The 113638-nt window shown below is 63.7% G+C and carries 99 protein-coding genes, 1 tRNA gene and 3 pseudogenes (1 of these 103 cut by a window edge); 56 read left to right on the top strand and 47 right to left on the bottom strand.

Annotated elements, in window-relative coordinates; all coding sequences use genetic code 11:
* From ACWGS9_RS09795 to ACWGS9_RS09780, 4 genes are all read right to left on the bottom strand, one after another.
* Positions 1-230, bottom strand: partial view of an ROK family protein gene (locus ACWGS9_RS09795; protein ID WP_454505053.1) — the 5' end (the start) only. 475 nt of this gene lie to the left of the window's left edge; the window shows 230 of its 705 coding nt (coding positions 1-230); the start codon lies at positions 228-230; the stop codon falls past the left edge of the window.
* Positions 231-245: 15 nt separating this feature from the next.
* Positions 246-1622 carry a glucose-6-phosphate dehydrogenase gene (gene zwf / locus ACWGS9_RS09790; RefSeq protein WP_454505052.1) on the bottom strand — a complete coding sequence of 459 codons (1377 nt, stop codon included), beginning with the start codon at positions 1620-1622 and terminating at the stop codon, positions 246-248.
* A 13-nt stretch (positions 1623-1635) separates the two neighbouring features.
* The gene (gene gnd, locus ACWGS9_RS09785; RefSeq protein WP_454505051.1) at positions 1636-2649 is read right to left on the bottom strand and encodes a phosphogluconate dehydrogenase (NAD(+)-dependent, decarboxylating); all 1014 of its coding nucleotides are present in this window, start codon (positions 2647-2649) and stop codon (positions 1636-1638) included.
* A gap of 86 nt (positions 2650-2735) precedes the next feature.
* Complete coding sequence (locus ACWGS9_RS09780; RefSeq protein WP_454505050.1) at positions 2736-5147, bottom strand: glucan 1,4-alpha-glucosidase; 2412 nt, start codon at positions 5145-5147, stop codon at positions 2736-2738.
* Between the two features lie 195 nt (positions 5148-5342).
* Here ACWGS9_RS09780 and ACWGS9_RS09775 point away from each other — a divergent pair, with 195 nt between their 5' ends.
* The 4 genes from ACWGS9_RS09775 to ACWGS9_RS09760 are packed head-to-tail and all read left to right on the top strand — an operon-like array spanning position 5343 to position 9798.
* The gene (locus ACWGS9_RS09775) at positions 5343-6359 is read left to right on the top strand and encodes an ABC transporter substrate-binding protein (RefSeq protein WP_454505049.1); all 1017 of its coding nucleotides are present in this window, start codon (positions 5343-5345) and stop codon (positions 6357-6359) included.
* A 45-nt stretch (positions 6360-6404) separates the two neighbouring features.
* The gene (locus ACWGS9_RS09770) at positions 6405-7868 is read left to right on the top strand and encodes a sugar ABC transporter ATP-binding protein (RefSeq protein ID WP_454505048.1); all 1464 of its coding nucleotides are present in this window, start codon (positions 6405-6407) and stop codon (positions 7866-7868) included.
* 1 nt (position 7869) lies between these two features.
* Positions 7870-8847 (top strand): ABC transporter permease, encoded by a 978-nt coding sequence (locus tag ACWGS9_RS09765; protein ID WP_454505047.1) that lies wholly within the window; start codon positions 7870-7872, stop codon positions 8845-8847.
* 3 nt (positions 8848-8850) lie between these two features.
* Positions 8851-9798: an ABC transporter permease gene (locus tag ACWGS9_RS09760; RefSeq protein ID WP_454505178.1), complete on the top strand. Its 948-nt coding sequence runs from the start codon at positions 8851-8853 to the stop codon at positions 9796-9798.
* 42 nt (positions 9799-9840) lie between these two features.
* Here the strand turns inward: ACWGS9_RS09760 and ppa are convergent, their stop codons facing one another.
* The 5 genes from ppa to ACWGS9_RS09735 form a co-directional block, all read right to left on the bottom strand.
* On the bottom strand, positions 9841-10374 hold the full coding sequence (gene ppa, locus ACWGS9_RS09755; protein ID WP_454505046.1) for an inorganic diphosphatase: 534 nt from the start codon (positions 10372-10374) through the stop codon (positions 9841-9843).
* A gap of 113 nt (positions 10375-10487) precedes the next feature.
* Positions 10488-10994 carry a GNAT family N-acetyltransferase gene (locus tag ACWGS9_RS09750; protein ID WP_454505045.1) on the bottom strand — a complete coding sequence of 169 codons (507 nt, stop codon included), beginning with the start codon at positions 10992-10994 and terminating at the stop codon, positions 10488-10490.
* A 218-nt stretch (positions 10995-11212) separates the two neighbouring features.
* Positions 11213-11851 (bottom strand): TPM domain-containing protein, encoded by a 639-nt coding sequence (locus ACWGS9_RS09745; RefSeq protein WP_454505044.1) that lies wholly within the window; start codon positions 11849-11851, stop codon positions 11213-11215.
* A gap of 4 nt (positions 11852-11855) precedes the next feature.
* On the bottom strand, positions 11856-12638 hold the full coding sequence (locus ACWGS9_RS09740) for a TPM domain-containing protein (protein WP_454505177.1): 783 nt from the start codon (positions 12636-12638) through the stop codon (positions 11856-11858).
* A gap of 80 nt (positions 12639-12718) precedes the next feature.
* Complete coding sequence (locus ACWGS9_RS09735) at positions 12719-13363, bottom strand: LemA family protein (RefSeq protein WP_454505043.1); 645 nt, start codon at positions 13361-13363, stop codon at positions 12719-12721.
* A 153-nt stretch (positions 13364-13516) separates the two neighbouring features.
* On the opposite strand from ACWGS9_RS09735, the gene ACWGS9_RS09730 reads away from it, so the two are divergent.
* From ACWGS9_RS09730 to ACWGS9_RS09705, 6 genes are all read left to right on the top strand, one after another.
* Entirely contained in the window at positions 13517-13768 is a 252-nt protein-coding gene (locus tag ACWGS9_RS09730; protein ID WP_320309123.1) for a hypothetical protein, read from the top strand.
* Between the two features lie 136 nt (positions 13769-13904).
* Entirely contained in the window at positions 13905-14789 is an 885-nt protein-coding gene (pdxY, locus tag ACWGS9_RS09725; protein WP_454505042.1) for a pyridoxal kinase PdxY, read from the top strand.
* Entirely contained in the window at positions 14786-15550 is a 765-nt protein-coding gene (locus ACWGS9_RS09720) for a DUF429 domain-containing protein (RefSeq protein ID WP_454505041.1), read from the top strand. The genes pdxY and ACWGS9_RS09720 overlap by 4 nt, the downstream gene beginning before the upstream one ends.
* A 290-nt stretch (positions 15551-15840) precedes the next feature.
* Positions 15841-16482, top strand: coding sequence for a carbonic anhydrase (locus tag ACWGS9_RS09715; RefSeq protein WP_454505040.1), 642 nt, complete (start codon positions 15841-15843; stop codon positions 16480-16482).
* Between the two features lie 10 nt (positions 16483-16492).
* Complete coding sequence (locus ACWGS9_RS09710; protein ID WP_454505039.1) at positions 16493-16909, top strand: nuclear transport factor 2 family protein; 417 nt, start codon at positions 16493-16495, stop codon at positions 16907-16909.
* Between the two features lie 366 nt (positions 16910-17275).
* Positions 17276-19330 carry a M3 family metallopeptidase gene (locus ACWGS9_RS09705; protein ID WP_454505038.1) on the top strand — a complete coding sequence of 685 codons (2055 nt, stop codon included), beginning with the start codon at positions 17276-17278 and terminating at the stop codon, positions 19328-19330.
* Between the two features lie 101 nt (positions 19331-19431).
* On the opposite strand, the gene ACWGS9_RS09700 is transcribed toward ACWGS9_RS09705, so the two are convergent.
* The 4 genes from ACWGS9_RS09700 to ACWGS9_RS09685 form a co-directional block, all read right to left on the bottom strand.
* A complete protein-coding gene (locus ACWGS9_RS09700) occupies positions 19432-20961 on the bottom strand; it encodes a M81 family metallopeptidase (RefSeq protein ID WP_454505037.1) in 1530 nt (509 codons plus the stop codon).
* 82 nt (positions 20962-21043) lie between these two features.
* A complete protein-coding gene (locus ACWGS9_RS09695) occupies positions 21044-21868 on the bottom strand; it encodes a carbohydrate ABC transporter permease (protein WP_454505036.1) in 825 nt (274 codons plus the stop codon).
* Positions 21865-22734: a carbohydrate ABC transporter permease gene (locus tag ACWGS9_RS09690; RefSeq protein ID WP_454505035.1), complete on the bottom strand. Its 870-nt coding sequence runs from the start codon at positions 22732-22734 to the stop codon at positions 21865-21867. Before ACWGS9_RS09690 ends, ACWGS9_RS09695 begins: the two co-directional genes overlap by 4 nt.
* 483 nt (positions 22735-23217) lie before the next feature.
* Positions 23218-24450, bottom strand: a complete 1233-nt coding sequence (locus tag ACWGS9_RS09685) for an ABC transporter substrate-binding protein (RefSeq protein WP_454505034.1) — start codon at positions 24448-24450, stop codon at positions 23218-23220.
* Positions 24451-24623: 173 nt separating this feature from the next.
* Between ACWGS9_RS09685 and ACWGS9_RS09680 the strand changes: the two genes are divergently transcribed.
* Genes ACWGS9_RS09680 through ACWGS9_RS09670 form a run of 3 tightly spaced genes read left to right on the top strand, consistent with a single transcriptional unit; the run spans position 24624 to position 27376 of the window.
* Complete coding sequence (locus ACWGS9_RS09680; protein WP_454505033.1) at positions 24624-25394, top strand: SDR family NAD(P)-dependent oxidoreductase; 771 nt, start codon at positions 24624-24626, stop codon at positions 25392-25394.
* A 2-nt stretch (positions 25395-25396) separates the two neighbouring features.
* Positions 25397-26464 (top strand): ABC transporter ATP-binding protein, encoded by a 1068-nt coding sequence (locus tag ACWGS9_RS09675; RefSeq protein WP_454505032.1) that lies wholly within the window; start codon positions 25397-25399, stop codon positions 26462-26464.
* A 30-nt stretch (positions 26465-26494) separates the two neighbouring features.
* A complete protein-coding gene (locus ACWGS9_RS09670) occupies positions 26495-27376 on the top strand; it encodes a MurR/RpiR family transcriptional regulator (protein WP_454505031.1) in 882 nt (293 codons plus the stop codon).
* Between the two features lie 269 nt (positions 27377-27645).
* On the opposite strand, the gene ACWGS9_RS09665 is transcribed toward ACWGS9_RS09670, so the two are convergent.
* Both ACWGS9_RS09665 and ACWGS9_RS09660 read right to left on the bottom strand, forming a co-directional pair.
* Entirely contained in the window at positions 27646-27960 is a 315-nt protein-coding gene (locus tag ACWGS9_RS09665) for a DUF167 family protein (protein ID WP_454505030.1), read from the bottom strand.
* Entirely contained in the window at positions 27960-28259 is a 300-nt protein-coding gene (locus ACWGS9_RS09660) for a YggT family protein (RefSeq protein ID WP_454505029.1), read from the bottom strand. The genes ACWGS9_RS09665 and ACWGS9_RS09660 overlap by 1 nt, the downstream gene beginning before the upstream one ends.
* A 140-nt stretch (positions 28260-28399) precedes the next feature.
* On the opposite strand from ACWGS9_RS09660, the gene ACWGS9_RS09655 reads away from it, so the two are divergent.
* Positions 28400-28475 (top strand) — tRNA-Ala (locus ACWGS9_RS09655).
* A 177-nt stretch (positions 28476-28652) separates the two neighbouring features.
* A complete protein-coding gene (locus ACWGS9_RS09650; RefSeq protein ID WP_454505028.1) occupies positions 28653-29096 on the top strand; it encodes a lipid-binding SYLF domain-containing protein in 444 nt (147 codons plus the stop codon).
* A 295-nt stretch (positions 29097-29391) separates the two neighbouring features.
* Here ACWGS9_RS09650 and ACWGS9_RS09645 read toward each other — a convergent pair whose 3' ends face one another.
* The 4 genes from ACWGS9_RS09645 to ACWGS9_RS09630 form a co-directional block, all read right to left on the bottom strand.
* Positions 29392-29730 carry a hypothetical protein gene (locus ACWGS9_RS09645; protein ID WP_454505027.1) on the bottom strand — a complete coding sequence of 113 codons (339 nt, stop codon included), beginning with the start codon at positions 29728-29730 and terminating at the stop codon, positions 29392-29394.
* A 214-nt stretch (positions 29731-29944) separates the two neighbouring features.
* Positions 29945-32977, bottom strand: coding sequence for an AsmA family protein (locus ACWGS9_RS09640; protein WP_454505026.1), 3033 nt, complete (start codon positions 32975-32977; stop codon positions 29945-29947).
* 210 nt (positions 32978-33187) lie between these two features.
* Positions 33188-33682, bottom strand: coding sequence for a hypothetical protein (locus ACWGS9_RS09635; RefSeq protein WP_454505025.1), 495 nt, complete (start codon positions 33680-33682; stop codon positions 33188-33190).
* A 96-nt stretch (positions 33683-33778) separates the two neighbouring features.
* Positions 33779-35173 carry a multicopper oxidase family protein gene (locus tag ACWGS9_RS09630; RefSeq protein ID WP_454505024.1) on the bottom strand — a complete coding sequence of 465 codons (1395 nt, stop codon included), beginning with the start codon at positions 35171-35173 and terminating at the stop codon, positions 33779-33781.
* A gap of 466 nt (positions 35174-35639) precedes the next feature.
* Between ACWGS9_RS09630 and ACWGS9_RS09625 the strand changes: the two genes are divergently transcribed.
* From ACWGS9_RS09625 to ACWGS9_RS09615, 3 genes are all read left to right on the top strand, one after another.
* Positions 35640-36314, top strand: coding sequence for a cysteine hydrolase family protein (locus ACWGS9_RS09625; protein ID WP_454505023.1), 675 nt, complete (start codon positions 35640-35642; stop codon positions 36312-36314).
* Between the two features lie 107 nt (positions 36315-36421).
* Complete coding sequence (locus tag ACWGS9_RS09620; protein WP_454505022.1) at positions 36422-36748, top strand: antibiotic biosynthesis monooxygenase family protein; 327 nt, start codon at positions 36422-36424, stop codon at positions 36746-36748.
* Positions 36745-37662, top strand: coding sequence for a sigma-70 family RNA polymerase sigma factor (locus ACWGS9_RS09615; protein WP_454505021.1), 918 nt, complete (start codon positions 36745-36747; stop codon positions 37660-37662). The genes ACWGS9_RS09620 and ACWGS9_RS09615 overlap by 4 nt, the downstream gene beginning before the upstream one ends.
* A 160-nt stretch (positions 37663-37822) precedes the next feature.
* Here the strand turns inward: ACWGS9_RS09615 and ACWGS9_RS09610 are convergent, their stop codons facing one another.
* Both ACWGS9_RS09610 and ACWGS9_RS09605 read right to left on the bottom strand, forming a co-directional pair.
* Positions 37823-38761, bottom strand: a complete 939-nt coding sequence (locus ACWGS9_RS09610) for an LLM class flavin-dependent oxidoreductase (RefSeq protein ID WP_454505020.1) — start codon at positions 38759-38761, stop codon at positions 37823-37825.
* A gap of 151 nt (positions 38762-38912) precedes the next feature.
* The gene (locus tag ACWGS9_RS09605) at positions 38913-39062 is read right to left on the bottom strand and encodes a hypothetical protein (RefSeq protein WP_140544253.1); all 150 of its coding nucleotides are present in this window, start codon (positions 39060-39062) and stop codon (positions 38913-38915) included.
* Positions 39063-39189: 127 nt separating this feature from the next.
* Between ACWGS9_RS09605 and ACWGS9_RS09600 the strand changes: the two are divergent.
* Positions 39190-39294: pseudogene (locus ACWGS9_RS09600) on the top strand (SDR family oxidoreductase); the annotation flags it as partial.
* Positions 39295-39732: 438 nt separating this feature from the next.
* Here the strand turns inward: ACWGS9_RS09600 and ACWGS9_RS09595 are convergent.
* From ACWGS9_RS09595 to ACWGS9_RS09585, 3 genes are all read right to left on the bottom strand, one after another.
* Entirely contained in the window at positions 39733-41808 is a 2076-nt protein-coding gene (locus ACWGS9_RS09595; protein ID WP_454505019.1) for a 3-hydroxyacyl-CoA dehydrogenase NAD-binding domain-containing protein, read from the bottom strand.
* A 203-nt stretch (positions 41809-42011) separates the two neighbouring features.
* Complete coding sequence (locus ACWGS9_RS09590; protein WP_454505018.1) at positions 42012-42602, bottom strand: hypothetical protein; 591 nt, start codon at positions 42600-42602, stop codon at positions 42012-42014.
* A gap of 308 nt (positions 42603-42910) precedes the next feature.
* Entirely contained in the window at positions 42911-43519 is a 609-nt protein-coding gene (locus ACWGS9_RS09585) for a TetR/AcrR family transcriptional regulator (RefSeq protein ID WP_454505017.1), read from the bottom strand.
* Positions 43520-43597: 78 nt separating this feature from the next.
* Here ACWGS9_RS09585 and ACWGS9_RS09580 point away from each other — a divergent pair, with 78 nt between their 5' ends.
* Complete coding sequence (locus ACWGS9_RS09580) at positions 43598-44881, top strand: MFS transporter (protein WP_454505016.1); 1284 nt, start codon at positions 43598-43600, stop codon at positions 44879-44881.
* A 310-nt stretch (positions 44882-45191) separates the two neighbouring features.
* Complete coding sequence (locus ACWGS9_RS09575) at positions 45192-46766, top strand: alkaline phosphatase D family protein (protein WP_454505015.1); 1575 nt, start codon at positions 45192-45194, stop codon at positions 46764-46766.
* A gap of 274 nt (positions 46767-47040) precedes the next feature.
* Here the strand turns inward: ACWGS9_RS09575 and ACWGS9_RS09570 are convergent, their stop codons facing one another.
* The gene (locus tag ACWGS9_RS09570) at positions 47041-47310 is read right to left on the bottom strand and encodes a hypothetical protein (RefSeq protein WP_454505014.1); all 270 of its coding nucleotides are present in this window, start codon (positions 47308-47310) and stop codon (positions 47041-47043) included.
* Between the two features lie 212 nt (positions 47311-47522).
* On the opposite strand from ACWGS9_RS09570, the gene typA reads away from it, so the two are divergent.
* On the top strand, positions 47523-49352 hold the full coding sequence (typA, locus tag ACWGS9_RS09565) for a translational GTPase TypA (protein WP_454505013.1): 1830 nt from the start codon (positions 47523-47525) through the stop codon (positions 49350-49352).
* A 52-nt stretch (positions 49353-49404) separates the two neighbouring features.
* Here the strand turns inward: typA and ACWGS9_RS09560 are convergent, their stop codons facing one another.
* On the bottom strand, positions 49405-50031 hold the full coding sequence (locus tag ACWGS9_RS09560) for a DUF1062 domain-containing protein (protein ID WP_454505012.1): 627 nt from the start codon (positions 50029-50031) through the stop codon (positions 49405-49407).
* Between the two features lie 631 nt (positions 50032-50662).
* Between ACWGS9_RS09560 and ACWGS9_RS09555 the strand changes: the two genes are divergently transcribed.
* Positions 50663-51277 carry a LysE family translocator gene (locus ACWGS9_RS09555; RefSeq protein WP_454505011.1) on the top strand — a complete coding sequence of 205 codons (615 nt, stop codon included), beginning with the start codon at positions 50663-50665 and terminating at the stop codon, positions 51275-51277.
* A 65-nt stretch (positions 51278-51342) separates the two neighbouring features.
* Here the strand turns inward: ACWGS9_RS09555 and ACWGS9_RS09550 are convergent, their stop codons facing one another.
* Positions 51343-51666: a YciI family protein gene (locus ACWGS9_RS09550; protein ID WP_454505010.1), complete on the bottom strand. Its 324-nt coding sequence runs from the start codon at positions 51664-51666 to the stop codon at positions 51343-51345.
* 170 nt (positions 51667-51836) lie between these two features.
* Positions 51837-52400, bottom strand: coding sequence for a peroxidase-related enzyme (locus tag ACWGS9_RS09545; RefSeq protein ID WP_454505009.1), 564 nt, complete (start codon positions 52398-52400; stop codon positions 51837-51839).
* Between the two features lie 130 nt (positions 52401-52530).
* Here ACWGS9_RS09545 and ACWGS9_RS09540 point away from each other — a divergent pair, with 130 nt between their 5' ends.
* The gene (locus ACWGS9_RS09540) at positions 52531-57306 is read left to right on the top strand and encodes an NAD-glutamate dehydrogenase (protein ID WP_454505008.1); all 4776 of its coding nucleotides are present in this window, start codon (positions 52531-52533) and stop codon (positions 57304-57306) included.
* A 278-nt stretch (positions 57307-57584) separates the two neighbouring features.
* Positions 57585-58964, top strand: a complete 1380-nt coding sequence (locus ACWGS9_RS09535) for an MFS transporter (RefSeq protein WP_454505007.1) — start codon at positions 57585-57587, stop codon at positions 58962-58964.
* A 159-nt stretch (positions 58965-59123) separates the two neighbouring features.
* Here the strand turns inward: ACWGS9_RS09535 and purH are convergent, their stop codons facing one another.
* From purH to htpX, 4 genes are all read right to left on the bottom strand, one after another.
* On the bottom strand, positions 59124-60740 hold the full coding sequence (gene purH, locus ACWGS9_RS09530; protein ID WP_454505006.1) for a bifunctional phosphoribosylaminoimidazolecarboxamide formyltransferase/IMP cyclohydrolase: 1617 nt from the start codon (positions 60738-60740) through the stop codon (positions 59124-59126).
* An 89-nt stretch (positions 60741-60829) separates the two neighbouring features.
* Positions 60830-62575, bottom strand: coding sequence for a heparinase II/III family protein (locus ACWGS9_RS09525; protein ID WP_454505005.1), 1746 nt, complete (start codon positions 62573-62575; stop codon positions 60830-60832).
* A gap of 544 nt (positions 62576-63119) precedes the next feature.
* Positions 63120-64496: an RsmB/NOP family class I SAM-dependent RNA methyltransferase gene (locus ACWGS9_RS09520; protein ID WP_454505004.1), complete on the bottom strand. Its 1377-nt coding sequence runs from the start codon at positions 64494-64496 to the stop codon at positions 63120-63122.
* Positions 64493-65527 carry a zinc metalloprotease HtpX gene (htpX, locus tag ACWGS9_RS09515; protein ID WP_454505003.1) on the bottom strand — a complete coding sequence of 345 codons (1035 nt, stop codon included), beginning with the start codon at positions 65525-65527 and terminating at the stop codon, positions 64493-64495. Before htpX ends, ACWGS9_RS09520 begins: the two co-directional genes overlap by 4 nt.
* A gap of 167 nt (positions 65528-65694) precedes the next feature.
* Here htpX and ACWGS9_RS09510 point away from each other — a divergent pair, with 167 nt between their 5' ends.
* Positions 65695-65916, top strand: a complete 222-nt coding sequence (locus ACWGS9_RS09510; RefSeq protein WP_454505002.1) for a DUF1674 domain-containing protein — start codon at positions 65695-65697, stop codon at positions 65914-65916.
* A 485-nt stretch (positions 65917-66401) separates the two neighbouring features.
* On the opposite strand, the gene ACWGS9_RS09505 is transcribed toward ACWGS9_RS09510, so the two are convergent.
* The gene (locus tag ACWGS9_RS09505) at positions 66402-67067 is read right to left on the bottom strand and encodes an HAD-IA family hydrolase (RefSeq protein ID WP_454505001.1); all 666 of its coding nucleotides are present in this window, start codon (positions 67065-67067) and stop codon (positions 66402-66404) included.
* 171 nt (positions 67068-67238) lie between these two features.
* Here ACWGS9_RS09505 and ACWGS9_RS09500 point away from each other — a divergent pair, with 171 nt between their 5' ends.
* Both ACWGS9_RS09500 and ACWGS9_RS09495 read left to right on the top strand, forming a co-directional pair.
* Positions 67239-68108, top strand: coding sequence for a transglutaminase-like domain-containing protein (locus tag ACWGS9_RS09500; RefSeq protein ID WP_454505000.1), 870 nt, complete (start codon positions 67239-67241; stop codon positions 68106-68108).
* Positions 68109-68577: 469 nt separating this feature from the next.
* Positions 68578-69846, top strand: coding sequence for a class I SAM-dependent methyltransferase (locus ACWGS9_RS09495; RefSeq protein WP_454504999.1), 1269 nt, complete (start codon positions 68578-68580; stop codon positions 69844-69846).
* Between the two features lie 18 nt (positions 69847-69864).
* On the opposite strand, the gene ACWGS9_RS09490 is transcribed toward ACWGS9_RS09495, so the two are convergent.
* Together ACWGS9_RS09490 and acs are read right to left on the bottom strand one after the other, a co-directional pair.
* Positions 69865-70632 carry an MOSC domain-containing protein gene (locus ACWGS9_RS09490; RefSeq protein ID WP_454504998.1) on the bottom strand — a complete coding sequence of 256 codons (768 nt, stop codon included), beginning with the start codon at positions 70630-70632 and terminating at the stop codon, positions 69865-69867.
* Positions 70632-72587, bottom strand: a complete 1956-nt coding sequence (gene acs / locus ACWGS9_RS09485) for an acetate--CoA ligase (protein WP_454504997.1) — start codon at positions 72585-72587, stop codon at positions 70632-70634. Before acs ends, ACWGS9_RS09490 begins: the two co-directional genes overlap by 1 nt.
* A 306-nt stretch (positions 72588-72893) precedes the next feature.
* Between acs and ACWGS9_RS09480 the strand changes: the two genes are divergently transcribed.
* Positions 72894-73166 (top strand): usg protein, encoded by a 273-nt coding sequence (locus tag ACWGS9_RS09480; RefSeq protein WP_454504996.1) that lies wholly within the window; start codon positions 72894-72896, stop codon positions 73164-73166.
* Positions 73167-73227: 61 nt separating this feature from the next.
* Here ACWGS9_RS09480 and ACWGS9_RS09475 read toward each other — a convergent pair whose 3' ends face one another.
* Both ACWGS9_RS09475 and ACWGS9_RS09470 read right to left on the bottom strand, forming a co-directional pair.
* A complete protein-coding gene (locus tag ACWGS9_RS09475; RefSeq protein WP_454504995.1) occupies positions 73228-74262 on the bottom strand; it encodes an aldo/keto reductase in 1035 nt (344 codons plus the stop codon).
* 40 nt (positions 74263-74302) lie between these two features.
* Complete coding sequence (locus tag ACWGS9_RS09470; RefSeq protein ID WP_454504994.1) at positions 74303-75490, bottom strand: MFS transporter; 1188 nt, start codon at positions 75488-75490, stop codon at positions 74303-74305.
* Positions 75491-75613: 123 nt separating this feature from the next.
* Here ACWGS9_RS09470 and ACWGS9_RS09465 point away from each other — a divergent pair, with 123 nt between their 5' ends.
* Entirely contained in the window at positions 75614-76519 is a 906-nt protein-coding gene (locus ACWGS9_RS09465; RefSeq protein WP_454504993.1) for a LysR family transcriptional regulator, read from the top strand.
* Between the two features lie 62 nt (positions 76520-76581).
* On the opposite strand, the gene ACWGS9_RS09460 is transcribed toward ACWGS9_RS09465, so the two are convergent.
* From ACWGS9_RS09460 to ACWGS9_RS09445, 4 genes are all read right to left on the bottom strand, one after another.
* Positions 76582-77631, bottom strand: a complete 1050-nt coding sequence (locus tag ACWGS9_RS09460) for an aldo/keto reductase (protein WP_454504992.1) — start codon at positions 77629-77631, stop codon at positions 76582-76584.
* Positions 77632-77829: 198 nt separating this feature from the next.
* Positions 77830-78231 (bottom strand): type II toxin-antitoxin system VapC family toxin, encoded by a 402-nt coding sequence (locus ACWGS9_RS09455; protein ID WP_454504991.1) that lies wholly within the window; start codon positions 78229-78231, stop codon positions 77830-77832.
* Entirely contained in the window at positions 78231-78485 is a 255-nt protein-coding gene (locus ACWGS9_RS09450; RefSeq protein WP_454504990.1) for a type II toxin-antitoxin system Phd/YefM family antitoxin, read from the bottom strand. The genes ACWGS9_RS09455 and ACWGS9_RS09450 overlap by 1 nt, the downstream gene beginning before the upstream one ends.
* Before the next feature lie 84 nt (positions 78486-78569).
* Positions 78570-79232 carry a YggS family pyridoxal phosphate-dependent enzyme gene (locus ACWGS9_RS09445; RefSeq protein ID WP_454504989.1) on the bottom strand — a complete coding sequence of 221 codons (663 nt, stop codon included), beginning with the start codon at positions 79230-79232 and terminating at the stop codon, positions 78570-78572.
* 148 nt (positions 79233-79380) lie between these two features.
* Here ACWGS9_RS09445 and leuS point away from each other — a divergent pair, with 148 nt between their 5' ends.
* Both leuS and lptE read left to right on the top strand, forming a co-directional pair.
* On the top strand, positions 79381-82008 hold the full coding sequence (leuS, locus tag ACWGS9_RS09440; RefSeq protein WP_454504988.1) for a leucine--tRNA ligase: 2628 nt from the start codon (positions 79381-79383) through the stop codon (positions 82006-82008).
* Positions 81995-82579, top strand: coding sequence for an LPS assembly lipoprotein LptE (gene lptE / locus ACWGS9_RS09435; RefSeq protein ID WP_454504987.1), 585 nt, complete (start codon positions 81995-81997; stop codon positions 82577-82579). The genes leuS and lptE overlap by 14 nt, the downstream gene beginning before the upstream one ends.
* 88 nt (positions 82580-82667) lie before the next feature.
* Here lptE and fsa read toward each other — a convergent pair whose 3' ends face one another.
* Positions 82668-83324 (bottom strand): fructose-6-phosphate aldolase, encoded by a 657-nt coding sequence (gene fsa / locus ACWGS9_RS09430; RefSeq protein WP_320309053.1) that lies wholly within the window; start codon positions 83322-83324, stop codon positions 82668-82670.
* Between the two features lie 90 nt (positions 83325-83414).
* Between fsa and ACWGS9_RS09425 the strand changes: the two genes are divergently transcribed.
* Entirely contained in the window at positions 83415-85598 is a 2184-nt protein-coding gene (locus ACWGS9_RS09425; protein WP_454504986.1) for a primosomal protein N', read from the top strand.
* A gap of 5 nt (positions 85599-85603) precedes the next feature.
* Here ACWGS9_RS09425 and ACWGS9_RS09420 read toward each other — a convergent pair whose 3' ends face one another.
* Positions 85604-86059 carry a type II toxin-antitoxin system VapC family toxin gene (locus tag ACWGS9_RS09420; protein ID WP_454504985.1) on the bottom strand — a complete coding sequence of 152 codons (456 nt, stop codon included), beginning with the start codon at positions 86057-86059 and terminating at the stop codon, positions 85604-85606.
* Positions 86056-86301, bottom strand: coding sequence for a type II toxin-antitoxin system Phd/YefM family antitoxin (locus ACWGS9_RS09415; RefSeq protein WP_320215211.1), 246 nt, complete (start codon positions 86299-86301; stop codon positions 86056-86058). Before ACWGS9_RS09415 ends, ACWGS9_RS09420 begins: the two co-directional genes overlap by 4 nt.
* Before the next feature lie 66 nt (positions 86302-86367).
* Here ACWGS9_RS09415 and ACWGS9_RS09410 point away from each other — a divergent pair, with 66 nt between their 5' ends.
* The 7 genes from ACWGS9_RS09410 (at position 86368) to ACWGS9_RS09380 (ending at position 92977) form a co-directional block, all read left to right on the top strand.
* Positions 86368-87063 carry an aspartate/glutamate racemase family protein gene (locus tag ACWGS9_RS09410; RefSeq protein WP_454504984.1) on the top strand — a complete coding sequence of 232 codons (696 nt, stop codon included), beginning with the start codon at positions 86368-86370 and terminating at the stop codon, positions 87061-87063.
* Between the two features lie 94 nt (positions 87064-87157).
* On the top strand, positions 87158-87553 hold the full coding sequence (locus ACWGS9_RS09405) for an AGROH133_08824 family phage infection protein (protein WP_112100289.1): 396 nt from the start codon (positions 87158-87160) through the stop codon (positions 87551-87553).
* Between the two features lie 246 nt (positions 87554-87799).
* Positions 87800-88360: a F0F1 ATP synthase subunit delta gene (locus ACWGS9_RS09400; RefSeq protein WP_454504983.1), complete on the top strand. Its 561-nt coding sequence runs from the start codon at positions 87800-87802 to the stop codon at positions 88358-88360.
* Positions 88360-89889 (top strand): F0F1 ATP synthase subunit alpha, encoded by a 1530-nt coding sequence (atpA, locus tag ACWGS9_RS09395; RefSeq protein WP_140801849.1) that lies wholly within the window; start codon positions 88360-88362, stop codon positions 89887-89889. The genes ACWGS9_RS09400 and atpA overlap by 1 nt, the downstream gene beginning before the upstream one ends.
* A gap of 29 nt (positions 89890-89918) precedes the next feature.
* Positions 89919-90806, top strand: a complete 888-nt coding sequence (locus ACWGS9_RS09390) for a F0F1 ATP synthase subunit gamma (RefSeq protein ID WP_454504982.1) — start codon at positions 89919-89921, stop codon at positions 90804-90806.
* Between the two features lie 71 nt (positions 90807-90877).
* Positions 90878-92461, top strand: a complete 1584-nt coding sequence (gene atpD / locus ACWGS9_RS09385) for a F0F1 ATP synthase subunit beta (RefSeq protein ID WP_320215205.1) — start codon at positions 90878-90880, stop codon at positions 92459-92461.
* 108 nt (positions 92462-92569) lie between these two features.
* Positions 92570-92977 carry a F0F1 ATP synthase subunit epsilon gene (locus ACWGS9_RS09380; RefSeq protein WP_320309044.1) on the top strand — a complete coding sequence of 136 codons (408 nt, stop codon included), beginning with the start codon at positions 92570-92572 and terminating at the stop codon, positions 92975-92977.
* Positions 92978-93255: 278 nt separating this feature from the next.
* On the opposite strand, the gene ACWGS9_RS09375 is transcribed toward ACWGS9_RS09380, so the two are convergent.
* A complete protein-coding gene (locus ACWGS9_RS09375) occupies positions 93256-94839 on the bottom strand; it encodes a mannitol dehydrogenase family protein (protein ID WP_454504981.1) in 1584 nt (527 codons plus the stop codon).
* A gap of 352 nt (positions 94840-95191) precedes the next feature.
* Here ACWGS9_RS09375 and uxaC point away from each other — a divergent pair, with 352 nt between their 5' ends.
* Both uxaC and ACWGS9_RS09365 read left to right on the top strand, forming a co-directional pair.
* Positions 95192-96601, top strand: a complete 1410-nt coding sequence (gene uxaC / locus ACWGS9_RS09370) for a glucuronate isomerase (RefSeq protein ID WP_454504980.1) — start codon at positions 95192-95194, stop codon at positions 96599-96601.
* Between the two features lie 67 nt (positions 96602-96668).
* A pseudogene (locus ACWGS9_RS09365) lies at positions 96669-96752 on the top strand (2-deoxy-D-gluconate 3-dehydrogenase); the annotation flags it as partial.
* A 31-nt stretch (positions 96753-96783) separates the two neighbouring features.
* On the opposite strand, the gene ACWGS9_RS09360 reads toward ACWGS9_RS09365, so the two are convergent.
* Positions 96784-97956, bottom strand: a complete 1173-nt coding sequence (locus ACWGS9_RS09360) for an MFS transporter (protein WP_454504979.1) — start codon at positions 97954-97956, stop codon at positions 96784-96786.
* A gap of 109 nt (positions 97957-98065) precedes the next feature.
* Between ACWGS9_RS09360 and pdxR the strand changes: the two genes are divergently transcribed.
* The 6 genes from pdxR to ACWGS9_RS09330 all read left to right on the top strand — a co-directional run bounded on the left by pdxR (position 98066) and on the right by ACWGS9_RS09330 (position 105058).
* A complete protein-coding gene (gene pdxR, locus ACWGS9_RS09355; protein WP_454504978.1) occupies positions 98066-99559 on the top strand; it encodes a MocR-like pyridoxine biosynthesis transcription factor PdxR in 1494 nt (497 codons plus the stop codon).
* 246 nt (positions 99560-99805) lie between these two features.
* Positions 99806-101671 (top strand): DNA helicase RecQ, encoded by a 1866-nt coding sequence (gene recQ, locus ACWGS9_RS09350; protein WP_454504977.1) that lies wholly within the window; start codon positions 99806-99808, stop codon positions 101669-101671.
* An 82-nt stretch (positions 101672-101753) separates the two neighbouring features.
* Positions 101754-102113, top strand: coding sequence for a DUF3024 domain-containing protein (locus ACWGS9_RS09345; RefSeq protein WP_454504976.1), 360 nt, complete (start codon positions 101754-101756; stop codon positions 102111-102113).
* Positions 102114-102119: 6 nt separating this feature from the next.
* Positions 102120-103247, top strand: coding sequence for a hypothetical protein (locus ACWGS9_RS09340; RefSeq protein WP_454504975.1), 1128 nt, complete (start codon positions 102120-102122; stop codon positions 103245-103247).
* Between the two features lie 190 nt (positions 103248-103437).
* On the top strand, positions 103438-104925 hold the full coding sequence (locus tag ACWGS9_RS09335; protein WP_454504974.1) for an HAL/PAL/TAL family ammonia-lyase: 1488 nt from the start codon (positions 103438-103440) through the stop codon (positions 104923-104925).
* Entirely contained in the window at positions 104810-105058 is a 249-nt protein-coding gene (locus tag ACWGS9_RS09330; protein ID WP_454504973.1) for a type II toxin-antitoxin system RelE/ParE family toxin, read from the top strand. Before ACWGS9_RS09335 ends, ACWGS9_RS09330 begins: the two co-directional genes overlap by 116 nt.
* Positions 105059-105150: 92 nt before the next feature.
* On the opposite strand, the gene ACWGS9_RS09325 is transcribed toward ACWGS9_RS09330, so the two are convergent.
* Complete coding sequence (locus ACWGS9_RS09325) at positions 105151-105594, bottom strand: hypothetical protein (RefSeq protein WP_454504972.1); 444 nt, start codon at positions 105592-105594, stop codon at positions 105151-105153.
* Between the two features lie 414 nt (positions 105595-106008).
* Here ACWGS9_RS09325 and ACWGS9_RS09320 point away from each other — a divergent pair, with 414 nt between their 5' ends.
* From ACWGS9_RS09320 to ACWGS9_RS09285, 8 genes and pseudogenes are all read left to right on the top strand, one after another.
* Positions 106009-107247: a tyrosine-type recombinase/integrase gene (locus ACWGS9_RS09320; protein ID WP_454504971.1), complete on the top strand. Its 1239-nt coding sequence runs from the start codon at positions 106009-106011 to the stop codon at positions 107245-107247.
* A gap of 566 nt (positions 107248-107813) precedes the next feature.
* Positions 107814-108002, top strand: coding sequence for a helix-turn-helix transcriptional regulator (locus ACWGS9_RS09315; protein ID WP_454504970.1), 189 nt, complete (start codon positions 107814-107816; stop codon positions 108000-108002).
* A gap of 9 nt (positions 108003-108011) precedes the next feature.
* Positions 108012-108947 (top strand): ParB/RepB/Spo0J family partition protein, encoded by a 936-nt coding sequence (locus ACWGS9_RS09310; protein ID WP_454504969.1) that lies wholly within the window; start codon positions 108012-108014, stop codon positions 108945-108947.
* Positions 108947-109435 carry a YdaU family protein gene (locus ACWGS9_RS09305; RefSeq protein ID WP_454504968.1) on the top strand — a complete coding sequence of 163 codons (489 nt, stop codon included), beginning with the start codon at positions 108947-108949 and terminating at the stop codon, positions 109433-109435. Before ACWGS9_RS09310 ends, ACWGS9_RS09305 begins: the two co-directional genes overlap by 1 nt.
* Positions 109432-110922 carry a DEAD/DEAH box helicase gene (locus tag ACWGS9_RS09300; RefSeq protein ID WP_454504967.1) on the top strand — a complete coding sequence of 497 codons (1491 nt, stop codon included), beginning with the start codon at positions 109432-109434 and terminating at the stop codon, positions 110920-110922. The genes ACWGS9_RS09305 and ACWGS9_RS09300 overlap by 4 nt, the downstream gene beginning before the upstream one ends.
* Positions 110909-111907, top strand: coding sequence for a toprim domain-containing protein (locus tag ACWGS9_RS09295; RefSeq protein ID WP_454504966.1), 999 nt, complete (start codon positions 110909-110911; stop codon positions 111905-111907). The genes ACWGS9_RS09300 and ACWGS9_RS09295 overlap by 14 nt, the downstream gene beginning before the upstream one ends.
* A gap of 135 nt (positions 111908-112042) precedes the next feature.
* Positions 112043-112342, top strand: a complete 300-nt coding sequence (locus ACWGS9_RS09290) for a hypothetical protein (RefSeq protein WP_454504965.1) — start codon at positions 112043-112045, stop codon at positions 112340-112342.
* Between the two features lie 3 nt (positions 112343-112345).
* Positions 112346-113638 (top strand): annotated as a pseudogene (locus ACWGS9_RS09285) (hypothetical protein); the annotation flags it as partial.

Here is a 113638-nt window from a genome sequence, read left to right as displayed (position 1 = left end):
TTGTCCTCCACGGGGCCGGGATAGCCCATCGAGATAACGTCGTATTCCAGGTCTTCGGCAAGCTTCTTCACCGAAGCGACGACCTGGTCTGGGGTCAGGTTCGGCCCGGACGCGGTACGGCGCATCTCGCCGCCGGCGCTGGTGAGGATCTTCACATGCGAGCCGCCGACATCGATGGTGAGCACGATCGGATTGCTGCTCGCCGCGGCCTTTTTTGCTGCCTTCGCCATTTTGCCCTCCCGAGGCTACTTCGTCGGATTGATCCAGCCGTCGGGCGGACCGAAGCCATTCATGGCGTCGGCCGGCCCCCAGGTCTTGGGCGCATAGATTGCCGGCGCCGTGGGGTCTCCAAGCACCGGGCCGACGATGCGCCAGGCAAGCTCGGCCGCGTCCTGACGCGTGAAGAGCTGGCCGTTGCCGTTCATGGCGTCGCCGATCAGCCGCTCATAGGGCGGCATGTCATCCTTTGAATCGTCGAGCGCGGTGAGCTCCACCTGCTCGCCGACCATGTCGTCGCCGGCTCTCTTGCGCTGCGCGCCGATCGAGATCGCTACCTGCGGATCGATGCGGAAGCGCACATAATTGGCGTCGCCAGGCTTGATCGGATCGAAGACGTCGAGCGGCGGCCGCTTCATCCGCACGATCACCTCGGTGGCGTGCACCGGCATGTTCTTGCCGGCGCGGATGAAGAAGGGCACGTCCCGCCAGCGCCAGGTGTCGACGAAAAAGCGTACCGCGGCGAAGGTCTCGACCGGCGAGTTCGGTCGGACACCCGGCTCGGCGAGATAGCCATCGAACTGGCCGCGCACGACATCGTCCTTGGTCAGCGTGCGGATCGCGCGCAGCACTTGGACCTTCTCGTCGATCAGGTCGTCGGCCGAGCGGCCGACCGGCGGCTCCATGGCCAGCAGCAGCAGGATGTTGAGCAGATGGTTCTCGATCACGTCACGGATGCAGCCGACATCGTCGTAGAAGCGGCCGCGGCCCTCGATGCCGAAATCCTCGGCCATGGTGATCTGCACGCTCTCGACGAAGTTGCGGTTCCAGATCGGCTCGAGGAAGGAGTTGGCGAAGCGGAAATAGAGGAGGTTCTGGATCGCTTCCTTGCCGAGATAGTGGTCGATGCGGAAGATCGACTGCTCGTCGAACACCAGATGCAATACCCGGTTCAGCCAGCGCGCCGACTGCAGGTCGTGGCCGAAGGGCTTTTCCACCATCAGCCGCGCGCCGCGCGCGGTGCCGGACTGCTCCAGGCCCTGGACGACCGTCTCGAACATTGTTGGCGGCACGGCCATGTAGTGCAGCGGGTGTTGTGCCGGGCCCAGCGCAGTCTTCAGCTTCTCGAAGGTCGCGCCATCACGGTAGTCGCCGCTGACATAGCGCAGCAGCGAGGCCAGCTTGGCAAAGACCGTGTCGTCGATGCTGCCCAGCGCCGTGACGATGCCGTCGCGGGCGCGATCCACTAATTTGGGCAGGTCCCAAGGGTCGAAGGCGACGCCGATCACCGGCTCGGTCAGCGTCCCCTTGGCGACCATCTGGTAGAGCGCCGGGAATATCTTCTTATGCGCAAGGTCGCCGGTCGCTCCGAAGAGCACCAGAGTGTCGGACCTGTCCTGGCTCATGCCGTCTCTCCCCTCACGCGCCGGTCTTGGGCTTTTCGAGATGGCCGCCGAAGGCATAGCGCATGGCGGACAAGAGCTTGTCGGCAAATTGCGATTCGCCCTGCGAGGAGAAGCGGTCGAACAGCGCCGAGGACAGCACCGGCGCCGGGACGCCGGTGTCGATCGCCGCCTTCAGCGTCCAGCGGCCTTCGCCGGAATCCGAAACGCGGCCGCCGAACTGGGCGAGCGCCGGATCGCTCTTCAGCGCGCCTGCGGTGAGGTCGAGCAGCCAGGAGCCGATGACGCTGCCATGCCGCCAGACTTCGGCGACTGCGGGCAGGTCGACGTCGAACTGATAATACTGCGGATTTTCGAGCGGGCTGGTTTCCGCGTCCGCCGTCCGATCGCGTTTGCCGGCATTGGCGGACTTCAGGATGTTCATGCCTTCGGCATAGGCGGCCATGACGCCATATTCGATGCCGTTATGCACCATCTTGACGAAATGGCCGGCGCCGCTCGGCCCGCAATGGAGATAGCCGAAAGGTGCCGTGCCGGCATCCCTGGGCGGATTGGCGCCGGCATCGGCGCCCGGCGCCAGCGTGGCGAAGACCGAATCGAGATGCTTCACCGCCTCATCGGGGCCGCCGATCATGAGGCAGTAGCCGCGCTCCAGGCCCCAGACGCCGCCGCTGGTGCCGACATCGACGAAGTTGATGCCCTTCACCGCCAGCTTCGCCGCCTGGTCGACGGCATCGTGATAGTAGGAATTGCCGCCGTCGATGATGATGTCGCCCGGCTCCATCAGCGCCGCCACCTGGTCGACGATCTTGCCGGTGATCGCGGCCGGCAGCATCAGCCAGGCACAGCGCGGCTTGGCGAGCTTGCCGACGAACTCTTCCAGCGAGGCCGCGCCCACGGCGCCGTCCTTGACCATGCCGGCGACGCTTGCCGAATTGATGTCGTAGACGACGCATTCATGGCCGTCGCGCATCAGGCGCCGCACCATATTGGCGCCCATCCTGCCCAGTCCCATCATTCCGATCTGCATGGTTTCATCCCGATTGCTTGAGGAAAATCTACTGCCGGTCCTGTCTGATCATGATCTTTCCAAAAAACCGGTGCCACTTTTTGGGATCATGATTGGGCATCGATATCGACGGTGAAGTCGACATTCTCCCAACGCATCGCTTCGGGCCAGAAAAAAGTGAAGACGATGGCGGTTCCCGGCGGCAGGCGGTTAACGGGCAAATCCACCAGATGGACACCGAACGCATTTTCGACAGTCCTGCCATCCTGCACCGTCAGCCATTTGTCGCTGCTCCAATGGAGGACGCCCGGCGACGAGAGCTCGACGCGCAGCGCCTTGCCGGCGGGAATGGAGCGGATCTTGTTGTTGAAGCGCCACGTCCTGAACGGCGCAACGGTCCTGCCCTTGATGTAGCGCTCGATGCCCTGCGGCGGCAGGTCGAAGACAGCGCCGTCGCGCAGCGAGCGCAACAGCTTGATGTGCTCGGCATGCGCCCAGACCAGCGGCATGGCGCTGCCTGAAGGAGCGCCCAGGCGCAGTTCGCGGTCGGGCAGGTCGGGGCGATCCCAGACCTGCTCCGGCAGAAGGCCGCCCACGCCCGCCGAGCGTTCCAAGGTTTCAAGCAGTTGCGCCGCCTTGTCCTTGCGGCCGGCGGCCAGTTCGTAATGGGCACGCTCGCCGGCAAGCAGCGGCCAAGGCCGACCCTGGCCGGTGCCGTCGAAAGGCGCGCCGTCCTCATGCTCGCCATAGCCGTCGCCGGTATAGCGGTACCAGAGCGGGCCTTGCGGCAGGTCGCTGCGCAAAAGCCCATCGATGGCTTTGACGGTATTGACGATACGCGGATCGTCCGCGGCTCTGAGACCAAAACGGACCAGCGCCAGCGCATCGGGACTGATGATCGCCTCGGCCGGCTTGTCCGTGTCGGCCGGCGGCCGGTTCTTGATCGGCACGAAGCCGTCCTTGGGCGAAGCAGCACCCGCATCGTCGGGCGGCGCGATGCGGACATAATAGCCCCCGACGCCTTCGCTCGCACAAAGTCCGGTGCCCGTGACATAGGTCCAACGCTCGATCTGGTCGTTCCAGCAATCGGCGGTCTCGCGCAGATAGTTTGCCGGCTCATTTTTGCCGAAGATATCGAGCATGTCGGCCGCGGCAAGCAGCGCCGCGATCTCCACGGCCAGCGTGAACGGGCTGTAGCCGGCATCCTCTTCCCAGCGATCCTCGCCGGTGACCGGCCCGTTGCGCACCACATAGGAGGCCGCGCTTTCGATCATGGCCGAGAAGTCGGCGAGTTTCGCGCGCGGCAAATGGCCGGCCCGGCGCAAGGCGTCGGCCAAAAGCAGCGGAAAGGCGCACTCGTCCATCTGGATGCCAGGCCAATAGGCGGTGCCGTCGGACCAGGCATTCTGCGGCCAATGGCCGTCCGGTTGCTGGATCGAGCGCAGATAGGTGAGGATCTGCAGCGCCTGTTTGCCGTCGCCGGCAGCCAGAAAACCGCCCGCCGTCTCGACCAGGTCGCGCGGCCAGACGAGGTGATAGCCGCCGAGGTCGTCGTCGCCCTTGTCGAAGCCCCAGGGGATCGACAGGCTGGCAACGGCGGCGCCGGGTCTGGCGACCGATAGATGCGTCGCCAGCACCGCGGTGCTGACGCGGTAGGTGTTCAGCCCGGAAGCGCCGTGACGGTCGAGCTTTTCCAGCCCTGCCTGGAATTTCCGCCAGTTTTCGACATGGGTTTTCGCGGCCGGCTCGAAACCCTGCTTCAGGCTTGCCAAGGCGAGGTCGGCCGCTTCTTCCGGCGAAGCGCCGAAGCCGAGCGCCAGCAGGGCAACCGTCTTGCCGGCCGAAAAACCGATCTCGCCGGTCAGCGCGACATTGCCGTCTTTGGCCACCTGGCAGGAAGGCTCGAGCGCGCCGCTGTCGTGCAGTTGCTGCCAGCCGTCGGAAAAGCCGACATAGCCGGCCGAGCAGTCGCCCCAGGGCAGAGAGGAGGCAAGTGCGAGCGAGACGCCGCGTCCGCTGGCGAAGAGAATACGCTGCCCCTTGTGTTCACCGATCCAGGCGGTGTTGCCCATCCCGGCATTCACGAGATGCGGTGCAAGCAGCGCATAGACACGATAGTCGGCGGCCGGGCCCTCGAGGGCGATGAAACTGGTTTCCTGCAGCAGGACAGGTCGTTTCGAATCCGCAACGATGCGCTTTTCAATCCGGTAAGCGCCGTCGGAAGCAGTGTTGGTCAGCCGGTAGCCAGGGACCCCGTCCTCGAAAGGTTCGGCGGTATGGGCCGCATCGCGCTTCTCTTCGGAAAAATAGCCGCCGGGGCCGGTCACGACGAGCCCCAGGTCGCGCGTGCAGGCACTGTCGAGGCGCGGATAGTAGATTTCGTTCAGAATGCCGTGGCTGATGGTGAACCAGAGCGGGCTTTTTGCCGAAAGCGCGGTGCCGACGCCGCTCTTGGCGCTCGACGTCCATCGCGCCGGGATTCCCGGCGCGCCCTGGGCAACGGTCGACGTCACTGCCATCAATTGGCCTCCTGCCGCGTTCCTAGCCCATCAGCCGGAGGCTTTTCAATCGTCGCACTGCAAGTTGATCGAGCAGTACCAATGGTTTGCAGTTGACAGCTTGCCGTTCCTCTGAATTTGTCTGACAATAGATAAAAAACAGGGAATACGCGTGACGACCATCCGTTAAGACCAGCAACCTCGGGAGGAACCGACATGAAGAAACTGCTCTTATTGAGTGCGTTTGCGGCGATGCTCGCCTCGGGCACCGCGCTTGCCGACACCAGCGGCAAGAAAATCGCCTTCTCCAACAATTATGCCGGCAATTCCTGGCGCCAGGCGATGCTCGACAGCTACGGCATCGTCACCAAGAAGGCGGTCGACGACAAGATTGTCGGCGCCGCCGACGTCTTCACGACCGCCGACAAGGAGGTGCCGACCCAGGCCGCCCAGGTGCAGAACCTGATCCTGCAGGGCTATGACGCCATCGTCATCAACGCCGCTTCGCCCGATGCGCTGAACGGCGCCATCAAGCAGGCTTGCGACGCCGGCATCACCGTCGTCTCCTTCGACGGCATCGTCACCGAGCCTTGCGCCTACCGCGTCGTTGTCGACTTCAAGGACATGGGCAAGCAGGAAGTCGAGCAGATGGCCAAGTTCCAGCCCAAGGGCGGCAATCTGCTGGAAATCCGCGGCCTAGCCGGCACCTCGATCGACGATGCCATCCATGCCGGCATCCTCGAAGGCGTCGCCGCCCATCCCGAATTCAAGATCGTCGGTTCGGTGACCGGCGACTGGGATCAGACCACGGCGCAGAAGGCGGTGGCGACCATCCTGCCGTCGCTCCCCGGCGTCGTCGGCATCGTCGACCAGGGCGGCGACGGCTATGGCGCCGCGCAAGCCTTCGCCGCAGCCGGCAAGCCGCGTCCGACCATCATCATGGGCAACCGCCAGGACGAGCTGAAGTGGTGGAAGGAGCAGAAGGGGAAGGACGGCTACAAGACCTGGTCGGCCTCGATCGCGCCCGGCGTGTCGACGCTCGCCTTCTGGGTGGCGCAGCAGGTGCTCGATGGCCGCAAGGACATTCCGCACGATCTCCTGGTGCCCTATCTCGCCTTCACTCAGGACGATTTCGAGGCTGCGTTGCCGAAGATCAAGGAGGGCGGTGTCGCCACCCACGAATACACGCAGGAAGAAGCCGTCGCGGCCATCAAGGCCAACATCAAGCAATAGCGGCCAACGTTGCCAGCCGCATCGCCAACCGGATAAAAGTTGAGGATGCTCCAGGCTATTGCAGACATTGTAAGACTGGACGGCGCCGAAAAACATTTCGGCGCCGTTCGGGCGCTTAACGGCGTCGACTTCCATGTCGGCGCCGGCGAGTGCGTCGGACTGGTCGGGCATAACGGCGCCGGCAAGTCGACGCTGATGCACATGGTGGCCGGCACGCTGCGGCCGGATGGCGGGCAGATCGCGGTGCGCGGCAATGCGGAAGCGAGTTATTCGGTGGCGCGCGCGCTCGAGCTCGGCATACGCTGCGTCTTCCAGGAATTGTCGCTCTGCCCCAATCTCAGCGTCGCCGAGAACACGCGCATCAACCATCGCACGCTTACCGGTCTCGGCTGGCGGCGCAGGGCTGCCGATCTCATCGCCGCCAAGCTCGACGAGATTTTTCCGGACCACGGCATTTCGGCGGATGACATTGCCGGCGATCTCTCGATCGGAAGGCGGCAGATGGTCGAGGTGGCGCGCGCCTTTACGCTGACCAGCGAGCCGCTGCATCTGGTCATCCTCGACGAGCCGACCTCTTCGCTCGACGCGCATACGGCGGGCCAGCTGCTTTCATTCGTGCGCCGCTTCGTCGAGAAGGGCGGCAGCTGCATCCTGATTTCGCATGTGCTGGGCGAGGTGCTGCAGAATGCCGACCGCATCGTGGTGATGCGCGACGGCAAGGTGGTCGCGGCCGATGCCGCAAGCGCCTTCGACCGCGACAGGCTGGTCGCCGCCATGGGCGGCGCCGAAGGACATCACAAGGGCGCTGCCGAGGCCCGGAAGACCTCGCCCGGCGCGCTCAGGGTGCGGGCGCGCCCGGCCAGGCAGCAGGACGGCAAGGAGCTTGTCGCCCGCGCGGGCGAGATCATCGGCCTCGCCGGACTGGCCGGCCATGGCCAGACGGACCTGCTGCTGGCAATCTTCTCGACCGCCGCCCGCGCCAGGGCCGGCATCGAGGTGACCGCGCCGGTGGCGCTGGTCGCCGGCGACCGCCAGTCGGACGGCATCTTCGCGCAATGGTCGATCGCGCAGAACATCGGCATCCGCTCGCTGGCCCGGCTGCGCAACGGCCTGCTGATCTCGCCGCAGCGCGAGGCCGAGCTCGCCGAATTCTGGAAGCAGAAGATCGGCATCCGTACGCCCGACATGAACAACAACATTTATTCACTTTCGGGCGGCAACCAGCAGAAGGCGCTGTTTGCCCGCGCGTTCGGCTCCGACGCCGAGATCGTGCTGATGGACGACCCGATGCGCGGTGTCGATATCGGCACCAAGCTCGAAGTCTACGACCTGGTGCGGGAGGAGGCCGCCAAGGGCCGCACGTTCCTCTGGTACACCACCGAGACCGAAGAGCTCGACAATTGCGATCACGTCTATGTCTTCAAGAACGGTCGCATCGTCGCCAATCTGCGGCGCGATGAGCTGACGGAGGAAAAGATCATCCAGTCCTCGTTCGGCGACGCGGCCTGAAATGACGGCGATCGCTCCCGGTACGGTCCCGAAAGCCTCACCGCGCGGCAGCGCGGCCAGGGCGCGCTTGCTGCGCGGCCTTTTGCCGGCTTTGTCGCTGGCGCTGGTGCTGATCGCCATCGCCTGGCTCAACCCGCGCGCCATCAGCTATTTCGGCTTCAACCTGATGCTGAACCTGGCGATCCCGATCGCGCTGGCGACGATTGCGCAGATGTTCGTCATCGCCGGCAACGAGCTCGATCTTTCGATCGGCACTTTCGTCGGCTTCGTCGGCTGCGTCACCGCCACATGGCTGAGGGACGCGCCGCTCATCGGTATTCTGGTGCTGCTGGGTTCGATCGGCGTCTATGCGCTGCTCGGCGCGCTGATCCATCTGCGCAATCTGCCGTCGATCGTCGTGACGCTCGGCATGAGCTTCGTCTGGCAGGGACTTGCCATCTTGGTCCTGCCCAAGCCTGGCGGCAAGGCGCCGGACTGGCTGCTGGCGATCATGTCCTTCAAGCCGCCCTACATTCCGTTCCCGATCCTGGCCGCGCTGCTCATCGCCGCGGTCGTGCATTTCGGCCTGATGCGCACTTCCTACGGCGTGATCCTGCGCGGTTCCGGCGGGAACGCCGCGGCGCTCAGGCGCGCCGGCTGGTCGCTGCTCCGCACCAAGGTGGCGCTCTTCGCGTTGACCGGGCTGTTCGGCGTGCTCTCCGGCATGGCGCTGATCGGCATCACCACCTCGGCCGATGCCAATATCGGTAACGGCTACACACTGCTTTCCATAGCCGGCGTCATTCTCGGTGGCGGCGAGTTCGTCGGCGGGCGTGTGTCGCCGATCGGCGCGGTGCTCGGCGCATTGACGCTGGCGCTGGCCGCTTCGCCGCTGCTCACTTTCATGCACATCCCGCCCGACTGGCAGGTAGCCGCCAACGGCGCGATCCTGATCATCGTGCTGGCGGCGCGCGTGCTGATCAGCCGCAGAGAGAGGTGAGTGATGACCTCGGTGCGGTTGCTGCTGGAAAAACCCTGGCTCTGGTCCTTCGCCGGCGCGCTGGTCGTCTGGCTGGCGACGGTCGCCTTCACCGGCGGCTATGGCGCCGGCGGCATGGTCACGGCGGCGCTTTCGCTTGCCGTCTTCACCGTCATCGTCGGCGTCGGCCAGATGTTCGTCATCACGCTCGGACCCGGCAATGTCGATTTGTCGCTGCCGGCCAATATCGGGCTGGCAAGCGCCGTTGCCATGAAGGTGATGGGCGGCAGCGATGCCATGATCGTGGTCGGGCTGCTTGCCGCATTCGCCTGCGGCGCCGCGATCGGCGCCATCAACTACCTGCTGATCTGGGCGCTGCGCATCCCTCCGATCATCGCGACGCTGTCGGCAAGCTTCATCATCCAGTCGGTCGACATCAGCTACGGGCGCGGCCTGCAGATCAAGCCGCCGCCGGGCTTCGCCGACTTCACCAACTGGCAGGTGCTGGGCATTCCGGTGCTGGCGCTGCTGACGGTGGTCTTCACCATCGGCGCCGCACTTGCGCTGCAGCGCATGATCTACGGCCGCTCGGTGATGGCGATCGGCCAGAACATCCGCGCCGCCTGGCTGGCCGGCGTCAATGTCGGCCGCATCCGCTTCCTCACCTACACGCTGTGCGGCGCGCTGGGCGGCATCGACGGCGCGCTGCTTGCCGGCTATTTCCGCGGCGCCAATGTCGACATCGGCAACGAATACCTGCTCGCCTCGATCGCGGTCGTGGTCATCGGCGGCACGTCGGTTGCCGGCGGCAAGGCAAACGTGCCCGGCGTCTGGGGCGCCGGCCTGTTCCTGGTGCTCCTGCTCACCATGCTCAACACCTTCGGCGTCAGCGCCGGCGTGCGGCTGGTGCTGACGGGATTGATCATCGTCGGGGTGATCACGGCGGCCGGCGGCGAGAAGGCGGTGCGGTGAGGGTTTCCGCTCACCATTTCCGCTAGAGCAGAGAACTCTGCGCTATTTGGCGGCCTTGGCACGCGCAATCGCGTCGACGATCATCTTCTTGGCATATTTGGAATCGTGCCAGCCCTCGATCTTGACCCATTTGCCGGGCTCGAGATCCTTGTAGTGCTCGAAGAAGTGCTGCACCTGCTGGCGGGTGATGTCGGGCAGCTGCGTGAATTCGGTGACGTTTTCGTAGCGCAGCGTCAGCTTGGGCGAGGGAACGGCGATCACCTTCTCGTCCTGGCCGGCATTGTCTTCCATGATCAGCACGCCGATCGGCCGCACATTGATGACGCAGCCCGGCACCAGGGCGCGGGTGTTGCAGACCAGAACGTCGATCGGATCGCCGTCGCCGGACAGCGTGTGCGGCACGAAGCCGTAATTGCCGGGATAGCGCATGGAGGTGTGCAGGAAGCGGTCGACGAACAAAGTGCCGGCCTCCTTGTCCATCTCGTACTTGATCGGCTCGCCGCCGATCGGCACCTCGATGATGACGTTGACGTCGTCAGGCGGATTCTTTCCGGTGGCTATCGCTTCGATACGCATGGTCTATCCCTCTCTCGATTCCAAGACCGATAGCCGGGGACGCGTCATGGTGCAATGCGGCGAATGGGCTGAATTGACCCGGGGGGCGCCCATAACTGACGAAGCAGGCGCGGTCATTCCCAGACGAAGGCAACCTTCTTCAGCGCCCTCTGCTCGAAGACCTCGACGCCTTCGGCGATATCGCGGCCGCCATTGCCGGCATAGAAGGCCAAAGCGTTGTGGTTGTCTTCCAGCGCCCATACCACCAGGCCGCGCAGGCCGTGGTCGGCGAGGCGGGCCTTCGCTGCCTTGAACAGGCGGCTGCCGAGCCCGATGCCCTGGTATTCAGGACGCAGGTAGAGTTCGTAAATCTCGCCCTGCTGCCTGAGCTCGCGGGCGCGGTTCTTGCCGATCGTGGCGTAGCCGGCGATCGTTCCGCCGATCTCGACCACCAGCACGGTGGCTGCGCGGCGAATCGCGTTGGCCCACCAGTCGACGCCGCGGCGATTGATCATCGAGGTCAGCGTGCGGTGCGGGATGATGCCCGAATAAGCGCCGCGCCAGGCCTGCTGGTGCACCTCGGCGATGGCGCTCGCGTCGCGCGGCTCTGCCTTCCGGATGTCGATCGTCAGCGTGTTCATGATTGGTTAACCATAAACCCGCGTCGCCTGATTGCAAAGAGTCCGCCAGACCCCTTTGGTGCTTTCGCACAGGCGAAAGGCGCATTGGCGGACAAGGCGCCTGGAGCCGGATGATTTCAGGTCGAATCGACCTGAAATCTGAATCCGTCTCTAAATCCAAGAGATAGAGCATGATGTCGCCCGAAAACCGCTTCACACTTTTCGGCGTCATGCTCTTGTCAGATTTCGACGAGGTGATCGTCCAGCTCGTTGGTGTCGCCGGCGGTGACCGGGAAATGCTCGGCGAGCACCGCGCCGACCGTAACGATCGCCTTGACGAAGCCGTCCGCCAGCCGGTCGTCGCCGGCATGTTTGGTGAGGTCGCGGACCACGCCGTCCCAGACATGCTGGTCGACCTTGGCATTGATCCCTGCGTCGGCGACGATCTCGGCATAACGCTCGGCAATGGAGACGAAGATCAGCACGCCGGTGCGCGCCTGGGTGCGATGGACATTGCGCGCCAGGAACTGCTTCATCGCATTGGCGTGCGCCGCCTGATAGCGCAGCCTTCGCGGCACGAAATGAATGCGCAGGCCCGGCAGCAGCCACAGCAGGACGAACGCCGAGGCCAGCGCCAGCAGTTGCGCCAGCACGAAATGCGGCAGCCGGATGCTCAGCCACCAAGCCTCCAGCCCATAGGCGACGGCCAGGCTGGCGATGAACAGGCCGATCGTCGCCGTGAACGCGGCCGGAAAGAAGTAGCCGTCGCTCGAATGGGCGACGACGCAGTAGATTTCGCCGTCGGTCTTCAATTCGGCCGCACGGATCGCCTCGGCGATGCGGTCATGGTCCTTGGCGCTGATCGATCGCGTTGCCATTATCTCACCAGCTTCCCGAAGAGCCGCCGCCGCCGGACGAACCGCCGCCGCCGGAAAATCCGCCACCGCCGCCTCCCGAGGACCAGCCACCGCCGCCTGACGACCAGCCGCCACCGCCCGACGAGGAGGATCGCCGGCCGGGTTCGAAGGTCATGCCGAGCCAGCGATAGCGGCCGGGTCCGATCTTCTGGCCGAAGATCGGCGGCAGCACCGTCATTGCGATGCCGCCGAAGAAGATCAGCGCCCAGATGGAGATGAAGATGGCGAAGAAAAGGTCGTCGGAGTTGAACGGCGCCTGCTCGTTGCGCTTGCCGCGCGCTTCCAGTTCCTCCGGATTGCCCTCCAGCACCATGATCATGTCGTCGACGGCCTTGGTGATGCCGCCGGAGAAGTCGCCGGCGCGGAAGGCCGGCACCATGTCGTTCTCGATGATCAGCTTGGTGTGCAGGTCGGTCAGCGTGCCTTCCAGCCCGTAGCCGACCTCGATGCGCATCTTGCGGTCGTTGGGCGCGACCAAGAGCAGCACGCCGTTGTTCTCCTTGGCCTGGCCGAGCTTCCAGAAGCGGAACAGCCGATTGGCGTAAGGCTCGATCTCCTCGCCGCCGAGGCTGGGAATCGTGGCGACGACGATCTGGTCGGAGCCCTTGGTCTCGAAGTCCGCGAGTTTTTGCGTCAGTGCCGCGCGGGTGCCGGCGTCGATGATGCCGGCATTGTCGACGACGCGGCCGGTGAGGGCGGGAAGGTCGGCGGCGAGGGCGGCGAGGGGGAGGAGAATAAGGGCGAGCAAAACGCCGACGAAGGCGCTCCGGACAGAGGGGGGTGTGAAGGAACTCAAGGTTGGTAAGCTCGATCGAATTCAGTCGCCGCTCAGCCGCCCTGCTTCGTGCTCGTGCCGAAATCGACCTTCGGCACCTGCATCTTGTCTTCGTCGACGGTGAAGTTCGCGAACGGCTCGTTGCCGCGGAACCAGAAGGTCGCCCACAGCACGGAGGGGAAGGTCTTCAGGGTCAGATTGTAGTCCCTGACCGCCTGGATGTAGTCGCGCCGCGCCACCGCGATGCGGTTCTCGGTGCCTTCCAGCTGCGCCTGCAGCGCCAGGAAGTTCTGGTTGGCCTTGAGGTCGGGATAGGCCTCCGACACCGCGATCAGCCGCGACAGCGCGCTTGTCAGCCCGGCCTGGGCATCCTGGAACTTCTTCAGCGCGTCGGGATCCTTCAGCGTCTCGGGCGTCACAGTGATCTGCGTTGCCTTGGCGCGCGCCTCGACGACCGCCTCGAGCGTGTCCTTTTCATGCGAGGCATAGCCTTTCACCGTCTCGACCAGGTTAGGGATCAGATCGGAACGGCGCTGATATTGGTTGAGCACCTCACTCCAGGCCGCTTTTGCGTTCTCTTCCGCCGTCGGAATGGTGTTGTAGCCGCAGCCGGCAAGCAGCGGCAGCACGAAAGCCATCATCAGGAAAGCGGGCAGGGTGCGGAAGGAGGAGGGTAGTGAGAGGCGCTCGGCAATCATGATTGGTCCCTCGACAGAAGTTGCAGGCGAAGCATTACCACAATCCACGCGCAAGAAAATGTCTGGCTCATGACACCGGCTCCGGCTCACGCGTGCCCCACTGTGAATGGCCGCGCGAACAGGCTAAGCTGCGGGCAGGAAAGGGCAATTGCCATGGCCGAGCGCCGGGACGACGAGACCGAATCGCGCCGCATCCTCGAACGTGTGGCGCAAGAGACGGAGCCAGGCGGCGCATCGTTCATCGCCCGCGCGGCGAAGGACGCACGCGACCGCGTAACCGCTGCCGACGCCGATCGCGCCGATCCTATCGAATACTGGGGAACCCGCATTGGCCGAACGCTCGGCTTCTTCATCGCCATTGGGCTATTGGTCTGGCTGGTGTATGCCGCCACGCGTGGCGGCTAGAGCAATTCCAGGAAAAGTGCGAAACGGTTGGGCTCGGCGGCTTCGCCGTAGCCTTCCGTCCGGAATTGCGTCAAACAAGGAGATAGAGAGGTTCGCCGTGTCCGTGAAACGGTGAAACGCTCCAGGATCGAATTTCATGAGTGCAGAAAAAACCGACGCGCCGGGCGCGGTCATCGTCATCTCCAGCCATGTCGCCCGCGGCTCGGTCGGCAACCGCGCCGCGGTGTTTGCGCTGGAGACGCTGGGCTTCCCGGTCTGGGCGGTGCCGACCGTCATCCTGCCGTGGCACCCCGGCCACAGCCGGGCGACCCGCATCGTGCCGCCGCTCGATCAGTTCAAGGCGCTGATGGCCGATCTCGAGCGCGCGCCCTGGCTGGGCGAGGTGCGGGCCGTGCTTTCGGGTTATCTCGGCGAGGCAGGGCAGGCTGAGGCGGTCGCCTCGCTGGTTGCTGCCGTCAAGGAAAAGACGCCGAATGCACTTTACATCTGCGACCCGGTGATGGGCGATTCCGGCGGGCTCTACGTGCCGGAACCGACGGCCGTCGCCATGCGCGACAAATTGATGCCGATCGCGGATATCGCCACACCCAACCGCTATGAGCTGGAATGGATGGTCGGCGCGCCATTGCCCGACATCAAGGCGGTGACGGCGGCGGCACTTCATGCCGGCCCCTCCACCATGCTGGTGACGTCGGCGCCCGCGATGATGACGGGCGGCACCGGCAATTTCCTGCTCGACGGCAGCCATGCGCTGCTCGCCGAGCATCGTCTCATCGAGAAGCCGCCGAACGGGCTTGGCGACCTGACTGCCGCCGTCTATCTGGCGCGCGTCCTCTCCGGCCAGCCGGCGGTCAAGGCACTGCAATCGACCACCGCCGCCGTCTACGAGATCCTCGCCCGCACCGCGAAGCGCGGCGGCGACGAGCTGCAACTCGAGACCGACGCGCAGAGCTTGTCGCACCCCATGGCCATGGTGCAACTGCGCCATCTGCTGCATCCCGGGCGGGACAAGCGGGCGTGAAGCCAGACGGCAGGCTGGCAGGCGTCGACGGCTGCAAGGCCGGCTGGATCGCCGTCCATCGCGAGTTGGATACGCCGCCATCGGTCTCGGTCTTTCCGAGTTTCCAGCTGCTGCTCGACGCGTTGCCGGACGCCACGATCGCCGTCGATATGCCTATCGGCCTGCCGGATTCTTCGAGCAAGGGCGGCCGCGGACCGGAAGCGCTGGTGCGGCCGCTGCTCGGGGCGCGACAATCGAGCGTTTTCGCCATTCCCTCGCGGGCGGCGCTCTACGCCGACACCAGCGACTTCACCACGATCGAGGCCTGGTATGCGGCGCATCGGCTGGCAAGCGCGGTGGCGATGGCGACCTCCGACCCGCCGCGCGGCGTTTCCATCCAGGCTTTCGGCATTTTCTCGAAGATACGCGAGATCGATTCCTTGCTGACCGCGCGGCCGGAGTTGCGTCGCCGCATCTTCGAATCGCATCCGGAAGTGGCGTTCTGCCGGCTGAATGGCGGCACGGTGATGGCCCTGCCGAAGAAGATCAGGGGTTCGGTCAATCCGGCCGGCATGGAGGAGCGCAAGGCGCTGCTTTGCCGGCATGGCTACGACAAGCGCTTTCTCGATCAGGCACCGCCACGAGGCGCGGCGAGCGACGACCTCCTCGACGCGGCGGCAATGATGCTGATTGCCGGACGTATCGCCAGCGGCGAGGCGCGGCCTTCGCCCGATCCGCCGTTGGCCGACCGCTTCGGTATTCCAATCGCTATCTGGGCATAGTCAAGCCACGCTCGGGCCGGATGATTTCAGGTCGAATCGACCTGAAATCTGAATCCGTCGCTACGAAAACCGCTTCACACTTTTCGGCATCATGCTCTTTAAGTCTTTGTTTTGATGCATGTCGTTGTTCCAGAACCGCTGCACACTTCTGGGCGACATGCATTAGCCGCATCGCGATTGCGACCGGACGATCCGCAATTCGGCATTGCCCGCGACCGGCTTTTGCCGTTAGAGCCTTTTTCGATCGCAACGAGCTGCCGTCTCCAACCCCGGAAAGGCTCCAGCCGCCCATGCCTCACCTCCCCGAGCACCTTCTTGCCGGCTACCGCAACTTCATGAGCGGCCGCTATCCCGCCGAAAGCGGACGCTATCGCTCCCTGGCACGCGAGGGCCAATCACCCGAGACGATGATCGTCGCCTGCTGCGATTCCCGCTCGGCGCCCGAAGCGATCTTCGATGCCGGACCGGGCGAACTCTTCGTGCTGCGCAATGTCGGCAATCTGGTGCCGCCCTACGAGCCCGACGGCGAGTTTCATTCGACCTCGGCGGCGCTGGAATTCGCCGTGCAGAGCCTCAAGGTGAAGAACATCGTGGTGATGGGCCACGGCCGCTGCGGCGGCATCCGCGCCGCGCTCGATACCAATTCGGCGCCGCTGTCGCCCGGCGACTTCATAGGCAAATGGATGAGCCTGATCGCGCCGGCCGCCGAGACGGTGGCCGCCAGCACGATGATGACGGTAACGGAGCGCCAGACAGCTCTGGAGCGCATCTCGATCCGCTATTCGATCGCCAATCTCCGGACCTTTCCCTGCGTTTCGATCCTCGAAGGCAAGGGGCGGCTGTCGCTGCACGGCGCCTGGTTCGACATCTCGACCGGGGAGCTTTGGGTGATGAACAAGGAAACCGGCGATTTCGAGCGGCCTGAGCTTTAACGGAGGGGTGATGCACCGGACCTGGTGGAGGTTCCTTGTCGCGGCGACGCTGCTGCTGGCCTCGGTCGTCCACGCCAGCGCCGATGACGGCGCCATCATCGACCGCTGGTATTCGGCGCTGCTGGTCGCCGACCGCGGCGAATTGGCGGAGCTGCTCGCCGACGACGTGCGCATGACGCTCGACGACATCGGCGTCGTCCAGACCAAGCAGGACTTCATCGCCTCGATCGATGAGTGGCAGGGCGCGGTCGCTGGGGCCGCGATCCGCCATCGCATCGAAAAGAGCGAGAACGGCCAGACCACGGTGCTCGCCTGCTACGACTTCCCCAAAAACGACACGCTGATGCGCGAGACCTTCTCCGTCGCCGGTGGCCGTATCACCGCCAGCACCCAGAGGGCGGTGGCGCAGGACTGCAGCGGTTATTAGGGTTTGCGTGGCAGGGCAGGTCGCATGCCTTGGCGATTGGCCGAAACGCCCATCGCGATCGTCATCCACGGGCGAAGCAAGGAGCGAAGCGACGCGGCGCAGACCCGAGGATCCATGCCGTTACATTCGAGCGTTGCAACGGTGCAGAATTCTACTCCGCTGCACCCTTCGATCAAGGTAACGGCATGGATCCTCGGGTCTACGCGACGGAGGTGACGCTCCTGCTCCGCCCTGGGATGACAAGGTTCGGAGGGCTTCAGCCAATCTCCAGCGTTTGCGATCCCGGGGCGACCCGAGTTGCGCGGCGCGCGGCATCGCCCTACATCCGAGGCAGCCCGCCTCCAAATCAGCCCACCGGAAGTGCCCATGTCATCTTCAAAATCCGTCGACCTCGCCGCTCATCCGCTGACCGTCTGGCAAGGGCCGCTCGGCCTGCCGGATTTCTCGCGCATCGGCGACAATGATTTCGGACCGGTCTTCGACGCCGCGCTCTTGGCGCACCAGGCCGAGGTCGACGCGATCGCGGGCAACAGCGAGGCGCCGACCGTCGACAATACGCTGGCAGCGCTGGAGCTTGCCGGCGAGCCGCTGGACCATGTCTCGTCGATCTTCTGGTGCCGCGCCGGCGCCCACACCAACGACACGATCCAGGCGCTGGAGCGCGACATTTCGCCGAAAATGTCGCGGCATTTCTCGGCGATCTCGATGAACGAGAAGCTGTTTGCCCGCATCGACGACCTCTACCAGCGCCGCGAAAGCCTGGACCTCGATCCGGAAACGCTGCGCGTGCTGGAAAAGACCTGGAAAGGCTTTGTCCGGTCGGGCGCGAAACTGGACGCCGAAGGCAAGAAGCGGCTCGCGGCAATCAATGAGGAGCTCTCCTCGCTTGGCACCAATTTCGGCCAGAATGTGCTTGCCGACGAGCGCGACTGGGCGCTGTTCCTCGACGAGGCCGACCTTGCCGGCCTGCCGGACTTTCTGAAAAGCGCGATGGCTGAAGCGGCCGGGATGCGCGGCCGGAAGGGCCACTATGCGGTGACGCTGTCGCGCTCGATCTACGAGCCGTTCTCGACCTTTTCGGAGCGCCGCGACCTGCGCGAGACCGCCTTCCGCGCTTTCACCATGCGCGGCCAAAATGGCGGCGCCACCGACAATACCGACGTTGTGCGCGACATGCTGAGGTTGCGCGCCGAAAAGGCGAAGCTGCTCGGCTACGGCTCCTTCGCGGCGCTGAAGCTCGACGACACGATGGCGAAGACGCCGAAGGCCGTGCACGACCTGCTCGATCCTGTCTGGGAAAAGGCGCTGGAAAAGGCCGCGACCGACCAGAAGGACCTGGAGCGACTTGCCACGCAAGCCGGCAGCAACGAGAAATTCGCGGCCTGGGACTGGCGCTTCTACCAGGAGAAGCTGCGCGCCGAGAAATTCGCCTTCGACGAAGCGGAGCTGAAGCCATACCTGCAGCTCGAGCGTGTCATCGAGGCCTGCTTCGACGTCGCCACAAAACTCTTCGGCATCACTTTCGAGGAGAAGAAGGGCATTGTCGCCTGGCATCCCGATGCGCGTGCCTTCGTGGTGAAAAATGCCGACAGCAGCGAGCGCGGCCTGTTCCTGGCCGACTATTTCGCGCGGCCCTCAAAACGCTCCGGCGCGTGGATGAGCGCGCTGCAATCCGGCTACAAGCTGGGCAATGGCGCCAAGCCGGTCATCTACAACATCATGAATTTCGCCAAGCCGCCGGCCGGCGAGGCTGCGCTTCTCTCCGTCGATGAAGCGAAGACCCTGTTCCACGAGTTCGGCCACGCGCTGCACGGCATGCTGACCGACGTGACCTGGCCATCGGTTTCGGGCACGTCTGTCAGCCGAGATTTCGTCGAATTGCCCTCACAGCTCTACGAGCATTGGCTGACGGTGCCGGCGGTGCTGGAAAAGCACGCGCTGCACGTCAAGACCGGCAAGCCGATGCCGAAGGCGCTGCTCGACAAGATGCTCGCCGCCCGTACCTTCGGCGCCGGCTTCGCCACGGTCGAGTTCACCGCCTCGGCGCTGATCGACATGGCCTATCATGCCAGGCCGGACGCACCCGCAGAGCCGCTTCGATACGAGGCTGAAACGCTCGAAAAGCTGCATATGCCGGACACGATAGCGATGCGCCACCGCACCCCGCATTTCGGCCATGTCTTTGCCGGCGACGGATACTCAGCCGGCTATTATTCCTACATGTGGTCGGAAGTGCTCGACGCCGACGCCTTCTCGGCTTTCGAGGAGACGGGCGACCCCTTCAATCCGGCGCTCGCCGAGCGGCTGAGGAAGAACATCTACGCCGCCGGCGGCTCGAAAGACCCCGAAGAGCTCTACACGGCGTTTCGCGGCAAGATGCCATCGCCCGAGGCGATGATGGTGAAGCGGGGGCTGGTGTAGTGCGCCTTTTCCTTCTCCCCTTGTGGGAGAAGGTGGCCGCGAAGCGGCCGGATGAGGGGTGCTCCAGGGAACGCCAACGTGTCACTCCGCTGGAACACCCCTCATCCGTCTCGGCGCTGGCGCGCCGATCCACCTTCTCCCACAAGGGGAGAAGGGGAAGCGCTCCACGGATCAGCCACCCTTGGCCAGATCGGCCTCGTCAACTTCCTGTAATCCGTCACCGCCGGGTTGCTCGGATAGGAGCTCGGCGCGGCGACGTAGATGATCTCGGCGGCGATCGGTTCGAAGCCGGCATAAAAATGGTTGGTCGACTTGATCAGCAGGATGTCCTTCGACAGCGGATCGATGCCTATATTGGAAAAGATATCCGGCTCGAAGGTCTGGGTGCGGTTGGTGTTCAGGATGATTTCGACCTCGGTGCCTTCGACGCGCACCACCGCTGATGGCCCGAGCGTCACCCGGCTCGGCCCGAAACTCTGCCAGCCCTCGCTGACCGCCTTCAGCACCGTGACACGCGCGTCGATCGGCTCGCCGGCCTGCGGCCCGGCCTTGCCGCCGAAGCGCAGGTCGATGACAGCGCCTTCGCCGGCGGCATGGCAGAAGGTCACGGCGATCGGATCCCAGATCGACGCCACGCCGACATTGTGCACGCCACGCGAAAGCAGCTCGCGCAGCACGATGGTGCCATCGCCCGGCACGCCGCCGCCTGGATTGTCCCAGATGTCGGCGATCACCGCGGGCTTGTCCTTGCGCTCTGCCCGCACGGCTAGTGCCTGCTCGATGCCCGCCGAGGCGGACAGCATCGTCATGGCGGTCTTCTCGCGCAGCCCATAGAGCTCACGCCCCAGCGCCTCGGCGAGCTTGTCGCCTCTCGCCTTGTCGTTGTCGGTGATGACCAGGATGCGCGTGCCCATCTCCGGCACGTCGGCGGCCATGAAGCCGTGGATGACCGAGACCGACAGCACGCCGTCCTTGCCATGCAGCGCCTTGATCTTGTCGACGAAGGAGCGCATCGGCTCGCGGCTGGTCGGCAGCACCTGGATCATGCGGCAGTCGAAGGTCGAGATCACCGGCTTGATCTCGCCGCGCGCCGCGGCAAGGCCAAGCTCGACGACATGCTCGCCACGTTCGTAGAAATCGGTGTGCGGGAATTCCAGAAAATAGGCCATGACATCGCAAGCCGCGACGCGCTTAGGTGTCAGGTGGCTGTGCGGATCGAACTCCGAGGCGATCACGACTTTCGGCCCGACGATGGCGCGCACGCGCTCCAGCAGATCGCCTTCGCAATCGTCATAGCCTTGTGCCACCATTGCACCATGCAGGCCAAGGATGACGGCGTCGACAGGCAGCGCTTCCCTTAGCTGGCCAAGGATCTCGTCACGCAGTGCTTCGTAGGTCTGGCGCTGCACGAGGCCGCCGGGCTCGGCCCAGGTGGCGGTGCCTTCGATGACGGTCAGGCCATCCTTGGCCGCGCGCTTGCGCAGCGCGACGATGGGCGAGGAGCAGAGCGTCGGCGTCTCGGGATGCTTGCCTGGACCGGCATAGAAGGCCATCTCGAACGAGGCGCGGTCAGTCGGCACCGGCGAGAAGGTGTTGGTTTCCGTCGCCAGCGAGGCGGTGAAGATGCGCATCAAAACTCCGTGGTGTACTTCTTGTTTTTCGCAATTCCCGACGGAAAACCGCTGCACACTTTTCCTGGAATTGCCGGGATTGCTATTTAACGGCCCCGAGCGCAAGGCCCCGGACCAGATAGCGCTGCAGCCAGATGAAAAGGATCGCCACCGGCAGGGTCGCCAGCAGCGTGGCCGCCATGACATGGTGCCATTCTATCGTATAGCGGCCGGCGACCAGCGAGAAAACCTGGATCGGCAGTGTGTAGCTCTCCTGGCTGCGCAGCATGGTGAGCGCGACGACGAATTCGTTCCAGGCGTTGATGAAGGTGAAGATCGCCGTCACCGCGATCGCCGGCAGACAGAGCGGCAGGAATACTTTTCGCAAGGTCAGCCAACGGCCTGCGCCTTCCATCCAGGCGGCCTCCTCGAGATCGCGCGGGATGGTGTCGAAATAGCTCTGCAGCATCCAGACCGTGAAGGCGACGTTGAAGGCCATGTATATGAAGCCGAGCGCCGTGGTGCTCTCGACCAGCCCCCAGGCGGCCATCAGGCGGAACAGGCCGAGCACCAGCACGATCGGCGAGATCATCTGCGAGATCAGCAGGAACTGGCGGAAGGCGCCATAGCCTGCAAAACGAAACCGCGACATCGCGTAGGCGGCCGGCACCGAGATCAGGATAGCGCCGATTGTCGCCAGCGCCGAGACATAGAGCGAATTGAGCAGCGCCTGGCCGAAGCCGGTCGCCACCCACATGTCGGCAAAATTCGACCAACGGAATTCGCTCGGCCACCAGCTTGGGGTCAGCACCTCCGTGCGCGGCTTGACGGCGGTGAGGAACATCACCGCGAAGGGAAAGATCGTCACTACGATCAATGGGGCCAGCAGCAGCCAGGCCATGATGGTGCGCTTCAGTTTGGGTTTCATGCCCGCTGCTCCCGCATGGCGAGGCGCACATAGATCATGGTGAAGACGAGCAGGATCGCGAACATCACCAAAGACACCGCCGAGGCCTCGCCCAGTTTGCCGATGCGGAAGGCGAGCTTGTAAAGATGCGTGACAAGGATATCGGTCGAGTTCGCCGGCCCGCCCTGCGTCATCACCCAGATGATCGGGAAGGAGTTGAAGACGTAGATGGTGTTGAGCACGATCGCGATGTTGATGAAGGGTTTTAAGAGTGGAAAGGTGATCTCGCGGAACTGCTGCAACGGCGTTGCGCCTTCAAGTGCGGCCGCCTCGTAGAGATCGTCGGGGATCGAGGACAGGCCGCCGAGGAAGATCGTGGTGGTGAACGGCACCGTCACCAATATGCCGATCAGCACCTGCATCGGAAAGGCCGTCTCGGCGCTGGCCAGCCACTGAATGTTCTGGCTGATGATGCCGAGCTTCATCAGTGCCGAGTTCAGCATGCCGCTTTCGCCGTTGAGCGCCCAGCGCCAGACCACCGCGGTCATGGTCAGCGATACCGCCCAGGGCAGCATGATGATGACACGCGCCAAGCCGCGGCCGTAGAAATCCATGTTGAGGATCATCGCCACCGGGATCGACAGAAGCAGCGCGCCGCCGACCACCAGCACGGTCCACAGCCCGGTGCGCCAAAGTGCCGCGACAAAATCGGGGTCGGCGAACAACTCGGCGAAATTGGCGAGACCGCTGAACTCGCGCAGCTGGCCAAAGCGATTGACGTCATGCGTCGAGATCTGGATGAGATCCCATACCGGCCAGAAGATGACCACCGCCGCGAGCAGCAGGCTGGGCAGCGTCAGCAGATAGGGCAGGATCCGGCTTTGCATCGGGCTGGTTTGTACCGTGTTGCGAGGCATCAGCAGCGCTGGCTTGCCAGCTAGGCTAATCCTGACCTGTTCTAACTCTTTGTTTTTACGCCATTCCAGACGGAAAACCGCTGCGCACTTTTCCTGGAATTGCTCTAGGCACTCAGTTTCGAACCCTTCCGGGCGTTTGCGCCGCCCCTCACCTGCCTGCCGGCATCCTCTCCCCGTATAGTGACGGGGAGAGGGGCGCTTTCATCGCAGCTTTCGCCAGCGTCCCAAAAAGGGCGCCAAGATCGCGGCCAGCCCTTTCTCCCCGTCACTATACGGGGAGAAATGCCCGGCAGGGCAATGAGGGGCAGCGCTGACGTCGACGAGTTGTCCTTTTGTTGGGAGTGATTGCTTGGCCGTCTTCGCCATTCCGCGGAGAAGGGCCGACTATTTCTTCTAGAAGTGTGGCGCGCTCCGACGGGGTGGAGCGCGCCACGGGCGCAGGGAGATACGCCCTTATTTCTTCTTCAGCACAGCGTCGGCCTTGGCCGCCGCGTCTTTCAGCGCTGCTCCCGGCTCGGCGCTGCCGAGATAGATCTTCTGCATGGCGTCCGAGGTGATCTGGGCGATTTCTTCCCAACCCGGAATGACCGGCGCAAAGCGGGCGTCGGGCAGAAGTGCGGTGAAGGCGGCGAGATCGGCGTTGTTGACGTAGTAATCCATTTTCGCCTCTTCCTTGTTCACCGGCAGGAAGCCTTCGCCCTGCGTGAACTTGGCGCGCTGCTCCTTGGTGAACAGGAAGTCCAGCAGCTTCCAGGCCTCGTCCTTGTTCTTGGAGTTCTTGAACATGATAATGGAGTCGGTGACACCATAGGTGCCGCGCGCGCCGGTCGGACCGGCAGGGATGGCGGCGACGCCATATTTCAGGCTCGGCGCTTCGTCCTTGATCTGGTTGGACAGGAAGGGCGCGGTGATCATCATGCCGACCTTGCCCTGCTTGAACAGGTTCTGCACGTCCTCGCGGTTGTTGGAGGTGACGCCCGGTTGCGTCAGGCCCTCGTCGATCATCGACTTGTAGAGCTTGGCGGCTTCGAGTGCGCCGGGCATGCTCAAACCGGACGTGCCGTCCTTGTTGAGGATCTCGGTGCCCTGCGACCACATCGCATAGTAGTAATAGACGTCGGTCTCGATCTCCTTGCCCTGCAGGCCGAAGCCGAAGGCGCCTTGAGCCTTGATCTTGCGGGCGTCTTCCTGCAGTTCGGTCCAGGTTGCCGGCGGCTTGGCGATGCCTGCTTTCTCGAACAATTCCTTGTTGTAATACATGGCGCGCGCGGAAGCCGCGATCGGCAGGCCGTAGGTGTGACCGTCCATGATCGAGGGCTGCAGGAAGGTGTCGATGAAGCGGTCCTTGAATTCGGGCTTGATGTAGCTGTCGAGCGGCTCGGCGACATCCTGCTGGACGAAGTCGATCAGCCAGCGCGTGCCGATGATCGAGAGATCCGCATTGGTGCCGGCGGTGATGTCGGTGGTGAGTTTTTGCAGCAGCACATCCCACGGAACCACTTCATACTTGATGGTGATGCCGGGATTGGCCGCCTCGAACTCCTTCTTCACCGCTTCGAAATAGGGACCGGTCTTGGCGCTGTATTCGGCGACGGTGACGCGCACCTCGCCCGCATCGGCGGATGCGGCAAAAGTCAGCATGCTCATTCCGGCCAACAGGCCGACAGTCCATTTCGCAAGGCTCATCCGATTTCTCCCGTTGATGCACGTTGGCGCCCTGACTCTTATGAGTGCAGGATTTATGTGACTTTCCTACATTATCCATCATTTCCCGCTATGCAAGTGGATTATCATGTTGTTTAATTACATTTGCTTGGCTAGCCTATTGGTTCAAAATGAGCGGTGGAGGAGCGCGCGGCGTGGGTTCGAAAGCCGAGTTCGAGGGCAAGACAATTGTCGTCACCGGCGCCGGCGGCGGCCTCGGCTCGGCGATCGTGCAGCTCATGGCCGAGGGCGGCGCGCGCATCGTCGGCTGCGACCAGTCGACGGAGGCGCTGGCCAGCCCGCACATCGCCTCGCGCCATGTCTTCAACCTGCTCGACCGGGCCTCGATCGAAGCGGCGATCCCCGCGCTGCTCGACAAAGACGGTGTTCCCGACATCCTGATCAACAATGCCGGCTGGACACGCGCCGAGACGTTGAAGGCGCTGACGGCGGACAGGATCGAGCAGGAGCTCGACCTCAACCTGACCGGCGTGATGACCTTCGCCGATCCGCTGATCAAGGCGATGGCCGGGCGCGGTTCGGGCAGCGTCGTCTTCATCTCCTCGGTCAATGCCATGGCGCATTTCGGCAATCCGGCCTATGCCGCGGCCAAGGCCGGCATCAACGCCTACGCCAAATCGATCGCCGTCGAGCTTGGCCGCAGCGGGTTGCGCGCCAATGTCGTCTGCCCGGGGTCGATCCGCACCGCCGCGTGGGACCATCGCCTGGCCAAGGATCCCGAGATCCTCGGCCGGCTGCAGCGGCTCTATCCGCTCGGCCGCATCGTCAATGCATTGGAAGTGGCGGAAGCCGTGGCTTTCCTTGCCTCCGAGCGCGCTTCCGGCATAACAGGTGCTGTGGTGCCGGTGGACGCCGGACTGACAGCCGGCTACCTGCCTTTCATCGACGACATATTGGGAGCGTGACCATGACCGACGTCCAGTTTCGCAACCTGTCGAAATCCTTCGGCCAGCACAAAATCCTCGAGGACATCAACCTCGACATCAAGACCGGCGAGTTCGTCGTGCTGGTCGGGCCGTCCGGCTGCGGCAAGTCCACCCTGTTGCGTATGCTGGCCGGGCTGGAGACGATCACCTCCGGCGATCTCGTCATCGGCGGCTTAAGGGCCAACGAGCTGCCGCCGCAGAAGCGCAACATCGCCATGGTGTTCCAGTCCTACGCGCTGTTCCCGCATCTGAAAGCTTCCGAAAATATCGGCTTCGGCCCGAAAATCCGCGGCGAGAACCGCGCCGCGATCGACGACAAGGTGAAGAAGGCCTCCGGGGTGCTGAACCTCTTCTCCTATCTCGACCGCTACCCGAGGCAACTGTCCGGCGGCCAGCGCCAGCGCGTCGCCATGGGCCGTGCTATCGTGCGCGAGCCGTCGGTCTTCCTCTTCGACGAGCCGCTCTCCAACCTCGACGCGCAGCTGCGCGTGCAGATGCGCACCGAAATCAAGGCGTTGCATCAGCGGCTGAAATCGACCATCGTCTACGTCACCCACGACCAGATCGAGGCGATGACCATGGCCGACCGCATCGTAGTGATGGATCGCGGCCGCATCCAGCAGGTCGGGCAGCCGCTAGAACTCTATGACCGGCCGGCCAACAAATTCGTCGCCGGCTTCATCGGCTCGCCTTCGATGAGTTTTGTGTCGGGCGCGCTGAAGGCCGCCGACAGCAAGTCCTGGTTCGAGACCAGCAGCGGCGGCCGGCTGGCGCTTGCCGGCAAGGCGGCGTCCGGCAGCGATACGGTCGAGATCGGTATCCGGCCCGAGCATTTCATGGTTGGCGCTGGCGACGATGCCATCGCCATCAAGGTCGATGTCGTCGAGCCGACCGGCTCGGAAACCCATGTCTACGGCTCGGTCGGCGGCGATCCGGTGCGCGCGGTGTTCCGCGACCGGTTGCAGGTGAAGCCGGGCGACCGGCTGCCGGTGAGCGTCGATCCGCGCAACATCCACCTGTTCGACAAGGCGACGGGCCTGCCCCTGTGAAAATGCAGACGTGAAGATCGATAAATATAAATGAAGACCCCGGCCGACATCATCACCCGCCTGCAATTGATGTCGCAGGACGGCACCAAGTCGGACCGCCGGCTGGCCGGGCTGGTGCTTTCCGATCTCGATTTCGCCTCCAAGGCCGCCATCTCGGAGATTGCCGCGCGCGTGGGCGTCAGCGAGCCGACCGTCACCCGCTTCTGCCGCAATCTCGGCTGCGAAGGCCTGCGCGATTTCAAGTTCTACCTGGCGCAGGCAATCGCCATCGGCGGCCAGTATCTGTCGCCGGAGCCGCTCAGCCGGGACGCGCGCGAGCAGCGCATCGCCTCCGCGATTACCGAAGCGGCGATCGCCGCCATCCAGCGCGCCAGCGAAAACCTCGACATGACGACGCTGATGGATGTCGCCGCCCGTATCGCCGCCTCAGGCAACATATTGTGCATAGGCTCCGGCGGCATTTCCTCGATGATGGCGACCGAGATGCAGAACCGGCTGTTCCGGCTCGGCCTGTCGGCGCTCGCCCAGATCGACGGCCAGCTGCAGCGCATGTATGCCGCCGTCGCGACGCCCGAGACGACGCTGGTCGCCTTCTCGGTCTCCGGCTATGCGCGTTCGGTGATCGAAGCGGTCGAGGTCGCGCAGCAATATGGCGCGGCGACCGTTGCCATCACCGCACCGGACTCGGCTTTGGCCAAGGTCGCCGAGACGGTCATCCTTCTGCAATCCGTCGAGGACGGCAACATCTACAAACCGACCTCGTCGCGCTACGCGCTTTTAGCCATCGTCGACATGATCGCCACCACGGTGGCGGAATCGCGCGGGCCGAAAGTGCTGGAGAACCTGCGCCGCATCAAGCAGAGCGTGAACACGCTGAAGGTGGACGATCCGAGGTTGCCGCTGGGCGATTGAGGCGATAACTTTTGCCTGCGGCAGGCAAAATTGCCGCCCACAAGCTGCTCAATCTTCAACCGCCGCGCCGCCCCTCATCCGCCTGCCGGCACCTTCTCCCCGTAAACGGGGAGAAGAAGGCTGGCCGCTACCTCGGCGCTACTTTCTGCAACGTTGATGGTTAGCGAAATCGCCGACGCCGGCGTTTTTCTCCCCGTCACTATACGGGGAGAAATGCCCGGCAGGGCAATGAGGGGCAGCGCTAACCGATGGAATTGGCCGCATCGACTTCAACCGCCGGCGAGCGCCTCAGCCTTCTTCGCCAATTCAGCCCCATCCCCCGCTATCCGCAGCGTCTTCAGCCGCGATGTGCCGCCGGCAACCACCGAAACGGCCGACCCCGGCACGCCGAGCGCCTTGGCCAGCATTCGTTCCAGCGCCGCATTGGCGGCGCCGTTCTCCGGCACGGCGCGAACGCGGGCCTTGAGATAGCTGCGACCATCGGCGGTGGTCCCGACACCATCGATCCGATCGAGCGCCGCTTTCGGCGTCAGTCGCACGTAAAGGTCGATGCCGTTCTCGCGCAGCCGAAACGACGTGTTCATCAGCCGCCGGTGACGACCCACGACCAGACGGTGGTGACCAGAAACTGCCGGATGAAGAAAATGACTAACAGGAGGATGATCGGCGAAATGTCGATGCCGCCGAGATCAGGCATGAAGCGGCGGATCGGGCGCAATGCCGGCTCGGTCAGCCGAAAGAGCATGTTGCCGACGGTGCCGACGAACTGGTTGCGCGAGTTGACGACATTGAAGGCGTAGAGCCAGGAAAAGATCGCCGAGGCGATGATGATCCACCAGTAGATATCAAGCGCCATGACGATGGTCTGAATAAGGGCGATCATGCCGGTCTCCAAATTGTCGCCGACATGTAGCCATTGCGTGCGGAGCCGGCAAGGCCCGCCGGCCGCGCGCATCGACGCCAGGCAGCCGTTTCGCCTTGACATGAAACGGCAGCGACCGATACAAGCCGATCCGCTGGAACGGGGCTGTAGCTCAGCTGGGAGAGCGCGTCGTTCGCAATGACGAGGTCAGGGGTTCGATCCCCCTCAGCTCCACCAGCCAGCATGAGCATTGCTTCGCGTCGGCTTTTGCCTCTCACTCAGCATTTCGTGAACGCCGGATTTCAGGCTGTGTGCTTGGAACCAATGACGGGCCGAGACTGTTCAACTATGCTTTGATACGAAGCTGACGTGCCCGGCCGGTTGGGCAAGCGGCGATCCTTGAGGAGTTCCATCATGATGATTTCGTCCAGGTTCCGTTCCGTCGCGGTCGCGGCAATCGCCGCAGCGGGTGTGAGCATTGCAAGCGCTGCGCATGCCGACAGCGGCACGATCCGCTTTTCCGTCTACAAGGCAGCCTTCTTCATCGGCGGCTCCGGCGGCGAAGGCACGCTGACTTTCCATGGCAAACGCTATCCTATCTCGGTCGGCGGCGTCTCGGGCGGCCTCGCCTTCGGGGCTTCCAAGACTTATTTCCAGGGCACCGTTCGGCATATTCGCCGCGCCAGCGATGTGACCGGTGTCTACGGCGCCGCCGGCGGCGGCGGCGCGCTCGGCAAAGGCGCCCAGGTGATCGTCATGACCAATGACAAGGGCGCCCAGCTCGAGCTCACCGGCAGGCAGGTCGGCCTGCAGGTCAACGCCGATCTCAGCGGCATCAGCATCGCCCTGAAGCGGTAGGAGCCGCGATTCTCCGCTCTTCGTGGATGGGCCGAATGCCGGCCACTTTGGGCCAAAAGGCCCGCAAGCGGGCCGCTTGGCAAGCGAAACGCTCTATCTCCTTGTTTTGACGCAATTCCGGGCGGAAGGTTGCGGCGAAGACGCCGAACCCAACCGCTCACACTTTTCCTGGAATTGCCCTAAAGCGCGTCGCGCCGAACCGGATTCAGGCGACGCGCTTTAAAGTCTTTGTTTTGATGCATGTCGTTGTCCCAGAACCGCTGCACACTTCTGGGCGACATGCATTAGGCGGGCCTCAATCGTCCCAATCATCCCGATTGTCTTCGTCCCGCGGGGGGTAGTTGGGAATGACCCGGATAATCGTGCGTGGACGCTGATAGCGCCAGTCATACTCGTCCGGCGGCTGCGGCTCATAGGTGCGGTAGGCGGGCCTGTAGTAACGTTGCCGCTTCCAGTATTTGTGCGTCTTGTGCGGCCGCACGCAGTAGCCGTCATCGGTCAAATAAGCGCATGTGACATGCGCCTCCCGCACCAGGCTATTTCCGGCCGGCACGCCAATCATCGGCGCCGCCTGGACCGCCGCTGGCATCACGGCCAGCATGGTCCCGGCAAGGGCAAGAACAGATAATTTCATCGGCCTCTCCAACGTCTCCAAGTCAGGGCCGGAAGAACCTCCGGATTGGGGACGATTTGAGGCGGCCGGAGATCACATTGATTTTCGGCCGCACATATGAGCGTTAGATCATGTTTTGAGCCGGCATGCCCGAAGCCGGCCTTCAGGCTTGAAGTTCGCAAGTGCGATCGGTGTCTTTCACGCCATCCCCGCGGACCGAGCGCATCCCGTAACGCTAATTCGCCAGCTGATCGAGGAGCGTGTCTATTTCCCCTTTCTTCGAAGCTTCGGGCGAAGCGGGGGCGGTTTGCGGATCGGCGGAGGCGGGTTCCACCGCTGGCGCGGTGGTCTCGGCTTCGGCGCCGCCGCCCGCGTTCGAACTTGGCGGCGGCGGGTTTTCCGTATTGCCGTTGTCCGGCGCCACGGCTGCTTCCGGAGCGGCGGGCGACGCTTTGGGCCGGGGCGCGGCGTTGCGCAGAAGATCGCCGATCAGATCCGCCGCTCCCTTGCCGGAACCGTCGCCGTTCGAGCCCGTTTGGCCCGGAATCAGCTTGTCGAGATTCAGTTTTCCGGTCGGCAGCCCGAGGCGGCTCAACATATCCAGCGCGCCCTGCGGGTCCTTGGCCAACGCGCTCAGGTCCGGATAGGCACGGGGCGCGGACAGCGGACCCTGGACCATGATCGGCACCCCGATGCCCTTTACGGCAACCTCGCCTCCTTGCCCGGCAAGCGAAGCGACGACGCGGGGGTTGAGATGCATGTCGAGCGTCTGGTCGGCGAGGTCGATCTTGCCCGAGCCGTCCATTCGCAGCAGCGGGCCCAGCAGGCTGATGTCCGTCGTCTGCGCGACGCCGTTCTCGATCGCGAATGAGGCGCCGAGTTCCGTGAATGTCGTCTTCTTGGCCTGATCCTGCTTGAAGCCGCCGGCGAGCAGTCCGGCGAGGTTGTTGTAGACCTCCGCTATGTCGATGCCGCGGAAGGCGCCGTCGCTGAACTTTGTCGCCGCCTTGCCGCCGAGGGAACGGGCAAGCGATCTCGTGGTCTTTCCCGAGCCTGAAACCGCGGCCGTCGCATCGAGCGTTCCTTCGATGCGGTCAAAATCCGTCGCATCATGAAGCAAGGGAGCCGCAGCCGCGCCAGCGATCGCAGTGTTCAGTTCCAGGGAAGCGGCGTCGCGGGAGCCGTCGGCGGTCATTTCCGCGGCAATCGTGCCGCCGTAGAAGGGGCTTTGCGGCACGTTCAGGTGGGCCTTGCCGTCGGCAATCGTCAGGACCGTTGCGACCGGCCCCGCGAAGGCTTTTCCATAGCCGAGCTTGTCTGCCGCGACCTCGATCCTGGCATCGATTCCCTTGAGGAAGGAAAGATCGATCGGCGCGTCGGCTGCCCCGCCCGGTTTCTGTTTGCCGCCGGCCACGGCCCCGCCGCCGCCGGCGAGCGCTGCAAAGTCGAGTTTCGCGAAATTGAGCGACGTCCGGATCGTGAGAAGCTCCCCCAGTTTCACCGAGCCTTGCCCCGACGCCTTGACGCCGTTCAAGGTGACGGTGGCCTTCTGGAAGGAGAATTGCTTCGGGCCGGCATCGACATCGCCCTTGAAGGCAAAGTCCTGCAGACTGCGGGAAGCGCCTTGTCCCAACCATTGCATCAGCTTGTCGACCGAGGGCGACGTGGCCGAAGCCTGGCCCTTGAACGTGCCACCGCCTCCGGCAACGCCGTTTATGCTGCCTTCGAGATATTTGGAGGAAACCGAAAGGCTGATCGGCCCGGATGCGTCGGCATCAGAGGCACGGCCAAGAAAGGACGCGGGCGCGACCTGGGATTTGAACGTCACGGCCTGCCCCCGCCACGCGAGCTTGCCCGTCAAATCGACAGGCTTGCCGACTTCGTGAACCTTCACGTCAAGATTGAGCCCGGTGATGTCGTCGGCCGTTCGGGCATCGGCAAGTGCTGCAAGCGGAAGCTTGCCCTCGCGAATTCCGACCGTTCCCTGCAGATTGGCGCTGCTGCGGATGCGTTCCGCGGTGAGCCCGCGAAAAGCGAACCCCATATCGGCTGTGAGCTTGCCGGACAATGGCACGGATTGTCCGGCCAGCTTCGCTATCGAGCCGATGTCCAGCCCTGAACTGGCAATGTTGCCCCGTATGGTGGGAGGCGTTTCACCGACATTCGTCGAGGCTTTCGCGGTGAGGCTTCCCGCGTCGAGGCCAAAATGCTCCAGCTTTGCCTCGAGATGCCCGTCGCGCAACGTTGCTGCGAGCTGGACGTCGGAAGCCCGTATCTTGCCGCCGACCAACTCATCGATGGCAATGCTGATGTCGGCGTCGAAAGCGGACAGCATGGCAAGGTCGGGTTCTGCGGAACCGGCTGCAGGTTTGCCCGCGCCGGAACCACTCTTTCCAATATCGCTCAAGGCGTCGATATCGACGCGCTTCGCTGAGAGGTCGGCGAAGAAGCGATGCCGCGCCCCTGGCTGAAAGAGCGCATCCATCTGGAAGCTCTGATCGCCAATATCGAACTTTCCACCCTTGATCTGATAACTGCCATTGCCGTTGAGCTGGATCTCGCCGCTCGCATGCAATGAAGAGAATTTGGGAACCGGCGCCGGGTCGAGCCGCGCCTCAATGGCGATCTGGGCCGGGAGCCGTTTGAGGATCGGCCTCAATGCGGAAAGGCTCCCACTCATTTCGACCCGGCGGCCGTTACTCGTGGCTGCCATTGAAAACGAGGTCTCCCGGTCGAGGTCAGGAATCCTCAGATCGGCGTCGATTGCCGTAACCGTGGCGGCATTGCCGGCAGAAGCGCCCGAGGTAAGGGTGCCATTCGTTATGGTCAGTTGGTTGATCGCCAGCCGCTCGAGCGCATCGACAATCGCCGCGAACGGATCTGCCTGGACATCCTTCGGTTCCGGAGGCGAGGCCGCGTTTGCCGAAGCCTTGAGCGCGATTGTCGGATCCATCAGCGCGACGGACTGTATCTCAAGCTTTTTCGACCATAGCGACGACAGCGTTACCGACGTCGAAAAACGCGGAGCGGATATCGCGATGTCGCCTGTGCCGGTCGAGAGCGAGATATCGTCCGCGACCACCGCCAGCTTGGGCAGCAACGACAATCTGACCGGCCCGTCCAGCCGAATGGTCATTCCGGTTGCGGATGACAGTTGCCGGCTCAATTCGGCACGAACCCAGTCGGTTGAAACAAGAGCGGGCACAAGGAAGAGCAGCCCGACGACAAGAACAACAGCTACGGTGAGTGCAGCGACGATTTTTCTCACATCGACCAGCCAAATGATCAGAAGAATCAGTATCGTTGAGCATACATGCTTCTGGCGCCCGACTGAATCCTGCGTCGATGGACGTTGCGCCAGACGAATTGGGATTTCTCCACAGCCTTACTGGCGGTTCGACGACGCGGCTTCGATGCGCTACCAGGAATGCCCGCATCCGATGTCTGAAAATATCATCCGCCCGCCGTGGTGCTCCGCCTATCTTGATACCGCCGGCGCGCTGTAACGGTGTTGGCGCGCATAAGCCACGCAGGCGTCCACCGTGCTGACGCAGAGCGCGTCGCGGCTGTTCGGCAGGTTGTTGTCGCCGGCATAGGCAACCTCGGCGACGTGGCCGTTGAGCATGCGAATCTGCGTGTTGCAATAGCCGCCGGGGGCGACGTTGACCGAGCCGCCGACAGCGGGGACCGCACCTATGGCCAAAGTCGGCACCACGATGTTGAGATTGCCGCGCTGCACGGTTCGCTGATAGGTCCAGATCTGGCCGGATGATCCCACGTCGGCCGTTGCGCTCGGAAAGCCCGCGCACATGCGAATGTCGGCCTCGCTGAGGCCGACCATTTCCCTGCGGGCAGCGGCAGCGGTGACGTCCTCCTTCGCGACCCGCGACGCATCATCGGGAATGACGCAGGAAGACAGGATAGAAATGCCTGCCGCAACAAGGGCAAGTTTTCGAATGCGCGAAGATGTCATGCCGTCGGTCGAAGTTGGATGTCGCCCCGCCTGCAAGTTGCCTACCTAGGCAATCAGACTGCGGGGTCAACCCGCCTCACGAAAACGAGACGCTCTTCACACCACCCGAAGATAGCTCGTCATTCCCGTCTTCTGATGCTCGATGATGTGGCAATGCAGCAGCCAGTCGCCGGGATTGTCGGCTACGAAGCCCAGTTGAACCTTCTCATTGGGCTGGATCAAATAGGTGTCGGAGACGAGCGGCTGGACAGCGCTGGTCGATGACGACAGCACCTTGAAACTCATGCCGTGCAGGTGGATCGGGTGCGAGTGCGGGGTGAGGTTTTCCATGTCGATCACATAGCTCTGGCCGAGCTTCAGTTCGGCCAGCGGCGCCGTCGGGTCCGGCGTGTCGCCGGGCCACGGCACCTTGTTGATCGCCCAGAAACTGTAGCCGAGCGAGCCGCAAATGCCGTCACCCGGCACGTTTTCGGCCGTGGCGCTCAGCGCCAGAGCAATATGCTTGGCGCCGGCGACATCCACGTCCGCCACCGGATTGGCTTCGAGCCGGCCGAGATCGCGAAGATCGTGCTTGAGCGATCTGCCGACCGAACGCAGCGTCGCCAGGATTTTCGGCTTGGTGCCCCTGACATCGCGCAGGCTGACGATCGCGCCTTCCTCGTCGGGCATGCGGATGGCAAGCTCCAGCCGCTGGCCGGGTCCCAGTTGCAAGGCATCGGGCGTAAAACGTTGCGGCACCGGATTGCCGTCGAGCGCGATGACCGTCGCCTCGGCGCCGTCGACGCGGAAGGCATAGATGCGGGTGACGTCGGTGATGGCGGTCCGAAGCCGCACCAGCCCGCCGGCCGGCGCGTCGAATTGCGGCTGGTCGAGCCAGTTGGCCGTGCGCACCGTGCCGAAAGTGCCGGTTTTGGCCGCGTCGCGCGGCCTGAACGGCTCGATGAACTGGCCGTCGTCGCCCAACCGCCAGTCGCGCAGGTTGACGACCATCTCGATATCGAAGACCGGATCGTTCCGGTTCTCGACCACAATCACGCCGGTCAGGCCGTGACCCATCTGGATCAGCGTGTTGCAATGCGGGTGGTACCAGAAGGTACCGGCATCGGGCGGGGTGAAGGCATAGTCGAAACGGTCGCTCTGATAGACGTAGGGCTGCACCAGGAACGGCACGCCGTCCATCTTGTTGGGAACGCGTATGCCATGCCAGTGGATGGTCGTCGGATCGTCGATGCCGTTGATCAACCGCGCGGCGAACGGCTCACCCTTCCTCATCCTGACGACCGGCGGCATGCCGGCTTCACCATAGGTCAGAACATTCTTCGTCGGCGCACCGTCCGTCAGCCGCGCCTGAATGCCTGCGGTCTTCAGGATCAGCGGCTCGGGCTTCGCTGCTGCAAGTCCGGCAAGCTTGCCGACGGTCGCGGCACCAGCGCCGGCGAGGCCGGCAGCGGCGGCGGTTTTGAGAAGAGCTCGGCGTGTGAATACCGTCATATGATTTTCCGGCGGACCAGCCGCATCTCAAGGTTAAGCTGAATTGTTGGGTCGCGTACCACCCATCCGTCTCGACAGCCTAGTCCCGCAAGCTGAAGACGAAGGGCGACTGGTCGCGGCGGTGTTGTCGGCTGCTGCTGCGCCACGGCTATCTCAGCCGAAAAAATCACGGATGCGGCCAGCGCTGCGAACAGAACGCTCCGGGACAAGTCTCGTCCTCGCTTTGTCATGGCACGAACCGGCAGGTGTTGTCGGCTGGCTGGTGCGAACCTCGGTCACGGCTTTCCGCCATGGCTTGCCAACTGAGTATGAAACATGACTATGATAGTCAAGATTAAGATGGAATCCAGGCAACAAATCCGGCGAACCGCTGCTTAATCGCTCCGGGGCGGGCACCGGCGAGCACCACGGGGCTTCCGCTGCATGCGCGGCAGGCTATGCTCGATAACGAAGAAGGAGACCGCGGATGATCAAGGCGATACCGTTCGACTTTCCCTATGACGGCAGGCTGGTGCCGCAGCATACGGCGCTGCTGGTCATCGACCTGCAGGAGGATTTTCTGTCGCCGACCGGCTACTTCGCCAGGAAAGGCTATGATCCGTCGCTAATGAGGGCCATCCTGCCGGCGGTGAACCGGCTGATCGAGGCCGCTCGTGCCGCCGGCCTGACCATCGTTCACACCAGGCAGGGCTACCGCGCCGACATGGCCGACATGACGCCTTACGAGAAATGGCGGCGTAAGCGTGCAGGGCTCGACGGCACCGACATCCTGCTGCGCTCCAGCCCGGGTTTCCAGATCGTTTCCGATATCGAGGTCGAGCCGCAAGACATCGTCGTCGACAAGACCTGCAACGGCGCCTTCACCTACACGGATCTGGAACTGGTCCTGCGCGCGCGGGACATCACGCATCTCATGTTCGCCGGATGCACGACGGATGTCTGCGTGCATACCACCTTGCGCGAGGCCTGCGACCGCAACTTTCAGTGCCTGACGATCGCGGATGCCTGCGCCAGCGGCGACAGCCAGGCCCACGAGGCCGCGCTGCACATGGTGACGGTGGAGGACGGCGTGTTCGGCGCGCTGGCGGAGTCGGCGGCCGTCATCACCGCGTTGCGGCAGTTCGCGGGTGCGGCGCGCTGAATTTTCTAGATGCACCGTTCCGTTCCCGGCATCGCGTTCGTCTTGACGGTTGTGACGATTGCGGAAGCCACGACGGCGTCCGCCATCAGGACAAGCGGAGCCGAGCCATGTCGACCACAGTGACCTTGATCAACGTCTTCACCGCCAAGCCGGGCAAGCAGCAGGACCTTGCGAAGGTCCTTGCCGAAGGGACGCGGAACTTCTTCAGCAAGCAGCCGGGCTCGCTGTCGTCATCGGTGGTCGTCGGTGGCGACGGCAGCAAGGTCGCCAACATCTCCCAATGGCGTTCGGCCGAGGACATCGCGGCCTTCCGCGGCGATCCCCGCTTCGCCGGTTACATGAAGAGCATCGTCGAGCTGGCCGCCGGCGAGAGCATGATGGGTCACACGACCTATTCCCATGCGGGCGGGGTGGAAAACCAGGAGGACGCGTGACCGGTTCGCAGGATCAGTCCTTCGCGGCGACCGAAACCAGGCTTCGCGCCTTCGAGCGCGAGGCGGCCGGCTTGAGGGCCAAGCTGCACCGCTACGCTTCGCGGATGGTTGGATCGGTCATCGATGGCGAAGACATCGTCCAGGAGGCTCTGGCCAAAGGCTTCGTGGCGATCAGGAATGGCGACATGCCCGACAGGACAGAACCCTGGCTGTTTCGCATCGCGCATAACGCGGCACTCGATTTTCTACGCAAGCGCGCCCGTTCGCGCGGGCGCGAAAGCGAAATCGAGCTCGATGCGATTGCCGACGAGAACTCGGCGCTGGATGCCCGCATTGCCGCCGAGGCGAGCCTGGCCGAACTGATGCAATTGCCGCCGGCGCAACGATGCACGGTCGTGCTGAAGGATGTGCTTGGCCATAGCCTGGAGGAGATCGGCGAAATCCTCCAAACCTCAGACACTGCGATCAAGGGCGCGCTGCAGCGGGGGCGTGCGAGCCTGCGCAAGCTTGCGGCCGCGCCGCGGACAGCGCTGTCGCCTCGCCCGGCCCTCAACCAGGAGGAAACGCGGCGCCTCGGAGACTATGTGGCCGCCTTCAACGCCAGGGACTTCGATGCCCTGCGCCGCCTTCTAGCCCAGGACGTCAAGCTCGAGCTGGTCAACCGCCTGCGCGCCGACGGCAAGGAGTATGTCGGCAATTATTTCGGCCGCTATGCCGACGAAACGCATTGGCATTTCACGACCGGGCTTGTCGAAGGCCGGCCCGCCATTCTGGTCACCAGTCCCGACCGTCCGGACGGGCCGCCGCGCTACTTCGTTCTCGTCCATTGGGAAGACGGCCGGATCGCCGGCATCCGCGACTTCCTGTTCGCGGATTATGTGATGGATGGCCTGGACTACTCCGGGGCGCGGTGACTTCGGAGATAGAGCATGATGTTGCCCGAAAACCGCTTCACACTTTTCGGCATCATGCTCTAGAGCGGTTCAGCGTTTCACGGAATCGCCGAACCGCTCTAAGCCTTTGTTTTTGCGCAATTCCGGACGGAAAACCGCTCACACTTTTCCTGGAATTGCTCTAGCCCGCGCGGTGTTCGGCAATGGTGTGGGAGGCAAACGCGCCCGGTTGCGGGACCTCCGCCTCGCGGCGCGCCAGCGAATTCGCGACCAGCGTGATCGTCTCACGTCCGATACGGGCGATCTCGCCTGGGCGGTCGATGCCGCCGATCATGAACTCCTCGATGCCGAGCGCCGCATAGGGCAAAAGCGCCAAGGCGAGCCGCGCCGGCGGCCCGGCAATCTCGACCGCCCTGTGATCCGGGGTGCCGGTACAGCCGTCCGGGCGGATGCGGACCGGAAGCGCGAAGCGCAGCCTGCCGCCTCGGCCGTGCTCGGCGGCGGCGCTGCGTGCACGCTCGATCAATTGCCGCACCTCGTCGGGCGAGCCGGCGGCGAGCTCGAAGACATCGGCATGCTTGCCGGCGATTTTCAGCGCCGTGCCGGACTGTCCGCCGAGGCGGATGGCAAGGTCGGCGCCATGCGGGCCCTTGCGTGGCACGAAGCCACCTCTGACGCTGTAGAAGGCGCCTTCGTGGTCGAAGGGCCCCTCGTTAGACCACAGCCGCTTCAACAGCACGAGATATTCGTCGATGCGCTGCCAGACCACATTGTGGCCGACCGGCCGCGCCTCGGCATCGCTGTCTTCCAGCGGCTCGCTCAGCATGCGAAGCGACAGGCGGCCGCCACCTCTGCGATCGAGCGCGGCGAGCTGCCTTGCCGCCACCGTCGGCTCGATCACGCCGGCCCAATGCGTCAGCACCACCTCCAGCGAGCCGGTGCGGTCGAGCGTCTGCGCGGCGATGTCCATATTGGTGAGCAGGCCGGCCGGATCGTCCACCACCAGCTTGCGAAAGCCGGCATCCTCGATCAGCGACAATTTGGTCGCGGTTTCGGCGAAATCATAGAAGAAGCTGCCGTTGGCAGCTTTACCGGGAACATGCGTGAACTCGATCGGCATTGCCATCTCCTCCATCACGTTGGGTCGCCCCGCTCCGAACCCGAATGAAATCCATGCGTCGGCACGCGATAGCGCACCGGCCCGCCGCCAGTCTTCAGCTCCGATTACTCAACTCAGACTATTGGACGGCGGGGCCTCGGCCCCGGCTCAGTCAGGGGATGATCCCGAAGACGACGGCGCCGGTGAACACAAATGCCAGCGCAAAGACGAGGTAGGCGAACGTGCCGCCATAAGCGGGCCTCCAGCTCTGGTCGGCGGCAAGCCTCTGGCCTTTGCGTTGGGCGTTCTGAATGTAGGACATGATCGATCCTCCGTCGCGACCATTAATCTATAAAGTTAGTAGACTTTGTCGATTGCTATTTTTGAGCGATTTCCGAAAACTCATTTTCAAAATTCGGTGGATTGGGGTTTTCCATGCTCACAATCCGGATGCCGCGATGGCCGCGCAGCAGGGCCGCATCGGCGAGCCGGAGGAAGTGGCCAGGGCCGCGCTGTTCCTGGCGAGCGACGAATCGAGCTTCGTCAACGGCGCGCTTGGCGCCCTTCCTCTACCCCCGTCGATCGAGGGAGAGGTGTCGAGCACAGCTCGACGGAGTGGGGGGCGACCCTTGGCACAGTGCAGGAAGATTCTTGCGTTTTCGGCTTTCAATGTCCGTCGGTGACCCTCGACGGCCGTGTCGAGCCGGCCGTTCAAGAAAATGTCAGACGAGAGACTATGGAACGGCCCCTAAGTTTTGTCCACGTGGTCAAATTTGGCTTCGCCGCCTCTGGGTTCGTCATCCACGGGCGGAGCAAGGAGCGTAGCGACGCGGCGCAGACCCGAGGATCCATGCCGTAACTGTCGAGCGCCGCAACGGTGCAGAACTAGCGAGGTGCAGCGCCAGCGCCCGTTCTGCACCGCCGCGTTCTTCGTTTGATGTAACGGCATGGATTCCAGGGTCTACGCTTCGCTTCGCCCTGGAATGACGAAATTATTGGGGGCCTCCCACCGCCTCCCAGCGCCCCGTTTCGGCAAATCGCCTCAACACCGGCGCCGGCTGGAAAATCGCCCGTCCCGTTTGCCGGTGCCAATACTCCAGCCGCTCGACGATCTTCGCTGCCCCTTCAAGCCCGGCCCAGAACATCGGCCCGCCCTTGCCGATGGGAAAGCCGTAGCCGTTGACCCAGACGACGTCGATGTCGGACGCACGTGCCGCGATGCCTTCCTCGAGGATCTTGGCGCCCTCATTGACCAGGGGATAGAGCGTGCGCTCGATGATCTCGTCGGCACCGATCTTGTGCCGGGCGATCCCGAGTTCGGCCGCCTTCGTACGGATCAGCGCCTCGACCTCCGGATCCGCAACCGGCTCGCGGGCGCCGCTTTCATAGCGATACCAGCCGCGTCCGGTTTTCTGGCCGAAGTGGCCCTGCTCGCAAAGCGTATCGGCAATCACCGCCGTCTGGCCGCGCGCCTTGCGGTTGCGCCAGCCGATGTCGAGGCCGGCCAGGTCGCCCATCTGGAACGGTCCCATCGGCCAGCCGAAATCCGTGAACGCCTCGTCGACCTCATGCGGGGTCGCGCCTTCGAGCAGCAAAAGCTCGTTCTCGGCACCTCGCGCGGACAGCATGCGGTTGCCGACGAAGCCGTGGCAAACGCCGACGACCACCGCCACCTTGCCGATGCGCCGGGCGAGATCGGTGATCGTCGCCAGCACCTCGGGCGCGGTCTTTTCGGCGCGCACGATCTCAAGCAGCTTCATGACGTTTGCCGGCGAAAAGAAATGCATGCCGAGCACTTCTTGCGGCCGCGAGGTCGAGGCGGCGACCGCGTCGACGTCGAGATAGGAGGTGTTGGTGGCGAGGATGGCGCCGGGTTTGGCGATTGCATCGAGCTTGCCGAAGACTTCCCTCTTGACCGCCATGTCCTCGAACACGGCCTCGATGATCAGGTCGCAATCGGCAAGGTCGGCATAGTCGGTGCTGCCCTTGAACAGGTCGAGCCGCTGCTGCCTGGCCTCTTCTCTCAGCGAGCCGCGGCTGGCTGAGACGGTGTAATTCTTCTCGATTGTCGCCAGCCCGCGCCGTAGCGCCTCCTCGCTCGTCTCCAGCAAGGTCACCGGCAAGCCGCCATTGGCGAAGGCCATAGCGATGCCGCCGCCCATCGTGCCCGCACCGATGATGCCGACGCGTTCTATCCGGCGCTTCTGCAAATCCGTGCCCGGAATTTTCGCCGCCTCGCGTTCGGCGAAGAACAAATGCCGCTGCGCGCGCGACTGATCGCCCGAAACGAGCTTCAGGAAGAGTTGCCGCTCGGCCGCAAGCGCCTCGTCGAACGGCAAGGCGATCGCATTGCGCACCGCCTCGGCGCAGGCAAGCGGCGCTTCCAGTCCGCCGGCCTTCCTGGTCAGTTCTGCCGCCTGGGCGTCGAAAGCGGCAAGATCGGTCTCGGCGAGGCGGTCACTGCGTTCGCGCACCGGCACGAACGGGCCGCCCCGATGAGCCATTTCGCTGGCGAAACGAATTGCCTGCGCCAATAGATCGCCATCGACAACCGCATCGGCAAGACCGGCCGCCTTCGCTTCGCCGGCCGAAATCGGCGTTCCGGAAACGATCATGCCGAGCGCTTTCGCGGCCCCGACCAGGCGCGGCAGCCGCACTGTGCCGCCGCCGCCCGGCAGCAGGCCGAGCTTCACTTCCGGCAGACCGAGCTTGGCGCCCCGGTCGGTGACACGAAAATGGCAGCCCAGCGCCAGCTCCAGCCCGCCGCCGAGCGCCGTGCCGTGGATGGCCGCGACCGTTGGCTTGGGGATCGTCTCCAGCAGGGCGACGATGGCGCGCAACTCCGGCTGCTCGACAGGCTTGCCGAACTCGGTGATGTCGGCGCCGGCGACGAAAGTCCGGCCGGCGCAGGCGATGACGATCGCCCTGGCGGAGGGATCGTCGCGCAGCGCCGCCAGCGCCTCGTAAAGCGGCTTGCGGACGTGAAAGCTCAGCGCATTGACCGGCGGGTTGTCGATGGTGACCACCGCCACGCCGTTCTGGTTTGCGACGCTGACAAAACTGGACAAACGGAACCTCCCGAGGCCGGCTGCGATCGGGCTAGGGTTTACTAGGCCCGCCGGCGAATGGGAACCCAATCGGGCACTGGCCTAGAGCGTTTCACCGTTTCACGGAAACGGCGAACCGCTCTATCTCCTTGTTTTGACGCAATTCCGGACGGAAAACCGCTCACACTTTTCCTGGAATTGCTCCAATGGTTGGCGGAGAGCGGCTAGTTGTCCACCCTGCCGAAGGGAGGCACGTCACCGATCACCTCGCGCTTGTCCTTGCCGCAGGTGAAGGTCTTTGCCTTGTCGTCGGCGAGCTTGCGCGCCTGGTCGTTGGCCTGCGCGTTGCCGGTGGCTAATACCAGTCCGATCGTGCAGCCCTGATGCTCTTCCGGTTGCGCGACCTTGGCGACGACCAGCACCTCGATCGACTTCTTCTCGTCCTGCGGGTTGCTGACCGAGCGGCGGTGAATGGCGGCGAAAGGGGCGGCGACGCCGCCGTTGGTCTCGATGCGCCACTCGACCTTGGGGCCGGAGCCGTTGAAGGCGGAAAAACTCTCCCAGACCGCGGTCATGTCGTCGGACGGAAAGCCATAGTAGACGGATTCGCGCGCATCGTCGTAGCCGATCAGCACCGGGTAGCCGCGATAGCCGGAGCAGACGAGGCTTGCCCAATCGCCGTCGCCTTCGGCGGCCTGCGCATAGGTCACGCAGTCCTTCTTCCAGTCGAGATCGGTGTAGGCGCTGGAGATGTCGCCGGCATGGGCTGATCCGCCGAGGACGGCAAAGGCGGTACAAGCAAGCCAGGTACGCATCCGAAGACCTCCGTTTGGTGCAGCAGCGTAGCGGTAAAATCTGCGGGGGCCCAGGGATGTCAGGGCAACCCATATGCAACGCGCTTCAATCGTCGATGCCGGCGCCGCCCCTCATTGCCCTGCCGGGCATTTCTCCCCGTATAGTGACGGGGAGAAAGGGCTGGCCGCAGCGTTGGCGATTTTCTTTCAGCGCTGGCGATTGGCGAAACCATCGATGAGAGCGCCCCTCTCCCCGTCACTATACGGGGAGAGGATGCCGGCAGGCAGGTGAGGGGCAGCGCCGACGCTCACTGATGGCCGGCAAACCGCTATTTCTTCAAGCTGGCTTCGATGAGCAGGTCGGCGTTGCGGGCGACGGCCGCCGCCGGTCCGCCCAGTCCGAAAAGCTGGCCGCTGATATAGGCGCCCTCGATGAGGAGCAGCAGCCCGTCGCCGAGGGTGTCGGCATCGCCCGCGCCCATCGCGCCTGCCATTTCGCGCAGGCGCCGGCGCAGTTCGACCTTGTTGTTCTCGCTCACCACCCGCGCGGGATGCCCGCGCTCGGGATATTCCACCGCCGCGTTGGTCATACCGCAGCCGCGATAGTCGGGTTTCTGCGTGCGTTTGCCGACACGGGTCAGGAAAGCGATGATCTGGGCGCGTGGATTGCCCGGATGCGCGTCGACAGCCTCGTCGAAGCGTTCCCAGAACTCAAGGTCGTATTTGCGCAGATAGGAGGCAGCGAGCTCATCCTTGGACGGGAAGCTGCGGTAGAGGCTCGGCTTGGTGACGCCGGCGCGCCTGACGATCTCGTCGACGCCGATCGCCCTGATGCCCTCGCGATAAAAAAGGTCGCGCGCCACGTCGAGGATCTTGTCCGCCGCCCTCGGCGCGGGCGCCTCGTTGATCGACGCTTCAATTTTATTGTCCGATGGCATGCAAACAACTCGCTTGACAATGTTACTGACCGGTACGTATGTAAGCCATAACCCCATTGCAACGTACCGGTCAGTAACATGATAGCTCAGTCTCGTCCGTTTGGCCAGCGCTACGCTTTCGTCGTCGTTGCCGTCATCTTCTTCTGCCTGCTGATCGCGGCCGGGCTGCGCTCGGCGCCGTCGGTGATGATGGTTCCGCTGGAAGAGAGTTTTGGCTGGCGCCGCGACGTTACGTCCTGGGCCGCCAGTGTCGGCATCCTGCTCTACGGGCTGACCGGACCGTTCGCCGCGGCGCTGATGGAGCGCATCGGGCTGCGCCGCACGCTGCTCGGCGCGTTGCTGGTGATGTCGGGATCGACCGCGCTCAGCCTGTTCATGACCGAGCCATGGCATCTTTTCCTCACCTGGGGGGTGTTTTCCGGCATCGGCTCCGGCGCGGTGGCGAGCGTGCTGGGTGCTACGATCGTCAACCGCTGGTTCAAGACCAATCGCGGTCTGATGATGGGCCTGATGTCGGCGTCCAGTGCCACCGGCATGCTGGTGTTCCTGCCGCTGATCGCCTCGCTGGCGCAGAGCGGCGGCTGGAAGCCGGTGGCGATTGCCGTGGCGATCGCAACGGCGGCGCTGATACCGTTCGTCTTGCTGCTGGTGCCCGAGCGTCCCGCTTCGATCGGCCAGGTGCGCTACGGCGCCGATGCGGACGACGTGCCGCCGGTATCGCCGGCATCACAGGGCAACTTCCTCGCGCATACGTTGAACACGCTGCGCCGCGCGGCGGGTACCAGGGTGTTCTGGTATCTGTTCGCCACCTTCTTCGTCTGCGGCTTCACCACCAACGGTCTGGTCGGCACGCATCTCATCGCCTTTTGCGGCGACATGGGCATCGGCGAGGTGCAGGCCGCCGGCCTGCTGTCGATGATGGGCATTTTCGACCTGATCGGCACCACGTTGTCCGGCTGGCTCACCGACCGCTTCGATCCGCGCAAGCTGCTTGGCGTCTACTACGCGGTGCGCGGGCTGTCGCTGATCTACCTGCCTTATTCCGGCTTCTCGGCGACCAGCCTGGTCATCTTCGCCGTGCTCTACGGGCTTGACTGGATCGCCACCGTGCCGCCGACGCTGAGGCTCGCCAACGAGGCTTTTGGCGACCGCAGCGGGCCGATCGTGTTCGGCTGGATCGTCGCCGGCCACCAGGTGGGCGCGGCGGCGGCCGCCGCCTTTGGCGGCACGATGCGCGAGCTGCAGGGTAATTACGAACTGGCGTTCCTGATTGCCGGCATGACCGGTATCGCGGCGGCCTGTATCTCGCTGCTGATCAATACGAGCAGGCCGGCCTTCGAGCCGGAGCCGCAGGCCGCTTAAGGCGCATCTTTCCCTTCTCCCCTTGTGGGAGAAGGTGGCCGAGCGAAGCTCGGTCGGATGAGGGGTGTTCCAGGGAATGCCGGCGTCTCGCTCCGCTGGAGCGTCAGCGCCGCCTCACCCACAGGAACGTCAACGCGTCACTCCGCTGGAACACCCCTCATCCGTCTCGGCGCTGCGCGCCGATCCACCTTCTCCCACAAGGGGAGAAGGAGAAGAGTGCACTGTTATCAAAACTTCATGGTTCCGAAATGCGCCTGAAACATTGAGGCGACAGCTTGGCGGTCCCGTTCAACGCCATCCGGAGACAGCCATGAACAAGCTCTCGTTGACCCGCCGCGCTTTCGTCACCTCGGCCAGCGCCTTTGGCCTTGTCGGTGCCTCCGGCCTCGCTCTGCCTTACTATTCGCGCGCCAACCAGCGCCCGGCCTTCACCCATGGCGTCCAGTCCGGCGACGTCGACGCGACGTCCGGCATGGCCTGGACCCGCACCGATCGTCCGGCGCGCGTCATGTACGAAGTGTCGACGACCGAAAGCTTCGCCAACGCCACCAGGCTCGCGCCGCTCGATACCTCGCCGGCCAGCGACTACACGGTCAAGCGCCTGCTCACCGACCTCGCCTCCGACCAGGACATCTTTTACCGCATGGTCGCGGCCGATCTTTCCGACATCAACACCGTCTCCGAGCCGATCGTCGGCCGTTTCCGCACCGCGCCGTCGTCCAAGCGCGACGTGCGCTTCGCTTGGTCGGGCGACACCGCCGGTCAGGGCTGGGGCATCGACGAGACCGGCATGAAGACCTACTCGACCATCGCCAAGCACACGCCGGACTTCTTCCTGCACTCCGGCGACACGATCTATGCCGACGGCGCCATGAAGGACGAGGTCGACCTGCCCGGCGGCGGCAAGTGGAAGAACGTCGTCATGATCGACGGCAAGCGCAAGGTCGCCGAGACGCTGGACGAGTACCGCGACCAGTGGAAGTACAACATGATGGACAAGCACGTGCTCGCGCTTAGCGCCATCTGCCCGACCTTCTACCAGTGGGACGACCACGAGGTACTGAACAACTGGTCGGATTCGAAGAATCTGAGCGCCGACAACCGCTACACGGAAAAATCGATCCATGTGCTGGCGGCGCGTGCGGCGCGCGCCTTCCATGAGATGACGACTATCCGTTACGAGCCTTCGGAGCCGGGCCGCGTCTACCGCAAGATTTCGCATGGGCCGCTGCTCGACGTGTTCTTCCTCGACATGCGCTCCTATCGCGGCCCGAACGGCCCCGACCTGGAAGAGACGCTGACGCCGAAGTCGCGCATGATCGGCGAAGAGCAGTCCAAGTGGCTGAAGCGCGAGCTGGCAAATTCCAAGGCGACCTGGAAGATCATTGCCGCCGACATGCCGCTCAGCCTTGTCGTCTGGGACGACGCGGCGAAGAAGGTTGGCTTCGAGGCCGTCAGCAACAACGACAATGGCGCGCCGAAGGGCCGCGAGCTCGAATTCGCCGATGTGCTGCGCTTCATCAAGAATGCCGGCATCACCAATACAGTGTGGCTCACCGCGGACGTCCACTACACCGCGGCGCATTACTACAACCCCGACAAGGCCCAGTTCCAGGATTTCAACCCGTTCTGGGAATTCGTCTCAGGTCCGATCCACGCCGGCACCTTCGGCCCCAACGACCTCGATATGACTTTCGGACCGGAGCTGAAGTTCATCAAGGCGCCGACCGCCGAGCAGGGCCAGAACCTGCCGCCCTCGGCGGGCCTGCAGTTCTTCGGTCTGGTCGATATTTCCGGTGCGACAGAACAGCTCACCGTGCGGCTGATGGATCGCGACGACAACGAGCTCTACAAGGTGACGCTCGACCCGGTGCGGTCGGCTTAGGCTGTGTCGATATTCAGGTGATGCCGGCCTGCGAACGATGGTTTCCTGCGCTTCCGGTGCTCACGTACTTAAAGTACGCTCCGCTCCGGCCTTCGCCGGCTGAAGCCCTCATAAGTGTCTCCGCTCTATGAAGGCTACGGCCGGCGAAGGCCGGTTCTCGGAAGCCACCGTTCTCGGCTCGGCCTAACCTGAATCTCAACACATCCTGGGCCCAAAAGCCGCCGCGATGCCAAAGCGTTGCGGCGGTCCAGAATTCGAAATGCGATGAAGGTCGTCAGTCCGGATAGCAGGCCCGCGGAACGTTCGGCCAGACGGCCGTGTCGCAGTTGGCATCCTTCTGCCGTTGCTTGAAGGCGGCGCTGACCGGGCCGGTGACGATCGGGTCGACGCCGTCAGGGGCGTCGGCGAACATCTGCTGCGCGGCTTTAGCGTCAGGCGGCGTGATAGGGTCAGCTTCCCTCAGGGCAGCCGCCGACTGCGCGGCGCCTGCCGCGATGAGCACGCCAAGTGCTGCCCACGTAATAACCGGACGCAATCTGGACATCTGATCGCTCATGAACATCGAACTGCCCGGCCCCTCAAAGGTTCCGCCTTGGTTAACAGAATCATTTCACACCAAGACGTTTAAGAATCAGTGACCATTTATTTGGGGTCGGGCCTCCCCTTTCGCAATTGCGAAAAACCTTGTATGAGCCGCGCAACCGAAAAAGGCGGCGCTTCCGGGCCTGCCGCCTGCAACGTTCCCGAGACCAGACAATGAACATCCGTAATATCGCGATCATCGCGCACGTCGACCATGGAAAGACCACCCTGGTCGATCAGCTCCTGAAACAGTCCGGATCATTCCGCGACAACCAGCGCGTCGCCGAGCGCGCCATGGATTCCAACGACCTGGAAAAGGAACGCGGCATCACAATCCTGGCCAAGGCGACCTCGGTCGACTGGCATGGCACCCGCATCAACATCGTCGACACGCCCGGACACGCCGATTTCGGCGGTGAGGTCGAGCGCATCCTGTCGATGGTGGATTCGGCGATCGTGCTGGTCGACGCCGCCGAAGGCCCGATGCCGCAGACCAAGTTCGTCGTCGGCAAGGCGCTCAAGGTCGGCCTGAAGCCCATCGTCGTCATCAACAAGATCGACCGTCCGGATGCCCGCCATATCGAAGTGGTCAACGAGGTGTTCGACCTCTTCGCCGCGCTCGACGCCACCGACGAGCAGCTCGATTTCCCGATCCTCTACGGTTCGGGCCGCGATGGCTGGGTGTCGGAAAACCCCGAGGGCCCGAAGGACCAGCAACTGGCGCCGCTGTTCGACCTCGTGGTCAAGCATGTGCCGGCGCCGACGGTCCATCCCGGTCCGTTCCGCATGATCGGCACCATCCTCGAAGCCAATCCGTTCCTCGGCCGCATCATTACCGGCCGCATCGAATCCGGCACGCTGAAGGCCAATCAGGCGGTCAAGGTGCTGCACAATGACGGCACCCAGATCGAAACCGGCCGCATCTCCAAGATCCTCGCCTTCCGTGGCCTCGAGCGCCAGCCGATCGAGGAAGCGCAGGCGGGCGACATCGTGGCGATCGCCGGCCTGTCGAAGGGCACCGTCGCCGACACTTTCTGCGACCCTGCAGTGAGCGAGCCGCTGCATGCGCAGCCGATCGATCCGCCGACCGTGACCATGTCCTTCCTGGTCAACGACAGCCCGCTTGCCGGCACCGAGGGCGACAAGGTGACCAGCCGCGTCATCCGCGACCGTCTGCTGCGCGAGGCCGAAGGCAATGTCGCGCTCAAGATCGAGGAATCGGCCGAGAAGGATTCCTTCTTCGTCTCGGGCCGCGGCGAATTGCAGCTCGCGGTGCTGATCGAAACGATGCGCCGCGAAGGCTTCGAGCTTGCCGTGTCGCGTCCGCGCGTCGTCATGCAGAAGGGCGATGACGGCCAACTGCTGGAGCCAGTCGAGGAGGTCGTCATCGACGTCGACGAGGAGCATGCCGGCGTCGTCGTGCAGAAAATGTCGGAGCGCAAGGCCGAGATGGTCGAGCTGCGCCCGTCCGGCGGCAACCGTCAGCGCCTGGTCTTCCATGCGCCGACGCGCGGCCTGATCGGCTACCAGTCGGAACTGTTGACCGACACGCGCGGCACTGCGGTGATGAACCGGCTGTTCTTCGCCTACGAGCCGTATAAGGGCGAGCTGCCCGGCCGCACCAATGGCGTGCTGATCTCCAACGAGCAGGGCGAGTCGGTCGCCTACGCGATGTGGAACCTGGAAGACCGCGGCCCGATGGTCATCGACCCGGGCGTCAAGGTCTATCAGGGCATGATCATCGGCATCCACAGCAGAGACAACGACCTCGAAGTGAACGTGCTCAAGGGCAAGAAGCTGACCAACATCCGAGCCGCCGGCAAGGATGAAGCGGTCAAGCTGACGCCGCCGATCCGCATGACGCTGGAGCGGGCGCTGGCTTGGATCCAGGACGACGAACTGGTCGAGGTGACGCCGAAGACCATCCGGCTGCGCAAGCTCTATCTCGACCCGAACGAGCGCAAGCGTTTCGAGAAGTCGGCCAAGGCGGTCGGCGCGGCGTAAGCTTTCCGGAGAAGGTTCAAAAAGAGGGAGCGGATGCTCCCTCTTTTTGTTTTCAGCGGTACGCGGCCGACAGGACAGCGCTGCAATCCGCCTCGTCGGCCAGATCGATGCGCACCGCCAAGCCGTCGCGCACCGGCTTTCGCAAGGCCTTGACGCCATCCGGTTCGACGGTCAGCCGTTCCCGGTCGTCGAGGGCCTGAAGCCTTGATCGCGAAAGGCCGAGTTCGCCGGCAAGCAGGCGGTCGAGCCGCAAGGCGGTCGTGCCTTCGAGCCGAAGTTCGAGCCGGAGCCCGGCCGCGCGTTCCGGCTCACCGTCCAGAATCTCCTTTCGGACCGTGACATCGGGAAACTCCTCGATCCGGCCGGCCTTGTCGCGGAGTGCGGCACTATCGAAGGCGTGGCGCCACACAAGCGCCGGATCGTTGCTTTCAAGCGCTGTGAGCAGCGCCGGCTCGATGTCGCGGCGGTTTCGCCTTTCCAGGATGGTGAAGTTCCACGAGTTGTCGCAGGCGGTGCAGCGGTAGATCAGCCAAGCGTCAATGCGTTTGCCGTTGGCATTGACGCGGAATTTCCGGCCGCATTGATAAGGCGTCAAGCCGCCGCAGCGGTTGCAGTTGACAAGAGGTCGAGGGGCGATCCTGGGCGTGATCGTCCAATGGATGCGCAAGATAGAAGACATGCCGGCAGGCCCTTCCCGTCGGGAAGTCCGTCAGGCCGGCAATGTCCGAGATGCCCCTTTTTGTTGAGCATGATCTTTTCCGAAAACCGGGTACCACTTTTCGGGATCATGCCCATGCGGGCACGGCGTGGCGAAAGTTGGAAGTCAGGCGTCGGCGCGGATTACGCGCTGCGGCTCAGCAATGCCAAACCGGTCTCGAACCGCCGCCTGAAGAACACGTGAGATGAAAGCAGACGCGTTAACGACTGCGCCTGCGGTGCAATCAGAGGAGTTGGCGAGACCGGCGGTTACTGAGGCAAAGTGAAGCTCGAAAATTTATATCGGGCGAGCTTTCTAGCCGTGGGCAGGTGGAGGAGCAAGGGTTAACCGAGGATGTCGGCGCTGCCCCTCATTGCCTACCGGGCATTTCTTCCCTTGAACGGGGAGAAAGAGGCTGACCGCGACGCCGGCGCCCATTCTGCGACGTTTGCGATTGGCGAAATCGCTGGCGCCATGTCCCTTCGCCCCGTTTACGGGGAGAAGATGGCGGTAGCCAGATGAGGGGCGGCGCTGGCGTCGGCGATTGTCCCATCTTTGCCAATGTTGTTTCCGCTGGCTAGTATGGCAGCCAATCCCAACCATGAGGTCCGCCATGCATCTGGCCTCGCTGCTGATCTTCGCCGCCGCCCTGTTTGTCGCCGCCGGCTCGCCCGGGCCGTCGATCGCGGCGCTTGTGGCTCGGGTGATCTCGAAGGGGTTCCGCGACGTCTTCCCGTTCCTGCTCGCCATGTGGATCGGCGAGGGCATCTGGCTGTCGCTGGCGGTGTTCGGGCTCGCCGTCGTGGCGCAGACCTTCCACTATGCCTTCGTCGTCGTGAAGTGGGTGGGCGTCGCCTATCTCGCCTATCTCGCGTTCAAGATGTGGACGGCGCCGGTGGAGGCGAAGGAAGGCGAGATGCCGCGCGAGGATTCGCCCCTGAAACTGTTCTTTGCCGGCATGGCGGTGACGCTCGGCAACCCGAAGATCATGATGTTCTACCTGGCGCTGCTGCCGACCATCATCGATCTTGCCTCGGTCACCGTGGCCGGCTGGGTCGAGCTGACGCTGACCATGGCCCTGGTGCTGGTCGTCATCGACCTCGCCTGGGTGCTTGCCGCCTCCCAGGCGCGCCGGCTCCTGAAGAGCAAGCGCGCCATGAAGGTCGCCAACCGCGTCAGCGCCACGACGATGGCGGGCGCGGCCGCGGCAATCGCCGCGCGTTCTTAAATGCATGTCGCCCAAAAGTGCACTGCGGTTTTGGGGTAACGACATGCATCAAAACGCTTTATGCGCTACATCATTTCGATGATCGGCGCGATCTCGACGGTGAAAGCCGGGTCCATCAGGATCGGACAGTCCTTGGCTTTGGCGACGGCATCGTCGATGTTCTTGGCTTCGACGATTGTGTAGCCGGCGGTCGGATTGCTGCCGCCATTGCTCTCGACCTTGCCGCCTGGCAGAACCGTCCTCGACATGCCGACGGGATTGCCGCCATCGACGACAGCCGAGCCGAGCTTGTCGTACCAGCCGGTCCAGGCATCCATCGCCGCTTTGCGTTCGGCCTCCTCGGTCGGCATCTTGCCGGAGCCATGATAGACATAGAGAAATTTCGCCATGTTCTCCTCCTTTGTCGGCGGCGTCGAACCGGCATGCGGCCACGCCGCTTGCGATATGCGGCCAAGGCCGCAATCCGATGTGCGGCCAAGGCCGCAATCGTTGATCATCGGACCAAACGGCGAGATGGGCAATGAAAAATTCGAGGTTGCTAATGTAAAGCTGGCGAGCCTCACCTTGCCATGGCGTGGTATTGCGAGTTCGGCCGCATGTCGACGGCGGCGGCCACCCGGTTCGACATGTTGAAGAAGGCGGCGGTCGAAGCGATATCGAAGATGTCGCGATCGGTAAAGCCGGCCTGGCGCAAGGTTGCGCGGTCGGCCTCGACGATCTTGGCCGGCTCTTCCGTCAGCTTCACGGCGAATTCCAGCATGGCGTGGTGGCGGTCCGACAGATCGGCGGCGCGGAAATTCATCACCATCATCTCGCCAAGCGCCGGCTCGCCTGACAGCTGGCGCACCGCCGCGCCATGCGCGGTCAGGCAGTAGAAGCAGTGGTTGATCGAGGAGACGACCACCGCGATCATCTCGCGCTCCAGTTTCGACAGGCCGGACTCGGCCAGCATCAGATCATTGTACATCTCGGTGAAGGCGCTCAGCTTCTTCTCGTCGAAGGCGTAGGCCAGAAGCACGTTGGGGACCAGGCCGAGCTTCTCCTGGCATTTGGCGAAATAGGCCTCGGTCGCCTCGCTGAGCTCCGCCTGGACAAGGTCAAGCGCGGTAATCCTGCCGGTCATGGGTTCGTTCTCCTTGCAAGGCAACGGCGTCGGTTCAAATTTTTTAAAGCGTCGCCAAACCTTTGTCGCCAAACAGCGCTCATCTGGCTACCATAGCCGCAAAAGCATGCCACGGGAGGGAGTAAGCGTCATGGCCAGCGTGAAATCCAAGCCGAAGAAGAAAGCTGCCGCTAGCAAGGCGGACGACAAACCCGCAAGGCTTGCCGACTATCTGCTTGCCCGGGCGCCTGCCGAGGATGTCGCGGCCTATGACGCGGCCGACCTCGAACGCGCCGGCGAACTCGCTGCCCAAGCGGTCGCCGGCCACAGGAAGGGTGAAAGCGTCGTCGCGGTCGAAGCCGATTCGGGCGTTTCGTGCGACGGCCGGCCGGTCACGGTCATCACTGTCGTCAACGACAACATGCCGTTCCTGTTCGATTCCATCCTCGGCGAAATCACCGAGATCAGCGGCGAGCCGACGCTGGTCACCCACCCGATCGTCACGGTACGCCATGGCAAGAGCGGCGTCGCCGAGGTTCTCAGCGACGGCGGCAAGGAGGATGACGAGCACGACCGGCTGAGCGTCGTCCATGTCCACATTCCAAGGTTGAATGCCGAGCAGGCGAAGAACCTTACCGAGCGGCTGGGCAAGATGCTTTCCCAGGTCCGCGCCGCCGTCGTCGACTGGAAGCGGATGCTCGCCCGCCTCGACCAGGCGATTTCCGAATTCCGCTATTCGGCGGTGCCGCTCGACAAGAAGAGCGTCGCCGAGGCGATCGCCTTCCTCGAATGGCTGCGCGACGACAATTTCACCTTCCTCGGCATGCGCGAATTCAAATATGTCGGCGGCGAGGAGAGCGGCTCGCTGGAGCGCGCCGAGAAGCCCGGCCTCGGCATCCTGTCCGATCCGGATGTGCTGGTGCTGCGGCGCGGCACGGAGGCCGTGACGACGACGCCGGAGATCCGCGCCTTCCTGCACGGGCCGGAACCGCTGATCGTCACCAAGGCCAACGCCAAGTCGTCGGTGCATCGCCGCATCTATCTCGATTATATCGGCATCAAGACCTATACGGCGAAAGGCACGCTGGCAGGCGAGCTGCGCATCGTCGGCCTGTTCACCTCGACCGCCTACACGCGCTCGGTGATGAAGATCCCCTATCTGCGCTCGAAGGCCGAGACCGTCATTTCGAAATCCGGTTTCGATCCACACGATCACTCCGGCAAGGCGCTGATCAACATCCTGGAGAGCTATCCGCGCGACGAGCTGTTCCAGGTTCCCATTCCGATCCTGCGCAAACACGCCGTCGCCATCCTCGGCCTGATCGAACGGCCGCGGGTGCGGGCGCTCGTGCGCGTCGACCAGTTCGATCGCTTCGTCTCGGTCATCGTGTTCGTGCCGCGCGACCGCTACGACAGCGTCGTGCGCGAGAAGATCGGCGCCTATCTCAAAACCGTGTTCGAGGGTCGGTTGTCGGCCTATTACCCGGCCTTCCCGGAAGGCGGGCTGGCGCGCATCCACTTCATCATCGGCCGTTCCGGCGGCAAGACGCCGAAGATCGAGCAGGCAACACTCGAGGCGGCGATCCGCGACATCGTGCGCACCTGGGAGGACGCGCTTTCCGAAGCCGCGGAAGCCGCCGGCAGCGATCCGGCGCTGAAGGCGATCGCGGCGCGTTTCCCCGAAAGCTACCGCGACAGCTTTTCGGCCGCCGTGGCGCTGGCCGACGCCAGGCGCCTTGGGAAAATCAGCGCCGAAAATCCCATCGCCATCGATTATTATCGCCGTGCCGACCAGAAGCCGCAGCAGGCGGCGCTGAAGATCTATCACCATGGCAGCCCGGTGGCGCTCTCGCGGCGCGTGCCGGTGTTGGAAAATATCGGCTTCCGCGTCATCAGCGAGCGCACCTTCGAGGTCGGCGACGATCCGGCCGGGACGGTCATCATCCACGACATGGAGCTGGAGAACAGCTACGGCAAGCCGATCGATCTCGCCGACGGCGGCGCGCTGTTCGAGGACGCGTTCCTCTCGGTCTGGCGCGGCGATGTCGACAATGACGGCTATAACGGCCTGGCGCAGACCGCCGGCCTGTGGTCGGGCGAGATCACCATCCTGCGCGCCTATGGCCGCTATTTGCAGCAGGCCGGCATTCCGCAGAGCCAGGATTTCATCGCCGCCGCTCTCAACCGCTATCCCGAGATCGCGCGCGGCCTGCATGCGCTGTTCGTCGCCCGGCTCGGGCCGGCGGCGGAAGGCGACGGCGTGGTCGCGGCCAAGCACCTCAAGGCCAAGATCAAGGACGCGCTGGAAGAGGTGCCCAACATCGATGACGACACCATCATTCGCCGCTATCTCAACCTCATCGAAGCCTCGCTGCGCACGAATCATTTCGTAGCCGATACGAAAGAAAAAGGGCAGTCGCTGGCGATCAAGCTCGACTCGCAGGCGGTCGAGGGCCTGCCGGCGCCACGGCCGTGGCGCGAGATCTTCGTCTACGGATCCGAGGTCGAGGGCGTGCATCTGCGCTTCGGCCCGGTGGCGCGCGGCGGCCTGCGCTGGTCGGACCGCGCCCAGGATTACCGCACGGAGGTGTTGGGCCTGGTCAAGGCGCAACAGGTCAAGAACGCAGTCATCGTGCCGGTCGGCGCCAAAGGCGGCTTCTATCCGAAGAAACTGCCGATGAGCGCCGGGCGCGACGCCATTTTCGAAGCCGGCACCTCGGCCTATAAGAACTTCGTCTCCAGCCTGCTCTCGATCACCGACAATATCGGCGTCGACGGCGTCATCCCGCCGGCCGGCGTGGTGCGGCGCGACCAGGACGATCCGTATTTCGTCGTCGCCGCCGACAAGGGCACGGCGACCTTCTCCGACACCGCCAACGCCATTTCCGAGAAGCACAATTTCTGGCTGGACGACGCCTTCGCCAGCGGCGGCTCGGCCGGTTACGACCACAAGAAGATGGGCATCACCGCCAAGGGCGCCTGGGAGGCGGTGAAGCGCCATTTCCGCGAAATCAACCGCGACATCCAGACCTCGCCCTTCACCGTGGTCGGCGTCGGCGACATGTCGGGCGACGTGTTCGGCAACGGCATGCTGTTGTCGCCGCAGACCAGGCTGATCGCCGCTTTCGACCATCGCGACATCTTCATCGATCCGGATCCCGACATGGCGGCCTCGATGGCCGAGCGGGTACGCATGTTCGCGCTGCCGCGCTCGTCCTGGCAGGACTACGACAAGTCGAAGCTGTCCGAAGGCGGCGTCATCGCCTCGCGCAACCAGAAATCGATCACGCTGCCGCAAGCGGCGGCGGCCGCGATCGGGCTGACCAAGACGACGGCGACGCCGGTCGAGATCATGAACGCCATCCTCAAGGCGCCGGTCGACCTGCTGTGGTTCGGCGGCATCGGCACCTATGTCCGTGCTTCCGGCGAGAGCAACGCCGATGTCGGCGACCGCGCCAACGACGCCATCCGCGTCATCGCGCTCGACGTGCGCGCCAAGGTGATCGGCGAGGGCGCCAATCTTGGCGTCACGCAGCGGGCGCGCATCGAGTTCGGCATGAATGGCGGCCGTTGCAACTCCGACGCCATCGACAATTCGGGCGGCGTCAACTGCTCCGACGTCGAGGTCAACATCAAGATCGCGCTGGCGTCGGCCATGCGCAAAGGTTCGCTGGCGAGACCGGCGCGCAACAAACTGCTCGCCGAAATGACCGACGAGGTGGGCGCGCTGGTGCTCTCCAACAACTATCAGCAGACGCTGGCGCTCTCGCTGGCGCGCAAGCGCGGGCTGGCCGACATCGCGCACCAGGCGCGCTTCATGACGGCGCTGGAATCGCGCGGCCTGCTCGACCGCGCCGTGGAGACGCTGCCTTCGCCGGCGGCCCTTGCCGAACGCGAGGCGCGCGGCGAGCCGCTGACCCGGGCCGAGCTCGGCGTTCTGCTTGCCTATGCCAAGATCGTGCTGTTCTCCGACATCGTCGCCAGCGACGTGCCGGACGATCAACATTTCGATCGCGACCTGATGGGCTATTTCCCGGAGCGCATGGCCAAGAAATTCGCCGGCGAGATCCGCGACCACAGGCTGCGGCGCGAGATCATCACGCGCGTGCTTGTCAACGATCTCGTCAATCGCGGTGGCCCGTCCTTCGTCAATCGGCTGCAGGAAGCCACAGGCCGCACGGCGGCCGATGTCATGCGCATCTTCGCCATGGTCCGCGACGGCTTTGCGCTGCCCGCGCTCTACAAGGAGATCGATGCGCTCGACAACCAGATCGACGGCCAGATCCAGCTCGATCTCTATCAGTCGGTTAGCCGGCTTATCTTCGTGACCAGCGGCTGGTACCTGAAGAACGAAGCGGGTTCTCTGCCGCTCGGCCAGCGCATCGGAGAATTGCTGGAAGCCCGCAAAGCGCTGGAGCCAAAGCTCGTCTCGCTGCTGCCGGCCTTCTCGCGCGAGCGCATCGAAGAGCGGCGGCATGGCCTGTTCAAGGGCGGCGCGCCGGAAAGGCTGGCCGAGAAGCTCGCTTTGAGCGAGGTCGCCGAGCTGATCCCGGACGTGGCGCTCACCGCGCGCACGGCCAATGCCGACATCGTCAGCGCGGCCAAGGCCTTCTTCGCCGTCAGCGACGCCTTCCGCATCCCGCGCGTCGAGGAGGCGGCGCGCTCGATAATGCCGTCCGACTATTACGACCAGTTGGCGCTGTCGCGCGCGACCGACACGATCGGCGTGGCGCGCCGCGGCATCGCGGTAGCGGCGCTCACTGCCCACGGCTCCGCGGCGGATCCGGTCGCGGCCTGGCTGGAGGCCGGCGGCGATCGCGTCGCGCGCATCCGCGAGCGGCTGCAGGCGCTGACCGAAGGCGGCGACATCACCGTGTCGCGGCTGTCGGTAGCGTCCGGCCTGATGAGCGACCTGACGGGGATGTGAATAAGCTTGAGATCCTCGCCCCCGCCAAAGCGGGGGAGAGGTGGCCGCGAAGCGGTCGGAGAGGGGCTTCCTAGAGCGGTACCCTGTCTTGAACGGCTTGTCCGAACATAGGCTGGCGCATTTCCCGTCTCCGTCTCGGCTTCGCCGAGCCGCCTCTCCCCCACTCCGTGGGGCGAGGAATCCAAGGCAATGAATGGCGCGGCGCTTGTTCATTGCACCAGCGCCTGAAAACATGCAGACATGGCGCCCGACACGGGCGCGGGGCCGAGGGAATCAGCATGGCGGCAGTAGAGACAGTGCAGCGGGCATCGGGGCGCGGCATCTGGGGCTGGATGTTCTTCGACTGGGCGGCGCAGCCTTTCTTCACCGTCGTCACCACCTTCATCTTCGGGCCATATTTCGTCTCGCGCATGGCGAGCGACCCGACCGCTGGACAAGCCGCCTGGGGCTACGGCATCGCCGCCGCGGGCGCGGTTATCGCCGTGCTTTCGCCGGTGCTCGGCTCGATCGCCGACCAGACCGGGCCGCGCAAGCCATGGATCGCCTTCTTCGCCGCAATCAAGATCGTCAGCCTCAGCCTCTTGTGGTTCGCAGCGCCGGGCTCGAACCTGTTCCTGGTCGTGCTTTTGTTCTCGCTGGCTTCGGTAGCGGCCGAATTCTCCACCGTGTTCAACGATTCCATGATGCCGCGGCTGGTGCCGAAGGCCGAAATCGGCCGGATCTCCAACATGGCCTGGGGGCTTGGCTATCTCGGCGGCATGATCGCGCTGATCTTCGTCGTCCTGTTCCTGGCCGGCAATCTGCAAACCGGCAAGACGCTCATCGGGCTCGACCCGTTGTTCGGGCTGGATCCGAAGCTGGGCGAGGACGCGCGCTTCACCGGGCCGATGTCGGCCGGCTGGTATTTCCTGTTCATCCTGCCGATGTTCTTCTTCACGCCGGACGCCACCAAGGGGATCCCGATCGGCCCGGCGGTGCGCGAGGGCCTGTCCGAGTTGAAATCCACTCTGGTGGAAGTGCGCCAGCGCAGCGGCATCCTGCGCTTCCTTCTGGCCCGCATGATCTATCAGGACGGCGTCAACGCGCTGCTCGCGCTCGGCGGCACTTTCGCGGCCGGCATGTTCCACTGGTCGATCACCGAGATCGGCCTGTTCGGCATCATCCTCAACGTCGTCGCCATTTTCGGCTGTTGGATCGCGGCGCGGCTCGATACCGCACTCGGCTCGAAGCACGTGGTGATGATTGCGCTGGTGATGCTGTCGGTCGCCACGATCGGCGTCGTCTCGACCGGGCCTGGCTTCACTTTGCTCGGACTGATCCCGCTTTCGACCGTGGATTCAGGTGGCCTGTTCGGCACCGCGGCCGAGAAAGCCTACATTCTGTATGGCTTGCTGATCGGGCTCGCCTTCGGCCCGGTGCAGGCGTCGTCGCGATCCTACATGGCGCGCAGCGTCACCGCCGCCGAGTCGGGCCGCTATTTCGGCATCTATGCGCTGGCCGGACGGGCAACCAGCTTCCTGGCGCCGTTCATGGTGGCGACCATCACCACCGTCAGCGATTCGCCACGGCTCGGCATGGCGGCGATCATCCTGTTCCTCGGCATCGGCATGGCGATCCTGATGGGGACGCCGTATCCGGCGGACAAGCCGAAGGGGTAGCCTTTTCCTTCTCCCTTGTGGGAGAAGGTGTCGCCGAAGGCGACGGATGAGGGGTGCTCCAGGGAACACCGACGTCTCACTCCGCTGGAACACCCCTCATCCGTCTCGGCGCTATCGCGCCGATCCACCTTCTCCCACAAGGGGAGAAGGCAGAGGGCGCTAATGCCTGAAATGTCGCACGCCCGTAAACACCATGGCGATGCCGTGCTCGTCGGCGGCGGCGATCACGTCGTCGTCGCGCATCGAGCCGCCGGGCTGGATGACGGCCGTCGCGCCGGCCTCGATTGCAGACAGCAGGCCGTCGGCGAAGGGGAAGAAGGCATCCGAGGCAACCACCGAACCCTTGGTCAGCGGTTCGGCGAGGCCGGCCGCTTCGGCCGCGTCGAGCGCCTTGCGGGCGGCGATGCGCGAGGAATCGACGCGGCTCATCTGGCCGGCGCCGATGCCGACCGTCGCCCCGTCCTTGGCATAGACGATGGCGTTGGACTTGACGTGCTTGGCAACGCGGAAGGCGAATTTGAGGTCGGCCATCTCGGCCGGCGTCGGCGCGCGCTTGGTCACCACTTTCAGCTCGAGGTCGTCGACGACGGCGTTGTCGCGGTTTTGCACAAGCAGCCCGCCGGCGACGGATTTGGCAAGCGTGCCGGTGGCGCGCGGATCGGGCAGGCCGGCGGTGACCAGCAGGCGCAGATTCTTCTTTGCGGCGACGATCGCGGCCGCCTCGTCAGTGGCGTCGGGCGCGATGATGACCTCGGTAAAGGTCTTCACGATTTCTTCCGCCGCCTCGGCGTCGAGGATGCGATTCATGGCGACGATGCCGCCGAAGGCCGAGACCGGGTCGCAGGCCAGCGCCCTGGCGTAGGCCACCTTCAGCGTCGCGCCCTCGGCGACGCCGCAGGGGTTGGCGTGCTTGATGATGGCGATCGCCGCCGAACGGGCGGGATCGAACTCGCCGACGAGCTCGAAGGCGGCGTCGGTGTCGTTGATGTTGTTGTAGGAGAGCTGCTTGCCCTGCAGCTGCCTGGCGGTTGCGACGCCCGGCCGCCTGTCGCCCGACAGGTAGAAGCCGGCGCCCTGATGCGGGTTCTCGCCATAGCGCATCACCTGGTCGAGCCGGCCGCCGAAAGCGCGCCATGTCGGGTGCTCGATCTGGAGCGCCTCGGCGAACCAGCCCGAGATCGCCGCGTCATAGGTGGCGGTGCGGGCAAAGGCCTTGGCCGCCAGCTTCTTGCGGAAATCGAGCGATAGCGAGCCGAGATTCATCTCCAATGCGTTGACGACGGAAGCATAGTCGGCCGGATCGGTGACAATGGCGACGTAAGCGTGGTTCTTGGCCGAGGCGCGGATCATCGCTGGGCCGCCGATGTCGATGTTCTCGACGATCGAGGCATAGCCGGCGCCGGAACGGCGGACCTCCTCGAACGGGTAGAGGTTTGAGACGACAAGGTCGATCGGCTCGATGTGATGATCGCGCATGGCCTTGGCATGCTCGGCGTCGTCACGGATGCCGAGCAGCGCGCCATGCACCGAAGGATGCAGGGTCTTCACCCGGCCGTCCATGATCTCCGGAAAGCCGGTGAGCTCGGAAACGTCACGGACCGCCAGGCCAGCCTCGGCGATGGCCTTTGCCGTGCCGCCGGTCGAAACCAGCTCGACGCCGGCCGCGGCGAGCGCCCTGGCGAAATCGATCAGGCCGGTCTTGTCGAAGACGGAAAGCAGCGCCCGGCGCACCGGAACGAGGTCGGGCGCCGGAATGTTTTTTGTGGGCACGGCCATGCGGAGGCCTTTCACGGCTGTTGGGGACGTTGGCCGGCCCTAGCATATGAGCCCCGGAAATCAAGCTCGCAGCCGGATTTGTCCGGAACTCAGTTGTTTTCCGGATAGCCGGCGATGTTGGTGCGGGTCAGCTGCCAGTGAACCTCGGCGACCTCCGAGGCCTTGAAGGCGAGCACGATCTGCCGGCTGCGGCGCGGGCCGCTCAGTCCGGCGAAATAGATCGATTCCTCGACCTCCGGCACCACTTCGGCGCAGCTGAAAACCCAGGTGTCGCCTTGCGCGGCGGCGAGCGTCAGCCGATCGTGGTCGTCCTGCAGCAGGCTGATGTCGGGATGCACGTGGAAGCGCACCGTGACGAAGTCGCGACCGTTGTTGCGGATCGCGGCATTGCCCGGGCGCAGGAAACGGTCGCGGCCGGCAAGTACGTTGCCGTTCGTGGTCAGCTTCAGCTCGCGCTCATGCAGGAAGCCGAATTGCGGGATATAGCCATCGTGGCGGGCAATGAAGCCATGCACGCCCTTCTGGTCGAGGCGCTTGCAGGGCACGTGCTGCGGGCCGCCGATCAGCGGCGATCCCAACAGGTCGCTGACGCGCAGCGAGTGGCTGAAGCGCGCCGATGAGGTGTCGTTGATCGTCGCGGTCGAATGCGCGGCGGTGGCGCGCGCCAGCGGCCGGAATTCCGGGGCGCCGTAAGTGTCGATGCCGGCATTGACGATGAAATGCTGGCGCCCGGAGGAGAGTTCGAAGGCGAGGCAGCCGGCGTGTGCTGCGTTCGAGACGTCGACCGGCGGCGGCAGGCCGGTGTCGGCGATCACCGTCACGCCGCCCATCGAAAGGCGCTCATAGCCGGAATGCGGCGCGTGCAGCAGCGGCGCGCCGGCGGTGTCGTCGTGGCGCATGATGGTGGCGATGCGATCATGGATGGTCGCGCCCATGCCGTTGAAGCGGGCAAGGCTGCCGTCCTGGTGGCGGAAGAAACGCAGCGCCGGCAACATGCGGTCGATGGCGCCGATCAAAGCCGCGGGCGGCGCCTCGGCCTGGTTGGCATAGGTCTGGCGCAACGGCAGAAGGTCGGCCAGCAGCTCCAGCACCGCCATCGGTTTGCGCGAGATGTGGCCGCCGTCGGGCAGGATCTGATGCTCCAGCTCCTCGGCCAGGTGGCGCGTTGCGGAACGCAGCGCCGAGGCCGGTGCCGGCAGGGACAGCGCGGCGAAGGCGAGCGCGATGCGGGCGCGCAGCCTGCCCTCGCCATCCGGCATCTCGCGCGCCATCGAGCGCAGGTAGCGGATCTGCACGGCCAGCGATTTGAGGAAGGCGCGATAGAAGGGAAATTCGGCGCCCTGCAGCACCACCGAGGAATGCTGCAGCCAGGCGATCACCCGCTTGGCCGTCGTTCCTGGCTCCCAGGCGATGCCGGAGATCTGGTTGCCGTGGATCGCGATCCAGTCGGTGACCAGGGCCCTGGCGTTGGCGGCGGCAAGCTCGGTGCCGGTGGCGCGCATGTGGCGCAGCCAGCGGAAGCCGTGCAGCGATTTCTGCCAGCCGCGATTGGGCACGTCGAGCTGGAAGGGCGAGGCGCCGCCGGTCTCGACCAGATGGCCGGACAGCGGGTAGCGGCCATAATAAATCTCCAGCGCGATCTGCGGATCGGCGAGCCGCAAATCCGGCGGAGCGATCAGGACACGTTCTGGCGTGCGCCCGGAATAGCGCCAGCGATAGAGCGGACCGGCGCGCAAACGCCGGCGCGTCTTGCGCCAGAACTCCTTCGCGACAAGCGTCCAAAGACGTGTCGTGCTGCCGGCAACAAGTGCCAATAGCCCTCCTGATTTCCCCATAACCCAAACACAAGCTTATGCGATTCAAGAACTTATGCGAAGGCGGATTTCACCGAAGTGAACCGCTTCACGCCGGTTTGCCCGTGCCGTCCCGAAAAAAGTCAGCGCTTTCGGAGGCATACCGAGTGTGTCGATGATGAAATCGACGCCGCTGGTGGAACCAACGGAGTCTTGACGATGCTTCAAGGCGGACTGGGATTTCAGGTGAGGCCGGTTTGAAACCGGGTCGGCGCTGCCAGGATCTCACCTCTCGTTTCGATGCCAAGGTTCGCGATTGGCCGAAGCCTCCGCGACGTCGTCATCCACGGGCGAAGCGACGCGAAGCGGAGCGCAGACCCGAGGATCCATTCCGTGACCTCAGCCGAAGAGCGCGGCGGAGCAGAATTCTGCGCCGTCGCAACGCTTCGAAGTCACGGAATGGATTCTATGGTCTGCGCCGCGTCGCTTCGCTCCTTGCTTCGCCATAGAATGACGAGGTTCGAAAGCCTCGGCTAATCGCCGAAGCGTGCGATTCGCAACCGGCAACGCTTCAGTGCCAAGAATCCTATGCTACCCGTCTCATCCGGGCCGCGAAGAAGCCGTCCAGTCCTGAAATCGCTGGCGATCCTAAGGCCAGTTCGGCCGGCGTGGTGCGTAGCGTGCCCTCAGATGTGAGGAACGGATCGAGGCCGGTGAACTCGCCCGGGTGGATCGGGTCGTCGCTCACCCCGGGCGTTTCGGCCAGGAAGCCACGATGGAGTTCCTCGCCTTCGATCGGGTCGAGCGAGCAGTTGGAAAAGACGATGCGGCCGCCGGGCCTGACGAGCGTAACGGCGTGAGCAAGCAGCCGGCGCTGGAGGTCGGCGAGCTTTTCGACATCGGCCATGGTCTTGGTCCACGGCACATCAGGATGGCGGCGCACGGTGCCCGTCGAGGAGCAGGGCGCGTCCAGCAGTACGGCGTCGAACAATTGCGCCGGCCGGTAGTCCAGGAGGTCGGTCTGGACGAGATCGGCGGTCAGGCCGAGGCGGTCGAGATTCTGCTTGAGCCGCGCCAGCCGGTTTTTCGAGGTGTCGACCGCGGTCACGCCGGCACCGGCCAGGATAAGCTGGGCCGTCTTGCCGCCGGGCGCGGCACAAAGGTCGGCGACGCGCTGGCCCCTGATGTCGCCGAACAGGCGCGCCGGCAGGCTTGCCGCCGTATCCTGCACCCACCAGGCGCCGTCGGCGAAACCGGCCAGGTCGATAACATTGGCGGAAAGCTTCTCGACGCGCACCGTGCCGGTCGGCAGCACGATGCCGCCCAGACGCTCGGCCCAGAGCGCGGGATCGGCCTTCACCGTGAAATCGACCGGCGCCTCGTGGCGATGCGCGGCAAGGATGGCGCGCGCTTTATCTGCACCGTAGGCGGAGGCCAGTCGCTGCGAAAACCATTGCGGCGCCTCGCTGGTGGCGGCAAGTGCCGGGGCAAGCTCGGCCTGCTTGGCGCGGGCAAGCGAACGCAGCACGCCGTTGACGAGGCCGGAGAAGCGCGTGGTGCGCGGATCGTACTTGGCGTGGGTGACGGCAAGGTCGACCGCGGCGCTGTCCGGAACATCGAGAAACAAGATCTGCGCGGCGGCGACGTGCAGGATATGCGAGAGCGCGGTGGCATTGGGCGGCAGTGGCTTTTCCAAGCGCCTGCCCAGCAGCCCGGCAATGGTCATGCGATGGCGCAGTGCCGTGACCAGGATGGCGCGCACCAGCGCGCGGTCGCGGCCGTCCAGCGCCTTGTATTGCGGATGGCCGTGCTCGTTGTCGGTCAACCCGTCCAGCGGTGTGCGGGCATCGATGACGGCGGCAAGCAGCCGCGCCGCGGCCTTGCGTGCGGCAAGGCCGGCGACGCTCTCGTCACCGGCAGTGTGTTGCGGACCGTCTGAATATCCGCGCCTCGGCGGCGTCACGACCAGGGACCCTTCGACCGGACATTGCGCGGGCCGGTCGGGTTGCGGCCCCAGGGATTGGGTTTCGGCTGCGGCGGTTCGGCAGGCGGCGCGGGCTCCGCCGGCTTGCCCCATGGACCGGGCGGCGGCTCCTCGGGCTGGATGGGTGGAGGAGAAGCCTGGCGCCGGGTGGCTTGCGATGCGCCACCCATTTCGCGCGCCATGTCCTGCAGCGCCGCGATGCGGTTATCCGTGCTCGGATGGGTCGAGAACAGATTGTCCATGCGCTCGCCGGAGAGCGGATTGATGATGAAGAGATGCGCCATCGCCGGATTGCGTTCGGCATCCGGATTGGCAATCCGCTCGGCGCCGCGCGCGATCTTGTCGAGCGCCGAGGCCAGCCACAGCGGATTGCCGCAGATCTCGGCGCCGCGCCGGTCGGCCTCGTATTCGCGGGTGCGGCTCACAGCCATCTGCACGATCATCGCGGCGAAGGGCGCCACCAGCATGGCGACCAGTACGCCGACGAAGCCGAACGGATTGTTGTTGTCGCGGTTGCCGCCGAAGAAGAAGGCGAAATTGCCGAGCATGGAGATGGCGCCGGCGAGCGTCGCCACGATCGTCATGGTCAGCGTGTCGCGATGCTGCACATGGGCCAACTCATGTGCCATCACCGCCGCGACCTCTTCATGGGAGAGCCGCTCGAGCAGGCCCGTGGACGCGGCCACTGCGGCATTCTCGGGGTTGCGGCCGGTGGCGAAGGCGTTGGGCTGGGGATTGTCGATCAGATAGGTCTTCGGCATCGGCAGGCCGGCCCGCTTCGCCAGCGCCTGGACGATCGCGTAATATTCCGGCGCGTTCTTCGCGTCGACCTCGACGGCGCGGTTCATCGACAGCACCATCTTGTCGGCATTCCAATAGCTGAACAGATTGGTGCCGGCGGCGATCAAAAGCGCGATGATCATGCCACTCGAGCCGCCGATCAGAAAGCCGACGCCCATGAACAGCGCCGTCATCGCGGCAAGAAGCATGGCGGTGCGAAGCGTGTTCATCGTTTCATCCGTCTGACGTGGTGGCGGAGAGGGCCAGAGCATCGGACCGAAAAGTGGAACCCGGTTTTCGGGATATTCCAATGCTCATCAATAGGGGTCGATCCTTCTGTCGTCATGGCTATATGATGGGAGACGCCGGTCTCCGTTTCAATCGGCGGGAGTATCACATGACCGAAGAGCCAGGCAAAACCGAAGCTTCCGTTGACGGCAACAAGCCGGAAAAAACGCTGACACCGGAAGCGCAGCGGGCGTTAGCAGAGGCTGATGCTCGTCGTCAAAAGTATCGAGCGGCGGAAGCGCAGTTGCCGAAGGAAATCGGCGGCCGCGGCGGCAAGGAACCCGGGCGCTATGGCGACTGGGAGGTCAAGGGGCTGGCGAGCGACTTCTGACGAGTACCGGTTTTCGAGCGGAAATCTTGGTCGGTAGTCACGCAGTGATCGGTGGTCACGCAGATTGCATGCGTTGGCGATTGGCCGAACGCCTATGAACTTCGTCATCCACGGGCGGAGCAAGGAGCGAAGCGACGCGGCGCAGACCCGAGGATCCATGCCGTGACTTCGAGGCGTTGATATGGTGCAGTATTCTGCCCCGCTGCATCCCTCGGCCAAGGTCACGGAATGGATCCACGGGTCTGCGCTTCGCTCCGCCCGTGGATGACGAAGTTCGTAGGCTTCGGCCAATCACGAAGGTTTGGCTGATTCGGCGAAATGAACGGTGAAAATCTCGCCTGCCGACAAGCCTGCAATCCGTCAAAGTCTCTGTACGAGGGACTAAAGCGCGTCGCGCTGAACCGGATTCAGGCGACGCGCTTTAGGTCTTTGTTTTGATGCATGTCGTTGTCCCAGAACCGCTGCACACTTCTGGGCGACATGCATTAGGCCGCCGCCTGGGTTAGCGACAAAACGATGGAACCATTGTCGTCCACCGCAATGCCGATTTCGTCATAGCTGGCAATGCTGTCGTGCCGCGTCTTCAGCGGGTGGACATGGGTGGCGCTGATCACCATCACCGAGGCGCCGGAAGCCTCGCCCGCCGCGATGCCCGCCGGCGCATCCTCGAAGACGAGGCAGTCGCGCGCGTCGACGCCGAGACGCTTTGCCGCCAAGAGGAAGCAGTCCGGCGCCGGCTTGCCATGGGTCACATCTTCCGCCGTCACCATCATGGCGGGAACCGGAATGCCGGCCGCCTTGATGCGCAGCAGCGCCAGTTCGCGCGGCGCCGAGGTGACGATGGCCCAGCGCTCCGGCGGCAGCGATTTCAGGAACGCGACGGCGCCGGGAATCGGGACGATGCCTTCGAGATCGTCGGCTTCGGCCTTGAGCAGCGCGTCGGCTTCCGCAACCGCGTCTACGCCCGGAAGCATCAATCCGCCGATCGTCTCGATCGCCCGCTTGCCGTGGATCGTCGGCAGGAAGGTGGCGACGTCGAGGCCGCGGCGCTCCGCCCATTTCGTCCACACCCGTTCCGCCGCGGCGATCGAGTTGAGCACCGTGCCGTCCATATCGAACAGGAAGGCGGCGAACTTTGAGCCTGCAAACATCGGATATCCTGGAGAATCGTTTTCGGGGAGGGCGAAACGTGGAACCCAGTTTAGACCGGCCATCACTGGCTGAGAAGGCGAGATGCGGGCATTTCGATTCCGCACGGGAACAACCTCCGGTTCGTTGCGTTGAAGTGGCTGTCTTTCCAAAATTACCAAGGGGGGCATGCGATGCTGATCCGGCTCGGCTACGAAATCGCTATCGAATGCGCGGCGGCGACGCCGATTATCTCGCTGCTCGACATCCATCCCGACCGGCATGCCGACATCAAGCGGCAGACGCGGGTTCTGACCTCGCCTTCGTTGCCGACCCGAACCTATCGCGACCGCCAAGGCAATATCTGCCGTCGTTTCACAGCGCCCGCCGGAAGTTTCCGCATCCTTTACGACGCGGCAATCGAGGACAGCGGCGAGACCGATACGGTCAATGTGCTGGCGCGGGAGACGCCGGTCGCGGAACTGCCCGACGATGTGCTGGTCTATCTGCTCGGCAGCCGCTACTGCGAGACGGATCACCTCAGCAATATCGCCTGGCAGCTTTTCGGGCATTTGCCGCCCGGCTGGACGCGCGTTCAGGCGATCATCGACTACGTCAACAGCCGGCTTTCCTTCGGCTACGGCTATGCGCGCGCCACCCGAACGGCCGCCCAGGCGCATGAGGAACGTGTGGGCGTCTGCCGCGATTTCGCGCATCTGGCGATCGCGCTTTGCCGATGCATGAACATTCCGGCGCGCTACGTGAACGGCTATCTCGGCGATATCGGCGTGCCGGCCGATCCGGCGCCGATGGACTTTTCGGCCTGGATGGAAGTTTTCCTCGACGGCAAGTGGTACACGTTCGATCCGCGTCACAACCGGCCACGCATCGGCCGGGTCGTCATCGCGCGCGGCCGCGACGCCACCGACGTGCCGCTGCTGCACAGTTTCGGCCCGCACCGGCTCACCCTGTTCAAGGTCTGGACCTACGAGCAGGAAGGCAACCGCTTCAATCCTCCGCATCACGGCGTCAACCGGACGGCCAGCGCGCAGATGCTGGCGTAGTCGGATGCGTTCGGCGAAATCAGCCGCAACATCGAAAAGCTGACCGTCAGTCGGTGACCTGGAACTCCAGCACAAACGGAAAAGGCCGCCGCTTCTTGACGAAGCCGGCGGCCTTCCGTGTTTCCGTCCGTGACGCGGCTCATGGCGGCGACCCCTTCGGGTCACCTGCCGCGCATCTCGCGCCTTAACGGGAAGACTGCTTCCCGAAAGTGCAATCCGCTGAGCTCACGTTCTGGAAAACGAAATCACTCGACATCGGATCACCTCCTTTCGATTGGTTGAAGACACCCTCATGATGGGGTGCGTCGCGGCAATTGACAAGGTGCCGCTGCGGATTGGCCATGCCTCCGGTGGTAAATCCTCCGCCCGCGGTGCTTTTGCGCAACATATCGGGATTGCGGTCCCCGGGCCGGTGGACGACAGTGGCGCTTGGGGAATGGGGCGTTCGACATATCGGGAGGAGCCGGGAATGGACGCCGCCGACAGAGCCGCGCGGATCGTACGCAGGGTCGTCGAAACGCTGAAGCCGGGTTTCGCGGTCAGGCTGTGGACAGGCGAGCGGATCGGGCCTGCCGGCGGTCCGGTGCTCGCCATTAACGATCAGGACATCGTCTGGCAGCTTGTGCGGCGGCCAACCTTCTCGACGCTGGTCGAGATGTGGATCTCCAAGACCGTCGACATCGAAGATGGCACGCTGTTCGATTTCTACGCCCTGCCTTCGCAGGGCAAGCTCAAGACGAAGCTCAAATCCCTGCCGAAGCTGGCAATCCTGCGCGACCTGCCGGCGGTGCTGTTTTCGCGAAAACAGATGACGGCGCGCAGCGATCTCTCCGGCCGCAAGCCCTTCGTCAGCGGGTCGAACAAGCAGGCTATCCAGCATCATTACGACATCTCGAATGCCTTCTACCGCCTCTTCCTCGATGAGCGCATGGTCTACAGCTGCGGCTATTTCACGGATTTCGCCAACGGCATCGACCGGGCGCAAATCGACAAGCTCGATTATATCTGCCGCAAGCTCAGGCTGAAGCCCGGCGAAAGGCTGCTCGATATCGGCTGCGGCTGGGGTGCGATGCTCATCCATGCCGCGAAGAATTATGGTGTTATCGGCCATGGTGTTTCGCTGTCCGAAGAGCAGACGAAGCTGGCGCGCGAGCGCATCCGCGCCGAGGGTCTCGAGGACCGGATCGCCATCGACATAAAATCCTACACCGAGCTCTCCGGCACTTTCGACAAGATTTCGTCCATCGGCATGTTCGAGCATCTCGGACTCGCCAATCATGCGACCTATTTCTCGGCTGTCCACCGCTTGCTGAAGCCCGGCGGCATATATCTCCACCACGCCATCACCAGGCGCAGCAAGGGTGACATAAGGAAGACATTGCGCAAGGGGCCGGAATACAAGGCGCTGATCAAATACATCTTCCCCGGCGGCGAGCTCGACACGATCGGCATGACGCTCGGCAATCTCGAGGCGCATGGCTTCCTGGTTTACGATGTCGAGAACCTGCGCGAGCATTATGCGCGCACCTGCCGCCTGTGGGCGGAGCGCCTGCACGCGCGCTTCGACGAGGCCATCGCCGAGGTCGGCGAGCCCAAGGCGCGGCTGTGGCTGCTCTATCTGACGGGTTGCTCGATTACCTTCGAGCGCGCCTCGGCGCAGATTTTCCAGACCGTCGCCACCAGGCGCGCCCGCGGCCCCAGCGGCCTGCCCCCGACGCGGGCGGATTTGTACCGGTAGCGCGGGATACGACCTGCTTCAGTCCATCAAGAGCATCGGCGCCCCGATCTCGACGCGCGCGGGCCTGTCCACCGTGCAATAGACGCCGAGATTGTGGGCATTGTGGCGCACAAGATTGCGCAGGATGCCGGGATCGGTGTCGAAACCGTCCTGGGCGATGATGGTGAAGCCGCAGCGCCGGCAGGGTTCGGAGACGGTGAGCAGCAGATCGCCGACCGCGAGTTTCCTGCCGATCCATTCCGTCTCGGGAAAGGCGCCTTCGACCGGATCCATGTCGACGACGATGTTGGGGCGGAAGCGGCGCGGATCGGGCGTGCCCTCAGGATGCAACGCCTTCAGCCTGGCCAGCGAGGCGGTGGTGAGCAGATGGATCGGCGCCTTGGCATAGCGGGCTTCGGTCCGCGGACCGGCATAGCCAGGCGCCGCGTTTTCCGCGCCGAAGGGACGGATCGAGGCCTCGAAGCCGAGAAAGGCGGATACGGCGCGGTCGCTTTCAGGATCGGGCACCGGCAGCCAGCCGCCGCCGGGAACGGCCACTTCGAGCCGCCATTCCTTGCTCATCGGGGCCTCGCCCAGCCGGGTGCGGATCAGCGGCACCTTGTGCCATCTGGCTTCGCGGTCGGGTCTGGCGATCTCGCCGTCGGACGCATCGACCAGCCCGAACAGCCGGTCGCCGGCCACGGTTTTCAGCCCGACGGAGATGGCGTCAAGCCGCTCGCCGGCGAGCGAGCTCGCCGGATAGCGCCAGAGCTGGCTGACGGTGCCGAGGATTGCCTCGCCGGTCATCAGCCTTTCTTGTTCTGCCGGTTGGCGACGAGGTCGTCGACGACGGCCGGATCGGCGAGCGTCGAGGTGTCGCCGAGCGCGCCGAAATCGTCCTCGGCGATCTTGCGCAGGATGCGCCGCATGATCTTGCCCGAGCGGGTCTTCGGCAGGCCCGGCGCGAACTGGATCTTGTCGGGCGTGGCGATGGCGCCGATCTCCTTGCGGACATGCGAGACCAGCTCCTTGCGCAGCTCCTCGCTCGACGCGGCGCCGGCCATCAGCGTGACATAGCAGTAGATTCCCTGCCCCTTGATGTCGTGCGGATAGCCGACGACGGCGGCTTCGGAAACCTTGTCGTGGCTGACCAGCGCCGACTCGACTTCGGCCGTACCCATGCGGTGGCCCGAGACGTTGATGACGTCGTCGACGCGGCCGGTGATCCAGTAATAGCCGTCGGCGTCGCGCCGGCAGCCGTCGCCGGTGAAGTATTTGCCCTTGTAGGTCGAGAAATAGGTCTGCACGAAGCGGTCGTGGTCGCCATAGACGGTGCGCATCTGGCCGGGCCAGGAATCGGTGATGCAGAGATTGCCGTCGGTGGCGCCCTCCAGCACCTTGCCTTCGCCGTCGACCAGCTGCGGCTGAACGCCGAAGAAGGGCCGCGTGGCGGAACCGGCCTTGAGGTCGGTGGCGCCCGGCAGCGGCGTGATCATGATGCCGCCGGTCTCGGTCTGCCACCAGGTGTCGACGATCGGCACCTTGGCGTTGCCGACGACGTTGTAATACCATTCCCAGGCTTCCGGATTGATCGGTTCGCCGACGGTACCCAGCACGCGCAGCGACTTGCGCGAGGTCTTCTTCACATGGCCGTCGCCGGCGCCCATAAGCGCGCGCAGCGCCGTCGGCGCGGTGTAGAAGATGTTGACCTTGTGCTTGTCGATCACGTCCCAAAAGCGCGACTGCGAGGGATAGTTCGGCACGCCTTCGAACATCAGCGTCGTGGCGCCGTTGGCCAAAGGTCCGTAAACGATGTAGCTGTGCCCGGTGACCCAGCCGACATCGGCTGTGCACCAGTAGATGTCGCCGTCATGGTAATCGAAGACATATTGGTGCGTCATCGAGACATAGACGAGATAGCCGGCCGTGGTGTGCAGCACGCCCTTCGGCTTGCCGGTCGAGCCGGAGGTGTAGAGGATGAAAAGCGGGTCTTCCGCCTTCATCTTCTCCGGCTTGCAGTCGGCCTTAACGGTCGCTGCCTCCTCGTGGTACCAGACGTCGCGGCCCGGCACCCAGCCGGTCTTGCCGCCGGTGCGGCGCACGACCACGACCTTCTCGACCTTGGTGCCGGCCTTGGCGGCGATGTCGATAGCCTTGTCGGTATTGTCCTTGAGCGGGATCGGCTTGCCGCCGCGCAGGCCCTCGTCGGCGGTGACGACGATGGTCGACTTGCAGTCGTCGATGCGCCCGGCCAGCGCATCGGGCGAGAAGCCACCGAAGACCACCGAATGGATGGCGCCTAGCCGAGTGCAGGCGAGCATCGCATAGGCCGTTTCCGGGATCATCGGCATGTAGATGGTGACGCGGTCGCCCTTCTTGACGCCGTGCTTCCTCAGCACGTTGGCGAAGCGACAGACATGCGCGTAAAGCTCGTTATAGGTGATCTTCTTGTCGTCATAAGGGTTGTCGCCTTCCCAGATGATGGCGGTCTGGTCGCCGCGCTTCTTCAAATGCCGGTCGATGCAATTCCATGAAACATTGGTCTGGCCGTCCTCGAACCACTTGATCGATACCTTGCCGTTGAAGGAGGTGTTCTTGACCTTGGTGAAAGGCTTGAACCAGTCGATGCGCTTGCCGTGCTTGCCCCAGAACTTGTCTGGATTTTTCACGCTGTCGGCATACCATTTGAGGTAGGTATCGTTGTCGATCAACGCGTTCTTCTTCCACGCCGGCTGGACGCGGTGGACATGCACATCGGACATTTCTTGCTTTTCCTCCCGAAGCGTTCCGCCGGCTTGACGGCCGGCGGCATCGCGGCGAAGCGGCCACGAATTCGCGGGCATTATTAACAGTTCCGCCGTGACGGCAATATTAGACGTTGGATTCGCGCGGCGGGATGACGCAGGGGCAACTGCGAAATGCTGTCAGCAGTCGACTGCGGTCGCTGCTAAGCATATGTTTTTTCGTGACAAAACCGAAGGCGATCACTAGAATATCAATAGACGAGTAAGCAATAGCGCGCACAATTTCGTGTTGGGAGGAAAGGAGAATCAAATCTGGGGGCTGCAATGCGCGATCATTCCGAAATGGACCTGATGCTCAGAGGCTATGGGCTGACCACGGCCAAGATCCTCTATCACTTTCCCGACCACCCGCATTTGCTGCAAAGCTTCATCTGGCAGGACTACGACATCGCGCCGACGTTCCCGGTGCTGATCCGCTTTATCGAATTCTGGAAGACGAAGCTCGACGGGCCGCTGCATTCGGTGACCTATACGCACCAGAAGCTGATCGCGCCGAACGAGTGGCGGAAGGTGGATGGCGAGTTCGTACTTCACTGAGCGGCGGAATAGCTGATCTCCCCCTTTTGCGGGGGAGATTGGCAGCTTCAGCGCCGGCGCCTCACACCGCCGGCGGGTTCAGCCGGGCGAAGCCTTCCTGGCGCCGATAAGGGAAGTAGGGATAGGGCGCCGTCACCGCGCTCGCTTCATCGAGCGCCTTGATCTGCTCCGGCGTCAACGTCCAGCCGACAGCGCCGAGGTTCTGCCGCAACTGCTCCTCGTTGCGCGCGCCGATGATGACCGACGACACGGTCGGCCGCCGCAAGAGCCAGTTGATGGCGACCTGCGGCACGGTCTTGCCGGTCTCGGCGGCGACCGCTTCGAGCGCATCGATCACCTTGAAGAGATGCTCGTCCTCGACAGGTGGGCCAAAGCTCGCGGTGTCGTGCAGCCGGCTCTTCTCCGGCAAGGGTTGTCCGCGGCGGATCTTGCCGGTCAGCCGGCCCCAGCCGAGCGGGCTCCACACCAGCGCGCCGACGCTCTGGTCGAGGCCAAGCGGCATCAGGTCCCACTCATAGTCGCGGCCGACCAGCGAATAGTAGACCTGGTGGGCGACGTAGCGCGGGTAGCCGCGCTTTTCGGCGAGGGCGAGCGACTTCATCACCTGCCAGCCGGAGAAATTGGAGACGCCGACATAGCGCAGCTTGCCGGAGCGCACGAGGTGATCAAACGTCGACAGCACTTCCTCGACCGGCGTCGAGGCGTCGAAGGCATGAAGCTGCAGCAGATCGATATAGTCGGTGCCGAGGCGCTTCAGCGCCGCGTCGACGGAGCGGATCAGCCGCGAACGGGACGAGCCCCAGTCGGCCGGGCCGTCGCCCATCGGCAGCGCGGTCTTGGTCGAGATCAGCACTGCGTCGCGACGGCCCTTGACGGCCTCGCCCAGCACCGCCTCCGACGCGCCGTTGGAATAGACGTCGGCGGTGTCGAAGAGATTGACACCTGCCTCCAGGCAGATGTCGACCAGCCGGCGCGCCTCCTTCGCGTCGCTGTTGCCCCAGTGGCTGAACAGCGGGCCGGAGCCGCCGAAGGTTCCGGCGCCGAAGGAAAGTGCCGGCACCTTCAGGCCGGAAGCGCCGAGAGGTCGATAGTCCATGATTTTTCTCCTTAGGATGTGGAAGGCGGAATTCGGCCGATCAGCACTGCGCCGTGACCGGCTTGCCGATCGCTCGGCCGCGTTCGAGCCGCAGCGCCATGAGCACCACGCCGAGCGCGGCGAGTGGCACCAGGCCGGCAACGAGGGGGACGGCGCCGAGGCCGGGGCCGTGGTCGATGACGAAGCCGCCGAGCCAGGCGCCGATGGCGTTGCCGAGATTGAAGGCGGCAATGTTGAAGGAGGAGGCCAGGCCCTGGCCGGCACCCTTGGCCTTCTCCAGCACCCACATCTGCAGCGGCGCGACGGTGGCGAAGGCGGCCGCGCCGAGCAGGCCGACGGCGACGATCGCCGCGATAGGCTGATGGATCGCGGCGGTCATGACGAACAGCGCCGCCGACAGCGCGACCAGCGTGCCGATGACCGTCGGCACCAGATGGCGGTCGGCGAGGCGTCCGCCAAGCAGGTTGCCGGCGACCAGCCCGCCGCCGAAGACGAGCAGGATCGGCGACACGGCGGCTTCGGAAAAGCCTGTGACGCGGGTGAGGATCGGCGCCAGATAGGTGAAGGCGGCAAAGACGCCGACCCAGCTCAGCACCGTGGTCAAGAGGCCGAGCAGCACCGGCCGGCGGCCGAGCACGGCGAGCGTGCCTTCGGAGCTCACCTCCTCGTCCACTGCTGCCGGTTCGTCGCGCGGCACCAGCAGCGCGATCACGGCAAAGGCGATGACGCCGACCAGCGTGACGGCGAGGAAGGTGGAGCGCCAGCCATAGGCCTGGCCAAGCCAGGTGCCGAACGGCACGCCGAGGATGTTGGCGACGGTGAGGCCGGTGAACATCAGCGCGATGGCCGAGGCCTTCCTGTTGGGTGCGACCAGGCCGGTGGCGACGACCGAGCCGACACCGAAGAAGGAGGCGTGGGCGAAAGCGGTGAGCACACGCGCGGCCATCAGCGTCCAGTAGTCGGGCGCCAGCGCACAGGCGAGGTTGCCGATGGTGAAGACCACCATCAGGGCAAGCAGCAACGTCTTGCGCGGCAAGCGGCCGGTGAGCGCTCCAAGCAGCGGCGCGCCGACGACGACGCCAAGCGCATAGCCGGAAATGAGCAGGCCCGCCGCCGAGATCGAGACGCCGAGATCGGCGCTGACATCGAGCAGCAGGCCCATGATGACGAATTCGGTGACGCCGATGCCGAAGGCGCCAGCGGTGAGGGCGTAAAGAGCGAGAGGCATGGCTGCGGTCCAGTTGATCAGGAAAGGGACGCCCAATCCCGCGCCCCGACCGGAAAGATCGTGATCCGCCGAGCTGTGAACCAGCCTTGCATTGGGCATATTTTCTGTGAAATAGATTCACGAATGGCAAGGCCCGAAATCAACCGTTCCGGCGAGATCGAAGTGTTCGTCCGCGTGGTCGAGGCGGGCAGCTTCTCGGCAGCGGCGCGGGCGCTGCGCATGACGCCGTCGGCGGTGAGCAAGCTGATCGCGCGGCTCGAGGCGCGGCTTGGCGCACGGCTCATCAGCCGCTCGACACGCCGGCTGCAACTGACGCCCGAGGGAACCGTTTTTTACGACAGCGGCGTGCGGATCCTCGCCGATCTCGATGCGGCCGAGCGCGAAGCCGCGGCGGGCGCGGCACCGCGCGGCAGGCTGAGGGTCAACTCCTATGTGCCGTTCGGCCAGCACCGGCTGATGTCGCTGTTGCCGCGCTTCCTCGAACGCTACCCTGAAATCTCCGTCGAGACGGTGCTGACCGACAGCGTCATCGACCTGATGGAGGAGCGCGCCGACGTCGCCATCCGCGCCGGCCCGCTGCGCGAGTCACGGCTGGTGGCGCGCAAGCTCGGTCAGAGCCGGATGGTGGTGGTCGCGGCACCCGCTTATCTCGAAGCGCGCGGCACGCCGCGGACGCCGGCCGAATTGACCAGCCACAATCTGCTCGCTTTCGGCTTCGTGCGGCATATCGACGGCCTGCCATTCGTGGATGCGAAAGGTGCGCCGATCATGATCCCGATCGCCGGCAACGCGATGGTCAGCGACGGCGAAGCGATGCGGCTTACGACATTGGCGGGAGCGGGCATCGCGAGGCTGGCACGCTGGCACGTCGAGCCCGATATCGCCGCCGGGCGGCTTGTGCAGTTGCTGGAAGCGTTCAATCCCGGCGACGAGGAGCAGACGCATGCGGTCTATGTCGGCCAGGGCAAGCACCTGCCGGCGCGCGTCAGGGCGTTCCTCGACTTTCTTGCGGAGACTGTTCGTCTTTGAAAGGAAAAGCCGCGCATCCAAGGGACACGCGGCTCCCGAAAGTCGGCCTAACTCAAAGACGATCACGCCTTCGGCACGAAAGGCGCCGGCCGTCGTCCGGCGCCCTGCCGCTCCAGCATCCAGCCGGGATATTCGGCGGGCAACGCGCTCACCTCATCGAGCCTGGCGAGGTCGTCGGCGTCGAGCTTCAAACCGGTCGCGGCCAGGTTCTGCTCGAGTTGGTCCATGCGGCTGGCGCCGATGATGACGCTCATCACGAATGGCTTGGCCAGCACATAGCCCAGCGCCACCGTGGCGACGCTGACATCGTGCTTGCTGGCGACCTCGCGCATGACGGCAACCGCCGCCCAGGCGCGGTCCTCGTTGACCGGCGGGAAGTTGAAGGAGGCGCGGCGGCCCTCGCCATTACCGGGCGCGCCCGGGCCGTATTTGCCGGAGAGCAGCCCGCCAGCCATCGGCGACCAGACCATCAGGCCAAGCTTCTCTTCATTGACCAGCGGCACGATCTCACGCTCGAGATCGCGGCCGGCGATCGAGTAATAGGACTGGATGGTCTCGAAGCGGGCAAAGCCTTTGCGGTCGGCAATGCCTAGCGCCTTGGCGATGCGCCAGGCCTGCCAGTTGGAGACGCCGACATAGCGCACCTTGCCGCTGGCGACGAGATCGTCGAGCGCGCGCAGCGTCTCGTCGATCGGCGTCACGGTGTCGGTGCCGTGCAGCTGGTAAAGGTCGATATGGTCGGTCTGCAGCCGCTCCAGGCTGCTGTCGACGGAATCCATGATGTGGCCGCGGGAGGAGCCGCGCTCGTTTGGCCCGCTGCCCATGGCGCCATGCACCTTGGTGGCGACGATGACATCCGAACGCCTGATGCCGAGGTCCTTGAGCGACTGGCCGAGCAGTTGCTCGGACTGGCCGAAGGAATAGACATCGGCCGTGTCGAAGAAATTGACCCCGGCGGCGATCGAGCGGCCGACGATCTGGTTCACGCCTTTCTGGTCGAGGCTGGCGATCAGGCCCCATTGAGCATTCTCGCCGGCGGCGCCGAAGGTCATGGTGCCTAGGCAGAGTTCGGATACGAACAGGCCGGTGTTGCCGAGCTGGTTATAGCGCATGGTGGGATTCCCCGAAGAAGTTTGGAAGACAACAGGGAAATAGGAACGGGGCGTTTCGTTTCAAGCTCCAACCGCTACATAATCGCCTGGCAGGCTCTTCCGTCACGGGATCGTGACGAAGCGCCGAGCCGGGATCGCTTCTGCGGGGACTGGCCGAAGAGAGCTGTGGGCCGCCGCCGCAGGTCGCAGGCGGTGGGGCTAAGCCTCCCAGGGATTGAGCACAGTGACGCCAGTATCCTCAAAATCAGCGACATTGCGCGTAACCACGATGAGGTCGTGGACGAGAGCTGTCGCCGCTACGAGGGTGTCCGCGCTGCCTCGTGTGCGACCTGCGGTGATGCGGCCCCATGCCAACGCAATCTCTTCGGTGACAGGAAGAATGCGGTCTGCGGTATCTCTTCGCAACTCTCGCAGCCAGATATCAAGGCGAGCCGCCCTTTCCGGGTCGACCTTACGCTGTTTGACGATTCCCCGCTCGATCTCACCGAGGGTAATGACGCTAAGGCTGATCGACGCAGGATCGATTGACGCTAACCAGGCGGTAGGCATCGGTAGCCGCCTTTGCACGTCCGAGACAAATTTCGTGTCCAGCAAATACATCAGAGATCGATATCTCGGATCATCGTATCGGAGCGGCGGTTGATTTCCTTGTCAAATTCATCGTCCCAGCCGGGACCGCTCAAAAGATACTCGACGAGCGATTTCTTCTTCCCGGCTAGGCGATCGTAGTCCTCTACGGACAGCACGACCGCTGCCCGTTCGCCGCGAAGCGTTACGGTTTGCGGCCCTTCGGTTCGCGCCCGCTGGACCACTTTCGAAAAATTGTTCTTTGCGTCCTGAAGATGCCAGTTCATGTGCAGCTCCTAGCTAGCTTGGCTAGATATATGGCAGCAGCTGCAAATTATCAATCAACGCCAGTGGGCGACGGTGCTGCGGACTTACCGGCTGCCGAAGATCGCCGAGCCCACCCGAACGCTGGTCGCGCCGAAGGCTATGGCCGTCTCGTAGTCGCCGGACATGCCCATCGACAGTTTTTCGACGCCGGCCTCGCGCGCGAGCTGTTCGAGCAGCGCGAAATGCGGGCCGGGATTTTCGTCGGCCGGCGGAATGCACATCAGGCCTTCGATCGCGAGGCCATGCACATCGCGACAGCGCTTGACGAAGGCTACCGCCTCGCGCGGTTCGATGCCGGCTTTTTGCGGCTCGGAACCGGTGTTGACCTGGACATAGAGTTTTGGCGAGCGGCCCTGCCGGACGATCTCCTTGGCGAGCTCGGCGGCGATCTTTTCGCGGTCGACGGTTTCGACGACATCGAACAGCGCGACGGCCTCCTTCGCCTTGTTGGATTGCAGGGGGCCGATCAGATGCAGCTCGATATCCGGGAATGCTTCTCTTAGCACCGGCCATTTGCCCTGCGCTTCCTGCACGCGGTTCTCGCCGAAGATCCGCTGGCCAGCCTCGATCACAGGGCGGATATCTTCAGCGTCGAAGGTTTTCGAAACCGCGACCAGCGTGACGGCGCCGGGCTCGCGCCTTGCCTCGCGTTCGGCGCTTGCGATCTTCGCCTTGACCGCGTGAAGCTGCTCTACGGCGCTCGTCATGCCTATATCCTGCCTATGGTTTTCACGCGGGCGCCGGCTCGCCGCAGTTGACGGGTCCGGCAATCCATGGTGAACACCGCGACGACATTTCCTTGGCCGCCGGCCCGGTCCGGCGCCCCCGTGCCTGCTTTTAAGTGAAAAACATCCGATGGCAACCGAACGTTACAATCCGCGCACGTCAGAGCCCAAATGGCAGAAGGCCTGGGCCGAAAAGAAGCTGTTCGAGGCCAGCAACGACGACCCGAAGCCGAAATACTACGTGCTCGAGATGTTCCCCTATCCGTCGGGCAAGATCCATATCGGCCACACCCGCAACTACACGATGGGCGACGTGGTTGCGCGCTACAAGCGCGCCAAGGGCTTCAACGTGCTGCATCCGATGGGCTGGGACGCTTTCGGCATGCCGGCCGAAAACGCCGCCATGCAGAACAAGGTCCATCCCAAGGACTGGACCTACGAGAACATCGCTGTCATGCGCGAGCAGCTCAAGATGATGGGCCTGTCGCTCGACTGGGCGCGCGAATTCGCCACTTGCGACGTCGACTATTACCACCGCCAGCAGATGCTGTTCCTCGACTTTGTCGAGAAGGGGCTGGTCACGCGCAAATCCTCCAAGGTCAACTGGGACCCGGAGGACATGACCGTGCTTGCCAACGAGCAGGTCATCGACGGTCGCGGCTGGCGCTCGGGCGCGCTGGTCGAGCAGCGCGAGCTGACGCAGTGGTTCTTCAAGATCACCGACTTCGCGCAGGACCTGCTGGACTCGCTCAACCGGCTCGAGGAGTGGCCGGAGAAGGTCAAGCTGATGCAGCACAACTGGATCGGCCGCTCCGAAGGGCTGCTGATCCGCTGGCCGCTGGCGGCACCGGTTGGCGACACGCATGAGCTGGAAGTCTACACGACCCGGCCCGACACTATCTTCGGCGCTTCCTTCATGGCGGTCGCCGCCGACCATCCGCTGGCCAGGAAAGCCGCCGAGACCAATTTCGAGCTGGCGAAGTTCATCGAGGAAGTGCGTCACATGGGCACGTCGGTGGCGGCGCTCGAGACCGCCGAGAAGAAAGGCTTCGACACCGGCATCCGTGTCGTCCACCCGTTCGACGAGAACTGGACGCTGCCGGTCTATGTCGCCAATTTCGTGCTGATGGAATATGGCACCGGCGCCATTTTCGGCTGCCCGTCGGGCGACCAGCGCGACCTCGATTTCGCCAACAAATACGGCCTGCCGGTGATCCCGGTGGTGATGCCGGAAGACGGCGATGCCAAGACCTTCCAGATCATCGAGGAGGCCTATGTCGACGACGGCGTGATGATCAATTCGCGCTTCCTCGACGGCATGAAGCCCGAGAGGGCTTTTGACGAAGTGGCGAAGCTGTTGGAAGAAAAGACGATCGGCGGCCGGCCGATGGCGGAGCGCAAGGTGAATTTCCGCCTGCGCGACTGGGGCATTTCGCGCCAGCGCTACTGGGGCTGCCCTATCCCGATGATCCATTGCGAAGCCTGCGGCGTCGTCCCCGTGCCGAAGGCCGACCTGCCGGTGAAACTGCCCGACGACATCGAGTTCGACCGTCCGGGCAATCCGCTCGACCGTCATCCGACCTGGCGGCATGTGAAATGCCCGCAATGCGGCCGCGATGCGCGGCGCGAGACCGACACGATGGATACCTTCGTCGATTCGTCGTGGTATTTCGCGCGCTTCACCGCGCCCTGGGCGAATGAGCCGACCGAGCCGAAAGCGGCCGACGAATGGCTGGCGGTCGATCAGTATATCGGCGGCATCGAGCACGCGATCCTGCATCTGCTCTATTCGCGCTTCTTCACCCGCGCCATGCGCGAGACCGGTCACCTCAATCTGGCCGAGCCGTTCAAGGGCCTGTTCACGCAAGGCATGGTGGTGCACGAGACCTACCGTGTCGGCGGCCCGTCCAACAATGGACGCTGGCTTTCGCCGAGCGAGGTCAGGCTCGAGGACGTTGGCGGCAAGCGCCGCGCCGTCGAGATCACCACCGGCGAAGAGGCGACGGTCGGCGCGCTGGAGAAGATGTCGAAGTCGAAGAAGAACACGGTGAGCCCGGAAGAGATCACCGACGGCTACGGCGCCGACACGGCGCGCTGGTTCATGCTGTCGGACTCGCCGCCGGAGCGCGATGTCGAATGGACCGACGATGGGGCCGCCGGCGCGCACCGTTTCGTGCAGCGCATCTGGCGCCTGGTGCAGATCGCGGCCGAATCGCTTCCCGGCGTCAAGCCCGCGGCGGCGAAGGATGGCGAGGCGGGCGCCGTTTCCAAGGCAGCGCACAAGATCCTGAAGGCGGTCGGCGAGGACATCGAGAAGCTCGGCTTCAACCGCGCGATCGCCCGCATCTATGAGCTCGCCAATGTGCTGGCGACGCCGCTCAACGACGTTGCCGAAGGCAAGGCCGACGCGGTGCTGAAGAGCGCCTGCCGCGAGGCGGTGGAGATCCTGGTGCACATCATCGCGCCGGTCATGCCGCATCTGGCGGAGGAATGCTGGCAGGCGCTGGGCGGCACCGAGATGGTCGCCGAGCGACCCTGGCCGGTCTACGATCCGGCGCTGGTCGTCGACAACGAGATCGTGCTGCCGGTGCAGGTCAACGGCAAGAAGCGCGGGGATTTGACAATTGCCCGCGACGCGGATCAAGGTGCCGTCGAAAAAGCGGTGCTGGCCCTCGACTTCGTGCAAAAAGCACTGGAAGGTAAGGCTCCGCGCAAGGTGATCATCGTCCCGCAGAGGATCGTCAATGTCGTTGCCTGATCCGGTGAAGTCAGAAGCGGCCCGCCTGCGCGGCCGCTTGGCGATCTGCGGCATGGTCGCCGTTCTGGCGCTGGTCTCGGCCTGCACGGTGCGGCCGCTCTATTCCAACCAGCCGCTGTCGCCCGGATCGCAGCTCAGCGCGTCCGCCGAGCTTGCCTCGATCTCGATCAAGCCGGTCAAGACGCGCTACGCGCAGCAGGTGCGCAACAATCTGATCTTCGCCTTCGGGCAAGGCTCGGGCGAGCCCGCTTCACCGGCCTACACGCTCGACCTCGGCGTCACCGAGCTCGTCGAATCGGCGGCCATCGTGCAGGTGCAGACCGAGGAAGACGAGCCGACGGCGGGCACGGTGACGCTGACCGCCAATTATGTGCTGCGGGATACCGCGACCAACACGGTGATTGCCGTCGGCAAGCGTTCGATCCCGTCGTCGTTCGACCGGCCGCGCCAGGAATTCGCGGCCTACCGCGCGCAGATCGACGCCGAGAACCGTGCCGCGCGCGAACTGGCCGACCTGTTGCGGCTTTCGATCGCCCAGGACCTGACAAAGCACGGCAAGAAGGTCGGGTAGCGGCGCTCGCATCGTCAAAGCGCCGTCGCATCTTCAGAAAAGAAAAAGGCCGGTCACCCGGCCTTTTCTTTTATTGTTCGGTCTAGCCTTAGCCGATCTTCTGGCCGGTCTTGGCCCAGTCGGCGAGGAAGGCGGCAAGACCCTTGTCGGTCAGCGGATGGTTGACCAGCGCCTTCAGCGTTGCCGGCGGCGCGGTGATGACATCGGCGCCGATCAGCGCGGCCTGCTTGACATGGTTCACCGTGCGCACCGAAGCCGTCAGGATCTCGGTCTTGAAATCGTAATTGTCGTAGATGGTGCGGATTTCCGAGATCAGCTCCATGCCGTCCGAGCCGGTGTCGTCGATGCGGCCGACGAAGGGCGAGATGAAGGAGGCACCGGCCTTGGCGGCAAGCAGCGCCTGGTTGGCCGAGAAGCAGAGCGTGACGTTCACCATGCGCTTCATCTCGGTGCGGATCGTCTTGCAGGCCTTCAAGCCGTCCAGCGTCAGCGGCACCTTGATGCAGACATTCGGCGCGATCTTGGCCAGCACCTCGGCCTCGCCCATCATGTCCTTGAACTCGGTCGCCACGACCTCGGCCGAGACCGGGCCTTCGACGATGTCGCAGATCTGCTTGGTGACTTCGGAGATCTTGCCGCCCGATTTCAGGATCAGGGATGGGTTGGTGGTGACGCCATCGAGCAGCCCCAGGTCGTTCAGTTCCTTGATCTCCTTGATGTCGGCGGTATCGACAAAAAACTTCATAGCTGTCTCCTTGGGGATTGCCTGGCACCGGCCAGGCAGATGCGAGGGTCCCCTTTGATCTAGAGCAAAGTCGGGGCAAGGTCACGCCCGATGATGGAAGATTCGCCCTTTGTCGCGGCCGCACCGGTGCTGGTGCCGATGCCGGCCGAACGGCCCTACACCTATGCCGTGCCGCCGGGCATGCGCGTGGTGCCGGGCTCGATCGTGCGCGTGCCGCTCGGGCCACGCCAGGTCGCGGGCATCGTCTGGGACGGCGCGGTCGAGACGGTCGATGCCAGGAAGCTGCGGCCGATCGAAGCGGTCTTCGATTGCCCGCCGATCGACAGGGCGATGCGCCGTTTTGTCGACTGGATCGCGCAATACACGTTGTCGGCTCCCGGCATGGTGGCGCGCATGCTGCTCAGAGCCCCCGAGGCTTTCGATCCGGAGCCATGGATCGAAGGATTGCAGCGCACGCTGGCCGAGCCCGATCGGCTGACCGATGCGCGGCGACGCGTGCTGGAGACGGCCGAAGGCGGGCTGGCCTGGACGCGCTCGGGACTGGCGCACGCGGCTGGCGTGTCCTCGACCGTCATCGACGGCCTAAGGGCGCAGGGCGTGTTCGAGACGGTGAGGATCCCGCCGCGTCCGGTGGTGGCGGCACCGGACACCAGCCATGCCGCGCCGGAGCTGATGCCGGATCAGAACGTTGCGGCAGAGAAGCTGCGCGCGGCGATCGCGGCCGACACCTTCAATGTCACCCTCCTCGACGGCGTCACCGGATCCGGCAAGACGGAAGTCTATTTCGAAGCGGTGGCGGCGGCACTCGACAAGGGCAAGCAGGTGCTGATCCTGTTGCCGGAGATCGCCCTGACACATGCTTTCCTCGAACGGTTCCAGGACCGGTTCGGCGCCAAGCCGGGGGAGTGGCATTCCGACCTGCCGCCCCGGATGCGTGAGCGCGTCTGGCGGCAGGTGGCCGAAGGCGGGGTGCGCGTCGTCGCCGGCGCGCGCTCGGCGCTGTTCCTGCCGTTCAAGGAACTCGGCCTGATCGTCGTCGACGAGGAACACGACCCTGCCTACAAGCAGGAGGACCGCGTCTTCTACAATGCGCGCGACATGGCGGTGGTGCGCGGCCATATCGGCACCTTCCCGGTCGTGCTTGCCTCGGCGACGCCGTCGGTGGAAAGCCGGGTCAACGCCAGCCAGGGTCGCTATGACCGGGCGGTGCTGTCGTCGCGTTTCGCCGAGGCAGCACTCCCGGACCTGAAGTCGATCGACATGCGGCGTTCACCGCCGGCGCGCGGCGGCTTCCTGTCGCCTCTCCTTCTGGAGCAGATGCAGCGCACGCTGGAGAGACAAGAGCAGTCGCTGCTCTTCCTCAACCGGCGCGGCTATGCGCCGCTGACGCTCTGCCGCGTCTGCGGCCATCGCTTCGGCTGCCCGGTCTGCTCGGCCTGGCTGGTCGAGCACCGGTTTCGCGGCCAGCTCGTCTGCCACCATTGCGGCCACAACGAACGACGCCCCGAAGCCTGCCCGGAATGCGGTACGCTCGACCATCTGGTGGCCTGCGGTCCGGGCGTCGAGCGCATCGCCGAGGAAGTGGTTGGCCATTTCCCGGATGCCCGCACCATCGTGCTGTCGTCGGATATTCTGGGCGGCGTTCGGCGGCTGAGGCTTGAGCTGGAGGCCGTCGCCAATGGCGAGGCCGACATCGTCATCGGCACGCAGCTCGTCGCCAAGGGCCACAATTTTCCCGGCATGACGCTGGTCGGCGTCGTCGACGCGGATCTCGGATTGGCCAACGGCGATCCGCGCGCCGCCGAGCGCACTTTCCAGCTGCTAAGCCAGGTGACGGGGCGCGCCGGCCGCACGGGCAAGAAGAGCCTCGGCCTCTTACAGACCTACCAGCCGGACCATCCCGTGATGCGGGCGATCGTCTCGGGCGATTCGGAGGCCTTTTACGAACGCGAGATCGCCGAGCGCGAGCGAGCGGCGCTGCCGCCTTTCGGCCGGCTCGCAGGCATCATCGTCAGTGCCGCGACGCGAGGCGAGGCCGAGGGCCATGCGCGCGGCTTGCGCCGTGCCGCGCCCACCGCCTCCGATCTTTTCGTGCTCGGCCCGGCCGAGGCACCGCTGTCGCTGATCGGCGGTCGCCACCGCTTCCGCCTGCTGGTGCAAGGCGAGCGGCGCGCCGACATACAAGGCTTCATCCGCGCCATGCTGGCCGAGGGGCCGAAGCTGCGCGGCTCGGTCAGGGTGCAGGTCGACATCGACCCGCAGAGCTTTTTGTAGCGCCGTTACGCCTTCGGTCCATTCTCGGCGAACGGATTAAGGTAAGGCACCTCAAGAACCGCAAAATGCCGAACGTTGGCCGTCAACACTGCCAGTGCGTTCAGACGAGCCGTGGCGGCAATCAAAACATCCGCCAGACCGGGATTGAAACCTCTGGCGATAGCCGCTTCCTCGAGTTGTCCCGCCTCTCGCGCGACCACTAAATCAATGGGCAAAATCCGTTGGTCGAACTCAGCCAGCAATCTTTCGAACCAGGCGCTTATGCGCTCCGCCTTGGCATGCGCGCCGGTACGCTTGAGCTTCGCTATGCCTCGCTCCAGCTCCAAAACCACTATGGATGACAGATGCCAAGAGCCATGCAGGCGTTGTTCGGCGATCCATTTCTGGACTGCCACGGAGAGCGGCACGCGACCTGGTGCAAAAGCGGAAACGAAAGACGTGTCGAGCAGATAGTCAGTCAAAGCTCGACATCCCGCGACGGGGATTGGTTTCGTTCAAGCTCGATACCGCCGGGATACTGAAGTAGGAAGTCGACAAAGGCTTTTTGGCCGCCCTGCGGATAAAGCTTTCGTCCCTCATCAATCGGAACAACCATGGCAATCGCTTTGCCATGCCTGGTGATGGTAGTAGGCTCACCGTTTCCTGCGGCCTCGACAAGTGCCGAGAGCCCTGCCTTGGCCTCCCGAAGCTGGACGGTTTTCATAGGTGGCCTCCTTGTAGTCTCATGTGGTCACAATATAGAGATTGCATAGGAAAGGAACAAGTCCTTATGAAAACCCTCGGCCTTATCGGCGGCATGAGCTGGGAATCGACGGCGATCTATTATCGCCTGCTCAACGAGATCGTGCGCGAGCGGCTGGGCGGACTGCACTCGGCGAAGCTCTTGTTGTGGTCGTTCGACTTCGCCGAGATCGCCGAACGGCAGCATGCCGGCGACTGGGAAGGCGCGGGCGCCCTTCTGGTGGAAGCCGCGCGCAGGCTGGAGGCGGGCGGCGCCGAGGGCCTGGTGATCTGCACCAACACGATGCACAAGCTGGCCGACGCGGTGCAGGCGGCAGTATCTGTGCCGCTCATCCATATCGCCGATGCGACGGCGCGCGCCGTCGCCGACGCAGGCGTGAAGCGACCGGCGCTGCTCGCGACACGCTTCACCATGGAGCAGGATTTCTACAAGGGCCGTCTGGCCGACAAATACGGCCTTGAGCCCGTGGTGCCGGACCAGGCCGGCCGCGACATGGTGCATAATGTGATCTATGACGAGCTCTGCCAGGGCATCGTCAAACCCGAATCGAAATCCGCCTACCTCGATGAAGTCGGCCGGATGCGGCGCACCGGTCGGGTGGACGGCGTCATCATGGGCTGCACCGAGATCACCATGCTGATCGGACAGGGCGATTTCGACGTACCGGTGTTCGATACAACGCGCATCCATGCCGAGGCCGCGGTCGATTTCGCGCTCTCCTGATGCGTCATTCCTAATGTGAGCGCCGTCCGCTGGCGCGCTTTCATTCCCTCGCTAGAATGCCGCTGTTTCAGACCAAGAAACATTGGGGGGACATATGGAGTTTGCATTTCCGTGGCCAGCGAGCCAGGGCGAATGGCTGGCGTGGTCGAGCGCCATCGTCACCCTGGCTCTCGGGCTTTTCCTGTTCCTGGCGCCGGGGCTTGCCTTTCGGGTGCTGCGCCTGCAGCCAAGGCCGGAGAAAGCGGCGGCGATCGCCGAGGGACGCGGCCGCATGTCGGGCTTCTATCTCGGGGTCAGCCTGTGCTGCATCCTTCTGGCGCAGCCGCTGCTCTACATGGCGCTTGGCTTCTCCTGGCTGTTCACGGCTTTCGGCCGGCTGCTGTCGATGATGTCGGACGGCGCCAACACCCCTTTCAACTGGGCCTCCATCGTGGTTGAATTGGCGCTGGCGGCGTTGCCGCTGGCCTTTGCCTTCGGCTTCGTGCCGTGAATTCGTAACTAATCCTGCGCTTAGGGTTGGCCTTCGCCGCCTGATGCGACAAAAGTGCCTAAAAAGCATGCCGGACGATGCATTGCGGTCTTAAAAGGCCTGTGCTAGACGGCAATCGACTTTCGACCGGGGATAGCGGAAGCCGCGCCTCCGTGCTTGGAAAAATGCAGTAAGGTCAAAGATTTAGCCAGAGTTTTCGCTCGCGCCAACAATCTGCGGCCTGTCAGACAAGAGAAAAGACGGTCCGTGGCCCAATCGTCATCGCCAATCTCAGCTGTCGCAGAACGCTATGCAGGCTCGCTGTTCGAGCTCGCGCTGCAGGACAATTCGGTCGCCAAGGTCGAGGCCGACCTCGCCAGCTTCGAGGCGATGCTCAATGGCAGCGACGATCTCTCCCGGCTGATCAACAGCCCGGTGTTTTCCAGCGAAGACCAGGCAAAGGCCATCGCCGCCATCGCCGTCAAGGCCAACATCACCGGACTGGTCGGCAATTTCCTGCGCGTCGTGGCCAAGAACCGCCGCCTGTTCGCGGTGCCCGGCATGATCAAGGCATTCCGCCAGATCGCCGCCGACCATCGCGGCGAGGCATCCGCCGAGGTCACCTCGGCGCATGCGCTGACGGACGCGCAGCAGACTGAACTCAAGGCGGCGCTGAAGGGCATCGCCGGCAAGGACGTGGCCATCGCCATGACCGTCGATCCGTCGCTGCTCGGCGGGCTGATCGTCAAGATGGGCTCGCGCCAGATCGATACGTCGCTCAAAACCAAACTCAATTCGCTCAAGCTTGCACTGAAAGAGGTCGGCTGATGGACATCCGCGCCGCGGAAATTTCCGCAATTCTGAAAGACCAGATCAAGAATTTCGGCAAGGAGGCCGAGGTCTCCGAAGTCGGTCAGGTTCTGTCCGTCGGTGACGGCATTGCCCGCGTCTACGGCCTCGACAATGTCCAGGCCGGTGAAATGGTCGAGTTCCCCGGCGGCATCCGCGGCATGGCGCTCAACCTCGAAGCCGACAATGTCGGCGTCGTCATCTTCGGCAACGACCGCGACATCAAGGAAGGCGATACCGTCAAGCGCACCGGCGCCATCGTGGACGCGCCTGTCGGCATGGGCCTGCTCGGCCGCGTCGTCGACGCGCTCGGCAACCCGATCGACGGCAAGGGTCCGATCAAGGCGACCGAGCGCAAGCGCGTCGACGTCAAGGCGCCCGGCATCATTCCGCGCAAGTCGGTGAACGAGCCGATGTCGACCGGCCTCAAGGCCATCGATGCGCTGATCCCGGTCGGCCGCGGCCAGCGTGAGCTGGTCATCGGCGACCGCCAGACCGGCAAGACCGCCATCATCCTGGACACGATGCTGAACCAGAAATCCGTGCACGACAACGGCCCGGAGAAGGAGAAGCTCTACTGCGTCTACGTCGCCGTCGGCCAGAAGCGCTCGACCGTGGCGCAGTTCGTGAAAGTGCTCGAAGAGCGCGGCGCGCTTGAGTATTCGATCATCGTCGCAGCCACCGCGTCCGACCCGGCTCCGATGCAGTTCCTGGCGCCGTTCACGGCGTGCACGATGGGCGAATATTTCCGCGACAACGGCATGCATGCGCTGATCAGCTATGACGATCTGTCGAAGCAGGCCGTCGCCTACCGCCAGATGTCGCTCCTGCTGCGCCGCCCGCCGGGCCGCGAAGCCTATCCGGGCGACGTCTTCTATTTGCACTCGCGCCTCCTGGAGCGCGCCGCCAAGCTCAACGACGACAACGGCAATGGTTCGCTGACCGCGCTGCCGATCATCGAGACGCAGGCCAACGACGTGTCGGCCTACATCCCGACCAACGTCATCTCGATCACCGACGGCCAGATCTTCCTCGAGACCAACCTGTTCTTCCAGGGCATCCGCCCGGCGGTGAACGTCGGCCTGTCGGTGTCGCGCGTCGGCTCGTCGGCGCAGATCAAGGCGATGAAGCAGGTTGCAGGCTCGATCAAGGGCGAGCTCGCGCAGTACCGCGAAATGGCGGCCTTCGCGCAGTTCGGCTCGGATCTCGACGCCGCCACGCAGCGCCTGCTCAACCGCGGCTCGCGCCTGACCGAGCTGCTCAAGCAGCCGCAGTTCTCGCCGCTCAAGACCGAAGAGCAGGTCGCGGTGATCTTCGCCGGCGTCAACGGCTATCTCGACAAGCTGCCCCTCAATCAGGTCGGCAAGTTCGAGCATGGCCTGCTCAGCCACATGCGCTCGGCCGGCAAGGACGTGCTCGATGGTATCCGCAAGGAGAAGGCGCTGTCGGACGACCTGCGCGCCAAGCTGAAGGCGGAAATCGACGCCTTCGCCAAGACCTTTGCTTGAACGAAGCCGGACGGGATCGGGTTTGAAGCATGGCTTCGTTAAAAGACCTTCGTAACCGTATCGCCTCGGTCAAGGCGACGCAGAAGATCACCAAGGCGATGCAGATGGTCGCCGCGGCGAAGCTGCGTCGCGCACAGGAAGCGGCGGAAGCAGCACGTCCCTATTCCGAGCGCATGGGCGCGGTTCTGGCCAACATCACCCAGGCGATCGGCGGCGGCGGCGATGCATCGGCGCTGATGACCGGCACCGGCAAGGACGACGTGCATCTGCTCATCGTCTGCACCGCCGAGCGCGGCCTTTGCGGCGGCTTCAACTCGCAGATCGCGCGCCTTGCCCGCGACCATATCCGCCGGCTTCTCGCCGACGGCAAGCAGGTCAAGATCATCTGCGTCGGCAAGAAGGGTTTTGACATTCTGCGCCGCGACTACGGCTCGATGATCCTCGAGCGTGTCGACCTGCGCGAGGTCAAGACGCTCGGCTTCGTCAACGCCGACGCGATCGCGCGCAAGGTCATCCACCTGTTCAACCAGGGTGACTTCGATATCTGCACGCTGTTCTATTCGCAGTTCAAGTCGGTGATCAGCCAGATCCCGACGGCGCAGCAGATCATCCCGGCCGCGGCCGCGGCGGCGACTGCTCCCGAGACGGCCAATGGCGGCAACGCCGTCTACGAATACGAGCCGGAGCCGGGCGAGATCCTCTCCGACCTCATCCCGCGCAACATCGCTGTACAGATATTCCGGGCGCTGCTTGAAAACGCGGCCGGCGAGATGGGCGCCAAGATGAGCGCGATGGACAATGCGACGCGCAACGCCGGCGACATGATCAACAAGCTGTCGATCACTTACAACCGCCAGCGGCAGGCGCAGATCACCAAGGAACTGATCGAAATCATTTCGGGCGCCGAGGCGCTCTAAGCGCGCCGCGCGGGGTCGATGGCCTCGCAGCGGACAGCGTGAGCAACAGATAGACGAAAAGGGCAAAGACGATGGCGAAAGCAGCTACTCCGAAGACCGCCGCCAAGGCGGCACCGGCGGAAAAGGCTCCGGCGGCAGCCGCGAAAGCCGCTCCGGCAAAGAAGGCGGCCGCTCCGGCCAAGGCGGCGGCTCCGGCGAAGACCGCCGCAGCGAAGGCGCCGAGCGCTTCGGCACGGGTTGGCGCCGCCGGCAAGGTTCGCCAGGTCATCGGCGCCGTCGTCGACGTGCAGTTCGAAGATCATCTGCCGGCCATTTTGAACGCGATCGAGACAATCAATGTCGGCAATCGCCTCGTGCTCGAGGTTGCCCAGCATCTCGGCGAGAACACGGTGCGCTGCATTGCCATGGACTCGACCGAAGGTCTGGTGCGCGGCCAGGACGTCTATGACACCGGCGCTCCGATCACCGTGCCGGTCGGCCCGGGCATGCTCGGCCGCATCATCAACGTCATCGGCGAGCCGGTCGACGAAGAAGGTCCGGTCGACGGCATCGAGATGCGCGCCATCCACCAGCCCGCTCCGGCCTATGTCGACCAGTCGACGGAAGCGCAGATCCTGGTCACCGGCATCAAGGTTCTCGATCTGCTGGCACCCTATGCCCGCGGCGGCAAGATCGGCCTGTTCGGCGGCGCCGGCGTCGGCAAGACCGTGCTGATCCAGGAACTGATCAACAACGTCGCCAAGGCGCATGGCGGCTTCTCGGTGTTCGCCGGCGTCGGCGAGCGCACCCGCGAAGGCAACGACCTCTATCACGAGTTCATCGAATCGGGCGTCAACAAGAAGGGCGGCGGCCAGGGCTCGAAGGCAGCACTCGTCTACGGCCAGATGAACGAACCGCCGGGCGCGCGCGCTCGCGTCGGCCTGACCGGCCTCACCGTCGCAGAATATTTCCGCGATCAGGGCCAGGACGTGCTGTTCTTCGTCGACAACATCTTCCGCTTCACGCAGGCGGGCTCGGAAGTGTCGGCGCTGCTCGGCCGTATTCCTTCCGCCGTGGGTTACCAGCCGACGCTGGCCACCGACATGGGCGCGCTGCAGGAACGCATCACGACGACGACCAAGGGCTCGATCACCTCGGTGCAGGCGATCTACGTGCCGGCCGACGACTTGACCGACCCGGCGCCGGCGACCTCGTTCGCCCACCTCGACGCCACGACCGTGCTCAACCGCGCGATCTCGGAAAAGGGTATCTATCCGGCCGTCGATCCGCTGGATTCCACCTCGCGCATGCTCGACCCGATGGTCGTCGGCGAGGAGCACTACCAGGTCGCCCGCCAGGTGCAGTCGATCCTGCAACGCTACAAGTCGCTGCAGGACATCATCGCGATCCTTGGCATGGACGAGCTGTCGGAAGAGGACAAGCAGACCGTGGCCCGTGCCCGCAAGATCGAGCGCTTCCTGTCGCAGCCGTTCTTCGTCGCCGAAGTGTTCACGGGTTCGCCGGGCAAGCTGGTCGACCTCGCCGACACCATCAAGGGCTTCAAGGGCCTTTGCGCCGGCGACTACGACCACCTGCCGGAAGCCGCCTTCTACATGGTCGGCGGCATCGACGAAGCAGTCGAGAAGGCACAGCGCCTGGCGGCTGAAGCGGCGTAATCAAGGGAATAGGGAGTAGTGAATAGTGAGTAGTGAATAGCAGATGCGACGTGGGCCGTTTGGACCCTTCCTACTGACTACTCACTACTGCCTACTTGCTAGATTGATATGGCTGAAGCTTTCAAGTTCGAACTGGTCTCGCCGGAGCGGCTGCTCGTTTCCGAGCAGGTCGAGTCCGTTGTCATTCCGGGCGCCGAAGGCGAAATGACCGTGATGGCGCAGCACGCGCCGGTGATGACCACCATCAAGCCCGGCGTCGTCACGATCAAGGCTGCCGCCGGCAAGGAAGACCGTTATGTCGTGTTCGGCGGTTTCGCCGACATCCTGCCGTCCGGCTGCACGCTGCTTGCCGAATCGGCGGTTCATGTCAACGACATCGACCGCGCCGACCTTGCCCGCCGCATCCAGGACGCCAAGGAAGACGCCGCCGACGCCAAGGACGACGTGGCGCGCAGCCGCGCCGAGCAGTTCCTGAGCCAGCTCACCACGCTGGAAGGCGCGCTGCTGCCGGGCTGATTGCGGCATCTGGCACGAGATTGAGAAAGCGGGGCTTGCCCCGCCTTTTTTGTTTGCCCGCTTGTTCCGTTTGCGTGACAGCCCGCCCGGCTTGTCAGAGCGGTTAGCCGGTTCACGGAAATGGCTAGCCGCTCTTCTCCTTGTTCGGCAAGGCGGTGCGCCTGTTCTGGAATTCGAACGGTGTCGACTACGCTGCGCGGCACGTCGTGAACGGTTCAGCCGGCGAGTAATGTGAAGTCGCGCCAACCCGCTTTTTGACGAATGCCAGGCGGAGACCGCTATTCGGCCGTTCCGCTCTTGTTGCCGAGGGCCGCAAAGGCGAGTGCCGGGCCACCTTGCTTGAAATGAACGAGGTGGGTGGCGACAAACTCGATCAACCTTTGTCGTTCCGGATGGTCCTTGGCAAAGCCGGCGAGGTCGAACACGGCCTCGGCCATTGTTGCCGTCGGCAGATTGCGTCCGAACAGATCATTGAGGGCGGCATCGAGCGGATCGGTGAAGTGGCCCTCGGGCAAAGTCCCGCCGCGCGCGGCGCATGCGGCAATCCAGGCAGCGACAACCAGCGACAAATGTTCCGGCAGCAGACCAGCCTCCAGCCGGGCAAGGGTGGAGGCGATGATGCGCTGCGGCAGTTTCTGGCTGCCGTCATTGGCGATCTGCGCCGTGCGGTGGGCGAGCGCGGTGTTGGAAAAGCGCGCGGCGAGCTCGGCCGTGTAGGGGATCGGGTCAAGTCCCGCATCCCGCGGCAGCGTCGGAATGGCCTCGGCCCAGAGCCTGTCCACGAACTGCCGGATCGATGGATCGGCAAAGGCGCGGTCGACGGTGGCGTGGCCGCTGAGTAATCCGAGATAGGCGATGCCCGAATGCGCGCCGTTGAGCAGCCTGAGCTTCATGTCCTCGAAGGGGCCGACATCCTCGACCATGGTGACGCCGAATTTCTCCCAGGCCGGCCGCCCTCCCGGGAACCTGTCCTCGATCACCCATTGGCAAAACGGCTCGGTCATCACCGGCCATGCGTCCTCGACGCCGAGCTGTTGCGCAATGCGCGCCCGGTCGGCATCCGTGGTCGCCGGCACGATGCGGTCGACCATGCTCGACGGGAAAGCCACATCGTCGGCGACATAGCCGGCTAATGGCGGATCGCCTGCGTCGGCATGGGCGGCATCGCCCTTGCGAGCGGCCTCGGCATCGCCCTGGTGGGCGAGCCCGCCATCATCCTTGCGGATGAGCCGTTGATCGCGCAGCTTCGCAAACTCGATCAGCAGCCGGTGCAGGGTGGCGCCATTGGCCGGCAGATTGTCGCAGCAAAGCACGGTGAAAGGTGGCGTGCCGGCCGCGCGTCGGCGCGCGAGTGCCTCGGCGAGAAATCCATGCGCCGTCTTCGGCGATGCGGGGTTGGCGAGGTCGTGGGCGATATCGGGGTGTGCGCTGTCGAGTGTGCCATCGGCGGCTCGAAGATAAGCCTTTTCCGTAATTGTCAGCGTGACGATGCGGATGCGCGGATCGGTCAGCGCGGCGAGCACCGCGCCTGGATCTTCCGGAGCAACGAGCAGGGACTGGATCGAGCCGATGACCTGCAACTGTTCGCCGGCGCCATCCCTGATTGCCAGCGTGTAGAGCCCATCCTGCGGCGCCAGTGCGTCGCGCGTCTCGGGGCTGCGCAGCGAGACGCCGACGATGCCCCAGTCGCTCTCCCCGTCGCTCAGGCAGGCGTCGACATAGGCCGCCTGATGGGCGCGGTGAAAGGCGCCGACGCCGAGATGGACGATGCCGGGCGTGATGTCGGTGCGATCATAGGCCGGGACCGAAACCTCGCTTGGCAAGGACCGCAGCGTCCTGTCGGAAAGACGGCCGCTGCTCATGGCACCAAAACGGCTGAGATGTTTCGGCTAAGCGGCATGTCGATGTCCTGTGCGATGGAGCACACGCGGCGTATCACCTGTTCCCCACCGTCGCAAGAAGGTGGGGGCCTGACGACCCCAGACGACGGCAGCTTGCTGACCGCAAGGGGCGGCGGCTAGCCGATCGCAACAGGGCGGCAGCTGGCCGATCGCGTTGACATCATTCCTGGCCGACCGTACCGATACCCGACCCTAAGCGCAGCGCGCTGAAACGGATTTCGGCGGTGCGCTTCAGGCTTTGCCAAGGGCAAGTCGTTGTCCCGAAACCGCTGCACACTTGCGGGTGACATGCATTGGAGGAGCCGCCGTTTCGATGATCGCGCCGACCGATCCCGATCTGTTGTTTCCGCCCGAGGCCAATTCGCGTGCATTGGCCCGCGCCCTTTACGCTGGCGTGAAAAACCTGCCCATCGTCAGCCCGCACGGTCACACCGACCCACGCTGGTATGCGCTCAACGAGCCGTTTCCGGATCCCGCACAACTGCTCATCGTGCCGGACCACTACATTTTGCGCATGCTGTTCAGCCAGGGCGTCCAGCTCGAGGGTCTCGGCGTGCCGGTGCTCGACGGTTCGCCGGTTGAGACCGACGGCCGCGCGATCTGGCGGCGTTTCGCCGAGCATTACTATCTCTTCCGTGGCACGCCGACGCGGCTTTGGCTCGACCATGTGCTCGAACATCTGTTCGACATCGACGAACCGCTGACCTCCGCCACCGCCGACCGTCACTACGACACCATCGCCACGCTGCTCCAGCGCGACGACTATCGCCCGCGCGCGCTGTTCGAGCGCTTCAACATCGAGGTGGTCGCCACCACCGAGGGCGCGCTCGACGACCTGAAATGGCACCGAGCGATCCGCGACAGCGGCTGGAAGGGCCGCGTCGTCCCCGCTTACCGCCCGGACGCCGTGGTCGATCCCGACTTCGAAGGGTTTTCGGCCAATCTCGATCGGCTCGGCGAAATCACCGGATGCGATACCGGCACCTGGGCCGGCTATCTCGAGGCGCACCGAAAGCGCCGCGCTTGTTTCAAGGAATTCGGCGCAACCGCTTCCGATCATGGCCATCCGACCGCCGAGACCGCCAATCTTTCCGACGCCGCGGCGGAGGAGCTTTTCAACCGTGTCCGCCGTGGCTCGCAGGATGAGCGCGAACGGCGGCTGTTCCGCGCCCAGATGCTGACCGAAATGGCCAAGATGAGCCGCGAGGACGGCCTGGTGCTGCAGATCCATCCGGGCTCCTGGCGCAATCACTCGCCGGCTGTTTTCCAGAAGTTCGGCCGCGACAGGGGCTTCGATATCCCGACCCGCACCGACTATGTGACGGCACTGAAGCCGCTGCTCGACTGCGTCGGGCTGGAGCGCGACCTCACCGTTATTCTCTTCACGCTGGATGAGACGAGCTATGCGCGCGAGTTGGCGCCGCTCGCCGGCGTCTACCCGGCGCTGAAGCTCGGGCCGGCCTGGTGGTTCCACGACAGCCCGGAAGGCATGCGCCGTTTCCGCGAGATGACCACCGAGACGGCCGGTTTCTACAACACCGTCGGTTTCAACGACGACACACGTGCCTTTCCGTCGATCCCGGCCAGGCACGACGTTGCCCGCCGGGTCGACTGCGCGTTCCTGGCGCGGCTGGTCGCCGAGCATCGGCTGCGTGAGGACGAGGCGCATGAACTGGCCGGGGAGTTGGCCTATGGGCTAGCCAAGAAGGCCTACCACCTGTGAAGGGGCGCCACCACATGCGCGGCACGACCGGTCCATCGATCGGCAACAGGCGAAGGGGATGACGGACCTGAGCGACCTTTCCGCCTTCAGCCTCGCGGGCAAGCGCATCCTCGTCACCGGCGCCAATACCGGCATCGGCCAAGGCATCGCTAAGCCATGCTTTAGCTAGTAATCTGGCATTTTCACTGTCGGGCTATAACCTTTTGCCTGTAGGTTACGGCACTTGCCACAAAGGCAAGCTCCAACAGCGCTGCGATCACCAACGCCGATAGAAGTGCCTCCTTTCCAAAATTGACCAGTATCCAGCCGCCGAGGACAGGAAAACCAAATATCCCCACAAAATAGAAGAGGACGAACCAGGTTAGCGCAGCATGACGGTGATCTGGCGGAGCGCTGTTGACTGCCCATGTCTGGATGACGGGGTAGACCAAGCCGTAACCTACGCCCGTCAGAATGGCCGAAATGAATTGAAACGCAGGGTGGATATGTACCCCGAACATGGCCGCCACCCCCAAAATCATGATCAGCAGCAGTCCGATCGTCAGGCCGGATTGCGGTAGTCTTGCAAGAAAACGAGCCAGGGTGATGCGGGCACCGACGACTGTCACCGCATAGAGGATGAAGAAGGTACTGGCATTCGCCTTCGTGCCTTCGACAAGCGAGCTTTGGAAGCTCATCAGGCCGGAGAACACACATGCACCAAGCCCAACCATCAGGATCGGCCTGATAGTCTGCGAAGGTGCGATACGCATGATATGGCCCACCCAGGGGCGGATTGCCTGACCCTGTTTCGCGATGGGAGATTTACTTCCGAAGCCTGCCAGCAATATCCCCGCAACGATTGCGGCAAGCGCAACAAGCAGAAATGCCGTCTCATTTGCCAGGCCAAAATCCTCGACCGCGAGATTGACCAGCACCGGGCCGCCACCAATGCCAGCCATCTGGAAGGCTCCGAAACGAGTGAACCAGAAGCCCCGATCAGCATCGGTCACGCGCTCCGACAGTGCCATTGGGGCACCAATATAGAACATTCCCCAACCAAGGCCGACCAAGGAACCCGCAACTCGACTGAGGGTGATGCCGTGCTCGCCTGCGAAAGCCAGCACCAAGAAGCCGCAAGCGATCGACAGCGCGGCGATTACGGTCATCCGCGCGGCATCAATGCGGCCCGAAAACCACCCGACCAGCGGGACGCCGGCAAATGTGCCGATCATCGCCGCGCCCAAGGCCAGGCCGGTGTCGATGTCGTTGCCGCCACGAGCGCGGATGTAAGCCGAAAACAGGAACGTTGCCCCATATCCGGCTGCGGCAAACATAGTGCCGATGAACAAAAACGGTGCAGAGGAAGGTCGCATGAAAACCACATCAACGGGTTGAAAGTGGCTCGATTAGAATGCAATATTTACAAATGTTAAGAGCCACATTTGATGGCCGTCGTGGGCCACTTTTGCGAGGGACGTACTCATGGGACAGCAAAGGCGGCGCGAAAGCCTGTCGGCAGCCTTTCTTCCGCAAGTCGATGCAAGTTCGACGACCTCTCTGGTAAGGCAGCTCTATCTATCGCTGCGCAATGCTATTGTAGAGGGCCGCCTGGGTGCCGGGCATAGACTTCCTTCGACACGCCTAGCGTCGAAGGAATGGGGCTTGTCACGCGGCTCAATTGCTGAAGCATATGAAATTCTGATCGCTGAAGGCTATGCGAGTGCCCGCCACGGATCTGGCACCTACGTAGCATCGGGATTGCCGGAGGCATTCTCCCGGTTCGATCGTCCGACACAAACAAGCTCGAATTTCCCGCACCGGCACGTTTCGTCCGCGGCCGCAAAAGCTCTTTCGTGCATGACAAGCCTTGAGCCGCCGAATCGGGTGCCCTTTGCAACGGGCCGGATCGTGCATGACGAACGAACGGCCCTTTTGCTCAGACGTATCGCGGGCCGACATTTGAACTATGCCACGGACGGCTATGGAGACATCCAGGGCGAGCCTGAGCTCAGGTCTGCCATAGTGGCCTACCTGACTTCATCGCGCGGTGTCCGTTGCTCCGCCGATCAGGTGTTCATCACGTCTGGAACCCAGCAAGCCCTCGATCTCGCCTTCCGCGTTCTAATCACGCCGGGCGATACGGTTTTTGTGGAAGACCCATGCTATCCACCAGCCAGACAGTCGTTGATTGTCAACGGGGCGGAAGCCGTCGGCCTTCCAGTGGATCGTGAAGGTCTAATGACCGGAAACCTAGCCCATGCCGATGTGGCGCCGCCGGTTCTATTTTACGTGACACCTTCGCATCAATATCCGGCAGGATCGGCCCTCTCACTGGCTCGTCGTCTAGAATTGCTTGCCTATGCGCGAGACAATGGCTGTTGGATTGTGGAGGACGATTACGACAGCGAATTTCGCTATGAAGGGCATCCGATCGCATCATTGCAAGGGCTCGATCAGGCGGATCGGGTTATATACGCGGGAACCTTCAGTAAGGCTTTATTGCCTAGCCTGCGTGTCGGATATCTGGTGGTGCCCCCTGATCTGACCCAAATGTTCAAAGCCGTCCGGCCGATTCTCGATCGCTTTCCGCCTACGCTTTCGCAGCGCATCATCGCTGATTTCTTGAACGAGGGGTACTTCCCCGCTCATCTTCGGCGTCTGAGAGAGCGTAATCGTGCTTCGCGCGACCTACTCGCTCGCCTATTGGAGGAACGCATGGCTGAACATCTATGCGTCACTGTTCCAGAACAGGGGATTCACCTCACCGCATCCAGCACAGGAACATGGAAAAGCGACGTGGCTTTTTCGCTCGCCGCACAGAAAAGAGGCGTTGTGGTCATCCCGGCTTCTCCCATGCATGTATCGAGCGCCACTAAAAATCGGCTGATTTTTGGGTTCTCAGGGCTCACGGCAAACGAAGCTGATTGGGGAACGAAGCTTTTGGCCGATATGTTTGCGGGCCCTGTACACATCTGATGCCAAGGCTTCGACGACTTCCTCTGCCACAAGCGTCCTCTACCGCGCCTGTGTTGCGGTCGCTGCGTTGCAACGACCGGAATTTTTGCAGTTAGGATGGAGGTCGCCGCAAGCGGATTCCTGCAGAGCGCGGTTGTCGTCGGATGACGGCTGCGCTACTCCAGAACCTCAGTCGGAGAGTCGCTTGACCGGTTTCCACATCCTCTCCAATCCGCAAAGAAGCGCTTCCCGCGCGGTGTCTGCCTGATGCCGGCACAGGCGGCCAGCCTGCGGGCCGATGATCACAAGCGGCGCGTCCTGAAGGACGTGTTCGGCTTCGACGATTTTCGCCCCGGACAGGCCGCCGTCATCGAGGCGTTGCTGGCCGGGCGCCATGTGCTGGCGGTCATGCCGACGGGCGCGGGCAAGTCGCTCTGCTACCAGGTTCCGGCGCTGGTCAAAGGCGGGCTCACCATCGTGGTTTCGCCGCTGGTGGCGCTGATGCAGGATCAGGTCGCCGCCTTGCGCCTTGCCGGGGTCGCCGCCGACACGATCAATTCCTCGCTCGAGCGCGAGGCCAATGTCGCGGCCTGGCGCCGCGTTGCGTCCGGGCAGACGCGGCTGCTCTATCTGGCGCCGGAGCGGCTGATGACGGAGCGGATGCTCGATGCGCTGTCCCGGCTCGATGTCGGCCTGATCGCCATCGACGAGGCGCATTGCATCTCGCAATGGGGCCCGGCCTTCCGGCGCGAATATGAGGACCTGTCGCGGCTGCGCGGGCTGTTTCCCGACGTGCCCATCATCGCGCTGACGGCGACGGCGGACGAGGCCACGCGCGCCGATATCGAAGCGCGGCTGTTTGCCGGGCGCGCCGAAACCCTGGTGCTGGGCTTCGATCGGCCCAACATCAAGTTGGCAATAGAGCCCAAGCAGGACAGCAAGCGCCAGCTGCTGCGCTTCATCGAACGCCACCAGGGCAAGAGCGGCATCATCTATTGCCTGTCGCGCCGCAAGACCGAGGAAATGGCGGCCTTCCTGGAAAAGAACGGCGTGCGGGCGCTCGCCTACCATGCCGGCATGGGCAAGGAGACGCGTGAAGCCAACCAGAACGCGTTCATGAGCCTGTCCGGCGTCGTCATGGTGGCGACGATCGCTTTCGGCATGGGCATCGACAAGCCTGATGTCGCCTATGTCTTCCACACCGATCTGCCCGGCAGCCTGGAGGCCTATTACCAGGAGATCGGCCGCGCCGGCCGCGACGGCCGGTCGGCGGAAGCGCACATGCTCTACGGCCTCGGCGACATCCGCACGCGCAGGATGTTCATCGACGACGAGGATACCTCACCCGAGCACAAGCGGCGCTCGCATCGCCGGCTCGACACGCTGATCGGCTATTGCGAGACGGCGCAGTGCCGGCGCCAGGTGCTGCTCGGCTATTTCGGCGAGGAGGCCGAGCCTTGCGGCAATTGCGACAACTGCCTCGACCAGGCGCCGCGCGCCGATGGCGGGACGGAGGCGCGGATCATCCTGGCGGCGATGGCGCAGAGCGGCGAGCGCTTCGGCGCAGCCCATGTCATCGATATCCTGCTTGGCCATGAGACCGAAAAGGTGCTGGCGCGCAATCATCAGAAGCTCGCCAGTTTCAGGACCGGCATCGCGCACAGGAAGACAGTCTGGATGTCGCTGATCCGGCAACTTGTCGCCGGCGGCTTCCTGGTGCCGGATCCGGACGGCCATGGCGGCCTGGCCATCTCGGAAAGCGGCCGCGCGCTTGGTCGTGGCGAGGTTGCCTTCCAGTACCGCGTCGAGACGCGAGATCCTCTGGCGCGCGGCAGGAAACGTGCCGGGCAAGGCTCCGCCACGGGCGGCGATGGCGTGGACGCTTCCTTGCTGGCCGCGCTCAAGACGCTGCGGCTGCGGCTCGCCAAGGAACGCCAGGTGCCGGCCTATGTGGTGTTCTCCGACCGCACCCTGATCGACATGGCCGAGCGCCGGCCGCGCGATCTGGACGAGTTTGCCGAGGTGAATGGCGTTGGTGCCGCGAAGCTCAAAGAGTTCGGCGAGGTTTTTCTGGGCGCGATTGCTGCGCCTCGCGCGCAGGATCGGTCGAATGCAGTCTCGTTGCCGGACTGAGCAGTACTGACGGGCAAGGCAAAGGCGGATCAAGGACGTGGCTCGACGCAAACAATGGGTCAGCGCAACGGCAAGACCTGGTATGGTCGACGAGCTGGAGCAAAAGACAATTGTCGCTGCTTGCGAGAAGCTTATCGAGGGCTTCCTGAAGCCCAGGTTCCTGTCCGAGGTCCGTCCGACCCAGTGGAACTATACGGTCGATATCCGAGGCGCCTGGGCCGGTGGACGATACCGGTTCATACAGCGCTACCGGTCAGGCATGGAGCACAATCGTGGTGAGGAGTTCGACGCGCCCTTCGCCAGGCTCGATCGGATCGGACCAGATCGGTTTGACATCTACTGGATGCGGCATACGGGCAAGTGGTGGCGGCTCCACACGGACGTAACTCTCGCCAAAGCCCTGCGAATCCTTGAAACTGACGGACACCTGCATCCGGTTTGAGCGGCAATGAGCGAATATCAATACTACGAATTCCAAGCGATCGACCGGCCGCTTGGCGACGCGGATCGCCGGGCTCTGCGCGAGCTGTCGTCACGGGCGCGGATCACGGCCACCAGCTTCACCAATTCCTACGAGTGGGGCGATTTCAAAGGCGATCCGGACAAACTCATGGAGCGCTGGTTCGATCTCCATCTCTATCTGGCGAACTGGGGCTCGCGCCGCCTGATGATGAAGCTGCCGACCCGGTTGGTCGACAGGGATCGCCTCGGTGCATTCCTCGGGAACAACGACTGTTCCACGTTCAGAATCGCTGGTGGGAACGTCATCTTGAGCATCTGGCGCGACGAGTTGGAGCCCGGCGACTGGGATGACGGCGAGAGTTGGCTGGCGATCCTTTCGCTGCTTCGGACCGACGTGCTCGCGGGCGACCTCAGGTTGTTTTATCTGATATGGCTCATGGATGTCGAAGCCGAAGCGATCGAGCCGGACGAACCGGAGCCGCTGCCCGGAATCGGACCGTTGACCGACGCGCTCGCGGCCTTCGCCGAATTCTTCTGCATCGACCAGAATCTTCTCCGGGCGGCGGCGGAACGAAGCGCGGCAACGGACGAGGCGCTTCCGGAGATGCCTGGGCGGGTCATCGGGGCGATGAGTGATGCTGAGAAAAGCAGCCTGCTTGTGCGGGTTTTCAACGGCGAACCGCATGTGTCTGCCGAGTTGCGGGCCTTGGTTCGGGCGCGCTCCGAGCCCCAGGTGGCAACCTCGCCCGGCGCTCCGCGCACGGCTGCCGATCTGCTGGCTCGCGCCCGTGAGATCCGCCTTGCCCGGGAGCGCGCCGAGGCGGAACTGGCGCAAGCGCGGCGGCGACTGGAGGCGGAGGCGGCCGAGAAGGCACGTGAAGTACGGCTTGAGGACATTCGCCGACGGGGCGAAAGCGTCTGGACAGACGTCGAGGATGAAATCGGGCGGCGCAATCCCGCCGGATATGACAAGGCAGCGGCCCTTCTGTCCGATCTTCTGGCGCTCGGCGAAAGCGAGGATACTGTCGAGATGTTTCGCTTCCGGCTTCAAGCCATTCGGGAGCGTCATGCCGGTAAAGCGCGCTTCATCGAACGTCTAGGCCTGCTGGGGTAGAGCGCTCTATCTCGCGGCCGAAGAGTTCCTCAAAGTCGGCGCAGTCGCGCTAAAGTTTTTACCTTGTCCCCGCCGCCACGGCGAAATTCCGACAAAGCGTGTGCTCGAGAGGCTGTAGGTTCGATGCTTCCGGGACTCGGGGACCCGGCGTAAGTTTTCGACGGCTATCAGCCCGGGTTGGACTCCACGAATGACGACAATCATCGACAATGCCGCAAGCTGGCGTGACATCGCGCGCGTTGGCGACGGCGAAATGCTGGCGCTGACCGACGCCGCCTGGGATCGCATCGCGCACGCGAATCGCATCGTGGCAAGCCTCGTCGAAAAGGGTATCCGCGCCTATGGCGTGAACACCGGGGTCGGGGCGCTTGCGAGCCAGGTGGTGGCGCCGGCATTGCAGGAGAAGCTGTCGCGCAACATCATCCTCAGCCACGCTTGCGGCGTCGGCGAACTGGTGCCAGAGCGCAGTATCCGCGCCGTCATTGCCGTGCAGGTGGCGAATTTCGCTCACGGCCATTCGGGCGTGCGGCCTCAGATCGTCCGCAACCTCCTCGCCTTGCTCGAGCGCGGCTGCGTTCCGGATGTTCCGTCTCGCGGATCGGCCGGATATCTCACGCACAACGCCCATATCGCGCTGGTGCTGATCGGCGAGGGCAGGGCGACTGTCGCGGGGCGCAAAATGAGCGGACGCGAGGCGCTGGCCGAGATCGGCCTGGAGCCGCTGGTGCTGGGCGCCAAGGAAGGCTTGAGCCTCGTCAACGGCACCGCATGCGCGACCGGGCTGACGAGCATCGCGCTGGTTCGCGCCGAGCGTCTGCTGTCCTGGGCCGATGCCGCGGCAGCGCTCACGCTGGAAGCCGCCGGCGGGCAGATGGCGGCTTTCGATGAAACCGTCCTGGCCATGCGGCCGTCGCCCGGCATCGCTGCGGTGGGGGCTGCGCTGCGGCGCCTGCTCGACGGCAGCGGGCTGATCGCGGCGGCGCAGGGCAGCCGCACGCAGGATGCGCTCAGCCTTCGCGCGGTGCCGCATGTGCATGGCGCGGCGCGCGAGGTGCTGGAGCGCTCCGCGCAACTGGTCGACCGTGAATTGGCATCGGTAACCGACAATCCCGCCGTGGCCGGCACGCCCGATGAGCCGCAGGTATTTTCGCAGGCGCATCCGGTCGCGCCCGCGCTCGGGCAGACCGCCGACGCCTTGACGATCGCGCTCGCACAGGTCGCGGCCATGAGCGAACGCCGCATCGATCGCCTGGTCAATCCGCTGGTCAACAATCTGCCGGCATTCCTCGCCGCCGAAGGCGGCTGCAATTCGGGCTTCATGATCGCCCAGTACACGGCCACGTCCCTCAGCAATGTCAACCGGCGCCTTGCCGCGCCGGCCGCAACAGACGGCGGTGTCACATCCGGCTTGCAGGAGGATTTCCTCGCTCACCCGACCGTGGCGGCCAACAAGCTTTTGGCCGTCATCGACAACGCCGAATATATTTTGGCAATCGAGCTCATGGCGGCCGCGCAGGCGCATGATTTCCTGGCCGGCAAGGCGGCGCGGGCGCCAGGCACCGATGCGATCTACCGCGCCGTCCGCCAACGCGTCGCGCATTACAGCGACGACCGCCCGCTGTCCTGGGACATGGAAATACTGCGCGATTTCATCCGCGAGGCGGATGCGGGGCGGTGACTGGCGCGATCCTTTCGTCGAATGCTCAGGGTGCAAGGCGCATCTCATCGTCTATCGAGTCGAGGAAGGCGGAGATGTCTTCATTGTCCGGGTGCGCCACGGGCACGAGGATTGGGCGGGAACTGCCGCTTAACGCTTCGGAGCGGGCATCCTGCTTCGCGAAGGCGACCAGCCTACTCACCGCTCGATCCGCTTGAAATCGCCTCTGCAATCGCCTTGAGCCGGCTAATGCCAAAGGCACACTCGGACGTCCTTCCCAACAAAGCATGCGCCATCGCGGCGAAGGTCTTGCCATCTTTCGTCGCCGTGGGTTTCGTCAATAACCGCGTTCGAATAGCCTGCCCAGGAACCACCGTCCTTATAGACAACGGCCCAGTAATCCTTGGACATTTCACCAGCACCGCTATGAGGGTCGGGATAGTCGATCCCTGCGAAAACCTGATGAGGTCCCTGGATATTGAAATCGCCGCCCTTCTCGATCTGATAGGAGCATCTTCCGGATATGCGGGTCGCACCCTGAACGACAAGCAGGCAGCGGCCCCATTTGTAGTCGCTCGGCAGGCGATGCTTTGCAGCTTCCGCATGCGAAGGCGAAAGGGAAAACGCAATTGCAAGGGCAGCCGCTATGGCTGGCCCGGCCGACAGCCGATGCGAAGAGCGACCGGACATCGTTGGATTCCGCCCAGAGCGCATGTCGAACGGTCCTCCGCAGGACGATCCCCTGGGACCATATATTATCGACCATAGCCGGTTTTTTGTCACGCGAGTGTGTGCTGCTTCACGGCCGGAGTATGAATCGATCGAAACGCGTAGTCTGGACCTGAGGCGTTTTAAGTCGGGCGATCGCGGCTCGATAAAGCTTCGGAGGGCATCCTGCTTCGCGCGGAAGACTTGGCTGTCCTGCGAAGCTCGGAGAGCGAAGCAGGATGGCGGAGAGGGAGGCCGTCGAACTCGCGTTTCAGGACGTCCACCGCTGTTTTTCTAACATCTGAAATCATTGGATAATTAGAACCGAATGTCTTGGACTGTCCCCCGCCGTGTCCTATCATCCCAGCTTTAAAGTGGGGAAGGAAGTGGGGAAGGATGGCGCGGACCCTCAACAAGCTGTCGGATGTGTCGGTGAAGGCCACGAAGAAGCCTGGCCGCTATTCGGACGGCGGCGGCCTATATCTCAATGTTGCCGCGACCGGCTCCAAATCGTGGATATTCATGTGGAAGCCAAAGGACGCGAAGAGCCGCCGCGAAATGGGTTTGGGTGCTTACCCTACTGTCGGGCTCGCAAAGGCCCGCAATAAGGCAGCGGACTGCCGGACGGCCGTCGATGAGGGCCGCGACCCGATCGCAGAGAAATCGAAGGAGGCAGAGCCAACATTCGGCGAATGCGCCGATCGGTTCATCGAGAGCATTAAATCGGAATGGCGTAATGCAAAGCACGCGCACCAGTGGGCTCAGACCTTGGGGGAAGACTATTGCGCCGCGATCCGCGACAAGCGGGTATCGACGGTAACCGTCGAGGACGTGCTCGCGGTTCTCTCACCCTCCTGGACCGACAAGAATGAAACAGCGTCCCGGCTTCGTGGCCGGATCGAGCGCGTTCTTGAGTTTGCCAAGGTCAAGGGATGGCGGAGCGGCGAGAATCCTGCATCTTGGCGGGGCAATCTCCGTAATCTGCTTCCGAAGCGCCAGAAACTTCAGCGTGGCCATCAGGCGGCCATGCCATATCGAGACATACCCGCCTTCGTCAAAAGGTTGCAGGCATCCGAAGCAATGTCCGCCCGTGCGCTGGAATTTACCATTCTGACTGCGGTCAGGTCGGGCGAGACCTTCGGGGCCAAATGGCCGGAGGTCGACATGGAGGCCGCCATCTGGACCATTCCGGCTGAGCGCACTAAGACCGGTGCCAAGCATGCCGTTCCGCTTTCGAAACGCGCGCTCGCCATGTTGGCCGACTTAGCCAAGAGCCATCACCGTGGAGACTTCGTATTTGCTGGCGAGCCCCGGCGAGGCAATCGAGAGGATCTTGAGCGCGGTCGGCCTCTCTCTGACATGGCGATGCTGATGTTGATGAGGCGCCTGGAGGTCGACGATTTCACCGTACACGGCTTTAGGTCAGCGTTCCGTGACTGGTGCGGCGATGAAACCCACTTTCCCCGCGAACTAGCTGAGAGTGCGTTGGGTCATAAAGTCGGGAATGAAGTCGAGCGAGCTTATCGGCGGTCGGATGCGTTGGAAAAGCGTCGCAAGCTCATGCAGGCCTGGGCTGACTATCTCGGGGCGTCGAATGCTGGCAATGTGGCGAAGTCCAAGAAGAGATCCGGCTAAGCTTCATGCCAACTTCGTGAACGTAAATAGGGCGAGCTTTCCACACATTACCGAGCTTATATATTGCTTTCTCAGACTATCCGTGCGACATTTGTTCCTGACATTTGGATGATTCGGCATCAGAAGCCGGTTTCCATATAGGCAAGTTTGAGCTATCAAACGCTCGCGCTTGTTGGCCCGATCAAAAAGGCCCGTTCGGCACGTTAAAGCCGGTCATTCCCATCAGAGATCAAAATCTGGCGAGCGCACGCGCGGCGAAACGCGATCCCCCATTTGATCCTTCAAAGGAATGAACCCATGACCGAGCATTCGGCTATGCGGGATAGCGCCTTTAATTCTGGCTCCCCCTCCCGCGACCTTCGTCGACAAGAAGCGGCGAAATACATCTCCGACCACTACTTCGATTGTAGCCCGCGCACTTTAAGTAAGATGGCTAGCGTGGGAGGAGGCCCTCGTTTTCGTAAAGCCAGTCGTTGGGCCCTGTACTCCCGCTTGTCGCTGGACGAGTGGGCACAGTCCAAGATCGGGCCTCTTGTCGGCAGCACCTCTGAATTGGAGGGTGCGCGATGACCTCTCCCCATGTGACAATCTCAGTCACTATCCCGCAGGCCGTTGCAATGACCGGCCTCAGTCGTTCATCGATTTACCGGCTCTTCGCCGAAAAAAAACTCAAGGCACTGAAGGCCGGGTCGAGGACGCTCATACTGACCGCTGAGTTGGAAGCGTTCATCCGCTCCCTTCCGGAAGCGGCGTGAGGTGTCCCCATGGCAGCTCACGAAAAAGCCGCCGGGCTGGCAGTGCCCGGCGGCTCGGTAGAAGATAGAAAAGCTGTTACGGCTTCCTTCTATACCGGCGCCCAGCAAACTGCAATTACCGTCTTGCCGATCGACCTGCTCCATCGGCATCCCCAAGCTCGCCCACTCAACGATGCCGCGCTGGCCGCGTTAGCAGACAGCATCGAAGAGAGCGGGCTTATCAATCCGATCCGCGTCCGCAAGATCGACGCTGGCTATGAGATTATCGCGGGCAGCCATCGGTTCGCAGCATGCGATTTGCTCGGCAACCGCGAGATAGATTGCATCATCGTCGATGATGACGATCTCCATGCCGAACTGGCGATGATAGACGAAAACCTATGCCGAGCTGAATTGTCTCCGTCCGACAGGGCGAGACAGACTGCTCGGCGAAAGGCGCTCTATCTGGAACTCCATCCGGAGACAGCACACGGGTCGCCCGGTGTAAGTCGCCAAGTTGGCGACACACGCGAGCGGGTCGAAGTTGAGAGATTCACCGAGGCTACCGCCAAGATCACCGGTCAATCTGAACGCGCTGTGCAACGCGATGCGGCGCGCGGCGAAAAGGTAATTCCCGAAGCGCTGGACATTATACGCGGGACCAAACTCGACACCGGTACCTATCTCGACAAGTTGAGGAAACTTGCGGCCGACGATCAGGTCCCGACGGCGAGCAGCGATCTGGCTTCCGCACCCAAGGTGGGCGGCATTGCCGGCCGCTACCAGGCCACCTCGCCGACAAACCGCCAAGAGCAACTCTTCGAGAGGTTCATCGGCATCGTCGACGCCATCGAAGCGCTGTCAATTGCCGACCTCATCGTCAGCGCCGGCCGTCAGCGCGCGGTGCTTGGACAAAGGGCATCCGGTCTCGCTGATTTCATGAGCAAAATCATGGAGGCGCTCTGATGGGTGCCTTCATTTGGATGCCTCTCTACGTTGGAGATTATCGCAGCAACACTGCGCATCTCAACGCCGCGCAGCATGGCGCGTACCTCTTGCTGATTATGCACTATTGGCTGAGGGGCGGACTGCCAGACGACGATGGTCAACTGGCCCGGATCGCCTGCATGACGCCTGCAGAATGGCGGAAAAATCGCGCCACAATCCGCGCCTTCTTCGGTGATGGCTGGCGGCACGGTCGCGTCGACGAAGAGATTGCCAAGGCGGTTGAGCGCTACGACAGGCGCTCTAACGCCGGTAAGCAGGGTAATGCGAAGCGATGGGGAAGCCATCGCAATGCGATCGCAATGGGATCGCAATCACAATCACAGTCACAATCACCTAAGAATCCTAGCCAAGGGGAAGAAGACCTAGAGGGGTATAGCACTAATCCAGGACTTAGCACTGCCCGACCGACCCTCGCCGTTGTGAACGGACAAGGGGGTGGCCGGTGAAGTACGCTCTCCATCCGCATCAAGAGCGGGCGCTGGAAATGCTCCGCTCGTCCTTGCTGGCTGGGAAAAGGCGGCCGATGCTGCAGTCGCCGACCGGCAGTGGGAAGACAATTCTCGGTTCTTCTATCGTCGAGGGCGCCTTGCGCAAGGGTAACCCGGTGCTGTTCACCGTGCCATTCCTGAGCCTTGTCGACCAGACCGTCCAGCGCTTCGCCGAACAGGGCATCCACAGCGTCGGGGTGATGCAGGGCTTCCATCCGCAGACCGATGGCGATCAGCCTGTGCAGGTGGCCAGCGTGCAAACCCTGATGCGCCGCCAGCTACCAAAGGCTGGCGTCGTTCTGATCGACGAAGCTCACCGCTGGTTCGATTTCTACGGGACCTGGATGGCAATGCCCGAGTGGCAGAAGATCCCGTTCATTGGCCTATCGGCAACGCCTTGGGCAAAGGGTCTCGGCAAGCACTACGACGATCTGCTGATCCCGACGACGACGAAGGAAATGATCGCCAAGGGTTTCCTGTCGCCGTTCCGCGTCTTCGCGCCTTCGCATCCCGACCTTTCGAAAGTCCGCACGGTGGCGGGTGACTATCACGAGGGCGAATTGTCCACCGCCATGAGCGAACCCGTGTTGGTGGCGGATACCGTTTTGACCTGGCTGCGCCGCGGCGAGGATCGCCCAACGCTCTGCTTCGCTGTCGATCGGCCGCATGCCCGCAAGTTAGCCGGCGAATTCGAGGCGGCTGGCGTGCCGACAGCCTACGTCGACATGGATACGCCGCCCGAAGAGCGTCGGCTAATCGGCGAGCGGCTGGCCAATGGTCAGATCAAGGTCGTCTGCAACATCTACACCCTGACCACCGGAGTTGACTGGGACGTCCGCTGCATCATCCTGGCGAGGCCGACCAAAAGCGAAATCCTTTTCACCCAGATCATCGGGCGCGGCCTGCGTACCGCCGACGGCAAGGCGGATTGCCTGATCCTCGATCATTCCGACACGACGCTTCGCCTCGGCTTCGTCGACGACATCCACCACACGTCGCTCGACATGGGCAAGCACCAGAAGGGCACCAGTGCCCGCAAGGACCGCACGGCGCCGCTGCCGAAGGAGTGCCCCTCTTGCTCGTACCTCAAGCCTGCCGGTGTCCACAAATGCCCGTCGTGCGGATTTGCGCCCGAACGCCAATCACTGATCGAGGACAAGTCGGGCGAGCTCGTACAGCTCAAGGGCAAGAAAAAATCCAAGGCTGATGCGACGGAGCATTCGCCGCAGGAAGTCTACTCGATGCTGATCTGGGTTGCCGCCGAACGCGCCTATAGCCCGAAGTATCCCAACGCCAAGTTTTTCGACCGCTATGGCGAATGGCCGCGCAACCTCCGCACGAACCCGAAAGCGCCGGATGCGGCGTTTCTGAATTGGCTACGCTCGCAAAACATCCGCTGGGCAAAGGGCCACGCCAAGCGGGAGGCGCGCAATGCAGCAGCGTGAGCCGTTGAAAGATCGCGCCTTGGGACGCTGGCACGGAATCCTAACAGATATCGGCCTCTCGTCGAAATCGCTGTCAGGTAAGCATACCGCCTGTCCGATCCCTGGCTGCGGCGGCAAGGATCGATTCCGATACGACGACAAAGGCGGTCGGGGAACCTTCATTTGCTCGCAATGTGGCGCTGGCGACGGCATCGAACTAGTCAAGTTGTTTCTGGGCGTCGACTTCAAGGCGGCGGCTGTCGAGATTGAGAAGCACATTGGCTCGTCGCCCGTCATGGCGAGCGGCAAGAGGCAGCCACTCACGAACGAACAGAAACGGCGCGAGATGACCGCGATGTGGGGCCGGTCGAGACCGATCACCATGGATGATTTCGCCGGCATCTATCTGCATCGGCGAACAGGACTGACACGGTTCTCCTCGTGCCTGCGGTTTGCGCCAGACGAGCGCTACTCCGACGGTGACGGTAAATCGTCCTGGCATCCGGTCATGGTCGCGAAAGTCGATCCGAGCCACCAGGCCGCTGCACAGGGTGAAACCGCCGTCTTGCACCGGACCTATCTCGACAAGTTCGGCGGCAAGGCTGACGTTCCCTCGCCCCGGAAGATGCTCGGCACGATGCCAAACGGCGCTGCCGTGCGCCTGATGCCCCACGGTGACACCCTCGGGATTGCCGAAGGTATCGAGACGGCGCTGTCGGCGTCGATCCTCTACAACATGCCGGTGTGGGCGGCTCTCACCGCCAATCTGCTCGAAGAATGGTCACCGCCCGCCAATGTCGAGACGGTGTTCATCTTCGCCGATAACGACGCGAGCAGCACCGGGCAAGCAGCGGCCTATGCACTGGCCAAACGGCTGAAGGCGAAGGGCATCAGCGCATTTGTCGAATTGCCGCTCACGATAGGTGAAGACTGGAACGATGTGTTGCTCAAAAACAGGCGAGCGGAAAAGCCGCCTATGCTCTCGCATAACATCACAGTTAGTTGAACTCTGGAATTTCTTCCTGCCTCGTGAAACAGCCTGAAATGATGCTGGACGCCCCGGCACAATAAGAGACAAATTATTGAAATCATTGATTAATTTTAGCGTCCATGGTTATGTATATACCGGTGATTTGCGGCCATGATGGTTGCCTTGAAAGTCAGCGGAGCCGACGATTTCAGAATGACGAGAGAGCAAAATTCCGACCAGCCGACCAGCCTTCCGGCTGGCGGGCAAGTAGCGGGCGTTGACGCCGTTCACGGTCGCCGTGCGGAGAATGAACAGCAAGCCGAGCCTGACCGTTTGGCCATTGTTGAAAATCTGAAGACGGAGTACGCGGCAAACCCGATCGAGCTTAGCTCTCAAAGCGATCCAGCCCCCGGCGCCGTGTGGGATCTCCCCGACGCTGCCGCGTGGGATTCCGCGGTGTGGGGAGTCTGAGAGATGCCGCGCAACTCGTCAGGGATTTTTACGCCGCCACCCGGCACCGCAGCGGTTTCCAACACAACGATCGGTAGCGTTCCGTACAACTCGCTGGTCGCCGATGTTGGAAACGAATTGACGGGCTCGCTGCCAACGAACGGCAGCAAGGGCATGTCCGCCAATCTGCCCATGGGCGGCAATAAGATCACCGGCATGGCTGATCCGGTCGCCTCGACGGACGGCGCGACCAAGAATTATGTCGATACCGCAGCGGCTCCCATTTCTGCCGTCAACACGTTCGTCGGCGGCACTTCGACCGGCTCAGCGAGTGCCCAGGTTCTCGCCACCACCACCCCGAACACCTTCGCGCTCACTGCTGGCAATACCGTCGTCTTCTCCCCAGGCTTCAATGCACCCTCTGGCGCCGCGACGCTTCAGGTTAACGGAACGGCCGCAACGAATTTCAAGAAGCGCTCGCCGACCGGACCGGTCAATTTTGCCGGGAGCGAATTCATAGCCAACCAGAACATCAGCGCTACATATGATGGCACCCAATTCCTGCTCAACACGCCCAGCGGCAACATCCTCACCCCAACCGCAATAAACGATTCCGGCACGCTGGCTTTGACGGGCATCATCTCGCCCACAGCGCTCGCTGCTGGAGCAACCAACGATTATAACCCAACCGGTTTGGCGTCGGCGTCGGTGCTGCGTATCACGGGCAATGCTGGTGGGTCCGTGCTTACTGGCATCGCCGCGCAACCGAGTGGCACCGTGCTTATCCTGTCAAACATTGGCACGAGTCTCATTACGATCGCTGGTCGCAATGCCAATTCTCTTGCCGCCAACCAATTTCAGAACATCTCTGCCATAGGTCTGTGGCCTGGCCAGAGCACCCCTATTCAATATGACGTGACAAGCGGTGGATGGCAGGTACTTCAGGCGCAGAACGCGGCACCAACGGCGGTTGCAAGAAAGAATCTCAAGATCATCACAACGTCGGTCACGGCGGCAACGATCACGGCGGACGAGATCATTGTTGAAGACACCACCTTTATGACGGCCAGGCTCGCCAACATTAATGTCTCCTATGCCACTGGCACGGCGGGCGCGAATGGATTGGATACCGGAACGATCACGGCTTCTAATTGGTATTTCGAATGGGTTATTTATAATCCATCCACCCTTACCACTGCTGCTCTGCTTTCTCTCAGCTCAACCGCACCGACGATGCCGGCCGGCTACACCTTCAAGGCCCGCGTCGGCGCCTCCTACTTCGATGCCGGGTCGAAGCTGCGGTTCAAGATTCAGTAT

This window comes from Mesorhizobium sp. Arg314, assembly GCF_053714275.1.
The sequence above is the reverse complement of the archived record's forward strand: the minus strand, read 5'-3'. Positions and strand labels throughout refer to the sequence as shown.

Bases quoted from the DNA above. Each gene is read 5' to 3' on its own strand.
- zwf (WP_454505052.1), bottom strand. From the start codon at position 1,622: ATGAGCCAGGACAGGTCCGACACTCTGGTGCTCTTCGGAGCGACCGGC.
- gnd (WP_454505051.1), bottom strand. From the start codon at position 2,649: ATGCAGATCGGAATGATGGGACTGGGCAGGATGGGCGCCAATATGGTG.
- ACWGS9_RS09780 (WP_454505050.1), bottom strand. From the start codon at position 5,147: ATGGCAGTGACGTCGACCGTTGCCCAGGGCGCGCCGGGAATCCCGGCG.
- ACWGS9_RS09775 (WP_454505049.1), top strand. From the start codon at position 5,343: ATGAAGAAACTGCTCTTATTGAGTGCGTTTGCGGCGATGCTCGCCTCG.
- ACWGS9_RS09770 (WP_454505048.1), top strand. From the start codon at position 6,405: ATGCTCCAGGCTATTGCAGACATTGTAAGACTGGACGGCGCCGAAAAA.
- ACWGS9_RS09765 (WP_454505047.1), top strand. From the start codon at position 7,870: ATGACGGCGATCGCTCCCGGTACGGTCCCGAAAGCCTCACCGCGCGGC.
- ACWGS9_RS09760 (WP_454505178.1), top strand. From the start codon at position 8,851: ATGACCTCGGTGCGGTTGCTGCTGGAAAAACCCTGGCTCTGGTCCTTC.
- ppa (WP_454505046.1), bottom strand. From the start codon at position 10,374: ATGCGTATCGAAGCGATAGCCACCGGAAAGAATCCGCCTGACGACGTC.
- ACWGS9_RS09750 (WP_454505045.1), bottom strand. From the start codon at position 10,994: ATGAACACGCTGACGATCGACATCCGGAAGGCAGAGCCGCGCGACGCG.
- ACWGS9_RS09745 (WP_454505044.1), bottom strand. From the start codon at position 11,851: ATGGCAACGCGATCGATCAGCGCCAAGGACCATGACCGCATCGCCGAG.
- ACWGS9_RS09735 (WP_454505043.1), bottom strand. From the start codon at position 13,363: ATGATTGCCGAGCGCCTCTCACTACCCTCCTCCTTCCGCACCCTGCCC.
- ACWGS9_RS09730 (WP_320309123.1), top strand. From the start codon at position 13,517: ATGGCCGAGCGCCGGGACGACGAGACCGAATCGCGCCGCATCCTCGAA.
- pdxY (WP_454505042.1), top strand. From the start codon at position 13,905: ATGAGTGCAGAAAAAACCGACGCGCCGGGCGCGGTCATCGTCATCTCC.
- ACWGS9_RS09715 (WP_454505040.1), top strand. From the start codon at position 15,841: ATGCCTCACCTCCCCGAGCACCTTCTTGCCGGCTACCGCAACTTCATG.
- ACWGS9_RS09710 (WP_454505039.1), top strand. From the start codon at position 16,493: ATGCACCGGACCTGGTGGAGGTTCCTTGTCGCGGCGACGCTGCTGCTG.
- ACWGS9_RS09705 (WP_454505038.1), top strand. From the start codon at position 17,276: ATGTCATCTTCAAAATCCGTCGACCTCGCCGCTCATCCGCTGACCGTC.
- ACWGS9_RS09700 (WP_454505037.1), bottom strand. From the start codon at position 20,961: ATGCGCATCTTCACCGCCTCGCTGGCGACGGAAACCAACACCTTCTCG.
- ACWGS9_RS09695 (WP_454505036.1), bottom strand. From the start codon at position 21,868: ATGAAACCCAAACTGAAGCGCACCATCATGGCCTGGCTGCTGCTGGCC.
- ACWGS9_RS09690 (WP_454505035.1), bottom strand. From the start codon at position 22,734: ATGCAAAGCCGGATCCTGCCCTATCTGCTGACGCTGCCCAGCCTGCTG.
- ACWGS9_RS09685 (WP_454505034.1), bottom strand. From the start codon at position 24,450: ATGAGCCTTGCGAAATGGACTGTCGGCCTGTTGGCCGGAATGAGCATG.
- ACWGS9_RS09675 (WP_454505032.1), top strand. From the start codon at position 25,397: ATGACCGACGTCCAGTTTCGCAACCTGTCGAAATCCTTCGGCCAGCAC.
- ACWGS9_RS09670 (WP_454505031.1), top strand. From the start codon at position 26,495: ATGAAGACCCCGGCCGACATCATCACCCGCCTGCAATTGATGTCGCAG.
- ACWGS9_RS09665 (WP_454505030.1), bottom strand. From the start codon at position 27,960: ATGAACACGTCGTTTCGGCTGCGCGAGAACGGCATCGACCTTTACGTG.
- ACWGS9_RS09660 (WP_454505029.1), bottom strand. From the start codon at position 28,259: ATGATCGCCCTTATTCAGACCATCGTCATGGCGCTTGATATCTACTGG.
- ACWGS9_RS09650 (WP_454505028.1), top strand. From the start codon at position 28,653: ATGATGATTTCGTCCAGGTTCCGTTCCGTCGCGGTCGCGGCAATCGCC.
- ACWGS9_RS09645 (WP_454505027.1), bottom strand. From the start codon at position 29,730: ATGAAATTATCTGTTCTTGCCCTTGCCGGGACCATGCTGGCCGTGATG.
- ACWGS9_RS09635 (WP_454505025.1), bottom strand. From the start codon at position 33,682: ATGACATCTTCGCGCATTCGAAAACTTGCCCTTGTTGCGGCAGGCATT.
- ACWGS9_RS09630 (WP_454505024.1), bottom strand. From the start codon at position 35,173: ATGACGGTATTCACACGCCGAGCTCTTCTCAAAACCGCCGCCGCTGCC.
- ACWGS9_RS09625 (WP_454505023.1), top strand. From the start codon at position 35,640: ATGATCAAGGCGATACCGTTCGACTTTCCCTATGACGGCAGGCTGGTG.
- ACWGS9_RS09620 (WP_454505022.1), top strand. From the start codon at position 36,422: ATGTCGACCACAGTGACCTTGATCAACGTCTTCACCGCCAAGCCGGGC.
- ACWGS9_RS09610 (WP_454505020.1), bottom strand. From the start codon at position 38,761: ATGCCGATCGAGTTCACGCATGTTCCCGGTAAAGCTGCCAACGGCAGC.
- ACWGS9_RS09605 (WP_140544253.1), bottom strand. From the start codon at position 39,062: ATGTCCTACATTCAGAACGCCCAACGCAAAGGCCAGAGGCTTGCCGCC.
- ACWGS9_RS09590 (WP_454505018.1), bottom strand. From the start codon at position 42,602: ATGCGTACCTGGCTTGCTTGTACCGCCTTTGCCGTCCTCGGCGGATCA.
- ACWGS9_RS09585 (WP_454505017.1), bottom strand. From the start codon at position 43,519: ATGCCATCGGACAATAAAATTGAAGCGTCGATCAACGAGGCGCCCGCG.
- ACWGS9_RS09580 (WP_454505016.1), top strand. From the start codon at position 43,598: ATGATAGCTCAGTCTCGTCCGTTTGGCCAGCGCTACGCTTTCGTCGTC.
- ACWGS9_RS09575 (WP_454505015.1), top strand. From the start codon at position 45,192: ATGAACAAGCTCTCGTTGACCCGCCGCGCTTTCGTCACCTCGGCCAGC.
- ACWGS9_RS09570 (WP_454505014.1), bottom strand. From the start codon at position 47,310: ATGTCCAGATTGCGTCCGGTTATTACGTGGGCAGCACTTGGCGTGCTC.
- typA (WP_454505013.1), top strand. From the start codon at position 47,523: ATGAACATCCGTAATATCGCGATCATCGCGCACGTCGACCATGGAAAG.
- ACWGS9_RS09560 (WP_454505012.1), bottom strand. From the start codon at position 50,031: ATGTCTTCTATCTTGCGCATCCATTGGACGATCACGCCCAGGATCGCC.
- ACWGS9_RS09555 (WP_454505011.1), top strand. From the start codon at position 50,663: ATGCATCTGGCCTCGCTGCTGATCTTCGCCGCCGCCCTGTTTGTCGCC.
- ACWGS9_RS09550 (WP_454505010.1), bottom strand. From the start codon at position 51,666: ATGGCGAAATTTCTCTATGTCTATCATGGCTCCGGCAAGATGCCGACC.
- ACWGS9_RS09545 (WP_454505009.1), bottom strand. From the start codon at position 52,400: ATGACCGGCAGGATTACCGCGCTTGACCTTGTCCAGGCGGAGCTCAGC.
- ACWGS9_RS09540 (WP_454505008.1), top strand. From the start codon at position 52,531: ATGGCCAGCGTGAAATCCAAGCCGAAGAAGAAAGCTGCCGCTAGCAAG.
- ACWGS9_RS09535 (WP_454505007.1), top strand. From the start codon at position 57,585: ATGGCGGCAGTAGAGACAGTGCAGCGGGCATCGGGGCGCGGCATCTGG.
- purH (WP_454505006.1), bottom strand. From the start codon at position 60,740: ATGGCCGTGCCCACAAAAAACATTCCGGCGCCCGACCTCGTTCCGGTG.
- ACWGS9_RS09525 (WP_454505005.1), bottom strand. From the start codon at position 62,575: ATGGGGAAATCAGGAGGGCTATTGGCACTTGTTGCCGGCAGCACGACA.
- htpX (WP_454505003.1), bottom strand. From the start codon at position 65,527: ATGAACACGCTTCGCACCGCCATGCTTCTTGCCGCGATGACGGCGCTG.
- ACWGS9_RS09510 (WP_454505002.1), top strand. From the start codon at position 65,695: ATGACCGAAGAGCCAGGCAAAACCGAAGCTTCCGTTGACGGCAACAAG.
- ACWGS9_RS09505 (WP_454505001.1), bottom strand. From the start codon at position 67,067: ATGTTTGCAGGCTCAAAGTTCGCCGCCTTCCTGTTCGATATGGACGGC.
- ACWGS9_RS09500 (WP_454505000.1), top strand. From the start codon at position 67,239: ATGCTGATCCGGCTCGGCTACGAAATCGCTATCGAATGCGCGGCGGCG.
- ACWGS9_RS09495 (WP_454504999.1), top strand. From the start codon at position 68,578: ATGGACGCCGCCGACAGAGCCGCGCGGATCGTACGCAGGGTCGTCGAA.
- ACWGS9_RS09490 (WP_454504998.1), bottom strand. From the start codon at position 70,632: ATGACCGGCGAGGCAATCCTCGGCACCGTCAGCCAGCTCTGGCGCTAT.
- acs (WP_454504997.1), bottom strand. From the start codon at position 72,587: ATGTCCGATGTGCATGTCCACCGCGTCCAGCCGGCGTGGAAGAAGAAC.
- ACWGS9_RS09480 (WP_454504996.1), top strand. From the start codon at position 72,894: ATGCGCGATCATTCCGAAATGGACCTGATGCTCAGAGGCTATGGGCTG.
- ACWGS9_RS09475 (WP_454504995.1), bottom strand. From the start codon at position 74,262: ATGGACTATCGACCTCTCGGCGCTTCCGGCCTGAAGGTGCCGGCACTT.
- ACWGS9_RS09470 (WP_454504994.1), bottom strand. From the start codon at position 75,490: ATGCCTCTCGCTCTTTACGCCCTCACCGCTGGCGCCTTCGGCATCGGC.
- ACWGS9_RS09465 (WP_454504993.1), top strand. From the start codon at position 75,614: ATGGCAAGGCCCGAAATCAACCGTTCCGGCGAGATCGAAGTGTTCGTC.
- ACWGS9_RS09460 (WP_454504992.1), bottom strand. From the start codon at position 77,631: ATGCGCTATAACCAGCTCGGCAACACCGGCCTGTTCGTATCCGAACTC.
- ACWGS9_RS09455 (WP_454504991.1), bottom strand. From the start codon at position 78,231: ATGTATTTGCTGGACACGAAATTTGTCTCGGACGTGCAAAGGCGGCTA.
- ACWGS9_RS09450 (WP_454504990.1), bottom strand. From the start codon at position 78,485: ATGAACTGGCATCTTCAGGACGCAAAGAACAATTTTTCGAAAGTGGTC.
- ACWGS9_RS09445 (WP_454504989.1), bottom strand. From the start codon at position 79,232: ATGACGAGCGCCGTAGAGCAGCTTCACGCGGTCAAGGCGAAGATCGCA.
- leuS (WP_454504988.1), top strand. From the start codon at position 79,381: ATGGCAACCGAACGTTACAATCCGCGCACGTCAGAGCCCAAATGGCAG.
- lptE (WP_454504987.1), top strand. From the start codon at position 81,995: ATGTCGTTGCCTGATCCGGTGAAGTCAGAAGCGGCCCGCCTGCGCGGC.
- fsa (WP_320309053.1), bottom strand. From the start codon at position 83,324: ATGAAGTTTTTTGTCGATACCGCCGACATCAAGGAGATCAAGGAACTG.
- ACWGS9_RS09425 (WP_454504986.1), top strand. From the start codon at position 83,415: ATGATGGAAGATTCGCCCTTTGTCGCGGCCGCACCGGTGCTGGTGCCG.
- ACWGS9_RS09415 (WP_320215211.1), bottom strand. From the start codon at position 86,301: ATGAAAACCGTCCAGCTTCGGGAGGCCAAGGCAGGGCTCTCGGCACTT.
- ACWGS9_RS09410 (WP_454504984.1), top strand. From the start codon at position 86,368: ATGAAAACCCTCGGCCTTATCGGCGGCATGAGCTGGGAATCGACGGCG.
- ACWGS9_RS09405 (WP_112100289.1), top strand. From the start codon at position 87,158: ATGGAGTTTGCATTTCCGTGGCCAGCGAGCCAGGGCGAATGGCTGGCG.
- atpA (WP_140801849.1), top strand. From the start codon at position 88,360: ATGGACATCCGCGCCGCGGAAATTTCCGCAATTCTGAAAGACCAGATC.
- ACWGS9_RS09390 (WP_454504982.1), top strand. From the start codon at position 89,919: ATGGCTTCGTTAAAAGACCTTCGTAACCGTATCGCCTCGGTCAAGGCG.
- atpD (WP_320215205.1), top strand. From the start codon at position 90,878: ATGGCGAAAGCAGCTACTCCGAAGACCGCCGCCAAGGCGGCACCGGCG.
- ACWGS9_RS09380 (WP_320309044.1), top strand. From the start codon at position 92,570: ATGGCTGAAGCTTTCAAGTTCGAACTGGTCTCGCCGGAGCGGCTGCTC.
- ACWGS9_RS09375 (WP_454504981.1), bottom strand. From the start codon at position 94,839: ATGAGCAGCGGCCGTCTTTCCGACAGGACGCTGCGGTCCTTGCCAAGC.
- uxaC (WP_454504980.1), top strand. From the start codon at position 95,192: ATGATCGCGCCGACCGATCCCGATCTGTTGTTTCCGCCCGAGGCCAAT.
- ACWGS9_RS09360 (WP_454504979.1), bottom strand. From the start codon at position 97,956: ATGCGACCTTCCTCTGCACCGTTTTTGTTCATCGGCACTATGTTTGCC.
- pdxR (WP_454504978.1), top strand. From the start codon at position 98,066: ATGGGACAGCAAAGGCGGCGCGAAAGCCTGTCGGCAGCCTTTCTTCCG.
- recQ (WP_454504977.1), top strand. From the start codon at position 99,806: ATGCCGGCACAGGCGGCCAGCCTGCGGGCCGATGATCACAAGCGGCGC.
- ACWGS9_RS09345 (WP_454504976.1), top strand. From the start codon at position 101,754: ATGGTCGACGAGCTGGAGCAAAAGACAATTGTCGCTGCTTGCGAGAAG.
- ACWGS9_RS09340 (WP_454504975.1), top strand. From the start codon at position 102,120: ATGAGCGAATATCAATACTACGAATTCCAAGCGATCGACCGGCCGCTT.
- ACWGS9_RS09335 (WP_454504974.1), top strand. From the start codon at position 103,438: ATGACGACAATCATCGACAATGCCGCAAGCTGGCGTGACATCGCGCGC.
- ACWGS9_RS09330 (WP_454504973.1), top strand. From the start codon at position 104,810: ATGCGATCTACCGCGCCGTCCGCCAACGCGTCGCGCATTACAGCGACG.
- ACWGS9_RS09325 (WP_454504972.1), bottom strand. From the start codon at position 105,594: ATGTCCGGTCGCTCTTCGCATCGGCTGTCGGCCGGGCCAGCCATAGCG.
- ACWGS9_RS09320 (WP_454504971.1), top strand. From the start codon at position 106,009: ATGGCGCGGACCCTCAACAAGCTGTCGGATGTGTCGGTGAAGGCCACG.
- ACWGS9_RS09315 (WP_454504970.1), top strand. From the start codon at position 107,814: ATGACCTCTCCCCATGTGACAATCTCAGTCACTATCCCGCAGGCCGTT.
- ACWGS9_RS09310 (WP_454504969.1), top strand. From the start codon at position 108,012: ATGGCAGCTCACGAAAAAGCCGCCGGGCTGGCAGTGCCCGGCGGCTCG.
- ACWGS9_RS09305 (WP_454504968.1), top strand. From the start codon at position 108,947: ATGGGTGCCTTCATTTGGATGCCTCTCTACGTTGGAGATTATCGCAGC.
- ACWGS9_RS09295 (WP_454504966.1), top strand. From the start codon at position 110,909: ATGCAGCAGCGTGAGCCGTTGAAAGATCGCGCCTTGGGACGCTGGCAC.
- ACWGS9_RS09290 (WP_454504965.1), top strand. From the start codon at position 112,043: ATGATGGTTGCCTTGAAAGTCAGCGGAGCCGACGATTTCAGAATGACG.